This is a genomic window from Rossellomorea sp. GQ25 (assembly GCF_059758515.1).
Genome location: NZ_JCAXEQ010000007.1, coordinates 1 through 115,343, shown reverse-complemented (window position 1 = coordinate 115,343; position 115,343 = coordinate 1). Strand labels below are relative to the sequence as shown.

The window sequence follows — 115,343 nt, the reverse complement described above, 5'->3', positions numbered from 1 at the left end:
TATATGGAAATTAACGGCTTTTAAAGCAGGTGAATACGAAATCCTGAAACAATTTGGAGAAAACCTGGGCAAACACGACATGATGACCCAGCAGAAACATATACAGTTAGCGCTAAAACATCTGGAAAGAGAAGAATCAGAGGCGATAGAAAAGCAGAGAAAATATGAAAAGATGACGAAGAGCTTGGGGTTTTTGTCAGGTTTATTATTGATTATCTTATTACTCTAACGATGCTTCATAGGTCAATACTTTTATACACGCCAATCGCTTGCGAGAACAGCTTTTAGAAACCGGGAGGGAAATGAATATGGGAATTGATGTGGATATTATTTTCAAGATCGCAGGGGTGGGGATTGTAGTGGCCTTTTTGCATACGATTTTAGATCAGGTCGGGAAGAAAGAATATGCACAGTGGGTTACCCTCTTTGGGTTCATCTATATTCTGTTTATGGTAGCCTCGATTGTCGATGATCTGTTCCAGAAGATTAAATCTGTCTTCTTATATCAAGGTTAGAGGGGGCGTCCGCGATTGAAATCATTCAAATTGTTGGTATAGCACTGGTTGCGACCTTTCTGGCTTTAATTGTAAAAGAGCAGAAACCAAATTTTGCTTTTTTACTTATTGTGTTTGTAGGATGTTCGATTTTTTTATTTCTGATCGATCAAATTTACTCCATCATTCATATGATTGAAAAGCTGGCTGCGAATGCAAATGTGAATATGGTGTATGTAGAAACCATTCTCAAAATTATCGGCATCGCCTACATAGCGGAATTCGCTTCTCACATTACAAAGGATGCCGGACAAGGAGCACTTGCAGCGAAAGTGGAGCTTGCAGGGAAAATCTTGATTTTAGCAATGGCGGTACCTATTTTAACAGTGATTATCGAAACGATTATCAACATGATCCCAACTGGATAAGCGAAACGTTAAGAGGTGGAAAAAAATGTTGCAAATATATCGAATATTCGTCATAGCACTCGTAATCTTTTTCGTAGGAGCCTCCAGTGGACAAGCTGAAGAAGGGGAAGAACAGAATCCGCCCGATTCGACGATTCAACAGCAAATGATCGATCAGCAGTTAGATCAATTAGGAATCGAAGAATTAAAAGGATTCTGGAACAGTATCGTGGATCAATACGGTGGCTATCTTCCTGAAAGTCAAAAGGGCAGTTTGGTTGATTTTATCAAAGGAGAAAAAGAGTTTTCTTTTAAAGCATGGTTTAGTGGAATCTTCAAGTTCGCCTTCCAGGAGCTTGTGATGAATGGAAAGCTATTAGGAACTCTGATTCTGCTCACGATTTTCAGTATGTTTCTGCAATCCCTGCAGAATGCATTCGAAGGAGGGAGTGTCAGCAAGGTTGCTTATAGCATTGTGTTCATGGTGTTGATCATCATCGCCCTTAATAGTTTTCACGTGGCAATTGATTACACCCGGGATGCTATCTCAACCATGATTCACTTCATCATTGCCCTCATACCTCTGTTGTTAGCCCTTATTGCCGCTTCTGGAGGAATCGTATCTGCAGCATTTTTCCATCCTGTGATTATCTTTTTAATGAACACAAGCGGTTTGTTGATCCAAAATGTCGTTCTCCCCCTGCTATTTCTGGCGGCGCTATTAAGTATCGTAAGTACCCTTTCCACTCATTATAAAGTGACGCAGCTGGCACAGTTATTGCGCACATGGAGTATCGGGTTATTAGGAGCCTTCATGACCGTTTTCCTTGGTGTGATATCGGTGCAGGGAGCCACGGCAGCGGTGACAGATGGGATTACCATTCGAACAGCGAAATTTGTTACCGGAAATTTTGTACCTGTGATCGGCAGAATGTTCACGGATGCGACGGATACAGTGATCAGCGCTTCCGTTCTTTTAAAGAACACGGTGGGAATCGCTGGTGTGGCTATTGTTCTGATCATTGCAGCTTTTCCCGCAATCAAGATCCTCATGATTGCGTTTATTTATAAATTAGCAGCTGCTCTTCTTCAACCCCTCGGTGGCGGACCGGTGATAGAATGTCTCGATATCATTGCCAAAAGTGTGATGTATGTCTTTGCGGCCCTTGCCATTGTGTCCTTTATGTTCTTTTTGAGTCTTACCGTCATCATTGCAGCAGGAAATATCACGATGATGATGCGATAAAGAGGAAGGAGTACCGTCATGTCATTTCTCACCGATTGGATTACAAATATTATTATCTTTGTTCTCTTAGCCACCGTCATTGACATGCTTCTTCCCAGTTCCAACATGCAAAAATATGCGAAAATCGTGACTGGCTTATTGTTGATCACCATTATCCTTACACCCTTATTTAAATTAATGGCAACCGATTTTGATACGGTGATGGAGTCAATTGATATAAATGGAGATTCTCAAAATAATTCAGTAGAAAATTTAATAGAAATGAAGAAAAAAGAAATACAAGCCTCACAACGTGCATATATTTTAGAACAGATGGCTGTCCAAATGAAACAAAAAGCTGAAAAGGAGATGATGGATGAACACGGTAAGGTCATTGAGAAGGTTGAAGTGAAAGCAGATGATCTGGAAAATGTCCCGGATAGTATCACAGAAGTGACAGTGTTTGTAAAAGACAATCAAGAAAACACTTCGATTGAAACTGTTCAAAACGTGGAGATCGATACGGGAGCTGAGCCGAGAAAGAAAACGCCTGAAGAAAGTACGTCCCAAATGGCCTCCTTACTTGCCGAGCAATGGAATCTTACACCAGACAAAATAATCATTACAGTTGAAGGGGGGACTGGGGAAGCCAATGAACTTTAATAAAGGTCCGCTTAACGCATTGAAGGAATGGCTGTCAAAGGAAAATGCCAATTCACCGCCAAAAGATAAAAAAGGGAATAAGTTACAATACTTTCTCATTGTGCTGTTAGTAGGTGTCGCCTTTATGCTTATCAGTGATCTTTGGAGCAGAGATAGCAGCTTGGAGGTCTCGAAATCAGTAGACGAAGGAGCCCCTGCAGAGGTCGCAACATTCGGCTCCAGCCATAAGGAATCGGATGGCACCATGAGAGGGTATGAAGATCAATACGAAAACCAACTGAAAGAAGCCCTGGATCAAATTGTCGGGGTCAGCGAAGTACACGTTGTTGTCAATGTAGAGGCAACAGAGTCAAAAGTGTATGAAAAGAATGAATCCACACAGTCACAAACGACCGCTGAAGAAGATAAGTCAGGTGGAAAAAGATCGATTGAGGATAAATCACAAGAGGAAGAAATGGTCATCGTGAGGAATGGAGAGAAAGAAGTTCCCATTGTGAAAGAAACTAAAAAACCTAAAGTCAGCGGTGTCCTTGTTGTAGCAAAAGGGGCCGATAATATACAAATCAAAAAATGGATCATAGAGGCTGTTACCCGCGGATTAGACGTACCAAGTCACAGGGTATCGGTTCTGCCCAAAAAATAAGGGGGAAATGATAGATGTTACTTAAAAAACAAACAGTTTGGTTATTAACGATGTTGAGTCTTGTGATCGTGCTTTCAGTTTACTACATTACATCTCCAACGCAACAAGTGACAGATATGGCTTATGAAGAAAAGAACGGAAAAGAGCAAGCGAAAGAAGATGGGAAGGAAACCATGTCTGACATGGAAGTCGTAACGGACGCTGCTGGAAATGAAATGTTCGAAGCTTTAAGAATTGAAGTATTGGACCAACGCGAACAGCTTCGTGAAGAACTGGAAGCAAAAGTAGCCAACGCCGATGTATCAGCAGAGGAAAAAAGCGCTGCCTATGAGGAAATGGAGAATTTAAGAGAGTTGGCCATGACAGAATCCGTATTAGAAACAATGATTAAAACAATGGGTTATGAAGATGCGTTAGTCAGAGCTAACGGTGAAAATATCCGCATTACTGTGAAATCCGACAAAGAGCACTCAACAGCCGATGCGAATGAAATCATCCGCCTTGTGATGAGTGAAGTTGGTCAGATGAAACCGGTAGCAGTTGAATTCCAGCCAACAAATTAACGTCTAAACCAGTGCCACCGAAGGGGAACCTTCAGGTGGCCATTTTTTGTTTATGCTCCTTTTTAAAAGATTGTTGTTTAATAACATTGCATCTGCGAAGTTCTGTCAATTAGTGTGTGCTGGATGGTGAGGGAATCCACTTCGCTTGCAGCTAGCGTTCGGCCGGGCCTCCTCAGCTTAGCCAAACGGGGTCTCGGCACACCCGTACTTCCGCGGGGAGTCTACGCGGTTTTCCTCACCATCTATAAAAAAATTTCGTGATATGGGTTAAAAGAGACAAGAAAATCTAAAGAAAACAGAATTTTTAGTTTATAAAAGGGAATCGACCACTACTCTCTTTAAAAGAGGTTATTTCTAAGTTAATTGTATTTACTTAGATTTTATTAGTAAACTCATGCTGAGAAAGTTGATTCTGCTAGAGGTGCTCGACTCCTGCGGGAATAGCGGGACAGCGAAAAGCGGAGGCGGCTCGCCCAGCCCCGACAAGCATAAGATGAATGGGCCTAAGAAGGCGCTCTTTGCCTCTTGGACCATTTAACTTATGACCTCGAGGGGCTAGCCGCCGTAGCTAGACAGGTGAGATCCCGCAGGAGCGCAGCGACGAGGAGGCTCACCGCCCGCCCCACGGAAAGCAAGCATCCTGTAGTGGAAATCAACTACTACTTTCTCAGGTAAAATAGCAACAATCTTTGCGAAAAGAGCCTTTGTTTGAAAAAGGAAAGCAATGACTTGTATCACACATAAGATCCCTCAGAAATCAAAAAAATTCTTCTATTATTTTATTTTTTTCCTAAAAAGGTCTAGAATAGAGAGGAGGGTTGTATGCACTTTACAGAATGGTAGGAATCGCATATTGAATTTATACGAGGTATTATCGTATGATATTAGTAGCTAGTCATAATTATTTAAACTATAAGAGGGGTGTCAACCGTGTTAAAAATTCAAGAAATTCGTGAAATAATCAAACTCGTAGATCATTCTAGTGTTGATGAGTTTACATACGAGCATGATGGTTCGAAAATAAAACTTAAAAAGAATAATGGTGGAACAGTTTCCGGGCAACCACAAGTTGTTCAGGCAGTAGAGGAAGTAAAACCTGCAGCTCATGCAGTACAGCAGGCTCCAGCGCCGGTACAGGAAACAGCTCCTTCAGTTACAGAAGAAAAAGAAGCTCTACAAGCGAAAGCAGAAGATTCAAACTTACATAAAATCACTTCTCCTATGGTAGGGACGTTCTATCAATCTTCTTCCCCGGAAGCAGGTCCATACGTGAAAGTTGGAGATAAAGTCGATGAAAGCTCTGTAGTATGTATCGTGGAAGCGATGAAACTATTTAATGAGATTGAAGCGGAAGTAAAAGGTGAAATTACTGAAATCTTAGTAAAAGACGGTCAATTGGTTGAATATGGACAGCCGTTATTCTTGGTCAAACCTGAATAAGGAGCGAAAATAGATATGATAAAAAAGGTATTAATCGCCAATCGAGGAGAAATTGCGGTACGTATTATTCGTGCATGCCGAGATTTAGGCATTGAAAGTGTAGCGGTTTATTCTGAAGCAGATAAAGAAGCCCTTCATGTTCAATTAGCGGATGAAGCTTATTGCATTGGACCGACTGCATCGAAAGACAGCTACCTGAATTTCACAAACATCATTAGCGTGGCAAAACTGACAGATTGTGATGCCATTCACCCGGGTTACGGATTTCTAGCCGAAAACTCTGATTTTGCAGACCTGTGCCGCGATTGTAACATCATCTTCATTGGTCCTTCGCCAGAAGCGATCTCTAAGATGGGTACGAAAGACGTGGCTCGTGAAACCATGAGAGAAGCAGGCGTTCCCATCGTACCAGGCTCAAAAGGTATCGTGAAGGACGCAGAAGATGCTGTACAGCTTGCAGAATCCATGGGATATCCCGTCATCATTAAAGCCACAGCCGGTGGAGGTGGTAAAGGGATCCGTGTTGCGCGAAGCCAGGAAGAGCTTGTTAAAGGAGTATCGATTACACAGCAAGAAGCTATGACTGCATTCGGTAACCCTGGTGTTTACATTGAAAAGTTCATTGAAGACTTCAGACATGTAGAAATCCAGGTGCTGGCTGATAATTTTGGAAACGTGATCCATCTGGGGGAACGTGACTGTACGATTCAGCGCCGCCTTCAAAAACTGATTGAGGAAACGCCGTCACCTGCTTTAACAGAAGAAATTCGCGTTAAAATGGGGGAAGCAGCAGTAAAAGCAGCCCAAGCGGTTGATTATACTGGTGCCGGCACGGTAGAATTTATATATGATTACGTAAATCAATCATTCTACTTTATGGAAATGAATACCCGTATTCAGGTAGAGCACCCTGTAACAGAACAGGTAACAGGAGTCGATTTGATTAAAGAACAAATTCTCGTGGCATCAGGAGAAAAGCTTTCTCTTACACAAGAAGAAGTAACGTTCACTGGTTGGGCCATTGAATGTCGTATTAATGCAGAGAATCCTGAGAAAAATTTCATGCCTTCAGCAGGACGAATTGAAATGTATCTTCCACCAGGCGGTATAGGCGTAAGAATCGATTCAGCTGCATATCCTGGTTATATGATCCCTCCATATTACGATAGTATGATAGCAAAAGTGATTACCTATGGAGCGACTCGTGAAGAAGCGATTTCAAGAATGAAACGTGCCCTGAGTGAATTTGTGGTTGAAGGTGTACACACAACCATTCCGTTCCATTTGAAACTATTAGATCATGAAACCTTTGTTGGTGGAGAATTTAATACAAAGTTCTTAGAGAAATACGAAGTAATGAAATCCTAGTGTGAATTCAGGAGGTGCCTTACATGGCGGAAAATCAAAACCTTTTACAAATGTCTCACGGTAAAGACGGCCTTGGGAAGATTGAAATCGCACCTGAAGTGATTGAAGTAATTGCAGGAATCGCTGCTTCAGAAGTAGAAGGCGTATCACAAATGCGTGGTAACTTCGCAACAGGTGTCGTCGAGCGTCTAGGAAAGAAAAACCACGGTAAAGGTGTCAAAGTTGAGCTTGCAGAGGAAGGAATCATCGTAGATGTCTACTGCATTATGAAATTCGGTGTAGCCATCCCGACAGTGGCTCAAAAAATTCAGGATAACATTCGTCAAGCCCTGCTTAACATGACTGCTCTGGAAGCAGATGAAGTGAATGTTCATATCGTAGGCGTTCAATTTGAGAATCAGAAATTTGAAGCTGAAATTGAAGACGAAATGTAAGAGTGGGACGGTCCTTTAGGGGCCGTTCTTTTTTGTGTGTAAAGAACTCTCCAAAGGGGGGGATTCACTTGCTTTGAAAAGTACAAGTCTATAATAAAAGTCGGGAAGTGGATAATATAATCGGAAAGTCGATAATATATGTATGAAAGTCGATAATAAGTAGTGGAAAGTTGATAATATTCTGGTATAGCAGCTAAATATTACAGCCAAATGGCACCATTTCAGAAGCTACTCGAACAATCTGATCCGTTATTCAGGGATACTTAATAAAAGGTTCAATTAAAGAGACGAAATCCTAATTTTTATTTCAGTTTCACTCTTAATATACTTGTCGGACCTGACCAACCCGCCTACGCTTTTCGATTGTCCAGCTCCGGGGCTTAGAGGCTCGAGGTCATAAGTCAAACCATTCAAAAAGGCCAAAAACGCCTTTCCGAATGGTTCGCCATATGCTTTTCGCCTCTGGCAAACCCGGCTACGCTTTTCTGTCAGAATATTGATTTTTTTACATACACGTGCGTATTACCCTTAGTTTGTGCTATTATCAAAGGTATGAAAATTGATGGATTAAAAGGAGTAAATATAAGATGAAGAGAAGAGTTGCTCGTGAAAAGGCCTTACAAGCGTTATTTCAAATAGATATGAGTGGGATTGAGCCAGAAGTTGCGTTAACCAATGTGCTGGAGGAAGAGGAAAAGATGGATGCCTATCTTCAACAGCTTGTTCTCGGGTTCATCGAGAATCAAGAACGTATCGATGGGCACATTCGTGAAAACCTTGAGAAATGGTCATTTGACCGCCTGGCAAAAGTAGATCGTAACATTTTGCGATTAGGAGTATATGAACTGCTGTTTGTGGAAGATGTTCCGAATAAAGTAGTCATTAACGAAGCAGTTGAAATTGCAAAGATCTTTGGAGATGATCAATCCAGCAAGTTTATCAATGGTGTTCTTTCAAAGGTAAGTCAATCTTAACAATGTTAGGGGGCAATGGAATGTCAGCTTCTATAATTGATGGCAAACTCATTGCAGGTCATTATCGAGAACAATTAAATAGTCAGATCGAGGAGCTTAAGGAAAAGGCTGTCACTCCAGGCTTGGCTGTCATTCTGGTAGGTGATAACAATGCTTCTCATTCATATGTCAAAATGAAGAGAAAAGCGTGCAGTAAACTGGGCATTCATTCAGAGCTTTATCAATATGAATCCAGTTTAACTCAAGCCGAACTGCTGAATAAAATTGAAGAGTTAAATGAACAGAGCCACATTCATGGCATACTTGTTCAACTGCCTCTCCCTGAGCATATTAATCCAATAACCGTGATTGAAACGATTTCTCCATCCAAAGATGTGGACGGATTTCATCCCGTTTCCATTGGGAAAATGGTGACCGATCAAGATACCTTCTATTCCTGTACGCCACTTGGAATCATGAAGATGCTTGAATATGAAAACATTTCAGTAGAAGGTAAACACGTCGTGATTTTAGGAAGAAGTAATATTGTCGGAAAACCGGCAGGTCACTTATTTCTCAATCGTAATGCAACGGTTACGTATTGCCATTCGAAAACGAAGAATATGTCTTTCTACACAAAGCAGGCAGATATTATCGTATCTGCAGTAGGAAAAGCAAATTTAATCGGCGCAAAAGATATTAAACCGGGAGCCGTAGTCATTGACGTCGGAATGAATCGTGATGAAAACGGTGCACTCTGTGGGGATGTGAATTTTTCAGAAGTGAAGGAAAAGGCCTGGAAAATTACACCTGTTCCTGGTGGTGTCGGCCCAATGACGATTACGATGCTACTGTATAACACAGTGAAATCTGCAGAATGGGCTCTTGCCAATCGCCAAAACGGCTGAAAAATAGTACACTATAGGTAACTTAAAACGGGAAGGGACAGCTCATCGCTGGTCCCTTTCCGTATTCCTACACATAAATGGTTTTATAAAATGCAAGGAACAAAGGAGTCACTTGAGCATGGAACTCGATCAATCACGTTATTTAACGGTACAAGCTCTGACAAAATACATAAAGCGTAAATTCGATAGAGATCCCCATTTATCCAATCTATTCGTACGGGGGGAAATTTCTAATTTCAAAAGACATTCAAGCGGCCATATGTACTTTACCTTGAAAGACGAAAAAGCCCGCATCTTGTCTGTCATGTTTTCAAGTAATAACCAATCCATGAAATTCAGACCTGAAAATGGAATGAATGTGTTGATTCGGGGAGACGTCTCTGTCTATGAATCGGGTGGGCAATATCAGATCTATGTAAAAGAAATGCAGCCTGATGGAATCGGTGAGCTGTATTTGGCCTATGAGCAGTTGAAAGAGAAGCTCGAAAAAGCAGGCTATTTCGATCAAGGCCGGAAACGTGTGATTCCTAAGTTTCCGAAGCGAATCGCTGTTGTGACATCTCCAACAGGTGCTGCAATCAGAGATATAATTACAACCATCAAAAGAAGATATCCAATTGGGGAAATCCTCATTTTCCCTGCTTTGGTTCAAGGGGAACAAGCCGCAGGATCGATTGCCGCGGCAATGAAAAAGGTAAATGATCTAGGAGATATTGACATATTGATTATCGGACGAGGTGGCGGTTCGATTGAAGAATTGTGGGCGTTTAACGAAGAGATTGTAGCCAAAGGTATTGTCGAGTCAAAAGTCCCCGTTATTTCTGCTGTCGGACATGAGACAGACTTTACGATCGCCGACTTTGTAGCCGACCTTCGAGCACCTACACCTACAGCAGCAGGAGAATTAGCGGTTCCGCATATTGATGATTTGCTGGAAAGAATCATGAATCGTAAATTACGACTGATCAAATCGTTCAAGACTAAGCTTCAAAGTGAGCGAAGCCGCTTAAATAGTTTAATGAAATCCTACGCTTTGAGAAACCCGCGTAATCTGTATCAACAGAAAATTGAAACCGTCGACCGTTTTACTGATCAGCTGCAAAAAAATATCAGCCTGCATGTGAGGCAAAATCGCGATCAATTAACCCGGCTTCACTCACGACTTCAACGTGTCCATCCTTCACAACTCATTACCATTCAACACGAGAGAGTCTTATTTATGAAGACGCGGGTAGAGAAGCAATTTAAGCAGGTGCTGAAAGAAAAGAACAACCGTTTTAGTTCTTCCCTGTCTACCTTGCATGCCCTCAGTCCTTTAAAGATCATGGACAGGGGGTATAGCCTGGTTTACCAGGATGAAGGCACATTGATCAAATCATCTCAGCAAGTCAAAGCGGGTGACCGCCTCGAGATAAACGTCAGAGATGGGAAAATACATTGCGAAGTTGAATCCGTTGAGGAGCGTGAAAATAATGGCAAAGTCTAAAGAAGAGTTATCATTTGAAACAGCTATGGAACAACTGGAGGAGATTGTGGAGAAGTTGGAAGAAGGAGAAGTTCCTTTAGAGAAAGCGTTGGAATTTTATCAAAAGGGTATGGACCTTTCGAAATACTGTCATGATACTTTGCAAAAAGCAGAAAACCAATTAACGAAGATGATGACAGATGAAGGGGAAAAAGCCTTCGACCTGGATGAGGGGGAATAAAGAGTGAACCCCCACATTGATCTGAAAGAATTTCAATTACAACATGGAGAAAAGATTACCAATCATATGGTGCACACTGTAGATGGCCTTTCTATGCCTTCTATCTTGAAGGAAGCCATGATCTATTCATTGCAAGCAGGTGGAAAGAGAATTCGTCCCATTCTCCTCTTAGCGACAATTAAAGCTTTTAACAGAAACCCTTCACTAGGGATGACCACAGCTTCTGCCCTCGAAATGATTCATACGTATTCCTTGATTCATGATGACCTTCCAGCCATGGATGATGACGATTTAAGAAGAGGGAAACCCACCAATCATAAAATGTTCGGGGAAGCGATGGCGATTTTAGCAGGTGACGGTTTATTGACCTTTAGTTTTCAACTGATTGCAGAGGACAATGACCTTACAAGTGACATGAAGATAAGACTCATCGGTCTTTTGGCGAAGTGCGCAGGACCTCAAGGTATGGTTGGCGGACAAGTTGCGGATATCGAAGGGGAAAATAAGCAGCTGTCAGTGACAGAACTTGAAGGCATCCATGTGCATAAAACAGGTAAGTTACTGATATTTAGTGTGCTAGCAGGCGGGATCATTTCTGAGGCCTCGGAAGAAGAGCTGGAATTACTTGAAAAATTTGCATATCATATTGGACTCGCCTTTCAAATACAGGATGACATCCTCGATATTGAAGGCTCTGAAGAAATGATTGGAAAGCCTGTAGGGAGCGACGAATCAAAACATAAGAGTACATATCCAAGCCTCCTGACGATGTCAGGAGCTAAGGAAAAGCTTCACTACCATTTGAACGAAGCGTTAGCATCACTGAAACAAATACCTATAAATACCGGACTTCTTACTGAAATTGCCCAATTAATCGTTGACCGGAATCATTAGAACCATTTCTATGTTTGAGCAAATTATTTAACATATGTTATAATATCTCTAGAATAAAAATTTGGGTGGTGCAGTATTCTAGTCAGTCCACCAATCCTGAAGGTGGGCCTAAAAATCCACTAAAGGGCACATCGATGAAGTTCCTGGAATTGGCTTGAGGCGCCCAGCCTTGGGTCATATCTGGGAGTAAGGCTTGAGGGCGATCCACAATGGCATGTGGGCGTTGACCCGCAAGCCGCGGAGGCTTTGTTTCTTGTGCTGGCATAAGCATATGCAATAAGAACAAAGTATGAACCTGCGATGTGATGATTCACTAGCAGCGTAGCCTGCCTTGAGTGAAGAGAGAGGGGATTATGGTTACAAGGTACACATCAGTTGGCCATTGATATGTGCTTTTTCGCCCATATGAAATCCTCTTTGCAAAAGAGGCTAAGGATTGCGTTAAGGACTGTTGAGGAAAACTCCTAGACTGTTCATATTCGGACATATAAAGAGGATTATAGTGCGGACTAAGTGGTAATCCAGTCTAGCCTGTGGTGACGCGGCTAAGTCGGGTTTAAAGGGAAACCGCCGGTATGGCAACATCCGGTAGCTGATTGGGAAAACCTACTGGACCTAAGCTGCAATTTTTACTCTTTATATGACCATCCAATTACATAGTACTGATCCCTATTTACACAATAGAAACGGTGTGTTTAAACGATAATGAATGAAACAATGAAAAACTCAATAAAGTGGAGTGTCAGCATTGCCGTTATCACATTTGTGTTAGCGGCTATTTTTTCAGTTACATCCAATATGGTCTTAAATGGAGTCGCATGGTATACAGGACTGATTGTTGTGTTGATCATCGTCTTCATTGGAATCTTCTTTGATATGCTGGGGATTGCAGCAACTGCCGCTGATGAAACCCCTTTTCATGCCATGGCAGCCAAAAAAGTGTACGGTGCACGTTATTCAATCAAAATCGTCCGGAACGCCGACCGGTTCGCAAGCTTCTGTAACGACGTAATCGGCGATATTTCAGGGATTATAAGTGGTACTGCGTCGGCGATTGTCATTATACAATTAGCCGTCTCTTTTCAGCTTGAAGGCGGCTCTTTGAGGGAATATATTGTAAGCGTAACACTGACAAGTATCATAGCTTCGTTGACCGTTGGAGGCAAAGCGCTTGGAAAAACGTTTGCCATCACCTATTCTAAGGATATAATATTTAGAGTTGGTAAAGTTCTACAATTTCTTGAAGATCGATTTCACATCGTAGTGATTAAAGATAAAAAAGACAAAAAAGATAAAAACAAGAAAAAACAGTATAAGCGTGCGAAACAAAATATTTAGTGATGAAAGTGAGTGGACCTCATGGATTTATTATCAATAAAGGAGCCTTCTTTTCTTAATAACATGACGAATGAACAGTTAGAAGAGCTCAGTCAAGAGATTCGCCAATTCTTGATAAAGAATCTATCAAAGACTGGCGGTCATATTGGTCCAAACTTAGGGGTGGTCGAATTAACCGTTGCCCTTCATAAGCATTTCTCAAGCCCAAAAGATAAAATCCTTTGGGATGTTGGTCATCAATCGTATGTTCATAAGATCCTGACCGGCCGAGCTTGTCAATTTGACACATTGCGACAATATAAGGGGTTATGTGGTTTTCCTAAACGAAATGAAAGCGAGCATGATGTGTGGGAAACAGGACATAGCTCTACTTCACTGTCTGCAGCTATGGGTATGGCAATCGCCAGAGATGTCAAAAAAGAAGATTCCTTCATCATCCCTGTGATCGGCGATGGTGCCTTGACGGGCGGAATGGCTCTTGAAGCACTTAATCACATCGGCCATGAAAAGAAGGATATGATCGTCGTTTTAAATGATAATGAAATGTCCATTGCGCCAAATGTAGGAGCACTGCACAGTGTTCTTGGACGTTTGCGAACGGCGGGAAAATATAACTGGGTGAAGGATGAGATGGAATACATCCTTAAACGCATACCTGCTGTCGGAGGAAAACTAGCAAGTACGGCTGAGCGGGTAAAAGACAGTTTAAAGTATTTATTCGTTTCAGGTATGTTCTTTGAAGAATTAGGATTTACTTATCTTGGACCGATCGATGGCCATGATTATCATGATCTTTCAGAAAATATCCAGTATGCGAAGAAAACAAAAGGTCCTGTCCTTTTACACGTCATAACGAAAAAAGGTAAAGGGTTTCATCCTGCAGAATCAGATAAAGAGGGTACTTGGCATGGTACAGGTCCGTATAAGATCGATACCGGTGATTTGATTAAACCGGTGAATGCTCCTCCTTCCTGGAGTGGACTTGTAAGTGAGACCGTCAGAAAGATTGCCCGTGAGGATGAGCGGGTAGTTGCGATTACGCCAGCCATGCCGGTGGGATCAAAACTGCTTGGATTTGCTGAAGAATTCCCCGATCGGATGTTTGATGTAGGAATTGCCGAGCAGCATGCCACCACGGTTGCAGCTGGACTTGCTACACAAAATATGAAGCCATTTCTGGCCATTTATTCAACATTCCTGCAAAGAGCATACGATCAAGTGGTTCACGATATTTGCCGACAAAACTTAAATGTATTCATCGGAATTGATCGTGCCGGATTAGTCGGTGCTGATGGGGAAACGCATCAAGGGGTATTTGATATCGCCTTTTTAAGGCATTTACCGAATATGGTGATCATGATGCCGAAGGACGAAAATGAGGGTCAACACCTTGTCAATACGGCTCTTCAGTATAACGATGGTCCAATTGCATTACGTTATCCACGTGGAAACGGATATGGAGTGCCCATGGATTCAGAGCTGAAAACCATTCCAATCGGAACGTGGGAAGTATTGAAGCAAGGAACAGATGCTGCCATACTGACATTTGGTACGACGATCCCAATGGCGATGGAAGCGGCCGCAGAGCTTGAGAAACAAGGTCTTTCCGTTCGTGTGGTAAATGCGAGATTCATTAAACCAATGGACGAAAAGATGCTAAAGAGTATCCTTGGAGAAGAAATGCCTATTTTAACGATAGAAGAAGCGGTTCTTCAAGGTGGATTCGGAAGTGGTGTTCTTGAGTTTTCACAAGAACAGGGTTACCATAACGCTGTGATTGACCGCATCGGAATTCCTGATTACTTCATCGAACACGGAAGCGTGAACGAATTATTGAACGAAATCGGCATGACTAAAGAAAATGTCGTGGATCGTATTTTAACGATCACACCAAAAAAACAAAAAAGGGCTTAATGATGAAAGTAAAAAAACAACGCGTAGATGTACTCCTGGTAGAACGAGGATTAATAGATACAAGAGAAAAAGCAAAACGAGCTGTCATGGCAGGACTTGTTTACTCCAATGAAGTGAGATTGGACAAGCCTGGAGAAAAAGTGAGTGAAGATATCCCGCTGACGATGAAAGGGAAAGTGATCCCATATGTGAGCCGGGGAGGCTTAAAGCTGGAAAAAGCTTTACAAGTCTTTGATGTAGACGTAAACGATAAAGTGATGATTGATATCGGGGCGTCTACCGGAGGATTTACCGATTGTGCCCTGCAAAACGGGGCAAAGATGTCCTATGCACTTGATGTAGGGTATAATCAGCTTGCCTGGAAGCTTAGACAGGATGAGAGGGTCGTCGTGATGGAGAGAACCAACTTCCGCTACGTCACCCCGGCCGATTTACAAGGTGAAATGCCGAGTTTCGCATCCATTGATGTGTCCTTTATCTCTCTTACCCTGATTTTACCTGTCCTGAAAACACTGTTAGTGCCTGGTGGAGATTGTATCGCCTTAATCAAGCCGCAGTTCGAAGCAGGGAAGAATCAAGTCGGAAAAAAAGGAATTGTAAGGGATCCGGCCGTGCATAAGATGGTAATCGAGAAGATTATGATGCTGGCTACTAAAGAAGGCTATCATATCGCCGGTTTGTCTTATTCCCCTATTACAGGAGGAGATGGGAATATCGAATTTCTGATCCATCTGAAATGGTCCGGGGATGCTGGTGAAGGCGAATCTTTCTTAAACAATACGCCGGATGAGGTAATTGAGGAAGCTCATAATCAGTTAAAAGCGAATACGCAATAAGGAATGTGCTGCTCTTCGTGGAAGAGCGGCTTTTCTTATTGTCCAGCTCCGGCGGCTAGGCCCTCGAGGTCATAAGTCGAACCCACAAAAAAGGCAAAGAACGCCTTTTGTGCGGATTCGCCTTATGCTTGTCGGGCCAAACCAAGCCGCCTCCGCTTTTCTTTTTGTCTAGCTCCAGGGCTTAGAGGCTCGAGTCATAAGTCAAACATGCCCAAAAGGCAAAAAGCGCCTTTCAGGCATGTTCGTCTTATGCTTGTCGCCTCTGTTCAAAGCCCTTCCGCTTTTCTTTTTTATTGTACTTCCATACAAAATAGGCTAACATAAGCGTAGAGGTATATTTATACAGGTTTTAATCAAATGTAAGAGGTGTATGTTCTATGATGAACAAAGGGCAAAGACATATTAAAATCAGAGAAATCATTACGAATAGAGATGTGGAGACACAGGATGAGCTCGTGGAAAGTCTTAAGAATGCTGGCTTTAATGTGACCCAAGCAACCGTGTCGAGGGATATTAAAGAATTGCATTTAGTTAAAGTGCCGTTGATGGATGGCAGATACAAATATAGTTTGCCTGCTGATCAGCGCTTTAATCCTCTTCAAAAACTTAAGCGTACCCTGACCGATGCGTTTGTCAAAGTGGACCAGGCGGGGCATATGCTGGTTATGAAGACTCTACCTGGTAATGCAAATGCTATCGGTGCTTTAATTGATAACTTAGACTGGGAAGAGATTCTAGGAACGATTTGTGGAGATGATACATGTTTGATCATCTGCCGTACTGAAGAAGAGACAAAGATTGTTTCAGAACGTTTTTTAGATATGCTATAAATTGTAGGGGCAATTCTAAATTAATGGGCTGTATTTGCAGCCCTTCATACAAAATCCAATAGGAAGCTTTTCTTTTAAATTGTTTGAGGGAAAAGTTCCTTTTTATTTGAGGTGAATGTTTTGCTACAAGAACTATCAATCAAAAATTTCGCCATAATTGAATCCCTCTCTCTTTCTTTTGAAGAAGGTCTGACCGTTTTATCAGGGGAGACTGGAGCAGGGAAGTCGATTATCATTGATGCCATTCACTTATTGGTTGGTGGAAGAGGATCCTCGGAATACGTTCGGCATGGGGAGAAAAAGGCTGAAATTGAAGGGTTATTTATTCTTGATAATGAAACGCATCCTTGCATTGGGAAAGCGGCAAGCTTCGGGATAGAAATTGAAGAAGGCATGATCATTCTTCGAAGAGATATCTCGAGTACAGGAAAAAGTGTCTGCAGGATCAATGGTAAGCTTGTGACGATTGCGATCATGAGGGAAATCGGGGCTTCACTTATTGATATTCATGGACAGCATGAGCATCAAGAACTGATGAATGAAAGCCTGCACCTTTCCTTATTGGATCAATTCGGCGGGAAAGAGATTGTCTCAGGTCTCTTGAGTTACGGAGAAGTATACAAAGAGTACCTTTCCATTTATAAGCAACTAAACAGGCTTAATGAGAACGAGCAGGAGATGGCGCATCGATTAGATCTCATTCAGTTTCAGCTGAAAGAAATTCATGATGCGAATCTGCAATTAAACGAAGATGATGAGCTTATGGAAGAGAAACGGAAGCTTATGAACTTTGAAAAGCTTTTTGAAGCGCTACAGACATCCTATGACAGCATTCAAGGCGAGAGAAAAGGGCTGGACTGGACGGGCCTTGCCATGAGTCATCTCGAGACAGCTGCAGAGGTGGATTCTCAATATGATAAGACCTTGGAATCTGTTTCGAATGCTTTTTATATGCTTGAAGATGCTGCTCAACAAGTAAGAGGAGAGTTAGATCAATTGGAATTTGAACCGAATCGTTTGGATCTTATTGAGACGAGACTGAACGAGATTAACGGTTTAAAGAGAAAGTATGGATCCTCAGTAGAAGAAATTCTCGCATATAGTTCAAAGATTGAAGAAGAAATTGAAACCATCATGAACAAAGATTCTCATGTAGAACATTTACAAAGTAAATTACAATCACTTGAGAAAGACTTATCATTAGAGGCGAGAAATCTGTCGCAAACAAGAAAGCAGTGGGCGAAAAAATTAACCACAAGTATTCATGAGCAGTTAAAGCAACTTTACATGGATAAAACAAAATTTGAAGTTCGTTTTGTAAAAAGTGGGGAAAATGAATCTTTTTCTTTCCATCATTTTAAAAAGGATGGTTGGGATACAGTGGAGTTTTACATATCCACCAATCCAGGGGAGCCTTTAAAGCCGCTGTCCAAAGTGGCTTCAGGTGGAGAACTCTCCCGCATTATGTTAGCTATGAAAACGATCTTTTCCAAGCATCAGGGAATTACCTCCATCATTTTTGATGAGGTGGATACGGGAGTGAGTGGTAGAGTGGCACAGGCGATCGCTGAAAAAATTTATCAGGTCGCTATTCATTCCCAAGTGATGTGTATATCTCACTTACCACAAGTAGCTGCGATGGCGGATTGTCACTTGTTTATTTCGAAAAAACTTTCAGGCGGCAGAACGAGCACAATGGTTAAACGTCTTGAAGAGAAAGAAAAGATCAAAGAAATCTCCAGAATGATTTCAGGAGTGGAAATTACAGATTTAACATTGGAACATGCAAAGGAATTGTTGCAGTTAGCAGGTTCCATTAAAGAAACATGAAAAGCTATCCAATTCGGGTAGCTTTTTTTCATGATTACCAGTTATAAATGTGGCTGTTAAAGGCAAAATTAAAACTGTAGCCAATAGTTAGTGTGTGTGGATTAGAAGCGAGGAGAGTGAATATATTGAGTTTAGATTGGTTAAGAAAATGTATAGGTGGAATTCTCCTTGTTTCGCTTTGTCTTATTGGTTTTTACAAACCGGTTCAACAATTTATCAATACTCCGAACTCTGTAAGGGTAATGGAAGGGGATCAAGTTGCTCTCCCTAAGGCTGCATCCGTTACGACGATGGGTTCGTCTGATAATCAACATGTTCAATTGAAAGAAGAGGAAGGTCAGCTCTCAATCCAAGGAAGTTCTGTAGGTAAGGATGAAGTGGTATTTGAGTTAGCTGGGTTACCCATAAAAAAAGTCGATGTAGAAGTACTGAAAGATTTCAAGGTGATCCCGGGTGGTCAATCCATCGGGGTGAAATTAAATACTGTTGGGGTGTTAGTCGTAGGTCATCACCTGGTTGAAACAGATGCAGGTAAGATGTCTCCCGGTGAAAAAGCCGGAATTCAGGTAGGGGATATGATTACAGAAATAAACGGAACCAAAATTGAAGAACTTGCGGATGTTGCTCCTTTTGTTCAAAAGGCAGGGGAAGAATCCCGTTCTTTAGACGTTGTGATAAAGCGTGAACAGAAGACCGTAAAAACTCAATTGCTCCCGTTAAAAGAAAAAGGGGAAAAAAACTATAAATTAGGGTTGTATATTCGTGATTCTGCAGCTGGAATCGGCACAATGACGTTTTTTGACCCGAAGTCCAAGAAGTATGGGGCGCTTGGCCATGTCATTTCTGATATGGATACGAAAAAACCGATTGTCGTTGAAAACGGTGAGATTGTTCATTCAGAAGTAACATCCATTCAAAAAGGGTCGGACGGAAAACCAGGTGAAAAATTAGCCCGTTTTTCTTCTGATCGCAACGTAATTGGCAACATTACCCGTAATAGTCCATTCGGGATTTTTGGTGAATTAAATCAATCCGTAGATAACGATTTAATGGATAAACCAATGCCCATCGCTCTTTCCCACCAAGTGAAAGAGGGACCTGCTCAGATATTGACTGTGGTAGATGGAAAAGATGTAGAAATGTACGATATTGAAATTGTCAGCACCATTCCACAGAAATATCCGGCAACAAAAGGAATGGTTTTGAAAGTAACAGATCCCAAGCTGTTGGATAAAACCGGTGGAATCGTCCAAGGCATGAGTGGAAGTCCCATTATTCAAAATGGCAAAGTCATCGGAGCTGTCACACATGTGTTTGTAAATGATCCTACAAGCGGCTATGGCGTTCACATTGAATGGATGCTGAGTGAAGCGGGAATCGATATTTACAAGAAAAATCATGACCGAGCAAGCTAAAAGTGTAAAACCCTTACTAAAGTCCCGATCGTGGGTGCTTATAAGGGTTCTTTTTTTTCTTACAATTGGTTTTGTGAAATCAACCACTCCAAGCTTTTGTAAGATAAGATTTAAGAAGAAGGGCATTCGAAAATAAGGAAGGTTTGCCAAAAGCACGGTAAGCTTGTTAAAATAAAGATTATTCGACAAACTGATGAGTAAATATCGAATAGGGTCGAAATATAAAGAAATCTTTAGAAAATCAAAGAAAATATATTATTTTCCAAGTTTTTTTCAAAAATAAAAGGAATTTAGGTTGCATTGTCGAAAAAGTAATTTAGAATAAAATTACAGAGATGAATTAATTAGGATTGAGGAGGAACCCTGTAGTGAAATCGATTAAAGTATGTGTTGTGGATGATAACCGTGAACTTACGTCATTATTGGAAGACTACATTGCTTCACAAAATGATATGGAAGTAGTAGGAATTGCTCATAATGGCCAAGATTGTTTAGATTTGTTAGAAGAAGTGGATCCTGATGTACTGGTATTGGATATTATTATGCCTCATTTGGACGGGCTTGCAGTGCTCGAACGACTTCGCGAAAAAAAGAGCATTCCTAATGTCATTATGCTGACAGCCTTCGGTCAAGAAGATGTTACGAAGAAAGCCGTCGACCTTGGAGCTTCTTACTTTATCCTAAAGCCTTTTGATATGGAAAATCTAGTGAGTCACATTAGACAAGTAAGCGGTAAATCAAACTCAATCATAAAAAAACCTTCCTCATCCAGAATGCATACGGAGCAGAAACCAAGAAATTTAGATGCAAGTATTACAAGCATCATCCACGAAATTGGCGTTCCGGCACATATTAAAGGTTACTTATATTTAAGGGAAGCGATTTCTATGGTTTATAACGATATCGAATTACTTGGTTCAATTACAAAGGTACTTTACCCTGATATTGCAAAAAAATACAACACTACAGCATCAAGAGTAGAACGGGCCATTCGTCATGCAATTGAAGTGGCTTGGAGCAGAGGGAATATCGATTCCATTTCTTCTTTATTCGGTTACACAGTGAGTATGTCGAAGGCTAAGCCGACAAACTCAGAATTCATTGCCATGGTAGCTGACAAGCTTCGTTTGGAACATATGGCTTCATGAAAGGGTAAAGACTAGTGCAATCATTCTTAACTGAATAGTACGATTTTAAAACCCTATGAGCCCAGGTGGATTCGTGGGGTTTTTGGTTTGGCTCTTTTCGTAAACGTTGTGGCTATTTTACAGAAGAAAGTAGTAGTTGATTTCCGCTGCAGGATGCTCGCTTTCCGCCGGGCGGGCGGTGAGCCTCCTCGTCGCTGCGCTCCTGCGGAAGTACGGGCGTGCCGAGACCCCGGAAGAGGAGTGGTTCCCCTCACCATCCAGCACACGCTTGTTGACAGAGCTCCAACCAGATCATATGTTACAAAACAACAATCTTTACGAAAAGAGTCTTTGGTTTAAAGATCTTCATCCGGAAATTTTTTCGTTTTCTCAGTAACAATCGCCTTTTTTTTTCAAAAGTAGGAGTATGCCCTAACGGCTTGTCCTTTCTTACATAAGATATAATGTAATGCAAAAACAATTAAAGGGAGGTGAGAGAATGGGATGCTTCCGTGATAGAGATGATGTGTTTGGTGCATTTGACAGAGACAGAGACAGAGACGACTTTAGAGTTCCTGTAAGAGCCTTTATTAGAGGAGAGGATTTCTGCAGAGCTGTACGCCGTTGTGACAGAGACGATATAAGAGGTATTGAAGACCGTCGCCGCAGAAGAAGATGCTCCTGGTTTTAATAGTTGTCAGCCTTACCATTGAAACAAAAAAATCCTGAGTTTCTCAGGATTTTTTTGAAAAGGTTTCATCCTTTGAGGAGATTTAAAATAAGTATATAATATGAGTAGACAAACATTCATAAGGATCGCTAAAGAATGTACATACAGGAATAGATTAACTTAAGAAAAGGGAGTGCACTCATGACGCTAATCTTTGCACACCGTGGCTCAGCCGGGACTCACCCGGAAAATACAATGGACGCATTTTATGAAGCTGAAAGAGTAGGGGCAGACGGTATTGAATTAGATGTTCAGCTAACAAAAGATGGAGAAATCGTCGTGATTCATGATGAAACGGTTGATCGCACAACTAATGGGAAAGGGTTTGTCAAAGACTATACGCTTAAGGAAATTCAAAAGCTGCAGGCGAATTTTAAATTTAAAAGTAAGTTGTTTAAAAAAAATCGTGTGCCTTCATTGAGGGAGGTATTTCAGTGGTTAAAGGGCAATGATATGCTTTGTAATATTGAGTTGAAAAACAGCATTATGGACTATCAGGGCTTGGAAGAAAAAGTGATCGGATTGATTAGGGAGTTTAGGTTTGAGGATCGAATCATCATTTCTTCATTTAATCACTATTCGATCGTGGCCTGCTATCGATTGGAGCCAGCAGTTGAAATTGCTCCGTTGTACTCATCGGGTTTATATATGCCCTGGATTTATGCGCAATCCATCAGGGCGAAAGCGATACACCCCAATTTAAAGGCTGCCCCCGATGAGATCATTGTAGAAGCCATGAAAAACGGGATAGTTGTCAGACCCTATACGGTAAATAAGATAGACCAGATGGAAAGACTTCTGAGTATTGACTGTTCAGGGATTGTGACGGACTTTCCTGATAGAGCAATGAAGTTAAGAAACCATAAAAAAAGCTAGCGTAGAAATTACGCTAGCTTTTTTTCGTGAATCGGGATTGTACTTTATTCCGCTTTCGATCACGGTGCAGAACAAATCCCGCAATAAAACCGAGACCGCAGATAAAGAATGCCAACCCGATAACGAATTGCAGCCATAAATAAGGAATGGGGGACTGCAGAATACCAAATAACATATCTCTCATCAATTTAATCCCCAGTGCTGCAAGTGCGCCAGGAATCAACATTATAATAAGGGCAATTAGTCGGACCATGAGGTGCATAACTCCTTTTTCATTTCCATACTAAAATTCTAACTCCAACTAGAAAATTGTCAAGTTTAGAAAAGTAGTGTAACATTATGTTTGTGAAAAAAATTGCAGGTATTGATAGTCGAGGTGAAAAATGTTGCAAGAGGTACTAATTGTCGGTGGGGGTAAAGGTGGAACAGCAATATTAAAAATCCTCCACGAAGCTTCTGTCATGAAAGTGATTGCGGTTGTAGACCTAAATGAAAACGCTTCAGGTAGTTTGTTGGCTAAAGAGCTGGGGATACCAGTTGGTACTGATTGGCGACAATTCCTGAATGATACTGTTGATATCGTCATTGAAGTGACCGGTGAACAAAAAGTGTTTGAAAATATAAGAGATAAGCGAGGGAAGAATACAGTCATTATTCCAGGCAGTGTTGCCTTTCTTATCTCAAAGCTTTTGGAAGAAAAGGAAGATCTCATCCATCAATTAACCAGTGAGTCGTTTAAAAGAGATCTTATTTTTAACTCGACAGATGATGGTATGGTGGGGATAGATGATAAAGGAAATGTGATGCTCTACAATAAAAGCGCAGAGCGGATGATTGGGAAGGATCAGAAAGACGTTATCGGGATGCATATCTCTGATGTGATTCCTGAGAGTAAATTAACCACCACGATGGAAACACGGCGTACTGAAATCAATCAAGAAGTGGTGTTAGACAATGGACTGAAGATCATTTCCAACCGTATTCCGATGATTACCGACAATGATGAAATCATCGGAGCATTTTCTGTGTTTAAAGACATCACGGAGGTCGTGAATCTTGCAGAGGAAATAACGAACCTCAAAGAAATCCAGACCATGCTTGAAGCTATCATTCATTCCAGCGATGATGCAATTTCTGTAGTCGACGAAGAGGGGAAAGGGATATTAATAAACCCTGCCTACACACGAATCACAGGACTCACCCAAGAAGAAGTAATCGGAAAACCGGCAACTGCAGATATTTCTGAAGGAGAGAGTATTCACTTGAAAGTCCTGCAAACACGAAGAGCCATCAGGGGAACAAGAATGCGGGTTGGTCCGAAACGTAAAGAAGTGATCGTTAATGTAGCTCCTATCATAGTGAACAATAAGCTCAAGGGGAGTGTCGGTGTCATCCATGATATGTCTGAGATTCAGTCACTCACCCAGGAGTTAGATCGTGCGAGAAGAATCATTCGGACCCTTGAAGCAAAGTATATGTTTGAAGACATCATTGGGGACTCAGAGGAAATGATGATTGCCGTAGAACAAGCTAAATTAGGGGCGAAAACGCCTGCGACTGTTCTTCTTCGGGGTGAATCCGGTACGGGAAAAGAATTATTTGCACACGCGATACATAATGCGAGTGATCGAAAGTTTAACAAATTCCTGCGGGTCAATTGTGCTGCATTATCAGAGAACCTATTGGAAAGTGAATTATTTGGATATGAAGAAGGAGCCTTTTCTGGAGCAAAGCGAGGAGGTAAACGAGGATTATTTGAAGAAGCCAACAATGGCAGTATATTCCTGGATGAAATTGGAGAGTTAAGCGCCAACACTCAAGCGAAGTTACTGAGGGTCTTACAGGAGAACGAAATTGTTAGGGTCGGGGGGACCAAATCCATCCAGATTAACGTACGGGTCATTGCGGCGACGAATGTGAATTTGGAAAAAGGAATTGCCGACGGTTCTTTCAGAGAGGATCTTTACTACCGGCTTAACCGAATGCCCATTCAAATACCTCCTCTGCGACATCGTAAATCAGATATTCCGCTTATTTCTGAAACCCTGATAACTAAGATCAACCAAGATTACGGTAGAAATGTTGAAGGGGTTACAGAGGAAGCGATGAACAAGTTAATGAATTACCATTGGCCGGGGAATGTTAGAGAGCTTGAGAATGTATTGGGAAGAGCGATTATCTTTATGAATTACAACGAAGTAAAGATTGCTAGCAAGCATTTACCTCAGCTGGAGAATACATCAAAGAGCCATCTTAAAGAGGTGGCCGCTGATCCATCAGGAACCATCAAAGATTTGGCCACACAAGTAGAACAATATGAAAAAAATATAATTCAGAAGGTTTTAGAGCAGAATAATGGTAACAAAACGGCAGCAGCCAAAGCATTAAGTGTTTCAGTGCGAAATTTGTATTACAAAATTGAAAAATATAACATTGAAATAACTAGCATGAAATAATTTGCGTGGTGTGAAATAATTTGCAGGGTTAATATGTAGGAAATGAAGCGTTTTCAACACTTTAATTGTTGGCACGGTTCTTGCATATAGTTTAATGGGAACATAATAACAGAAAAAAGGGGTTGAAACGACATACATGAATCTACAATCTTTGGTGGAAAAAGCAACCCAGATAGAAAACTCCACTGTAGCAGTTGCAGCTGCAGAAGATAAAGAAGTCCTTGGGGCTGTCGCAATGGCAGTTGAAAAAAATATGGCCAAATTTTTATTGTTTGGTGATAAAGAAGAAGTTCTCTCTCTTTTAGAAGAGGTCGCGCCACAGCTTCGATCACACGGTAACATTAAAATCAAGCATGCTTTTTCTCCACAGAAAGCAGCGGAACTTGCTGTGAAGGCTGTAAAGGAAAATGAAGCAAGTGCATTAATGAAAGGGAATGTTCCTACTGCTGTCATTTTAAAGGCAGTATTAAATAAAGAGTGGGGACTACGTACAGGAAATGTTTTATCACATGTTGCAGCTTTTGAGGTCGCTGGGTTCGATAGATTGACATTTATTACGGATGCAGCTATGAACATTGAGCCTGATTTGCAGCAAAAAGCGCAAATTATTGAAAATGCCGTTGAGATTGCCCAATCAATCGGTGTTAACCATCCGAAAGTTGCCCCGATAGCCGCGGTTGAAGTAGTGAATCCGGCCATGCAAGCAACATTGGATGCCGCTTCCCTTACGATGATGAATCAAAGAGGTCAGATTCGTAATTGTGCCGTCGATGGACCTTTAGCCCTTGACAATGCAGTTTCTCATCATGCTGCTGAACATAAAGGGATTGAAAGTGAAGTCGCAGGACAAGCAGATATCCTGCTTGTCCCGAATATCGAAACGGGTAATGCTCTTTACAAGTCCCTGATCTATTTTGCGAAAGCAAAAGTAGGGGCTGTGATTGCGGGAGCAAAAGCACCAATCGTGTTAACATCCAGAGCAGACAGTGCCGAAAGCAAATTATATTCATTGGCACTGGCTATATGCTCTGCTTCAAATAAATAATAAATAACATCAAACATAATTAGACTTTAGGGGGAAATAAAAATGAAAATTTTCAGCTATATGGAACAATATGATTATGAGCAATTGGTATTCTGTCAAGATGAAGCATCAGGGTTGAAAGCGATCATCGCGATTCATGATACTACTCTTGGACCTGCACTTGGAGGAACTCGTATGTGGACATACGAATCTGAAGAAGCAGCGATTGAAGATGCTCTGCGTCTTGCAAAAGGTATGACGTACAAGAATGCAGCTGCCGGACTTAACTTAGGTGGAGGGAAAACGGTTATCATCGGTGACCCTCGCAAAGATAAGAATGAAGAAATGTTCCGTGCGTTTGGTCGCTACATCCAAGGATTAAACGGTCGTTATATTACTGCAGAAGATGTTGGTACTACAGTTGCTGATATGGACTTGATTCATGAAGAAACAGATTATGTTACAGGTATTTCGCCAGCCTTTGGTTCTTCTGGTAACCCATCTCCTGTTACGGCTTATGGAGTATACCGTGGAATTAAAGCTGCAGCGAAAGAAGCCTTTGGTACAGATTCACTAGAAGGAAAAACAATCGCCGTTCAAGGAATCGGTAATGTTGCATATAATATGTGTCGCCATCTTCACGAAGAAGGAGCAAATTTGATTGTAACAGATATCAATAAAGAAGCTGTTCAACGTGCTGTAGATGAATTTGGAGCAAAAGCTGTTGATATCAACGAAATTTATGGAGTTGACTGTGACATCTTTGCACCATGTGCATTAGGAGCGATCATCAACGACGAAACCATTCCACAGCTGAAAGCAAAAGTCATTGCAGGGGCTGCGAATAACCAATTAAAAGAAACTCGTCATGGTGATGCGATTCATGAAATGGGTATCGTTTATGCACCTGACTATGTCATCAATGCAGGTGGAGTCATCAACGTGGCGGATGAATTATACGGCTACAATAGTGAAAGAGCGATGAAAAAAGTGGAACAAGTGTACAACAACGTTGAGCGAGTTATTGAAATCGCTAAACGTGATAATGTTCCAACTTACGTAGCTGCTGATCGTATGGCAGAAGAAAGAATCGAGAAAATGCGTCGTTCAAGAAGCCAGTTCTTACAAAACGGTCAACATATTTTAAGCAGACGTGGATAATTAGAAGAAAAAACGCTTTACTTCTAACAAGAGTAGAGCGTTTCTTCCCTGTTAATGCGAACATCGAAAAGATTAAGGGGTTATCTATCATAGGGGAAAAATTCTACGTACAAACATTACAATAAAAGCTACCCAAATGGAGGTAACAACAGTGCAAGAGAACAAACATCGAATATTAGTCATTAACCCTGGATCGACATCAACCAAAATTGGTGTTTTCGATGATGATCGATCTATCTTTGAAAAGACGATTCGTCATGATACTGAAAAGATTAATGAATTTCCAACTATAATTGATCAGTATGAATTCAGAAAGGATACCATTCTTCAAACGTTGGATGAAGAAGGGATCAACATTTCAAAACTAAGTGCTGTTTGTGGCCGCGGGGGCCTTCTTAGACCGATAGAAGGCGGCACTTACTTAGTGAATGATGAAATGCTGAAGGATCTTAAAGAAGGATTCTCAGGTCAGCATGCTTCAAACCTTGGTGGAATTTTAGCATTTGAAATTGCTTCTGGATTAAACATTCCGTCTTATATTGTCGACCCTGTTGTAGTCGACGAGCTACAATCACTTGCGCGTGTTTCAGGATTTTCACTCATTGAAAGAAAGAGTATTTTCCATGCGTTAAATCAGAAAGCGGTAGCAAGAAGAGTCGCAAAGGAACTCGGAAAGAAATATGAGGACCTAAATCTGATCATCACTCATATGGGTGGTGGAATTACCGTCGGTGCCCACCGTAATGGAAAAGTGGTGGATGTGAATAATGGTTTACATGGTGATGGCCCCTTCAGTCCTGAAAGAGCAGGTACTGTTCCAGCGGGCGATTTAGTTGACCTATGCTTCTCAGGTGATTATTACCGTGATGAAATCATGAAGAAACTAGTTGGTCAAGGTGGCTTAGTCGGTTATCTTGGAACAAACGATGCGGTAAAAGTAGAGAAGATGATCGAAAATGGCGATGAAAATGCCAAAGCCGTGTACGATGCGATGGCGTATCAAATTGCGAAAGAGATAGGCTCAGCAAGTACGGTCTTAAATGGTAAAGTAGACGCCATTGTGTTAACTGGTGGTCTTGCTTACGGTAAAGAGTTTGTAAAAGCGATAAGCAATCGAATCAATTGGATAGCAGATGTCGTGATTCAACCAGGAGAAAATGAACTGCAAGCTCTTGCGGAAGGGGCATTGAGGGTCTTACGAAGTGAAGAAGACTATAAGGTGTACCCTGGGAATGTAAAAGAAGAAGCAAGAGTATAAGAGCAAGGAGGACTCAAGATTGGCAGAAGAATATGATTTAGTCATTCTAGGGGGAGGCACAGGTGGCTATGTAGCCGCCATTCGTGCTTCTCAACTTGGATTAAAAACAGCAATCGTTGAAAAGGGAAAACTGGGGGGGACATGCTTACACAAAGGATGTATACCTAGTAAAGCTCTTCTTCGCAGTGCTGAAGTATATGCTACAGCTAAACACAGTGAAGACTTTGGTGTGAAAATCGATGGAGTAGAGTTAGATTTCACAAAAGTACAATCTAGAAAAGACGGGATCGTTGAACAGCTTCACAAAGGAGTTCAACACTTGATGAAACAAGGAAAGATCGATGTCTTTGAAGGACTTGGACGTATTTTAGGACCTTCTATTTTCTCCCCGATGCCTGGAACGATTTCGGTTGAAATGAACAACGGGGAAGATAATGCAATGTTGATCCCTAAGAATGTGATCGTTGCAACGGGTTCCAGACCTCGTTCATTACCGGGACTTGATATTGATGGAGAATACGTACTATCCTCAGATGAAGCGCTTTCACTTGAAGCTCTTCCAAAATCGATCATCATCGTTGGAGGAGGGGTCATCGGTATTGAGTGGGCTTCCATGCTTTCTGACTTTGATGTTGAGGTAACCGTTGTGGAATACGCTGATAAAATCGTACCAACCGAAGACCATGAAATTTCTAAAGAAATGCAGCGCTTGATGAAGAAAAAAGGCGTTAAAATCGTGACAAGTGCAAAGGTGCTTCCTGAATCCTTAGAAAAAGGGGACGGAGAGATAACCATTAAAGCTGAGCATAAAGGAGAAGAAAAATCCTTTACAGCAGAGAAGATCCTTGTATCTGTAGGTAGACAAGCGAACGTTGAAGGCATTGGCTTAGAGAACACAGATATTAAAGTGGAAAAAGGCTTTCTTGAAGTGAATGAATTCTTCCAAACGAAGGAATCTCATATTTACGCGATCGGTGATGTCATCGGGGGACTTCAATTAGCTCATGTTGCATCTCACGAAGGAATCACAGCAGTGGAACATATGGCGAATGAGAAGCCTCATCCCATTGACTATTCCCTAATTTCAAAATGCATCTACAGTAATCCTGAAATTGCAAGCGTAGGGATCACGGAGCAGGAAGCGAAAGAAAAGGGATATAACCTGAAGACAGGAAAATTCAGTTTCAGAGCAATCGGAAAAGCCCTTGTTTATGGTGAATCAGATGGGTTCGTCAAGATCATTGCAAACAAAGATACCGATGACATTCTGGGCGTGCACATGATTGGTCCGCATGTAACGGACATGATTTCAGAAGCGGGACTTGCTAAAGTATTGGACGCAACCCCATGGGAAATCGCGCACACAATCCACCCGCACCCATCGCTATCAGAAGCGATCGGAGAAGCAGCGCTTGCTGTAGATGGAAAGGCAATTCACTCATAGAAAAGCGGAGCCGACTGTTTTGTCCCGACAAGCACAATGGGGAAATCCCAAAAGGCGTACCTTGCCTTATGGGATTTATCCATTGTGACCTCGAGGGACAAGTAGACAAATAATTTCAATAGGAAAGGTAGAGAGCCTCTCTACCTTTCCAACCATTAGATTGTGTAGGAGGTAAACAAAATGGCAGAGAATCGTCATGAAGAGTTAGGACTTTCCAATGAGAAAGTATTAGAAATGTATGAAACCATGCTGCTTGCCAGAAAAATTGATGAGCGCATGTGGTTACTGAACCGTTCGGGTAAAATCCCATTTGTTATTTCATGTCAAGGTCAAGAAGCAGCTCAAGTTGGTGCTGCATTTGCTTTAGACCGTGAAAAGGATTATGTTCTTCCGTACTACCGTGACATGGGTGTTGTATTAACATTCGGGATGACGGCTCAGGAGTTAATGCTATCAGGTTTTGCAAAAGCAGAAGATCCAAACTCAGGTGGACGTCAAATGCCTGGTCACTTTGGTCAAAAGAAAAATAATATCGTAACCGGTTCATCTCCTGTAACCACGCAAGTGCCACATGCCGTTGGTATCGCTCTTGCCGGCAAAATGGAGAAGAAGGATGTTGTGACGTTTGTGACGTTCGGCGAAGGGTCTTCCAACCAGGGAGATTTCCACGAAGGTGCAAACTTTGCAGGTGTACATAAACTTCCTGTGATATTTATGTGTGAAAACAATAAATATGCGATTTCGGTTCCGATTGAAAAACAATTAGCTTGTGAGAAAGTGTCCGATCGTGCCATTGGATATGGAATGCCTGGAATCACGGTTGATGGAAATGACCCAATCGAAGTTTATAAAGCGGTCAAAGAAGCAGCGGATCGTGGCCGTCGTGGTGAAGGTCCAACCCTTGTTGAAACAGTTTCTTATCGTTTAACTCCTCACTCTTCTGATGATGACGATCGAAGCTATCGATCTCCCGACGAAGTGGCAAAAGCGAAAACAAACGATCCAATCATCACGTTTGGTGCTTACCTGAAAGAGACAGGCGTTATGAACGATGACATTGAGAAAGAAATCAATGATCGCATTATGAAGCTCGTGAACGAAGCAACGGATTATGCAGAAAACGCTCCATATGCTGAAGCAGAATCAGCGATGAAGTATGTTTATGCAGAAGAGAAGTAAGGGGGAATTCAATCATGCCAGTAATTTCATACATTGATGCCGTAACAATGGCCATTAGAGAAGAAATGGAACGTGATGAGAAAGTATTCGTTCTTGGAGAAGACGTAGGGAAAAAAGGTGGAGTATTCAAAGCGACTCACGGATTGTATGATCAATTTGGAGAAGACCGTGTCATCGATACACCACTTGCAGAATCAGCTATTGCAGGAGTTGGAATCGGAGCTGCCATGTATGGTATGAGACCGATTGCAGAAATGCAGTTCGCTGATTTTATCATGCCTGCTGTGAACCAAATCATTTCTGAAGCATCACGAATTCGTTATCGCTCGAATAATGATTGGAGCTGTCCGATGGTTATTCGTGCTCCATACGGTGGTGGAGTTCACGGAGCACTTTATCACTCTCAATCCGTTGAAGCTGTTTTCGCTAATCAGCCAGGATTGAAAATAGTGATGCCTTCTACTCCATATGATGTGAAAGGCTTGCTGAAAGCGGCGATCCGTGACGAAGATCCAGTATTATTCTTCGAACACAAACGTGCTTACCGTCTAATTAAAGGAGAAGTACCCGAGGATGATTATACTCTTCCAATCGGAAAAGCAGACGTGAAGCGTGAAGGGGAAGACATCACAGTCATCACTTACGGCTTGTGTGTTCACTTTGCACTTCAAGCAGCAGAAAAGCTTGCGCAAGATGGAATTGAAGCGCACATCTTAGATTTACGCACGATCTATCCATTAGATAAAGAGGCGATCATTGAAGCAGCTTCTAAAACAGGTAAAGTGCTGCTCGTGACAGAAGACAATAAAGAAGGAAGCATCATGGGTGAGGTTTCTGCGATTATCGCTGAAAATTGTTTATTTGATCTTGATGCTCCAATCAAACGCCTTGCTGGTCCTGACGTTCCTTCAATGCCATATGCACCAACAATGGAAAAATACTTTATGATTAACCCGGACAAAGTAGAAAAAGCAATGCGTGAACTTGCAGAATTTTAATCATAATAAATACCAATTAAACGCACAGTAAGGAGGGTTCCTCATTGGGTATTGAAAATATGAAAATGCCTCAGCTAGGGGAAAGTGTTACAGAAGGTACAATAAGTAAATGGTTGGTGTCACCTGGTGATACCGTCAATAAATATGATCCGATTGCAGAAGTTCAAACGGATAAAGTAAATGCAGAGGTACCATCATCCTTTACGGGTACCATTAAAGATTTAATTGCTGAAGAAGGAGACACGCTTGAAGTCGGAGAAATCATTTGTTCGATTGAAGTGGAAGGTGGCGGTTCTGCACCTGTTGAAGAAACTCCGAAAGAAGAGCCTAAGAAGCCAGCGGATGAAACACCTCAAACAGCACCTAAAACGAAGGCTCCAAGTAAAGATAGTGGGAATAAAGCAAGGTATTCTCCAGCAGTATTAAAGCTATCTCAAGAGCATGACATTGATCTGAATCAAGTGGAAGGCACTGGAAATGGCGGCCGCATCACTCGTAAAGATCTAAAGAAGGTCATTGAGTCAGGTAATATTCCAAAAGCAGGAGAGGCTCCGGCGCCTAAGGCTGAAGCCGAGGCTCCTCAGCAAGCGCCTGTGAAAGAGCAAGCAGTTCAACAACCAGCCAAGCAATCGGCATCTGCAGCGAACGTTCCAGTTGTACCTGGTGATATTGAAATCCCGGTTTCCGGAATTCGTAAAGCCATCGCATCCAACATGGTTCGTAGCAAGCATGAAGCTCCTCACGCATGGACGATGATGGAAGTGGATGTTACAAACCTTGTTGACTACAGAAACTCACTTAAAACGGATTTTAAGCAACGTGAAGGTTTTAATCTGACATTCTTCGCATTCTTTGTGAAAGCTGTAGCGCAAGCTCTTAAAGAGTATCCGCAAATCAACTCTATGTGGGCTGGGGACAAGATTATTCAGAAGAAAGACATCAATCTTTCCATTGCAGTGGCCACAGATGATGCACTCTATGTACCTGTGATCAAAAATGCAGATGAAAAGACGATCAAAGGAATTGCAAGAGAAATTACTGAGCTTGCCGGAAAAGTCCGCAGCGGTAAATTAACTTCTCAAGATATGCAGGGAGGCACATTTACGGTTAATAACACTGGGTCATTTGGTTCAGTACAATCGATGGGGATCATTAATTATCCTCAAGCAGCAATCCTTCAAGTGGAATCGATTGTGAAGCGTCCGGTTGTCATGAACAACGGAATGATTGCAGTTCGTGATATGGTGAACCTGTGTATGTCGCTTGATCACCGTGTTCTTGACGGATTGGTATGCGGTAGATTCTTGCAGCGGGTGAAAGAAATCTTAGAAAACACATCAAAAGAAAACACATCTGTATATTAATAGTGACAAGGACTGACCCTGGGTGGTTAGTCCTTGTTTTTTTCTGCTTATGGATAGAAAGGTCTATAAAAACAAAATGGTAGGCCCAAGGATTCAGTAAATGAAGGGAAATTATAACTGGAAGAATATTCTAATGGAAATATATTTACTATATATAGGTCGTTTTTCAAGTGCCTTCAAGAAAAAATTTCTCCTATGCCTTCTCTCTCATTTATTTCTTACTTGATCTGAAATAGTTGGAGTACCACATCCTTTTAACCTATGAGATGTGCATTGTAATCCAGGATATTCCTGGAGTTATATTATCTGTGTGACTAAATGCATACTTGCAATAAGGGAGAGTGTGACTTTTCTATTAATTTCTGAATATTCAGATTTAATTCGACATAATTTTACAACATTTTGCATCTTCAATTGGTTATCTTTGGTTTAATACCTACTTTTTACCAAGTAGTGAACCGGGGAGGTGTCGGGTTTACTGAAGGAATCAAAAATTACTGGGAGGGAATTAGATGACAGGTAGAAAGCGTAAGGCAAGATGGTTATCCATTGTACTCACCTTAGTAATGTTTGTCCCATTACTGTTTCCATTCAATGCAGGGGCAGCGAATACCTCACAATCAGCTCTGGCTAAAGAAAAACCATCCACTTCAGCAAGCGAAAGCGCAAAGGTAAGTCCACAATCAAAGATCACATCAAAACTACATGATCAATTCAAGAAAGATAAGCATGTCACATACTTAGTGAAGTTCAAGGAGCAGCTTGATACAAAGGCTGTAGCTAAGAAGGCGACTGAAAAAGCGAAAAAGCAGAAGCTGTCTGCTAACAGCAAAAAATTACTCAAACGAAATATGGTCGTTTCCGAGCTTCGTGCCACGGCCCTTGAATCTCAAGCAGAAGTGAAAGAATACTTAACGAAACAGAAGAAGTCCGGTGCAGTAAAAGAAATAAAAGACTTCTATGTTGTAAACGGAATGGCTGTTAACTCCACAAAAGAGGTAATGGATAAAATTTCAACATTTGCTGAAGTTGAGAAAATCTTACCGAATGAAACGCGTCAACTCATTCAACCGGCAAAAGCTGTAGGTTCAACTGCAAGTGTTGCAGAAAAAGAAGTCCAAAACAGTCCGGCATCCATTGAATGGAATATCGACAGGGTTGGTGCACCGGCGGTTTGGGATATGGGAATTGATGGAGCAGGAACCGTTGTAGCATCGATTGATACAGGTGTTCAATGGAATCATCCGGCTTTACAGGAACAATACAGAGGATATGACCCTCAAAATCCTGATGCCCCTGATCATGAGTTTAGCTGGTTTGATGCAACAGCCGGGCAAAATGCGCCTTATGATGATCAAGGACACGGTACGCATGTTACAGGAACAATGGTTGGTTCTGAACCTGACGGCAGCAATCAGATCGGCGTCGCCCCGGGAGCCAAGTGGATTGCTGTAAAAGCATTCACGGCTGATGGAGGAACAGATGTTGATTTATTAGAAGCGGGAGAATGGATCCTTGCTCCTAAGGATGCTGAGGGCAACCCGCATCCGGAGATGGCTCCAGATGTTGTCAATAACTCATGGGGTGGCGGTGCCGGTCTTGACGAGTGGTACCGTGATATGGTGAACGCCTGGAGAGCGGCCGAAATATTCCCTGAGTTTTCTGCTGGTAATACAACATTATTTAATCCTGGTGGCCCGGGTTCAATTGCTACACCTGCAAATTACCCTGAGTCATTTGCAACAGGCGCCACTGATATTGATAACAACCTTGGAAGTTTCTCACTACAAGGTCCTTCTCCTTACGAGGAAGTTAAACCTGAAATATCCGCACCGGGAGTGAATATTCGATCTTCAGTACCAGGAAGTAACTACGAAGGTGGATGGAATGGTACATCAATGGCCGGTCCCCATGTCTCTGCAGTTGCAGCATTGTTGAGACAAGTAGATGCAAGTTTGACGGTTGACGAAATGGAAGAAATCTTAATGTCAACTGCTGTTCCATTGACTGACGGTGCCTTCCCTGAAACGCCTAATAATGGATATGGTCATGGATTGGTTAACGCATTCGATGCCGTTTCATCCGTAATGAGCGGAATTGGAAAAGTAGAAGGGCAAGTTTCAAAAGAAGGGGATGACTCTGAAGCGCCAGTAATCAGTCATGAAGCCCCTGGTGAAGCATTTGAGGGAATGAATCTGCCACTACAAGCTGAAGCAAGTGATAATGTGAGCGTTACGAATGTTTCATTACATTATCAAAATCAGGAGGGTGCTTGGGAATCTGTTGAAGCAACAAGATCCGCAGGCGACTATACATCAGGAACTTATGAGGCAACCATTCCTGGAGAAGCACTGACAGGAGATAGTGTTACTTATAAATGGGTGGCAATGGACTTTGGCGGAAATGAAGTAGAAACGGATGCTTATTCTGTCACTCTTCTTCCAGGAATCACTATTGGATATGAGCAGGACTTTGAGTCTTCTCCAAGTGGCTGGAATTCTTATGGGCCAGGAAACAGCTGGGAGTGGGGTGTACCTGTAAATGGTCCAGGGGCAGCTACTTCTGGAGAAAAGGTATATGCAACAAGTCTGGATGGTACTTATGACAACAGTGCCAACATGTCGCTGCAAATGCCTCCGATCGATTTGCCTGAAGGGAATAGTTTCTTGCAATTTAAGCAGTGGCATGAGCTTGAAAGAAACTATGATTATGGTCATGTGTTTGTATCCACTGATGGTGAAGAGTGGACGCAAGCGCTTCGTGTCAATGGGAATACGGATGGCTGGATCGACGGGGAAGTGGATCTAAGTCAATATGCGGGTCAGCGAATCTACATCGCTTTCAATGTTACATCAGATGGAAGTGTTGTAAAGCAGGGCTGGTACGTAGATGATGTGAAACTAAGTGGGGAATCGATTCTTCCAGCTAATAAGATGAACCTTGGATTGAAATCGAAGGATGAGAGGTCATCATCTGTTTCAAAGAAACCGAGTGTAAATCCGAATAATATCAAAATGGCTAAACATGTAAGCAAAGAAACTCCGGTAGAAGGAAACGTACCCGGGCCAGTGCTACTTCCATTGCAAGCAGAAGTAAGTGTACTGGAAACTGGACGTTCGGTATATACGAATCCTGCCAATGGATCGTACGAAATGACTCATGCAGCCGGTGAGTTTACGCTACAAGCATCAACCTATGGTTTCAGATCAGAAACACAAAGTGTAACGATTGAAGCAGATCAAACATCTAACGCCAATTTTACTCTTGAAGAAATTCCTCAAGGAAATATTACGGGAACTGTCACAAATGAAATTTCTGGAGAACCGGTTGAGGGAGCTACTGTCTTCTTACTTGAAGATGCAGTTGTGGAGCCGGTAGAAACGAATGAAAATGGTGAGTATGAACTGGAGGCATATGAAGGTGAGTACACCCTTAAAGTAGTTGCACCTTACTACTATAGTAAGGAAACGACTGTAACGGTTGAAGGTGGAGAAGTCACAAACGCCGATGTTTCATTAGAGCCTTTCATCGGGTATCCTGGTGAAATTGGTTACGATGATGGAACAGCAGAAAACGCCCGTGCATTCTATGATGCAGGCAATGGCTGGGCTGTGAAAATGTCTCTTGAAGAAGGTAATGAAACAGCGTTGGTTACAGGTGGGCTATTCCGCTTCTGGGATACAGAATGGCCAGTACCAGGTGGAACAGAATTCCAAGTTGCCGTTTATGATGCATCTGGTCCTGATGGGACGCCAGGTAAGAAAGTAGCCGGTCCGTTTGATGGAACTGCTTTACGTAACGGGGAATGGACACATGTAGATCTAAGCCAGCATGGCATTATGGTAGACGGTGATTTCTACATGGTTTACATTCAATCAGCTCCAAATCCGAATGCGCCAGGACTTGGAACAGACGAAGATGGCGATTATGCAGCCAGAAGCTGGCAATTTGTTGGAGGTGCATGGTCACAAGCACCAGAAGAGGAAGGGAACTATATGATTCGTGCAACAGTGAATTATGAAGTGACTGCACCAATCATCACATCACCGAAAGATGGATCATTTACAAATAAGGATTCGGTTACCGTTGAAGGGACTTCTGCCCCGACCACAACGGTTCACCTCTTTAATGGTGACGAAGAAGTGGCAACAGCAGAAACGATGGAAGATGGTACCTTCTCTGCAGATGTTTCATTACATGATGGAGAGAATTCGATTACAGCCAAAGCAGCAACCGAGCAAGGGATGACAGGAACAACTGAGCCTGTAACCATCACCCTTGATCAAGTGAAGCCTGAGCTTGCCATCACGTCTCCGAAAGAAGGCATGAAAACGAATCGTGAAGCCATTACCGTAGAAGGAACGATTGCCGATGAAAACCTCGATTGGGTAAAAGTAAATGGCGAGAAAGCTTCTGTAAGTGATGGACAGTTCAGTCATAGAATGCTTCTGAATGAAGGAGAAAATGTCGTCCAGGTAGTAGCAAAAGATAAAGCTGGAAACAAAAAGAAACAAAGAGTAACAGTCTTTGCTAAATTTGGTGACATCGCTGTTGAAAATCTTCTTCCTGCTGAAGATAAAGAGCTGAAGAAGGGTGAATCGGTTAAAATCGAATTTGACAGTGAGCCTGGTTTAGATGCCACATTTGTTATCCAAATGCCACTGACAAATGCGCGTTCACAAGTAACAAACGCAAATGAGCTTTCAATGATGGAAACATCGGAAGGTCACTACGTCGGTTATTATACAGCCACTTCAAATGTAAAAGCACCTGGAGCACTTATTGAAGTGAAGATTTCCGATGATTATGGGAATGTCACAACAAAACGTGCAGAAGGTAAATTGTATATCAATACAAAAAAATAAACCTTAAAGGAAGAAGAGTCGACCCCGTCGACTCTTCTTTCTTTTTTTACACATTTCCCAGAGTGATTGAAGTAATACGTTTTTTTTTATATACTAAAATAGTATTAGTATAAACATTTCGAATTTTCAATGAGCACTCCTGCTAGTTTAGTAAGATTCTTCAGGTAAATATGTAAACGATTACAATAATGCAGGTCGAAAGAGGGGTATTATGAAGCTTAATGATATGAAAGTTCAATCATTCAGTCGAGGAACACTTACAGAATGGCAAGAAGCAGCTGAAAAAGCGTTAAAGGGGAAAGGAATTCGTTCCTTACATACAAAAACCTATGAAAATATTGAACTTAAACCGTTATACACGAAGGATGATTTACCTGGAGTGGATAGGGTGAATGCTTATATCCCTAATGTTGAAGGGAAGTTGGAGCGGGCTCCAAAATGGTTCATCGCTCAACCGATCAAAAGGGGTTCTTGGGAAGAACTCACCTCTGCAATGAAGGATGCATTATCCCGGGGACAGAACTGTGTTTCATTTCAAGTAGGTGACTTAGACATAATAGAAGGCTTCGATCAATTTATAAAAGAAGTCGTTGAGTTAGAGACCCCTGTCTTTTCTATTGAAAAAAAGACAGCTTTCTCTATTCAGCGAATGATGGAAATTCCTGAACTGAAGGAAATCAAAGGTGTGATGGGCTTTGATCCAATAAATGAAAATCGGGAGCATATGTTTGAAGGTTGGTTGGAGGTTGTAAAAGACGTAGACAAGCAACTGCCTAATCTGAAGACCATAATCATTAATTCTGCCCTGTACCATAATAGTGGAGCGAGTGCCACGCAGGAGTTGGCATACGGCCTGAGTGAAGGGATCGCTTATATTGAAACACTTCAGGAAAAAGGATGGACTATTGAAAAGATTGCTGGGAAGATGCATTTTCACTTTTCAGTTGGCAGCCATTTCTTCATGGAAATAGCCAAAATCAGAGCTTTTAAGAAATTGTGGCAAGAGATATTATCCTCTTATGGACTTTCAGAACAAGCGATCGCGAATTCTGTCAGCTGCAGTGCGGAAACGTCTCAATTGAACAAATCCACGCTTGATCCGTATGTCAATATGCTTCGCGGGGGTGGAGAAGCTTTCTCTGCGGTTCTTGCAGGAGTCGATTATCTTCTGGTTGCACCTTTCAATGAAGTGGGTGGAGAAGTGAACGCATTTTCTGAGAGAATTGCCCGGAATACTCAACTTATCCTCGGTGAAGAGGCTCATCTGGATAAAGTGGTGGACCCTGGAGGCGGTTCTTATTATGTAGAATGGTTATCAGAAGAGGTAGGGAAGCTAGCATGGAAAGAATTTCAGGACGTTGATGGGGGTGGGGGGATTCTTGCCTGTTTGAAAAATGGTTCCATTCATGAAAAAGTAAATAGAGTGAGAGAGTCACGTATTCATGATTTAGCCACAAGAAAGAACTCGATGATCGGGACGAATATCTATGCGAATCTTGAGGAGCCATTTCAAGCTCCATCATCAAATGTGGGTAAGCGATTGTCACTTCCTTTTGAAAGATTAAGAGAAAGGACACATAAGCTGGCAAGGAAACCTGTGGCAGGTTTAATAGGATTAGGGAAGTTGAAGACCCATAAGCACCGGGCTGATTTTGTGAAAGGGTTTTTAGCAACGGGGGGCATTCATGCGAATCAAAGCAAAGAGTGCTTCTCTAAGGAAGATGTCCTTCAATTTGTGGAAGAAACCCGTTATCCATACTATGTGGTTTGTGGAAATGAAGAAGAATATCAAGACAAACTGCCCATGCTGATTGAGTCCATTCATCATATTGATTCGACCATTGTGATTGACATAGCAGGGAAAATACCTGATGAACATGATAGTGAGTGGGTTCGTCTTGGACTGAATGGCTCCATATACAACAAGCAAAACATACTTAAAAAAGTAGAAGAGCTATTAACCATCTGGGAGGAGGGAACTGACAATGACAAAGCCTGATTGGCAAGAAATCAACCCTTATTCGAAAGAAGCGAGAACGAATGATATTTCTTTAACAGGCAGCACCTATGAGACAAATGAGAAGATTGTCATTAAATCTCTTTATTCAGAACAAGACTCAAAGGATATATCTCATGGAGAAGACCTTCCAGGCTTGGCTCCTTATACAAGGGGACCGTACCCGACGATGTATGTGAATCGTCCTTGGACGGTAAGGCAATATGCAGGATTTTCAACAGCAGAAGAAAGCAATGCGTTTTATAGAAGAAACTTAAGTATGGGTCAAAAAGGCCTGTCTGTCGCTTTTGATTTAGCAACTCATCGTGGCTATGATTCCGATCATCCCCGGGTAGTAGGGGATGTAGGAAAAGCGGGAGTGGCCATCGATTCGATTCTGGACATGAAGATTCTGTTTGATGGAATACCTCTTGATCAAATGTCTGTTTCCATGACGATGAACGGAGCGGTGCTACCCATTCTTGCATTTTATATCGTCACGGCAGAAGAACAGGGCGTTTCGCAGGAGAAGCTGTCCGGTACGATTCAAAATGATATTTTAAAAGAGTATATGGTTCGGAACACCTATATTTATCCTCCTGGAACATCCATGAAGATTATTGCTGACATTTTTGAGTATACGTCCAAACATATGCCGAAGTTTAATAGCATCAGTATTTCCGGGTATCACATGCAAGAAGCGGGAGCACCTGCCGATATTGAGTTGGCTTATACGCTTGCGGATGGTCTTGAGTATGTGCGGACAGGTCTGCAGGCAGGGATCGATATCGACTCCTTCGCACCAAGACTCTCATTCTTCTGGGCCATTGGCATGAATTATTTCATGGAAGTGGCCAAAATGAGGGCGGCGCGGAGAATTTGGGCGAAAATGATGAAAACATTCAATCCTAAGAATCCGAAATCGTTGGCGCTCAGAACCCACTCCCAAACGTCCGGCTGGAGCTTAACGGAGCAGGATCCGTATAATAATGTCATTCGTACATTACTTGAGGCGCACGCGGCTGCTATGGGTCATACTCAATCCCTTCATACCAATGCATTGGACGAAGCGATTGCCCTGCCGACAGACTTCTCTGCGCGGATCGCACGTAATACACAGCTATACCTTCAAGAGGAAACCGGTATTACGAAAGTGATTGATCCATGGGCAGGTTCACATTATGTTGAATCCTTGACCGATCAGCTGATGGAGAAGGCCTGGGAACATATCGAAGAAATCGAAGAACTTGGCGGAATGACCAAGGCGATTGAAACAGGATTGCCGAAAATGCGAATCGAGGAAGCGGCTGCGAGAAGACAGGCCATGATTGATTCGGGGGATGAAGCGATTGTCGGGGTAAATAAGTATCGCCTGGAAAAGGAAGACCCGATTGAAACACTGGACATTGATAATACAGTTGTAAGACAAAAGCAAATTGAGCGAATTCAAATGTTAAAAGAAGAACGAAATGAAGATAGAGTAATCGAAACGCTCGAGGCATTAACGCTTGTAGCAGAATCAGGAGAAGGGAATCTTCTAGAAAAAGCGGTAGAGGCAGCGAGAGCCAGGGCGACACTGGGAGAAATATCTGATGCCATTGAAAAAGTATCAGGACGACATAAAGCAACGATCAGGAGTATAAGTGGGGTGTACAGTTCGAATTTTTCAAATGAACAAGAAATCAACGTCGTAAAAGAGATGACAGAAGAATTTTTGGAAAACGAAGGAAGAAGACCGCGTATCCTAATAGCGAAGATGGGACAGGATGGGCATGACAGAGGTGCTAAAGTGATCAGCACGGCGTTCGCAGACCTTGGCTTTGATGTGGATATCGGACCATTGTTCCAAACGCCTGAAGAAACGGCTTTGCAAGCAGTTGAAAATGACGTGCATGTCATCGGTGTAAGTTCATTAGCCGCAGGACATAAAACACTCCTGCCTCAACTGGTAGCGGAACTAAAGAAATTAGGCAGAGAAGACATTCTCGTTGTCATTGGTGGAGTGATTCCGGCTAAGGATTATGACTTCCTATTGAATAACGGTGCTTCTGCCGTTTTTGGACCAGGGACGATCATACCTGTCGCTGCACAAAAAGTCATCAAAGAAATATATGAAGTGCTGGGCTATGAGGAAGTGGCTGAATAATGGCAGTGCATGACTCAGGGCGAAAGAAGCGGTTTGTGAAGAAGAAAAAGGATTCTGTATCGATTACCGAATTGAAGAACGGGGTCTTGAATGGCGACCGTAGCTACTTGGCGAAGGCCATCACACTGATTGAAAGCAATGCAGAGCAGCATTATGCCATGGGACAGGAACTTTTGCAGGAGCTCTTGCCCTATACGGGTAACAGCTTCCGGATCGGCATTACAGGTGTGCCGGGAGCCGGTAAAAGTACATTCATAGAAACGTTCGGGGAGATGTTATGTGAGCAGGGCCTCCGAGTTGCCGTCCTTGCGATCGACCCCAGCTCTTCTATTTCAGGGGGCAGTATTCTGGGGGATAAAACAAGGATGGAACAATTATCTAAAAACCCCCGTGCTTTTGTACGACCTTCCCCCACTGCAGGAACACTTGGTGGAGTACACAGGAAAACCAATGAAACGCTTCTTTTATGCGAAGCGGCCGGATATGATCTGATGATCATTGAAACCGTTGGAGTGGGTCAAAGTGAAGTGATGGTGAGGCAAATGGTGGATTTCTTCCTCCTGCTCGTCATCACAGGAGCCGGGGACGAGCTTCAAGGCATGAAAAAGGGGATCATGGAGCTTGCCGATGCATTACTAGTCAATAAAGCAGATGGAAAGAATAAACCTCTCGCCGAGAAAACAAGAAGAGAGCTGAACCAAATCCTGCACTTTTTGATTCCCGCTACTAAAGGCTGGAGCTCAAAGGCTTATACCTGTTCTGCCTTGAAAAATGAGGGATTAAAAGAACTGTGGAATGTGATTCAAGAGTTCGAGAAGCAATCAAAAGAACAGGGAGTCTTTGAAGAAAGACGACTTCTCCAAAAGCAGGAATGGTTTCATACGATGTTGAAAGAAAGAGTTCTCTCAGACTTCTTTTTTCATCAAAACATAAAGTCTGCCCTCCCTCGCATGGAAAATAGAGTGAAAGAAGGAGACTTTACGACTTCTCAGGCAGTAGAAGAATTGCTAAAGCTGTATAAAGGAGCAATTCATTGAATGGATTAGTTAATTTTAATTGAAACATAGGGTTTGAAATTGTTATGATAGGGGTACATCAAAATTCCTGTTTTTATGGAGAATGATTAAGTCAGCGATTAAAAGGAGAGTTCAAGCATGGATATAGATTTCAATTTATTTATGAATGATGTTGTTCGCCAGGCTCGTCAAGAAATCGAACAAGCCGGTTATACTCAGCTAACAACTGAAGAAGAAGTAGATCAAGCTTTCACTAAAGAAGGTACAACACTTGTGATGATCAACTCCGTTTGTGGATGCGCCGGAGGGATCGCACGTCCAGCAGCAGCTCATTCCATTCATTATGATAAACGACCAGATCAATTAGTAACGGTTTTCGCCGGTCAAGATAAAGAAGCCACTGCAAAAGCACGCAGCTACTTTACCGGCTACCCGCCATCTTCACCGTCATTTGCTCTATTAAAAGACGGAAAGCTATTGACGATGGTAGAAAGACATGAAATTGAAGGTCACGACCCAATGTCGGTTGTGAACAAAATTCAATCTTATTTCAATCAGTATTGTGAAGAAGTGTAAGTAAGAGAGTGAGACCCGTTAGGATCCTTACATGAATATCTGCTTTAGGTGGATGTTGTGTAGGAATCCTGACGGGTTTTTTTCTGTGTTCGGACGGATATTTTTGTTTTCTAACTATGCATATATTATGAATGAAATAAATTCGGTATATTTCTTTACTTCTTCTATACAACGCTAAAACCTAGCGAAATAAGCACTTATATTTTCAGAATATATAAACAATTATGGATAACTATAAAAACTATTGAATAAATATTTATCTCTGCTACAATGTGAATATAGTAATTAATATACATTATATATTATATTTATACACACTAACCAAGGAGGAACTACAATGAAAAAGCTATTATCTCTTATATTTGTATTAATCGTTTCTACTACTCTTGCTGCGTGTGGTGCAGGAGAAGAGAATGAACACACCGCTTCAGGTGAATCAAAGAAACTGATCATGGGTACGTCGGCGGACTATAAACCATTTGAATACGTCGACACAGCAAACAGTGATGAAATCATCGGGTACGACATTGATTTAGCTAATATGCTTGCAGAAGAACTAGGCTATAAAATAGAGATTAAGGATATGGAATTCAGCGGTTTAATATCAGCTCTTAAGACGGGACAAGTAGACTTTGTGTTATCAGCCATGACACCCACTCCTGACCGACAAAAAAACGTTGACTTCAGTGATGTATACTACACAGCAAAAGATATGATCATCTCAACAAAAGAGAGCGGAATTCAAAGCGAAAAGGATCTTGAAGGGAAGACAGTTGGTGTTCAGTTAGGTTCCATCCAACAGGATGCTGCAGAAGAACTTTCCACATCCATCCAATTAAAAGTAGAGACCCGTAACCGTATTCCTGAGCTGATACAGGATCTGCAAAATGGACGTTTTGATGCCATTATCATAGAAAATACAGTAGCAAATGGTTATTTGGATAAAAATGAAGAACTTCAAGGAAATGCAATGGACGTGAACGAAGAAGAGGCCGGTTCTGCCGTTGCATTTCCAAAGGACAGTGAGCTTACAAGTGAATTCAACGATGCATTGAAAAAGCTCGAAGAAAATGGAGATTTGGATAAACTGGCTGAAAAGTGGTTTGACGTAGAACAGTAGATTGATAGAAGGGCTAACCCATCATCGGTTAGCCCTTCCTATTTAACAGTCACCAGCATGATTGGAGGAGAATACAATGCCGCTTGATTTTCAACAACTGATCCCTTCGATTCCTTTTATTTTGGAAGGATTGAAGGTCACTCTTAAAATTGTCGGGTTGGCAGGAATACTTGGATTTGCATTCGGTATTCTGCTTGCTCTTTGTAAAATAAGTTCCATCAAACCTTTAACATTACTTGCAGATATTTATACATCGGTTTTTAGAGGGACTCCTTTAGTTCTGCAATTAATGATCATCTTTTACGGTTCGCCTCAGCTTTTTGGAACTCAGATCGAACCGTATACAGCAGCCATCCTTTCTTTTTCCCTTAATTCAGCTGCCTATATTTCCGAGATCATCCGGGCGGGAATCAATGCAGTGGATAAAGGGCAAAAGGAAGCGGCCATGGCTCTTGGGGTTCCATATCGTTTGATGATGAAAGATGTGATTCTTCCTCAGGCCATCAAAAACATCTTGCCTGCATTAATGAACGAATTTATCACCCTTACGAAGGAATCTGCCATCGTCACTGTTATCGGGGCAGCCGACGTGATGAGACGTTCGTATATGGTAGGTAGTGATTTGTATTCCTTTTTCGAGCCACTCTTATTTGCAGGACTGATCTATTATGTGCTTGTCATGATTCTAACTTTATTAGGGAAAGCGCTGGAAGGGAGACTACGTGGAAATGATTAAAGCAGAAAAGATTACAAAGTCGTTCGGAAAGCTACAAGTATTGAAAGGTATCGATTTCTCCGTAGAAAAAGGGGAGGTTGTCGCATTAATCGGTCCTTCCGGTTCCGGGAAATCCACCCTTCTCCGCTGCCTGAATTATTTAGAGGAACCAACTTCAGGATCGATATACTTTGAAGAAACTGTTGTGAAAAGCAAAAATATAAGCAAAGTGAGACAAGATATAGGGATGGTATTTCAACATTTTCATCTTTTTCCTCATATGACAGCGTTGGAAAACGTGATCTACTCTCCAGTGAAAGTGAAGGGGCTCAACAGAACAGAAGCAAAAAAATTAGGGACGGACCTTCTAACAAAAGTCGGTTTGAAAGAAAAAAGTGATGAATATCCAAACCGTTTATCAGGAGGCCAAAAGCAGCGTGTAGCGATTGCAAGGGCACTTGCAATGGAACCGAAAGTGATGCTTTTTGACGAACCCACATCTGCACTGGATCCGGAAATGGTCAAAGAGGTGCTGGAAGTCATGAAGTCACTTGCTCATTCAGGGATGACGATGATTATTGTGACACATGAAATGGGCTTTGCAAGGGAAGTGGCAGATAGAGTCTTATTAATGGATGATGGAAAGATCATCGAAGAAGGAGAGCCTCTTCCGTTTTTCTCAAACCCTCAAAGCGACCGGGGAAAAGAATTCTTAGAGAAAATACTGTAAATAATGGAAGGATTAACGAACAGAATCGTTAATCCTCCTTTTTTTGTTCAAGGCCATTATGGTATTCTTAAGTAGCTAAAAAATAGAAAGAGTTAGGAGAAAGATGAATGTTTCGAATCGGGTATCGAACACTTAAGACTGGAATCGGCACAGCCGTTGCGATCAGCATTGCACAGTGGTTTCAGCTGGATAACTTTGTATCAGCCGGGATTTTGACGATACTGTGCATTCAGAACACGAAGAAGAAATCGGTTAACGCTTCATGGAGCCGTTTCCTGGCCTGTGTGATTGCCATGGTGATTTCGGCTGCGTTCTTTGAGTTCGTTGCCTATCATCCTGCCGTAATCGGCTTGTTATTACTTGTGTTCATTCCGATTACGGTAGCCCTGAATATCAAAGAAGGAATAGTCACCAGTTCCGTTATCATTCTACATATTTATTCGGCAGGTAACGTGACCCCCGGGCTTTTTCAAAATGAATTAGGGATCATTGTGATTGGAATCGGAATCGCTCTTGTTATGAATTTGTATATGCCAAGCGTTGATAAAAAGATGATCGAATATCAAGAAAAGATCGAAGCCAATTTCTATAAAATCTTTTGTGAAATGATCAACTACCTGCGAACAAATGATAGCCAATGGGATGGGAAAGAAATCACTGAAACAGAACAATTACTTAAAGAAGCGAAGACCATAGCATTCAAAGATGTTGAAAATCACTTTTTACGACATGAGAACTTATATTATTTGTATTTTAAAATGAGGGAAAAACAGTTCGAAATCCTACAGCGTATTTTACCGATTGCGACATCGATCTCATTGACGGTAGAGCAGGGACATCGGATTGCAGAATTTCTGGATGAGCTTAGTGATCACATACATCCGGGAAACACGGCCCTGTTTTATTTGAAAAAATTGTACGATATGAAAGTGGAGTTTGAACAGATGGATTTACCGAAGACGAGGGAAGAATTTGAAACCCGCGCCGCTCTCTATCAATTTGTTCAAGAGATGGAGCAGTATCTTCTTCTGAAAAGTTCGTTTAAAGGAATAAAGAAGGATGAAAATGATCAAAGGGAAGTAAACTACACCTAAAACATGAAAAAAGGTGATAGGATGCGTATACTTCTTGCCATTATCTTGTTCGCTTCTCCCATATGGCCACTTGGAAGGAATCCACTGCCCGGGGATCCGATAATTATCGTGAACAAGGAAAGGAATCAATTAGCTTACATCGACGACGGAAAGGTTCAGCGCTTATTCCCGGTAGCAACAGGGAAAACGACGACCCTCACCCCGGAAGGACTATTTAATGTAACAGTCAAAGCCAAGAATCCTTATTACCGTAAGAAGAATATTCCGGGGGGAGACCCGCGGAATCCATTGGGTTCAAGATGGATCGGATTTGACGCCAAGGGGACAGACGGAAGGATCTATGGAATCCACGGAACGAATCAACCTTCAAGTATAGGCAAATATATCTCAAACGGATGCATTCGAATGCACAACAAGCATGTTGAATATCTGTTTGATCATGTGCCTGTCGGAACAAAGGTTCTAGTCGTCAAAACGAACAAAAGCTTCTATCAGCTGGGAAAAGATCACGGTGCGATAAAATAAAAAGGATCTGCTTATCGACTGAGTCGAAAAGCAGATCCTTTGTTTTCTATAATAAGAAAGTCAGTCCTGCCATGATCGTCGATGCAATCATCGCAAATAGCATGACAAAAACAATTATTTTTTGTAATTTTTTATTGCCCATTGTATCTCTCCATTCTCCATCTCACCTGAACATGTGGTGATTTTCAACTCTATTTTATCGTGAATAGTGAGAGAAAACAACCATTGGCATAAAAGAAAACGCTTTAATTATTCGCCGGATTAGGAGGGAATTCGACAACATCTATCGAATACTATACGGGTGGAGCATGTAAACAACAGGGGGATGATAGGGATGAAAAAGGTAGACCATATCGGAATAGCAGTATCATCAATAGACAATGTTCTTCCATTATACGAAGATACTCTTGGGCTTTCACTCGTCAAGATCGAAGAGGTGGGAAATCAAGGTGTGAAAGTAGCATTTATTGATGGTGGAAATATTAAGCTTGAGTTACTTGAACCACTACATAAAGAAAGTCCGATTGCCAAGTTCATTGAAAAAAAGGGAGAAGGCATTCACCATATTGCCTTTGGTGTCGAAGGAATTGAAAAACGGATCAAGGAACTGCAAGCCAATGGAGTCCGGATGATCAACGAAACCCCAAAAACGGGGGCTGGCGGAGCTGCTGTTGCCTTCATGCATCCAAAGTCAGCGCACGGTGTACTATATGAACTATGTGATAAATCAAACATCAAAGGGGAGTAACATAATGGATATCTATGAAAAGATTAATGAATTGTATGATCGCAGAAGAGAAGTAGAATTAGGCGGCGGAGATAAAAAAATAGATAAGCAGCACGAAAAAGGGAAACTGACTGCGAGAGAACGAATCGATATTTTAGTGGATCCGGGGAGCTTTGTTGAGCTGAATCCATTCATTGAGCATCGCTGTTCAGACTTTGGACTGGACGGGGTTCAGGGCCCTGGAGATGGAGTCGTTACAGGTTATGGAAAAGTAAATGGAAAACCCATCTACTTATTTTCTCAGGATTTCACGGTATTTGGCGGCGCATTGGGGGAAATGCATGCGAAGAAGATTTCACATGTCATGGATCTGGCAGTCAAAAATGGTGCGCCTTTCATTGGATTAAATGATTCTGGTGGTGCAAGAATTCAAGAAGGCGTCGTTTCTTTAGATGGATACGGACATATCTTCTATCGAAACTCCATTTATTCCGGAGTGATTCCACAAATCTCAGTGATTATGGGACCTTGCGCAGGAGGAGCGGTTTATTCCCCTGCGATCACGGATTTTGTGTTTATGGTAGATGATACAAGTCAAATGTTCATCACAGGACCTAAAGTAATTGAAACAGTTACCGGTGAGAAAATCAGCTCAGAAGATTTAGGCGGTGCGAAGGTCCATAACTCCATCAGCGGGAATGCTCATTTCAGAGGGAAAACTGAAGAAGAAGTGCTTCTCGAGGTTCGAAGACTATTAGCGTATTTACCACAAAATAATGAGGAGAAGCCTCCTCGTTTGGAAGTGGATGAAGAAGATGATTATCGTGGAAATTTAACGGACCTGATTCCATTCGATGCTATCCGTCCTTACGACGTCCGCACGGTCATCAATGAAATCGTGGATAAAGACAGCTTTATGGAGGTTCAAAAAGAATTTGCGAAAAATATTGTCGTAGGGCTGGCCCGAATAAAAGGAGAGGTCGTAGGACTTGTCTGTAATCAGCCAAAATTCATGGCAGGAGGTCTCGACATTGACTCCTCTGACAAAGCAGCCCGTTTTATCAGATTCTGTGATTCCTTCAATATCCCATTGATCACGTTTGAAGATGTAACTGGCTTCTTCCCTGGAATCAAGCAGGAACATGGCGGGATCATCCGTCACGGTGCGAAAATCCTCTATGCCTATTCAGAAGCTACGGTTCCAAAAATGACGGTGATTTTACGAAAAGCCTATGGAGGTGCTTATGTTGCCCTAAACAGTAAGTCCATCGGGGCTGATTTAGTTTTTGCATGGCCTAATGCAGAAATTGCCGTCATGGGTCCGCAGGGAGCAGCGAATATTATTTTTGCAAGGGAAATTGCGGGCAGTGAGAATCCTGAACAGCTCCGCGCGCAGAAGATTGAAGAGTACCGTGAGAAATTCGCTAATCCATATGTGGCAGCGTCCCGTGGAATGGTGGATGACGTCATAGATCCTCGTGAAACCCGAATCAAATTGATTCAAGGATTGGAAATGATGAGAAATAAACGGGAAGAGAGACCAAAGAAAAAGCACGGAAATATTCCATTGTAGAAGCGATACCATTTGTTGAACCTGCCTATTCACGCTATACTATAAGTGAATACATATTTGTGGAGGTCGACTAAATGATTAATCATGAACGTTTACTAAATGAATTCCTGGAATTGGTTCAAATCGATTCTGAAACGAAGGAAGAAGCGGAAATCGCGAAAGTATTAAAGCGAAAATTCTCTGATCTGGGAGTAGAGGTATTTGAAGATGACACGATGGGTGAAACGGGCCACGGTGCCGGAAACCTGATCTGTACGTTGAAAGGGAACAAAGAAGGCGTGGATACCATCTACTTCACTTCTCATATGGATACAGTTGTACCTGCAAAAGGGGTTAAGCCAACGCTTAAAGATGATGGCTATATTTACTCTGACGGCACGACCATTCTTGGAGCCGATGATAAAGCGGGACTTGCAACGATGCTTGAATCCGTTCGTGTACTTAAAGAGAACAATATCTCCCACGGTGATATCCAGTTCATCATTACGGTAGGGGAAGAATCAGGATTAGTCGGAGCGAAAGCGCTGGATTCTTCTCTAGTAAAAGCGAAATATGGTTTCGCCCTTGATAGTGATGGGAAAGTCGGAAATATTATCGTGGCCGCTCCTACACAAGCGAAAGTGAGAGCAACGATATATGGGAAAACAGCACATGCCGGTGTAGCTCCTGAAAAAGGCGTTTCTGCCATCACGATTGCAGCTAAAGCGATTTCCAAAATGCCACTCGGCCGCATCGACGAAGAAACGACTGCAAACATCGGCCGCTTTGAAGGTGGAAAAGCAACGAACATCGTATGTGAACAAGCGGATATTCTTGCAGAAGCACGCTCACTGGTCCCTGAAAAAATGGAAGCTCAAGTAGAGAAGATGAAAGCTGCATTCGAATCCGTAGCAGAAGAAATGGGTGGAAAAGCGGAAGTTGAAGTACAGGTGATGTATCCAGGCTTCAAGTTTAAAGACGGTGACGAAGTAGTCGAAGTGGCGAAACGAGCCGCGAAGAAAATTGGCCGTCCAAGCGAGCTTCTTACAAGCGGAGGCGGAAGTGACGCCAACGTTATCGCAGGTTTCGGAGTGCCGACCGTCAACTTGGCAGTAGGATACGAAGATATCCATACAAAGAGCGAAAGAATGCCTGTTGAAGAACTGAACAAGCTTTCTGAAATGGTTGTAGCAATCATTCAAGAGGTTTCGGGAGAATAGACCTCTAGGGTCTAGCCGCCGGAGCTGAACAGAGGACCCATACAATCCAATGTCCACGAACGAAAGATCATCCTTCGTTCGTGGACATTTTCTTCTTTCAAAACCAGCACCTAACTTTTCTAAAATATGGTACATTAATAGTATACATATCAGAAGTTTAAGAGGGGACGTTATACAATGCCGAAAGTAGTTGTTTTTCATGCTGGAAAAGAAGAATATTCACTACCGATTGAGAACGTAGTTTCGATTGAAAAAGTGGAAGAAGTGAGATCCATCCCTCATCTGCCTTCATTTGTCCTGGGACTTGTAAAGGTCAGAGGAGAGCTGATCCCTGTCCTTGATTTAGCAAATATCCTTTATAACACGAATGCAGATGCAGAAACAGGAATGTTTATTCTCGTCGTTCACACAGAAACAATGCAGATCGGTTTGATCGTAAAGGAAGCGAAAGAAATTCTCGAAGTACCGAATGACTCCTTTACAAACGTAGGTTTACTTGCGTATTCAAAAACAAACTATTTCTCAGGAATCATTCATCTTGAAGATTCGCTCATTACCCAGATTGACCCCGATGTTTTAGTAGAGAGTCTAGAAGGTATTAGAGAGATAAAGGATTACGTGAACGAGCAAAAAACCCATCAAAATTAGACAAAGAAAGCCGCGATTTAAATGAACTCACATTATCCAAAAAACGGACGAGTGATCCTTCATGTTGATATGAATAGCTTTTATGCCTCGGTTGAGATGGCTTATGACCCAACATTGAGAGGCAAACCATTAGCTATAGCAGGGAATCCCCAAGAGAGACGAGGCATTATCGTGACATGCAGCTACGAAGCGAGAAGCTTCGGAGTGAAAACGACAATGCCTCTTTGGGAAGCCAAAAAACTGTGCCCCCAGCTCATTATCATGACGCCTAACTTTGACCGTTACCGCGCAGCCTCGAAAGGAATATTTGATATCCTCAGACAATATTCAGAATTAGTTGAACCCGTCTCGATTGACGAAGGCTATTTGGATATTACCGATTCTTTTGAAAAAGGCACTCCTCTTCAAATTGCGTCAGACATTCAATCCCAAATTAAAGGGCAGCTCGATCTCCCTTGCAGCATCGGGGTGGCTCCTAATAAATTCTTGGCCAAAACCGCATCCGACATGAAGAAACCTATGGGAATCACCGTATTAAGAAAGCGTGATATCCCCGGAAAGCTTTGGCCCCTTCCTGTCATTGAAATGCATGGAATTGGAGAGAAAACCGCCCAGAAACTCAATACAATTGGAATTCAAACGTGTAATGATCTCGCTCACGCCAATGATATTCAACTTAAATCACTCCTCGGAATCAATGGCTTTCGTCTCAAAGAGCGTGCAAATGGTATTGATCGACGAAATGTAGACCCTGAGTCGATTTATGATTATAAAAGCGTCGGTAACTCCACCACGTTACCAAAGGATACGACGAATCAACATGAGCTTTTAACGGTTATAGAGAAGCTTTGCGCGAAAGTGTCCTCACGTCTGCAACAGAAAGACGTGCTGGGGATGACGATCCAGCTGATGATCCGGGATAAATTCAGGAAAACCATTACAAGAAGCAAGAAGTTAGAAAATCCAATTAATAAAAAAGAAGACTTATTTCGCTACTCTAAAGAATTACTGCTGAAACACTGGGATGGAGATCCAGTGAGGCTCTTGGGGGTCACCGCCCAAGATGTTGTGGAAAAGAGTGAAGCTACGGAGCAGCTGGACTTATTCTCTTATAAAAAAGTGGCTGAAAAAGAACCTCTCTATAATGTTTTATCCCAGCTGCAGGATAAGTTTGGGAAGGACTCCATTTCTCAAGGGGTAAAAGGGAAGAACAAAAGGAAAGATTCATCCTTTGATTCAAAGCGAGACACAAGCTTCAACAAAGATTTTTTAAGAGAATGACACGTGAAAAAGAGGACACCTTAAGATAGGTCACATACTCCATAAACGGATTATTTGCATCGCTTCTCTATTCTTGTTAGATTGAAAGAGAGTGCAAAAACAGGTTTTTGAAAATATAAAGGTACATTTTCTTTTTATCTTAAGAAAAGAGATTAAAAACCAGTAATTTTATAAGGGAAAGGACGTTGATTGAATGTCTCAACAAGAAATTGGTGTAATCGGCTTAGCCGTAATGGGCAAAAACCTAGCTTGGAATATTGAAAGCAGAGGGTACTCTGTTTCTGTATATAACCGTTCCAGTGAAAAAACGGATGAAATGATAAGCGAATCTGAAGGAAAGAATGTCGTTCCTACATATACGATTGAAGAATTCGTTAATTCTTTAGAAAAGCCTAGGAAGATCCTCTTGATGGTGAAAGCAGGAAATCCAACTGATGCAACCATCGAACAATTAAAGCCCTTCCTGGAAAAAGGGGACATTCTCATTGACGGAGGAAATACGTTCTTCGAAGATACGCGTCGACGTAACCATGAATTAAGTGATCTTGGCATTCACTTTATCGGAACAGGTGTGTCCGGTGGAGAAGAAGGTGCTCTTACTGGTCCTTCCATCATGCCTGGTGGACAGAAGGAAGCGTACGACCTTGTCGCTCCTATCCTGAAAGACATTGCAGCGAAAGTCGATGGAGACCCTTGTACGACGTATATCGGTCCTGATGGCGCGGGACACTATGTGAAAATGGTGCACAACGGCATCGAGTACGGAGATATGCAGCTCATTGCAGAATCCTACTTCCTGATGAAAAATGTCCTGGGCTTAAGTGCCGAGGAACTTCATGAGGTGTTTGCTGAATGGAATAAAGGTGAGCTGGATAGCTACTTGATTGAAATCACAGCAGATATCTTCACGAAGAAAGACGAAGAAACAGGTAAGCCTATGGTGGATGTCATCCTAGACAAAGCAGGACAAAAAGGTACTGGAAAATGGACAAGCCAGAGTGCATTAGATCTTGGCGTTTCATTACCGATCATCACAGAATCTGTCTTTGCCCGTTTCATCTCAGCCATTAAAGAGGAACGTGTGAAAGCAAGCAAAATGCTAAAGGGACCTGACACGAAACCATTCCAGGGCGATAAAAAAGCATTGGTTGAATCAATCCGTAAAGCTCTTTACATGAGTAAAATCTGTTCCTATGCTCAAGGATTTGCGCAAATGCGCTCTGCATCTGATGAATACAAATGGGATCTTCAATACGGGGATATCGCCATGATCTTCCGTGGAGGATGCATCATCCGTGCTCAATTCTTGCAAAAGATCAAAGAAGCTTACGACCGTGAATCAAATCTTTCAAATCTTCTTTTAGATCCTTATTTCAAAGAGATCGTAGAAAGTTACCAATACGCCCTTCGCGAAGTCATCAGCGTAGCTGTCCAAAATGGTGTACCGGTACCTGGCTTCTCTGCGGCACTTTCTTACTACGATAGCTACCGCACAGAAACCCTGCCTGCAAACCTGATCCAGGCTCAGCGTGATTACTTCGGTGCCCATACGTATGAGCGTGTGGATAAAGAAGGTATTTTCCATACTGAGTGGATGAAATGATCGAATGAGTATAGCCCCTTTCCTATTACTGTAGGAGTGGGGCTTTTATTTTATCCATTGAATTATTCATGCAATTCCCCTTATTGATTAAGTTTATAAATTTCACGGGCCATTGATTCCAAAATATACACCACAGGTACTTGAGTGGTAATATTAGCGTCTCCCATAAATTCTTCAGTCACATAATATGGAATATTGATATCGGATATTTTGGAAATAGTCGAGAGTTTTGTGTTTGTGATACTAATGATTTTACTTCCTTCTTGTTTTAGTTGATTAAGATGAGTGACTGTAAAATGATTTTCTCCGGAGACGGATAATGCAATAGTTACACTATTCTGCATGATTTTGGAATGGATCGGAAAGTGAGGATCTTTAATATACATTGAGAATTTCCCTAAGCTTGAGAAATATCTTGCACCATACTCAGCAAGAATACCTGAGCTACCTATCCCAATGAAAATCACGTTGTTTGCTGATGAAATTACTTCCACAGCCTCTACAATTTTTTCTTCGATATCTCTATTTAAAGTTCTTTCGAAGAATTCAAGTACGGAATGTTGGGAACTTTTTATCACCGATTTCTTGTTTTCTTCTATATCCAATTTCAGCTTCACTTTGAATTCCGAAAAACCATCATAATTTAGTTTTCTGCAAAAACGTAAAATTGTCGCAGTTGAGACGTGGGTTTCATCTGCCAGTTCACGAATTCGCATATAGGCAACCTTCTCACGATTTTGAGAAATGTAATTGTAAATAGATGTTTCGAGTTCATTAAATGAAGCTATAATCTCGTTAGAAAACATACATGTAGATTCCCCTTTGAACATCAGTTAGTTTTACTAAAAGCTACTTCCTTATTGTACCATTGCCAGTCATCCGATACACAGTGTTACATATTTGTAACGAATAACTCGATTTGTTAATCGAAACTAGAGAATCCTATCTTATTTACTGTTTTTAAAAATCTCGTTAATATGAACATACCATTTACATTATTTACGACAAATTATTGGGGGTATTCCTATGAAACAATATCAATTCCCGAAAAAATTTTTATGGGGTGGAGCAACTGCCGCCAACCAAATCGAAGGCGGATTTTACGAGGGGAATAAAGGATTGAATATTGCCGATGTTCTTCCAGGGGGAAAAGAAAGGCTTCACATTTTACAATCTCCGGGTTTTCATTTTGAAATCAATCGAGACAAGTACCGTTATCCCAACCATGAAGCTATTGACTTCTATCATCGTTACAAGGAAGACATTGCATTATTTGCAGAAATGGGTTTCAAAGTATTCCGTATGTCCATTGCCTGGACAAGAATCTTTCCTAATGGTAATGAGATGGAAGCAAATGAGGAAGGTCTGGCTTTCTATGATCGTGTGTTTGATGAATTGCACAAACATGGAATAGAACCCGTTGTCACCATTTCACATTATGAAATGCCTTTACATCTTGTAAAGGAATACGGCGGCTGGAGAAATCGTGAAGTGGTCACTTTCTTTGAACGATATGTAAAAGTGATTTTCAAGCGTTATAAAGACAAAGTGAAATACTGGATGACGTTCAATGAAATCAATAGTGGTTTCATTATGCCCATTCAGGGGCTAGGTTTCTCCATCCAAAAGGAAGAAGACAAATACCAGCCGACATTCCAGGCATTCCATCATCAATTTGTAGCGAGCAGCATGGCAGTAAAAGCCTGCCACGAAATTATTCCCGAGGCTCAGATTGGATGTATGATCTTGTATGCACCGGTATATTCGTTTGATTCTGACCCTGAAAATGTGATGTATGCCCTTCAGGAAGAACGCATATTTAACTATTACTGTGCAGATGTCCAAGTGAGAGGCGAATACCCTGCTTTCATTAATCGCTATTTCAAAGAACATAACATTGATTTAGATATTCAGGAAGGGGATCTTGAACTACTGAAGGAAGGTACGGTCGATTACATTGGGTTCAGTTACTATATGTCGAGGACGGAGAAGAAAGATAAGACAGACCTGGAAGAATCACATGGAAATCTTATCGGGGGGACTAAGAATCCGTTCTTAAAGGCAAGTGATTGGGGATGGGAGATTGATCCAGAAGGATTGCGTATCAGTCTGAACAAATTATATGATCGCTACCAGGTACCATTATTTGTTGTGGAAAATGGGTTGGGAGCCTATGACAAAATCGAAGAAGACGGCTCGATCAATGATGACTACCGGATTGAATTTCTCCGTAATCATATCAAAGCAATCGGTGAAGCGATCGAAGATGGAGTTGAATTAATGGGATACACAAGCTGGGGCTGCATCGATTTAGTCAGTGCTTCCTCAGGGGAATTTTCCAAGCGGTATGGATTCATTTATGTTGATAAACAAGATGACGGCAGCGGGACATTAGAACGCAAAAAGAAGAAGTCCTTCTTCTGGTATAAAGACGTGATTGCAACAAATGGAGAAAAGCTATAAACCGCTAATAATGAATAATATTACTATACAGTAAAGCCAGGGAGAGGTTGCTCTTCCTGGCTTTTTTTTGGGTCTATTATGGAATATTGGGGATTGTCTATTTTGGGGATTTTTGAAATAATTGGTATTGAATGAAAGGAAACGATTTTTAAAAGCGGGTAGTATGATTCACGTGGACTCTCGGATTTTTCAGGTTATCAAGGAGTGATTTCAGTGCTTAACATTGAATTAAGAAGACCACAAATAGAAGACAAAGATGAGTTGAATCAATTTTTTTCTACAGTCATTAAGCATACCTTTGCCAGAGAAGGTTTAGCGGAGCTGCTTGATGACATCGAAAGTGAAGTAGAGAGCAAGAAACAATACTTAAAAAGTGACTTAGACACTAATGGGACGAATCGATACTTTCTAATCGCTTCAGAAAAGAACGATGCTGACATCATCGGAACCATCGAATACGGTCCTGCCAGTGAACTGATTCGCAGCTGCACAGATGGAGCATTGAAAGAGGTGTATGAGATTGGAACGGTGTTTGTGCATCCCGATTATCAAGGACGTGGTGTAGGGACATTTCTATTAAACGTCATGTTCCTTACTTTTCTAAACAAGGGTGTCCAGGAATTCTGTTTGGATAGCGGATACGCCAATGCCCAGAAGATATGGATGAAAAGATTTGGGCAGCCTGATTATTGGCTGAAGGATTTTTGGGGTAACGGGTCTGATCATATGATATGGAAGAGATCGATGAATGATGTTTCCATCAACTTTAGATGGTGAGTTTACTAGAGCCAGAATATTTTAATTTATATCCAAGATAAAAGAGAATCTGGAGATTGAGTTTTAACTACGAATTGGAGGTCCATTCATGCCAAGGCTAGTAATCATGACCGTCGGAAAAACCCATAGCGGAAAAACAACCTTCGCCAGGAGCCTGGAAGAACAATTGCTGAATTTATCAACACCTATTATAAAAGCCTGCTTCCAATGGAAGGGCTAATACGCTCAAGTATGCCGTCAGTCGAACCATTGTCGAATATGCCATGAATGAGACTTCATATCACCTCATTCTTTGTAATTCGAATTTGAGCCACAGTGGACGGTTGAAGCTATTGAAGCAGTTCAATCAGAAGGGATTAACGACCATCCTCGTCCATTTGGATATCCCCACGGGTTCTTCAAGCCAGAGTGGCGAACAGTGATAGAAGTACAGCCATCTTCAGGAGTGCTGCTACTTTTGAAGAAGTACTAAACCGTCAACAGACTGATGGTTACTTCACGGACGTAGCTGCACCTGTTGAAGGAGAAGCTGATCATTTATTTGTCATCAGACATTCGGATGAAGGGCAGAATGTCGTTGGGAAGATTATTGACGTAGCACAAAGAATATGAGTACTTTAGTAGAAAAGAGAATTTGAATCCGGTAAAAATTGAGTTTTAGTAGTCCACTGAGGCTTTCGACAAAAGGATCATAAAATCGAAAAAGTGGTTCGTAAATCAGAATTCTGGTTCATAAAGAGCTGAAACCGGAACATAAGTATCTAAAATTGGATCATAGAATGGGAAAGATCACGTTTTTTTAAGAGCGGACCTTCAAATCGTCCGACTTACTGAGTCAATCTCACTCCCTTTAATCTGAAAATTAGTCAAATGTGCCTTTTTTACGGCAAAAACACGAAAATCCTCATCATTTGATCGAAAAAGAAGTCATCACTCCCAACATTAAACGAATAAATCTCCTCCCGGGTTGCGCCAAAATAGTCAAGGAGTGGGAAAGTAAGATTTTCAACAGTATCCTAGAAATCAAAGAGGCTAATCAAAAAAACGACTCCCTAGTATACTAGAGAGTCGTTTTAAGATATCACCCAATCAATTCATCAAACAACAACACACGTGCAGGTGATGCATCGGTGTTTTCAATCTTAAGTGGAGCTGCCACCATGAAGTATTGGCCGGCTTCAATGTCTTTCAGTTGAAGTCCCTCCATGATGATGACTCCGCTTCCCATTAAACTGCGGTGAGTAGGGTGTCCTTCCTGGGCTCTTTCGATACCAAGTGCATCGATTCCAACCCCTGAGATTTTTTTATCTGCAAGGTACGTTGCTGCATCTTCTGCTACATAGATGAATTCAAAATTAAATTCGCTATCCCATGAATTTTTTGTTTTAAAGAGGATGAAATCATTCTCTTCTATTTCTAATCCTTCGATATCTTTAAGACTGATTTTCTCATCGGCCTTTGTTACATCAAAAACCTTTACAGGACGAACGAGCTGCTCGATATCGATCGTTTCGATTGTTTCCCCGTCGTTAATCATGTGAAGGGGAGCATCTACGTGAGTTCCTGTATGAACGTCCATTGAGATTCTGGACTCCGTTACATGACCATTCGTATTTGTATCGATCGTAGGTTGTTTTTCCGGTTTGTTCTTATAAACCGGCATTCCGTTAAAGATTGGAGCTGTTACATCATAAATTTTCATTGTTTCCACACCTTCCTTAGCATTGGTCTACGTCTAGATTCGCAATTGGCCACCAGTAGAAGCCATCTTTAGCCAGCAGGTTGTCGGCTGCTTTCGGACCCATTGATCCTGCTTCGTAGTTCGGGAATTCTCCGTCACGTGTATGTTCCCATACTTCAGAAATCTTATCGACGAATGCCCAGGATAACTTCACTTCATCCCAATGAGTGAAGTTGGTTGCATCCCCGCGCAGGCAATCGAATAAAAGCTTTTCGTATGCTTCCGGCGTGTTCATCCCGTCTATACTGGTGTTGGCAAAGTTTAGTTTTACCGGAGTCGTTTCAATGTTTTGTCCGGATTTTTTCACGTTTAAGTGCAGAGTAATTCCTTCTTCAGGCTGAATGTGAATCACCAATAAATTCGGTGCCAGTGGATTGTCCGGATTGTAATACAGGTTCATTGGAATATCTTTGAATTGGATGACGATTTTCGTTGACTTTGTTTCCATTCTCTTTCCTGTGCGGATGTAGAACGGAACGCCAGCCCAACGGAAGTTATCGATCATCAGTTTCCCTGCAACATAAGTCTCGGTATTGGATTGATCATCAACGTTCTCTGCTTCGCGATAACCTGGTAGATCCTGATTACCGGATGTTCCAGGGCCATATTGACCTCGCACGAAATAATCTTTCACTTCTTCATGTTCAAACGGACGCAGGGATCGTAATACACGGACTTTTTCACTGCGGATTTCGTCTGTCGTCAATTTGATTGGAGGCTCCATGGCAAGTAACGCAACCATTTGAAGCAGGTGGTTTTGAACCATATCGCGGAGAGCTCCACTTTTTTCGTAATAGCGTCCACGATCTTCGACACCCAGCTCTTCAGAGGAAGTGACCTGGATATTGGAGATGTAACGGTTGTTCCATAGCGGTTCAAACATCGCATTGGCGAAGCGGATGACTTCGATGTTTTGAACCATTTCTTTCCCGAGATAGTGGTCGATACGGTAAATTTGATCTTCAGAGAACGATTCACGGATCTGGCTATTCAGTTTTTCGGCTGAAGGCAGGTCGTGACCGAATGGTTTTTCGATGACTAGTCTTTGGAAACCGTTTGTATCGGTTACACCTTGATTCTTCAGTTGCTCTGTAATCGTTCCGAAGAATTCAGGAGCCATCGCCAGGTAGAAAATGCGATTTCCTTCTAATTCATATGTTTCATCCAGTTCATCAGAAAGGTTCTTCAACGCTTTATACGAGTCACTGTTTGAAACATCATTCGGCTGATAGTAGAAATGAGAGACGAACTCATCTATGTTTTCGTTGCTGCCTAATGCTTTATGTACCGATGTTTTGACGTGTTCCTGGAACTCTTCATTCGACCATTCACGGCGTGCTACCCCTACAACGGCAAAACGCTTCGAAATTTTCCCTTTACGGAACAAATGATAAAGAGATGGATAAAGCTTTCTTTTTGCTAAATCACCAGTGGCTCCAAAAATAGTAATGAGAGATGATGGTGTAGTTGAATTATTCAATGTCATGACCTCACTTTATCTTGTTGCTAGCTTGTTTAATGTATGTCTTCTTATTTAATATCCTATACAATTACTTAATTTTAAAGACTTATGGTTCAATTAGCAAATTATATGCCGATGACTTTTTTTATTAAAAACATGAAAACGTTTTATGCAGAAACTCTACGTCATTATATTGGCTTTAATTCACATTCTTATTACTCATTTGTGTTTCAGGGGGAGATAAAGCGGTATGAACGATGGGAGTGAAAGGTAAATATTCGTTGAATGTGCTAAAATAAAGGCAGCATAGCTCATTATAGGAGTGAATAAGTTGGAACTATTATTTTTAGGAACTGGGGCAGGAGTACCCGCTAAACTCCGGAATGTAACCAGTACTGCTTTGAAATTATTAGAAGAACGTGGTGCGGTTTGGCTTTTTGATTGTGGGGAAGCAACGCAGCATCAAATTTTACATACTAGCTTGAAACCGAGAAGAATAGAGAAGATTTTCATCACCCACTTACACGGGGATCATATTTATGGGTTGCCAGGATTATTAGGCAGCCGCTCCTTTCAAGGTGGACAGTCCCAGCTTACGGTATATGGACCTAAGGGAATCAAAGAGTATATCCACGTGTCTCTATCAGTCAGCCGGACGCATCTTCAATATCCCCTTGAAGTGATTGAGATCGAGGAAGGGGCCATCTTTGAAGATGAAGGATTTATTGTAGAGGCGAGGGAGCTGGATCATGCCTTGCCTACCTTCGGATACCGTGTGGTTGAAAAAGATAAACCGGGTGTCCTTCAAGTTGATCGATTACAGGAAAGAGGTATTCAACCTGGACCGGTCTACAAGAAATTAAAATTAGGTGAAACGGTTCAGCTGGAAGACGGCACTGAACTTAATGGAGAGGATTTTCTTGGACCTTCTATTCCTGGTCGGATTGTCACGATCCTAGGAGACACGCGAGTTTGCTCTAATGCTGTCGATTTAGGAAGGTTAGCAGATGTACTCATTCATGAAGCGACCTTCAATCGGGACCAGGAGGAAATGGCCCGTGAGTATTTCCATTCGACGACAAAGCAAGCAGGAGAGATAGCTTTAGAAGCAGGGGTTAAATTGCTGTTTTTAACCCATATTTCCTCTCGATATGCAAAAGAGTCATGGGAAGAGTTGGAGAGGGAAGCAAGGGACGTTTTTCCAGAATCCTATATCGCCAAAGACTTCATGGAGTATGTAATACCTATAAAGAAGTGAGGGGAAGCAAATGAAGACGATTTATTTGGTGCGCCATGCGAAAGCTGAAGGGCAGGCGTTCCATGCGCCATTAACAGAGGTAGGGAAGCAGCAAGCGGTCGAATTGGCTACATTTCTGGAAAACCGAACGATTGAGTCGATCTATTCCAGTCCTTTTGTAAGGACCATAGATACCATAGCACCCTTTGCCAAACAGTCCGGATTAACGATTCAAGAAGACGATCGCTTGGGAGAAAGAGTGTTAAGTGATCGGGAACTTCCTGATTGGATGGAAAAGTTAAAGAAGAGCTTTGATGACTTTTCACTTGTTTTACCTGGTGGAGAATCGAATGACCAGGCAATGGGGAGAGCAAGGTCTTTTATAGAAGACGTATTAAAAAAAGAAGAAGATTATGTGGTGTGTGTGACTCATGGAAACTTAACGACGCTGCTTTTGAGATTGTTTGATGAGAAATATGGATATGATGAGCTGTTCGCCCTTTCCAATCCTGATGTATATGAAGTAAAAGTCGAAGATGACGATGCATCTGTTCAGCGGATCTGGGAGTAAGTTCATAGAGGAAAAGGGGAATATTAATGAAGGAAATCACATTTGACCATATTTATAGTCCAGGACATGAAATAGGAGAGAATGATCTTTATAAACATATTCATTTTCCAGAAATGTTAACAAGGTATGATAGTAACTTTCTTGAATTCAAAAAACATCCAACCCTGGCTGAATTTAAAGAGGCTGCTAACTTTTTAAGGGAATTTCATCAATCAAAAGGGCAAAAGCATGTGAAATTTTATTTTCCGCAGGATACAAAACTAACAGAGGAATTTATGGACTATTTTAAACGTGAAGGGTATGAATCAGGATTTAATGAACTATACAGTATAGAACCTCGTCAATTTCCTTCTATAGAAGACAATTCTAATATTGAAGTGAAAGTGGTGACCGACAGGGAATGGGATGCGTACCTGGCATTTCAGTATAGGCAGGATCTGGAGTACGGTGAAGCCTTTGCAAATCAAAAGGTCGACATGCATAAGAGGAATTTTCAAAATCCCCGTTTGATGCAGCTCCTCGCTTTCTATAAGGGGACCCCGGCCGGATCCATGGATGTGATCATTGAAGACGGGACAGCAGAAATCGATGGACTGATGGTTCATGAATCGTTTCAAAAGAAGGGGATCGGCAGCAGGCTGCAACAGTTCGTCATGAGACAATTCCCTGAAAAAACCGTGATTCTGGTAGCGGATGGAGAGGATACACCGAGATTGATGTATCAAAAACAAAACTATCGTTGTTTAGGGTTTAGGTATGAAGTCCAAAAAGTGTATGAATAAAAAAAGAGAGTTCATGCCCGTTGGCATGCAACTCACTTATTAAGTCTGACAAAACATTTCTTACCATGCGCGATCATACTGCTTTGGCGCTTCGATCTCTACACCCAACTCTTTGGCTGCCGTTCTTGGCCAGTATGGGTCACGAAGTAATTCACGAGCGAGTAAGACGAGGTCAGCACGCTCGTTTTGCAGGATTTCTTCTGCTTGTATGCCTGTCGTAATCAGCCCGACTGCACCTGTATCCATCTTCGCTTCTTTTTTAATGGTTTCAGCAAGCTTCACCTGATAACCAGGGAACACCGGGATTCGCGCGGGTACGACGGCACCGGAGCTTACGTCGATCAAATCGACTCCTTGTTCCTTCATCCATCGGGCGAACACCACATAGTCTTCAACGTCCAATCCTTCTTCGTTATAATCTTTGGCAGAAACACGAACAAGGAGAGGTCCGTCCCATACTTGTTGAATTCCATCAATGACTTCACGAAGGAAGCGGTAGCGGTTCTCAGCAGATCCGCCGTATTCGTCCGTACGTTTATTGGAAAGCGGGGACAGGAATTCGTTGATGAGATATCCATGTGCCCCATGAATTTCAATCACATCAAAGCCCGCTTTCTTCGCTCTTTCGGCTCCTTTGATAAAGGCAGTGATGGTCTCTTTAATGTCATTCGCCGTCATTTCAACAGGCTTTTTCATCACATCGTTGAACGGGATCGCAGATGGAGCAAGAATATCTCCTTCGAGAACGGCCTTTCTTCCTGCATGAGCAAGCTGAATACCTGTCTTCGCACCGTGTTCTTTGATTAATCCCACTAACTCTCGTAATCCTTCAATATGCTCGTCATCCCAAATCCCTAAATCTTGCGGGGAGATTCTTCCTTGGGGCGTGACAGCTGTAGCTTCCTGAATGATGAGCCCAACGCCACCCACTGCACGGCTTGTATAGTGAGTACGATGCCAGTTCTCGACTTTTCCATCTTCGTTATGAGAAGAATACATGCACATAGGTGCCATTACAATTCGATTCTTCAGTTCTACATCTTTAAGCGTATATGGTTGAAATAGCTTTGTGTTCATTTCTGATCACCTTCCATGTCGTGGTATTTATTTCGGGTTACTAAATAGTACTACACATGAATTATAACAACACCTTTTTTGTTAGAAAAGAAATGTGCTTTACTTTCTTTTCTGCTTCAGTTCCTTATACGAATAAACCGTTCCACGCCATTCGATTCCGCCTCGTTTAAAGGTTAAAAACGTAGCTCGTCCAATGGAATAGATAAATATTAGGGCTGTTACAGGTAATGCAAGAAAAAGAAGAGGAGACTCATTCGTCATCTGCTTTATGACTTTTAAATAAGTGAGGCTAATGAATAAAATGATCAACAGACTCACGAGTCGAATGGGTGGTGACGCTGAAAGAATCGTGATGAAAGGGAGTACCGTAGAGAAGAAGATTCCAAACATGGCAAACACAACGAGCAGCATGGAGTAATGCAGGCCGGCAAATGTATTTTTTTCCAATCCGTTGAAGGCTTCTTTCAAGGATCGATACCATTCCACTTCCAGAGATTTAAGAGCCGTGAGGAAGAATTGTTTTTTATGGTGCTTCTTTAACTGGACCCCCAGCTGCAGATCATCATCGGGCATATGCTTAATTGCTTCGTGAGTACCGATTTCCTCGTAAGCAGGTCTGGTGATGAGGTTGAAGGCTCCGATGCCCATACCTATCTTAGAGGAGGGGTCGTTCGCTTTCCAGGGTCTTTTATAAAAAGAGAAACCGAATAAGAAAAAAGCCACAAAGCTTTTTAGCCAAAAGGATCCCGATCGAATATAAGGAGCCAGTGTAACGTGGTCCAGTTTCTGTGATTGAAGAAAGGAAACCGCTCTGGATAAGATGGTGGGATCTTTAAAGATGACGTCTGCATCGGTGAAAAGGATCAGGTCTCCTTTTGCCATTTGATACCCTTTATATAATGCCTGATTTTTTCCCAGCCATCCCTGTTCCAGTGAGTCGATATGAAGGACGCTGATTCGCTTATCCAGTTCGGCCAAAGCTTCAATTTTTTCAGGAGTTCCATCTGTTGAACGATCATTGACTACGATCCATTCAATCTGATGATAGTCCTGTTTCAGCTGCGACAGGATGCTGTCTGCTATCGTTTCTTCTTCGTTTCTCGCCGGTACGATGACAGACAGGAGCGGCCCTTGATCTGTATAGGAGAAGTCTTGAATGGAAGAGAGCTTTGATAATCCCCTCCACACATCAATGGTAAGAACCAGCCAGACCGCAAGTACAGTGTAAAGTAGAATGAGTAGGGAAATCATTGTGCCGACCTTCTTTTTTGCTTTGATTGTATCAATGGAAATTGAAATTTGCGAATAATGATGGGTTTTCACCTTATTTTTTCAAAGATTGTTTTTTTAATTCCTTCCCAAGAACTTCAGAACGGCTTTTCGCAGATGAGACACATTGGAAAAACGCATCTCTAACCTGGTAATCTTCCAATGTGGTGATTCCCGCCTCTGTCGTTCCACCTGGACTGGTCACGTTTCTCCTTAATTCCCGGGCTTCCAAACCGGATTCTTCTAGCATCGCACTTGCCCCTGCAATCGTTTGGGTAACGAGGCTTTTAGCGAGTTCCTCCTGCAAACCTAAATCTACTGCCGCATTCTTGAGTAATTCAGCTACATAATAAATATAAGCAGGGCCGCTGCCCGATAGAGCCGTTATAAGGTCTAATTGTTCTTCCGCTACTTCCGCTGCTGTTCCGACGGATTGGAACAATGTTGTCGTCCATTCTTTCTGGGAGTCAGAAAGATACCGGTTGAACGATACTGCCGTTGCTGATTTTCCCATGGCCGCACTTGTATTGGGCATGGCTCTTGCAATAGCTCCGTTAAAGGAGAGTTTGTCGCTAATATGTTCCATGGTGATCCCTGCTAAAACAGAAATGACCACCGTATTCTTTGACAGGTGGGTCCTAATCGAATCTGCTGCCTCATGAAAGTCTTTTGGTTTCATGGCCAGAATGACGACGTCGTATGGTGAATCGTGTTCTACATAACGCACACCGAATTCGTGCACGATTTCGTTTAAACGTTCTTGGTTGGCCCGATTGGTAACATGCACTTTTTCATTTTTCAGAACCCCGGCTTTCAGTGCTCCACTCATTAAAGCGTAAGCCATCGACCCTGCTCCAATAAACAATGTCTTCATTCGTTGATTCCTCCTCCATTTTTTCGAAAAAAAAGCAGACCTTCTCATCCATAAAGGACGAAAGGGTCTGCTTCCGTGGTACCACCTTGTTTTGTTCATTCCTCATTGGACGAAATGAACACACTTCACTTCCATGTAACGCTGGAAAAACGTTCTGCTTTAAGACGCTCAAAAGGCAGGTTCACAAATAGAGGGGATGACGGTGCCTTTCAGCCGGTGGGCACCGATCTCTAACATCATCTATTCATTACTATTCTTTATCATCGCTTTTTCTTTTTTCGTTATGTAAGGTGACTTTTCAATAGTAAACGTATATTATAGGTGATTATCATAGAAAGACAGCTTATCTGTCAAGTGTTTATTTCAGTATATTCAATCATTTTAAAAATGACATTTGTTAGGAAAAAATGTACACTATTAAATGAAGGATCATTCATTTTTTTAAAGTCAGAGAAATGAATGTCTGGAAGGGGAGGGCATGTCGTATAGGCTGCCTACCCTTTTATTATGAAGAATGTGGTGAATTTATGACAACTTTAGTAAATGATATTGCAAAAATTACTCTATCAACTCCTTTTGCCGTTGGAGCTGTGAATGTTTATTTGGTGAAAGGGGACGCCTTGACGTTGGTGGACGCAGGGCCGCTTACAGATACAGCCTGGGTACAGTTGACCGAGCAATTATCCCTTTTGGGGTATACACCTCAAGATATTGAACAAATCGTTCTGACCCATCATCATCCGGATCACGCGGGGCTGCTTGATCGGTTTTCTTCCTCGGTCAAAATTTGTGGGCATCCATATAATAAGTTTTGGTTGGATCGCAACGACCATTTTCATGAAGTGTATGATCGCTTCTTCCTTCAATTGGCGATAGAATCTGGTTTACCTCAAGAGTATCTTCGAGCAATCCATAAATTTAAGAGTCCTTTGAAATTTATGGGAAATCGAAAACTGGATATTGAAATAAAGGAAGGGGACGTCATTCCCGGAATGGAAGAATGGAGGATCATCGAAACGTTAGGGCATGCTCAGAGTCACTTATCCTTTTACCGGGAGAGTGATGGTGTTCTGATAGCCGGAGATCATATACTCGCGAATATTTCCCCTAATCCAATCATTGAACCTCCTTTTGAAGGGGAGCCGGAACGTTCAAAGCCATTGCTTCAATACAATGCGTCTTTGAAAAAGTTATTGGATATTCCCATTTCCCTTGCCTACACAGGTCATGGGGACAATATTTCGGATGTTCATGGATTAATTCCCAGAAGATTAGGGAAACAGGATGAAAGAGCACGTGCTGTACTCGAAATGATCAAAGGTAACCGTCGGACCGTATTCGACATCTGTAAGACACTATTTCCTTCCGTCTATCAAAAGGAACTAGGCCTGACACTCTCTGAAACAATCGGACAATTGGATTATCTTGAATCACTTCACTACATAAAGAAAGAATGGCATGAAGGAATCTATTATTATTTTGCCTAGAAAGATGGGACCAGACATGAACAGTAGAATAAAAGGAAAAACCATTGTCATTACCGGTGCCTCTGGAGGAATTGGGGAACAGATGGCCATTAAAGTAGCAGAAAACGGCGGTAATCTCGCCTTGATCGCACGCCGCGTTCATCTGCTTGAAGCATTAAAAGAAAAGCTCATAACCGAATACCATTGTAAGGTGGAAGTGTATCCGTTAAATGTAACGGATTACGACGAAATCCCCCGCACCTTCAACACCATCGTGAAGGACTTTGGAGCAATTCATGCATTAATTAATAACGCAGGCTATGGAATATTCCAGGAAGCACATGAAACATCATTCCATGATGTAAAGGGAATGATGGACGTGAATGTTCTTGGACTTATAGCATGTACGGGAGAAGTCCTTCCTTATATGCGTCAACAACGTTCTGGTCATATCATCAACATTGCCTCTCAGGCAGGTAAGTTCGCTTCGCCAAAGTCGAGTGCGTACTCTGCCTCTAAGCATGCTGTACTGGGATATACGAACAGTTTAAGGATGGAAGCGAAAAGGTACGGTGTGAGGGTGACTGCGGTGAATCCCGGGCCGATTGCCACAGACTTTTTCTCCATTGCCGATGAATCCGGGACGTATGTGAAGAATGTAGAAAAGTTTATGCTTGATCCGAAAGATGTCGCTCAAAAAGTCGTGGAAGCCCTTTTTACCAATAGGAGAGAAATCAATCTGCCGCGATGGATGAATATGGGGAGCGTCATCTATCAATTATTCCCATCTTTTGTCGAAAAAGTAGGAAATAACCTTTTCTTCAAAAAATAGTGAAACCAAATCATGCTCTCATTCGTCTAATCTAATAAGGGGGGAGTCCATGAAGAAGCGTTTGACTGTTCTGATTCTTTGTTTCTGTTTTCTATTTACCGGTTGCGGGCCTTCAACATCTGTAAATACATCACAAGCCAGCGCCAATTTCATAGGATTTGTTACCCAGCTTGAAGGCAATCAAGTGCTTATTAATGATGTTTGGTTTTCTTTCGATGACCAAACCGTCATGAAGACAGACAAAGATAAAAAACTACATAAAGATGATATAGAGATGGGCAAAAAAGTGAATGTGACGTTTGACGGTGAGCTCCAGGAATCCTACCCCCGAAGAGCTTCCGCGAATCAATTCGTTTTTCTTACGGATCAACAAAGTAAAACCGAGGAAAGCGCCGTCAGATTAGTCATGAAAGACCCCCGGTTTTCACTGGTCGTCATCCAATCCATTGAAAAAAATCCCACCGGCTTATATTCATTGCGATTCAAAGATCTTTCCATCGACAGAGATGTCCATGTCATTGTGAATGTCGAGAATGAAAGAGTGATTGTGCCGATACATACCTCTACAAAATGACAAATAAGAAAGCGTTGATTATAAACCAACGCTTTCTTATTTGTTTTCAAGCGCCTTTATTTTCTCTACTTGATCAAGGATTGCTTTCGTAACGAGAGACGGATTTTCCATATGAATATTGTGACCGTGAGAGGTTTGGATGACGGTGGGAGGATCCGTGAGCTGTTTCAAGTTATCCTGATATCATAGACACTCCTCTGATTGATTATTAGACTGAATGATGTCATGGAAAACTTTCGGTGAAGGGGCTCACATTCCGCCACTTGTTCAGCTGTGATTTTACTGTCTCTTAATTCTTTATATACAGCTTCATATGCACTTGACTTAAAGCCTATAAATGAGTGATAGTGTGCTAAATCCGGAGCTATGAATCTACCCCCGACCTTCATTTTCAGCATCCGGGGCAATCCTGTATAGGCTGTATAAAATCCAATCCTCATGAATCTTAAGCTTTTCTGTAATGCTTTGATTCTATCGGGCTCTTCTGTCCTGTACCTCTCTTCATGCACTGCATCCACAAACACAATCCCTCTCACGCACTCCCGATGTTCATGGGCAAATAACCGTACATTGAGCCCCAGTATGAATGCTCTACTAATAAGAGAGAAGATGTGCCATTCAATGCTTCCAATATGGCGCTCATATCTTGAACGGTCCCCCATCCATCATGCAGTCCATCTCTCTTACTGCTCCAGCCCTATCCTCCCCGGTCAAAAGAAATCGTGTGTGCATGTTCACTTAGTTCTATCTTGAACTTTATGCCAATGGAGCGAATTACCTGATAGTCCCGCATCCATCACCACCGTAATCGGGCCTTTTCCTTTTTCAATTACATGAAACGTGCCTCGTGGTGTATGAACCAATTTCCCAACCGGCGGCTGATATTCCCCTTTTCTAAGCAGAGAATTTATGATACTCCCGGGAAATAGCAAAGTTGTTATGCCATATTGTATCCATTTGTCCATGTGCATCTCTCCTTATATACTGATCATCCATATTTCGACCAAAATAGAAAAAACCCTTCTATTTCATAGAAAGGTTTAACCGACTAGAAACTCATATACGACGTCTTCAATGATTTCATGAAGCTCCGATTCGGGTTCTTCCTGGTATCGAAGCTCAATTTCTGCCATAAAGACTTCATAATTCCTTTGATTGAGGGGGACGGTTTCTTTCGTATGTTTATATTGTTGAAACGTCCTGTCAATCATCTTCATGATCCATTGTCTATCCATATTTCCACCTCACCTTGAGATTATACCGGACAAAATCAGGGTATGCATCAGAGAGTGGAAAAAACAGTTGTTTTTCTGGCATGAATGGCTAGAATGTTCGTTTCAGTGGAAAACTATGATTATTGTTGGGAAAAGGATGTGGTTGTATGATAGGGATTCTTTTAGCCCTGATCCCCGCAGTGGCATGGGGAAGTCTTGTGTTTGTAAGTGTAAAACTTGGAGGGAATGCCTACAGTCAAACGGTTGGGATCACCATTGGGTCATTATTGTTTGCGGTAGGCGTATTCTTCATCAAATCCCCGGAATTGACGTTATTTGTGTGGGGAATCGGCTTCATTTCCGGCGTCTTCTGGGCAGTCGGTCAAGTCAATCAATTAGCGAGTGTAAAGTTCATCGGCGTTGCGAAAACCGTTCCGATTTCAACGGGAATGCAACTGATTGGAACGACTCTTTTTGGCGTTTTAGTGTTTAAGGAATGGAAAACGACAGAAACGATTCTTCTCGGTTGCGGAGCCGTTTTAGCTCTGATTGTTGGTGTGGTGTTAACATCATTCACACAAAAATCCGAGGGAGATGAAGAGTCCCAACTGAAAAAAGGTCTACTCACTTTATTGCTATCCAGTTGTGGATACATAGCCTATGTCGTCATTTTAAGATGGTTTGATATTGACGGATGGGAAGCGGTTTTGCCACAGGCGATTGGAATGTTTATCGGGGCGGTTGTCATTACGTTCAGGCATAAGCCCTTTACAAAATATACGGTGCGAAATATCTTAACCGGTCTGATGTGGGCATCGGGGAATTTAGGGTTGCTGCTTGCGCTTCCACGCATTGGTGTGGCAACGAGCTTCTCCCTATCTCAAACAGGGATCGTTATTTCTACCCTTGGAGGTTTGTTTTTCTTAGGTGAAAAGAAATCCAGGAAGCAGATTCTTCTCGTCATTGCAGGGTGTGTTCTTATCATTATCGGCGGTGTTCTATTAGGCTTTACGAAAGACTAAGGAGGAATGGATATGTATTCAGATCTAACAGGGAAGGTAGTCGTTATAACCGGAGCTGCTACTGGAATAGGAAAGGCGATTGCTAAACGATTTGCCAGTGAAGGCTGTAAAGTGGTCATTAATTATTTCAAAGAAGAAGAAAATCCTGAAGAACTAGTAAGGGAAATCGAAGAAGCAGGGGGAACAGCCTCCATTATTCAAGGTGATGTGTCAAAAGAAGCAGACGTTCAGGGCTTTGTCCATTTTGCGCACGATACGTATGGTCGTCTTGATATCTACGTGAATAATGCGGGAATCGAAAATGAAGTTCCGTCTGAAAACCTGCCTATTGAAGATTGGCAAAGGGTCATCAACACTAACTTAACAGGTACATTTCTCGGATGCCGTGAAGCTGCGAAATACATGCTCGAGCATAACATCAAAGGATCAATCATCAATGTTTCTTCTGTTCATGAAATCATTCCGTGGCCTCACTTTGCTCACTATGCAGCCAGTAAGGGTGGGGTGAAATTATTAATGGAAAGTCTTGCATTAGAATTCGCACCCGATGGAATCCGGGTAAACAATATCGCTCCCGGGGCCATTGATACTCCCATCAATGCCGAGAAATTTTCCGATCCCGAAAAGAAAAAAGGTGTGGAAAAGCTCATTCCAATGGGCTACATCGGAGAACCGGGGCAAATCGCTTCCTGTGCAGCCTTTTTGGCTTCAGAGCAGGCAAGTTATGTCACAGGGACCACCCTCATCGCTGATGGGGGCATGACGAAATATCCAGGATTCCAAGCCGGGAGAGGCTGATTGATGTATAGGAATAGGCCAACATCATAAGGTGATGTTGGCTCTTTTTATTGTGTTTTGAGTATAAGCATTCCTAATTCACTATGGTGATGATCGACCTGATCAAGCCGCCTCCGCTTTTCTTTTGTCCAGCTCCAGGGCTTAGAGGCTCGAGGTCATAAGTCCAACATACCAAAAAGGCAAAGAGCGCCTTTCCGGTATGTTCGCCATATGCTTGTCGCCTCTGGCCAAAGCCCTTCCGCTTTTCTTGATGTCCAGCTCCGGCGGCTAGTCCCTCGAGGTCACAACTGAAAAATCCCATAAGGCAAGAAGCGCCTTTTGGGATTTCCCAGTTGTGCTTGTCGGGTCTGATCAAGCCGCCTCCGCTTTTCTTTTGTCCAGCTCCAGGGCTTAGAGGCTCGAGGTCATAAGTCCAACATACCAAAAAGGCAAAGAGTGCCTTTCCGGTATGTTCGCCATATGCTTGTCGCCTCTGACCAAAGCCCTTCCTCTTTTCTTGATGTCCAGCTCCGGCGGCTAGTCCCTCGAGGTCACAACTGAAAAATCCCATAAGGCAAGAAGCGCCTTTTGGGATTTCCCAGTTGTGCTTGTCGGGTCTGATCAAGCCGCCTCCGCTTTTCTTGTTATTCTCTCTGTTTCCATTAATTTTAGTTGAAAGGGAACGTATATTCGTATAGAATCATAACTATACTATATAAGAACGTTTGTTCTATTTTGGGTAAAATGGAGGACGATTATATGACTGTCGATTACAGTGTGCTGCCACACCACAAGATTCTGTGCATCGATATGAAGAGCTTTTATGCTAGCTGTTCGGCTGTCATGCTGGGTCTCGATCCCCTTGAATGTCATTTGGCTGTAGTAGGGGATAGGGACCGCCAAGGAAGTATTGTGTTAGCGGCATCACCCAGGCTGAAGAAGGACTTTGGGATCAAAACGGGCTCGCGGATGTTTGAAATCCCAAAGGACCCGCGCATCCGGCTTGTAGAGCCGAAAATGGCTACGTATGTCAGGATCTCGACTGAGTTGACCCGGTTATTCCATCGCTACGTACCGAAAGATGCCATTCACACGTATAGTGTGGACGAAAGTTTTATTAAGATTGATGGAGCGACGAATCTTTGGGGGGATGCCACGACCATTGCCCGCAAAGTCAAGGATGATATGGAAAGGGAGTTTCAACTTCCCTGCGCCATAGGCATCGGTCCCAATATGCTGTTGTCTAAGCTGTGCCTGGATCTTGAAGCAAAAAAAGAGGGGATTGCCGAATGGACCTATGAAGACGTTCCGGAAAAGCTGTGGCCGCTATCGCCTTTACGTGAAATGTGGGGGATTGGCGGACGCTTAGAAAAAACGCTCAATCGCATGGGCATTTTCTCTGTCGGGCAATTGGCGCAGTATGACCTGGAGAAGCTGGAGGCCAAGTTTGGCGTTATGGGGAATCAGCTCTATTACCACGCATGGGGAGTTGATTTATCTGAAATAGGAGCACCGATCATGGATGGTCAAATCAGCTTCGGCAAGGGACAGATCCTGCTGCGCGATTATAAGGGGAAAGAGGAAATCAAACGAGTCATTTTAGAAATGTGTGAAGAAGTCGCCAGACGTGCCCGTACCCATCGAAAGGCAGGAAGGACGGTCAGCTTTGGTGTCGGTTACAGTCACGAAGAATTCGGTGGAGGGTTCCAACGGTCAAGGACGATAGAGGAACCGACCAATATCACCATGGATCTGTACCGGGTGTGCCTGGAATTATTCGAAGAGAACTACAATGGGAAAACCGTACGGAAAATCAACATCGCCCTTTCTAATATTGTAGAGGACGCAGCACTGCAGATTTCATTATTCGAACCTGACCGTTGGGAAAAACGGGAACTCGGGTATGTAGTGGATCGAATCCGAAACAAATATGGATCAGCCGCCCTGCTCCGCGCCGTATCCTATACAGAAGCGGGAACAGCAAGGCATCGTGCCCGCCTGGTGGGCGGACATAAATCGTAACAAATATAGGAGGTGAGAGGATTGATCCGTGATCGGGGAAGAATCAAGTGGACATCCATGATGCTGCCGGAGCATGTGAAATTACTGAGGGATTGGGCAAAGGAAGATACGCACGAGAAGAGGGTCGAACTTGACGAGCAGGAATTAGACAGGATGAATGAAGTCGTGGCAGAGGCGATGGAGCATGGTAAAATGGTGTCGATTACTCATTATGTAAAGCACCGTCATCAATTATTGATTGGAACCATTCACCATGTCGACTCACTGGATGGGAAGCTGCACGTGGTAGACAGGTTCGAAGACGTACACTATATTCCACTTGTAAGCATTGTGGACATTCGCTTTTTCGATTGACAGCCCAATGAAAAGAGAGACTTCACCAGAGTGAAGTCTCTCTTTTCATTGCATTTACTCTTCGTCCAATACCTTTTCTGCGCGCACACATGATTCAAATTTTCCTTTATGGGATGCATCACAAAACGGCATGTTTGTAGATAAACCACAGCGGCAAAGAGTAAACACCTGTTTCGTTGGAAATACATTTCCGTCAGCATCAATCAGTTCCACGTCCCCACTTACACGAAAAGAACCATTATCATTCACTTTAATTTGAGCTTTTGCCATAAAAAACCACCCTTTCTATAAAATACAAAAGAATTCCCCTTATCGATAGTAAATGGAAAATAGGAAAAATGCAATATTCTAAAGGAAACAAATAAAACGTGATAGGATAAGGGATAGAGGAGGTCGTCGAATGAAAATCGAACTAACCAACGAAGCAACCAAAAAGATTCAAGATAAAATAGGAACCAAAAATGGTCACCTGAAATTAAAATACGATACTGAAGGCTGCGGCTGTGTTGTAAGTGGAATTCCTACTTTATGGTTTGTACATGAACCTGAAAAAGGGGAAGATATAACGATTGAAACCAATAGCTATCCAATCCTGGTAGAAAAATCTAAAGTGGTATTTCTTGATGAAGACCTAAAAATTGACTTTTCTTCACAAAGTAACACGTTTCAATTAAAAAGCCCCGGGCAGATCATAAATGGAAGAATGAGCTTTTTGTTGTTTCCAGGGGAATAAAAATAAAAGCCTCAGATCTGAGTACATCCGAGATCCGAGGCTTTTATAAATATAAAGCCATTTATGTATCGTGATGGGTGTTATAGCGGTAAATGGTTCTATAGATACTAATCTAGTTCATTCACCAATTCCTCAAACAACCGGGCCACTGAAACCCCTGTCTTCCACCCGTCCATCCCGTCCTCTACCGACCAGCACGCAGATAAAACCGAATGACAGAATCCGTAACGAATCAAACGTTCATAAGAGAGGGAAAGTAGAGAGGCCATTGTTTGGATTCTGTATCGAAGCAGCTCTATTGGAACATCCCATTTACTCCATTCATTTAATGTAAATTGAATGCAGTCATATTCTCTCTCTCCGAAAAGCCCCTTGGGATCAATGGCCGTCCAGCCGGAGGATTTAGAGAATAGAATATTGCCGTGGTGCAAATCACCGTGTAGAAGAAAAAGATTCTGAGCAGAACTAAGTAACTCGGGGTAGAGCATCTCAGCTTTTGAGACTATTTCTTCAGGCAGGGGGCCAGTACCTCCGTTGAACCGTTCACGCAAGCGACCGATCCCATTTGACCAGGACTGAACGATAGGGTAGGGATGCTGGCTGACGGGTTTATGCCATAAACGGTGAGCAACATGGGCAAATACCTGCAACACCTCTTCTTCATCCTCAACGGAGTGAAGGGAACTTCCCGGTCTCAGGCGATCTAAAAGGATCCATCCCTCATCCTTATTGAAATCGAGGACTTCCACCATGCCCCTTCCTTGAAAATCTTGAAGTGCATGAAACTCATTGGAAAAATCGTTGTTCGGATACCCGACCTTTAAAACGGCATCCCGTGTACGCCCGATCTGGACCGGTACCACAAAGTTATAGCTTAATGAAAAAGGTTCCCCGTAGGTTAAATGGAATCGATTCTTTAAAGACCCCAGTAGACCTTCTACGTGCGAGATCCACACAGCACCTGAATCACCGTGCATGGTTTGCATTTTTGACCTGAAATCAGTTGGAATCAAGAAACATCATCCCTTTCATTTAATACAAATTGGTGAAGAAACCGTTGTATCACTTGTTCATATTCCCCAGGGTTGTCATTATACGATTGAGCATGAGTGCCCCGAAAATCGAGAAACATCTCTTTTGGTCCCTGTTTTTTTTCAAATAAATCCTTCGTCATTTGAGGCAGGATAAAGTCATCATTTGTGCTGTGGATAAATAACACGGGTTTTCTGATGTTATGAACAACTGATATCGGTGATAAATCCTTTAATGAGTACCCTTGTCGCAGCTTTAGTGTGCCGCCCACGAGGGGAAGGAGAAATTTTGCCGGCATCTTCACTTCTAAACTCATACGATAGGCGAGCTGTTCACCAAAGTCGGAAAAAGGGCAATCGGCAATATAAAAGTCTGCCCGATCTTCCACACTGCCTGCATATAAAAGCAGAGTAGCTGCACCCATGGACTCCCCGTGGATTCCGAAGAAAACATCCTCGCCTTCCCGACGGATCAACTCATCCACAACAGCCTTTAAATCATATTTTTCAAAATATCCGTAACTTGTCGTCTTCCCGCCGGACTCCCCATGACGGCGATGATCATAAATCACGGCATTGAATCCTTGTTTGATGAAAAGGTTCATATACTTGACCGAGTTCCATTTGTTTTCTGTAACCCCGTGAGAAAAGATCATGAATTTTTTATGGGGGTGAGGCTTCACAAAAATGGCTTTAATGTCATATCCGTATTGTGAAGGGATCAGCACCTCTTCTTTAGGAAGGGAGTCATAATCCTCTTCTATCAGCCTGGTCGATCCTGTTTCACGTGACCGAATAAAGTCATCACCCTTTTTCGGTAAATACATAAAACGATTCGTAATATAAATCCCAAGCAGACCTATGGAAGAAAGGGTACCGCCAAGGATGGCAAGTTTTTTTCTCATCTTCATCACCTCAAGCAAAATCAATCTTACTCATATTGTAGCAAAAGGAGGAAAAAAAGGAATTTTTGAACAGGGGAATACAAAGAAAAAGTGTCCCTGAGAAGAGACACTTTCATGAATTGGTACTTACGATTTAGCATTTTGCCCTTTAGTAGGATGAATGGCTTTTTCAAGTTCTTCCTTAGCCATCGGATTAGAAACCGTATCTGAGTTAGGTTTGCCCTTTTGGCTGAAGCCTTTATCGCGTTTTTGACTCATTGAACTCATCTCCTTCAAGTTTTATCTAGTTTAGAATGCTCGAAGGAGAAAGAAGGTATTCATGATTGATTCAATTCATACAGGCGGTAGTAACCGCTTTCAATGGGGCGACTGACATGGGGCTTCACCAGCTCGATGGCATGAGCCAGCTTCCCTAAATCAATTTCTGTGGAGATTCCCATTTCCTCTAACATATATACAACATCCTCAGTTGCTACATTCCCTGTTGCACCAGGGGCGAAAGGACAGCCTCCAAGTCCACCGGCAGAGGTGTCAAAACGGTCAACTCCCGCTTGAAGCGACGCAAGGATATTAGCAAGTGCCATCTTACGGGTGTCATGGAAATGCGCTGTCAGTAATGTGTGGGGCAACTCCTGTTTCAGTAACGCAAAGAGATGATATGCTTCAGATGGATTAGCCTTTCCTATCGTATCAGCGACGCTCAATTCATCCACGCCCAATGAAACAAATTCCTGACAAAGCGAAAGAGTATCCTCTGGTAAGACCTTCCCTTCATATGGACAGTAGAAAGCGGTGGAGATACAAGCTCTCACGAAGTAACCCCGCTCTTTTAACTCTGAAATCAGAGGGGCCAAGCCTTCAAGAGCTTCATCTGTCGTTTTATTAATGTTTTTCTGATTAAACGTATTGCTTACCCCTACAAATACGGCCACTGATTGACAGCCCGTTTCATATACCCGCTCGATTCCCCTTTTATTGGGTGCGAGAACGATATCTCTTGAATCAATCGTCATGCAGGAGTGGACAATATCACTCGCATCCTTCATCTGGGGAACCCATTTGGGAGATACAAACGAAGTCAGCTCCATTTCCCTGATTCCTGATTGCTTCAGCCGAAGGATAAACTCTTTTTTTACATCGGTCGGAACAAAGTTCTTCTCATTTTGTAATCCGTCTCTCGGACCTACTTCAATAATCGTTGCCTTTTTAGGTAAATTCATAATTTCCCTCCCTCTTTCATTTTAAGAAAATTTCGACATATAAATCAATATAAAAATTTTTTGACAAATTTAGAGGAATTTAACCGCTTACATAGAATGAGTTAAAGTGGAACTGTTTTTAAAGGTTAGTCATAGGCAAATCAATCAGTCAGAAGAGAAAGGGAGGAAGAAAGATGTCGAATGAAGTCGTCATTGTGAGCGCAGTGCGCACAGCCATCGGAAGCTTTAACGGATCTTTAAAAGATATTTCAGCTCCGGAACTTGGAGCGATTGTCATTAAAGATGCCCTCGAAAAGGCTGGTATAAATGCAAGTGATGTAGATGAAGTGATCATGGGGAATGTATTGCAGGCAGGATTAGGTCAAAATCCGGCACGCCAAGCATCCATTAAAGCGGGACTCCCTGAGCATGTGCCTGCCATGACCATAAACAAAGTGTGTGGATCAGGATTAAAAACGGTCCATCTGGCAACGCAGGCAATCCTTGCTGGGGATGCGGATATCATCGTTGCAGGTGGAATGGAAAATATGAGTCAGGCTCCATATTTACTAAAAGGAGCAAGAGAAGGATACAAAATGGGAGACCAGAAAGTAGTCGACAGCATGATTTCCGACGGCTTATGGTGTGCCTTTAATGATTATCATATGGGCGTAACGGCAGAGAATCTTTGCGACCGCTATTCCCTTACACGTGAAGAGCAGGACGAATTTGCGGCCTGGAGCCAGCAAAAGGCAGCTGCTGCGATTGAATCCGGCCGATTTGAAGAGGAAATCGTCCCGGTACATATCCCCGTGCGAAAAGGGGAGCCTGTTGTATTCAATCAAGATGAATTTCCCCGAAAAGGCTCAACTGCCGAGAAACTTTCAGGCCTTCGTGCAGCCTTCAAAAAAGAGGGAACTGTAACAGCTGGAAATGCATCGGGCATCAATGATGGAGCCGCTGCCGTTGTCGTCATGTCGAGGAAGAAATCCGACGAACTGGGTATCACGCCTCTAGTGACGATCAAAGGAAACGCTAATGCCGGTGTTGATCCGAGCGTTATGGGAATCGGCCCTGTTGCTGCCGTTAAAAAAGTATTGGAAAAAACAAAGCTGACGATTGAGGACATGGAATTAATTGAAGCAAATGAAGCATTTGCCGCCCAATCATTAGCGGTAGATAAAGAACTTCAATTCAAAAAGGACGCTCTTAATGTAAACGGCGGAGCTATTGCATTAGGTCACCCGATTGGAGCCAGTGGGACACGGATTCTGGTGACACTGATTCATGAAATGAAGAAAAGAGGCGTTCAAAACGGATTGGTTACCCTTTGTATCGGTGGGGGCCAGGGAGTAGCGACAGTCGTTGAACTTCATAAATAAGGAATGAAAAAGATCCAGATTCAAGGAGGGAATATAATGAAAGAAGTATACACTTCATATGACGAAGCGGTAGCAGACATCCACGATGGAGCAACTTTAATGGTTGGAGGATTCGGCCTGTGCGGGATCCCTGAAAAACTCATTCTTGCCCTTGTAGAAAAAGGTGTGAAAAACCTGACCGTCATTTCAAATAACTGTGGGGTAGACGACTGGGGCTTAGGTTTATTATTGAAAAATAAGCAGATTGATAAAATGATAGGATCCTATGTCGGGGAAAACAAAGAATTTGAAAGGCAGGTCTTATCTGGTGAACTGGAAGTGGAATTGGTTCCTCAAGGTACGCTTGCAGAGAAAATCCGTGCCGGGGGAGCAGGGATTCCTGCCTTCTATACGCCGGCAGGAGTCGGGACACCGGTAGCCGAAGGAAAAGAAACACGCACATTTAATGGAAAAGAATACTTGCTGGAAGAAGCCTATACGGCAGACTTTTCCCTTGTTCGAGCTTGGAAGGCCGATAAGATGGGGAATCTGATCTACAACAAAACGGCTCAAAACTTTAACCCGATGATCGCGGCTGCAGGAAAAGTGACGATTGCCGAAGTAGAAGAGCTTGTTGAAATCGGAGAAATCAATCCGAATGAAGTGCATACCCCAAGCATCTACGTGCAGCGACTGATTCAAGCAAACCAGGAAAAACGCATTGAAAGAAGAACAATAAAGCAAGCATAGAAGGGAGAGTGGAACGGGATGGATCGTGCCAAAATGCGTGAAAGAATAGCAAGAAGAGCGGAAAAGGAAATAGAAGATGGTTTCTATGTCAATTTAGGAATCGGGATGCCTACACTGGTAGCCAATTATATAACAGAAAACAAACAGGTTGTACTTCAATCTGAAAATGGATTACTTGGAATCGGCCCTTATCCAGGGGAAGATGAAGTCGATGCAGACCTCATCAACGCCGGGAAAGAAACCGTTACGGCAATTCCAGGCTCCTCTTACTTTGATAGCTCAGAATCATTCGGGATGATCCGTGGAGGCCATATCAATATTGCCATCCTGGGTGGAATGGAAGTAGCAGAAAATGGTGATCTTGCCAACTGGATGATACCTGGAAAGATGATTAAAGGTATGGGCGGAGCAATGGATCTCGTCCACGGAGCCCAACGCATCATCGTCATCATGGAGCATGTGAATAAAGCCGGTGAGAGCAAAATCCTGAAGGAATGCACATTGCCTCTGACAGGAAAAGGCGTCGTGCACCGGATTATCACTGATCGTGCTGTGATGGATGTGACGGAAGAAGGCTTATTGCTTCGTGAAGTAGCGAATGGCTTCTCAGTGGAAGATATCCAATCATCAACGGATGCGACATTGATTGTAGGGGATGACGTGTTGCTGGAAGCATATTGATGGAGAGAGTCGGTTATAAGGGGCGTGTCCCCCCTTTTGACCGGCTTTTTTTGAGCCTGATTTTTGACTAAAACTCAAAAAAGATTTATAACTATGACAGATAGGGGGAATTCAGCACATGTCTAAGAAAAAGAAACAGGAAGCAGAAATGACGTTAAAGAATTCAATCAACCAGGATCTATTCGAACAATTGAAGCAGAAGAAGAAAGAGCTTGAAAAGGTAGAGTCTGTGAAAAAGGAAGAAGAGCGTCTTAGAAAAATAGAAGAGAAAAAGCAGCGGGAGAAGAATAAGAGCTTTGAAGAGCTGCTGAATGAAAGCAGTATGGATTGGAAGAATTACAAGAACTGATGAGGGAAGTGAAGGTAGTACCTCATCAAGCGGCTTGGAAAGAAAAATTTGAAACAGAAAAGCGTTCTTTGACAGAGCTTCTTCCTGACGCATTCATTCACCATATCGGCTCGACCTCGGTACCTGGGCTAGCAGCAAAACCAATCATTGATATTCTGATTGAGGTCCCTGATTTGGAGAGTATTGATGAACAGACAGAGGAATTTCGTCAACAGGGCTTTGTGGGAAAAGGGGAAAATGGTATTCCCAATAGACGCTACTTCTATAAGGGTGAAGGTAACCTGAGAGCCGTACATCTTCATATTTTTCCTAATGGAATCCAACATGTTATCAGACATTTAGCTTTTCGTGATTATTTAAGAGAACATGACCGGGAAGCCCAACAATACGGAGAACTAAAAACATACTTGGCGAAAAAATTCCCACTGGATATGGAAGGGTACATCCAAGGGAAAGATCAGTTTGTTAAGGACATGGAAAAAAGAGCGTTGGATTGGCATCAAACAAAATAGCGAGCAGGGAACTAAAAAAACCCCTGACTCGCTTATTTGTTTAATCATTCATCCCTATGCTGCTCATACCTGGATAATTTCGTCAACTTTTTAAGCGTATCCAACTCCTCACCGGATAAAGAAGGGCTATTAACAGCAGCAATATTCTCCTGAAGTTGTTGGATCGAGCTTGCGCCTGGAATCACTCCAGCGACCGAATCATGGGCGAGATTATATTGAAGGGCAAGTTCATTCATCGTACGGTGGTCCCCCATTTTTTCATGGATGGACCCGATGGTTTCCTTAAGTTCTTCATAAGAATAATCGAGATACCCATTTTCTTTCATCTTTGAAGAAGCTTTGGAAAGCATTTTCTCTGAAAGAAGTCCTTTAGCAAGGGGACCGCGTGCAACGATACTCACCTTGTGATCATCCAGTAATTCCATCCATTCTTCCGGGCGACGATCCAGTAAGCTGTACTGCATCATGACGCTTTGAATGGAAGAAATCTTCAGGAATCGCTTAATGACATTCGGTCGAATGGAGGAGATTCCATAATGGCGAATCAAACCTTCACTCTTTAATTCTTCAAAAGCCTCGATCGTTTCTTCGAAATGATCTTCAATCGTCCCGCCATGAAGTTGATAAAGGTCGATATAGTCCACTTTCAGGCGGGATAAGCTATCCTTAACGGCAGACTTGATATAGGGTTTGGAAGGATCCCAGCGCCAGCCATCCTCCACGTCATCCCAGCGATTTCCTACTTTTGTGGCAAGAATAATGTCATCTCGGACCTCGCGGATGGCATTACCCACTATTTCTTCATTTTGACCAAAGTCATATAAATCAGCGGTATCAAGATAATTGATCCCATTCTCTAAAGCATGTTTCACAATTTCCTTGGCAGCTTTCTCTTCGGTTCCAAGGGACATACAACCGAGTCCCATCTTTGATACAAATAAATCGGAGTTTCCTATTTGTCTTTTTTCCATTGTATCCGTCCTTTCGACATTAGCACTCTCTATTATATTAACGAAAGTCGGGACGAATAAACAAAAGAAACGGTTGGTTTCAACGATTGGCTTCGATCCATTCCTTCACCGTGGCGTAGGTTTGATTATATTGCTTCAGCTTCTCCCTGATTTCCCAGCCTTTACCTACCAGGACGATCCGGTCTTTTTCAGCAATCACCTTCAAGGGATTTCACCTCGATCCTCGAATCAGATATGGTAAAATGTATGAGGTCAAGGTCAATGACAGAACAAGGAGAGTTGAGCGGATGAAAAAATTTGAAGAAAAGACGATTAAAACGGAAACCATCTATCAAGGGAAAATCATTGATCTTCAGGTGGATGAAGTAGAGCTTCCCAATGGAAAGACTTCCAAGAGAGAACTGATTAAGCATCCCGGGGCTGTTGCCGTTATTGCGTTAACACCAGAGGGGAAACTTGTCATGGTAGAGCAATATCGCAAAGCGCTGGAGAAATCCATCATCGAAATTCCTGCAGGTAAGCTTGAGCCGGGGGAAGAGCCAGATAAAACAGCCCTCCGTGAATTGGAAGAAGAAACGGGCTACGGCTGTGAGAACCTGGAGCATTTGATTTCGTTTTACACGTCTCCTGGATTTGCAGATGAGCTTGTTCACTTGTATATCGCTCACGATCTTTATGCCATTCAGGAAGCAAAAGAAACGGATGAAGATGAATTTGTAGAGTTGATTGAAGTGACAGTCGAGGAAGCGGTGCAGCTTATAAAGGAACAACGGATTTACGATGCAAAAACGGCTTATGCTGTTCAATATCTGCAACTGAAGAAGCTTGCAAATTAAGAGTTGTGAAGGGAAGCTGGACTTATGAGGAGAGGGAGTCCAGCTTTCATGTTTTTGGTAAATGGTGGTAAAAAACGTATATAATGAAAAATTGACGCAATTACGACTAATTTTGACGCAATAAATAAAAAAACGACGCAATAACCCCGGATTTCGGCGCAATAAATGCCAGAATGACGCAATCGGGGCTTAACTTTCCCGTATTCGAGGCGCCTAGCCCCTGTTCTGAGAGCGTATTTCCCTCAATGATTCATTTTTTTAGCTGAAAAGGTCAAAAGGTAACGGTTTTTAACTCTAAATGGACTAAAAGTGACGGAACTGCCATACGATTCGATGTTCAGTAGGGGAACGTTCATGAATTCACAATCTCTGTAACCCAATCAACCTAATCAATTCCCAAGAATATCAAATCTTAATTGAGTCCCCTGGAATAAGAGCATAAACACACGTATCACGTGCGTCTGTCCCGTTTTCATCAAGATGATCATGCCGGATGATGCCCTCAAGCATGAACCCCAGTTTTTCAGGTACTCTTTTGGAGGCTGTATTTCTCTCATCGCAGCGAATTTCCACCCGCTGGCAGGAAAGGTCGTCTAAGGCGAAATGGGTTAACGCGTTAACCGCTTCAACGATGTAACCCTTTTTTGTGTGTTTCGTGTGAAGCCAATATCCGATTTCCACTTTTGGCACGTTCCAATCGATGCGGTGCAGCCCTGTAGATCCAATAAATTCATCTGTTTCTTTCAGATAAATATGTAGTCGAATGTCGGTCTTCTTTATGAATTCTGCATAGGAATCCCGTACTCCCGCCTCCACTTCTTCCAGGGATTGGTCTTTACGGGCGAAGGGAAGCCAGGGCTTTAATTCATTTCTTGATTCAGAGATGGCAATAAAGACGTCAGTACCGTCTCCGGGCATGCATGGTCTAATGTAAAGGCGGGGCGTTTCAATCCTATCGCGAAACTCGATTAGACTTGGATTTCTCATAGTATGTTCCTCCACTTCCACCATAAGGTTTCTATGATTATACGTTTAACCCTATGAAAGTTCAATAGAATAGAAGAGAGAAGAATAAACGTGTCCCTCCCTACATATAGATTAGTAATCGATATCTAGGAGGAGCACTGTGATGCGCAAAAAAATATCAAATTCTAATCCACTCGTTCAACATGTACAAGCACATTCCTCAATCTATTTATTTATTATTACGCTGTTTCTAATGGGGATCATTTTTGGAGCAATCGTGGTTAATTCATTGTCTTTTGCCCAAAAAGAAGACCTGTATTTCTATTTAAGTAAGTTCTTTAGTGAAATGGAAGATGGCAGTATGACGTCAGCAGAAGAGCTGTTCCGTCAGAGTTTCCTTCATAATGTAAAGTATCTTGGGTTGGTGTGGTTACTGGGAATCTCGATTATAGGACTTCCCCTCATTTTCGTTCTATTATTTATGAAAGGCGTAGTGGTGGGATTTTCAGTAGGTTTCCTTGTGAATCAAATGGGATGGAGCGGGTTTTTATTATCTTTTGTCAGCGTCTTACCGCAAAATATCATCATTATTCCGGCGTTTATTTTCATCGGAGCGATCAGCGCCAGTTTCTCCCTTACGCTGATTCGAAAGATTTTCATGAGGCAGACATCATCCATGCAGTTTCAAATGATTCCGTTCTTATCCAGATACGTGATTTTCTTGGTGGTGGCTATAGGGATTGTCACGATTGCAGCCAGCATCGAAGCGTATCTTTCTCCTAACTTAATGGAAGCGGTTATTTCAAAAATAAAATAAAACGATTCTTATATAAGAATCGTTTTATTTGTTTAATTATAATAATTTTATTTTGCTTATTCCTCCCTTTTTGATATAATAGTAAGGACATTGACGAGGGAGGAGAGGACTATGGAAAGCCGTATTGAAAGAATAAAAAAACAACTTCATTCTGCCAGCTACAAGCTTACGCCGCAGCGCGAAGCAACGGTACGCGTGTTATTGGAACATGAAGAAGATCACCTCAGCGCCGAAGATGTATACCTCCTCGTTAAGGAAAAATCTCCGGAAATTGGACTGGCAACCGTATATCGTACGTTGGAATTGCTATCTGAACTGAAAATTGTGGATAAAATCAATTTTGGCGATGGTGTATCGCGTTATGATCTTCGACAAGAAGGGGCAGCTCACTTTCATCACCATTTAGTATGCATTGAGTGTGGAGCGGTTGATGAAATACAAGAAGATCTCTTAGAAGACGTGGAAGCGATTGTTGAACGAGATTGGAAATTTAAAATAAAAGATCACCGCCTTACCTTTCATGGTATTTGTTCCAGATGCCAGGATAAAGAAGAGGACCCAGAAGAATAATATGATGTCGAAAAGCCTTAAAGATTCCTGTCGTTGTTTCTCATTTTGAAACATCCCATACATACTCTTTAAGGCTTTTTTATATACACGGACAGAAATTTTCACCGTTTTAACTCCATAAGGTATAAAACAGTTTAAAAACGTCATAGCTTGTATTAATAGACGTTAGTACCGATGAATATGGAGGACGACAAGATGATAAAAGGAATTCAAATGGTATGGCAAACCATTAAAGTGTTTATTTTGTTTACTGGATCAACGATTTTGTTTTACTATGGTATTATGTGGATCAGTGAAGAATACGAAGGCTATCACAGATATGATGAACCCGAGGGAGCAGCAGTCAAGGTGTATTCTTCTGTGACGGGTGAAGAAAGCCAATGGTATGATCGGCTATTATTTTTTTATATGAACGGGGAGTAATGCAGTGTGGAAGACCATATTCAAGATTTCATGCACTTTTTAATAGTAGAAAAAGGGCTGGCCAAGAATACGATAGAGTCGTATCAGCGTGACTTAAAGAATTATGCACTATACTTAACAAAGGTTGAGGAAGTATCGGAACTGAACGCCGTTTCGAGAATGAATATTGTCCAATTTCTCGGCCACTTGAAGAGTCAGGGGAAATCTTCAAAGACAGTTGCACGTCATGTTGCATCAATCCGATCCTTCCATCAATTTTTATTAAGGGAGAAGACGACGGAACAAGATCCAACTGTTCATATCGAGACACCGAAAACAGAGCGGACACTTCCGAAAATATTAAGCATCGCTGAAGTGGAGGCTTTACTTGAAGCCCCTGAGGAATCGACACCTTTGGGGATGAGGGACAAGGCAATGCTTGAAATCCTCTATGCGACAGGGATACGGGTAAGTGAGCTCATCCAGCTAAAACTAGATGATGTCCACTTGACCATGGGATTTGTCCGATGTATAGGAAAAGGGAATAAAGAACGGATTATCCCCATCGGACAAACGGCAATGAATATTCTTGAGAAATACTTAGAAGATGCCCGGTTGAAATTAAGAAGCAAGAAGCACCGGGATGATCACCTGTTTTTAAACCATCATGGTAAAGGCCTGACAAGACAAGGTTTCTGGAAGAACTTAAAAGCTCTTGCAAAAAAAGCCAATATTGAAAAGGATCTGACTCCTCATACACTTAGGCACTCATTCGCAACCCATTTATTGGAGAATGGGGCAGACCTAAGGGCAGTACAGGAAATGCTCGGTCATGCAGACATTTCCACCACACAAATCTATACACATGTAACGAAAACACGCTTAAAGGATGTATACTCACAATTTCATCCGCGGGCTTAAAAGATGAAGAGAGATGTCTTAAAGAAAATAGTATTCTTTAAGGGATCTCTCTTGTTTTTTTTGAAAGGAAAAAGTAGAATGTAGATGTCAGACTTCTGACGTTAAATCCTGTCGATTGCTATAATGCAGTTAAGGGTAAAATACGATTAAAGATTAAAAATGTAACCGCTTTTTTAAATAAGGAACTACATATAGGAGGTTTATTTCAAATGAGTAACTATACATACAAAAGAGTTCATCTGATCGTCATGGACTCAGTGGGCATAGGTGAGGCACCGGATGCTGAACTATTCAACGATAAAGGAACGGATACGATTGGTCACATTGCTGAACATATGAATGGGCTGAACATGCCCAACATTGGAAAGCTTGGACTTTCCAATATTAAAGAAGTGAAGGGAATTGAAAAAGCTGACAAGCCGTTAGCATACTTCACGAAAATGCAGGAAGCATCTGTTGGGAAAGACACGATGACTGGTCATTGGGAAATAATGGGTCTTAATATTGATAAACCGTTCAAAACGTATCCAGACGGTTTCCCTGAAAAATTAATTCAGAAACTTGAAGCTGAGACAGGCAGAACGATCATTGGAAATAAGCCTGCAAGCGGAACTGAGATTATTGAAGAGTTAGGAAAAGAACATATGGAAACAGGAGCTCTTATTGTTTATACTTCTGCAGATCCTGTCCTTCAAATTGCCGCTCATGAAGACATCATTCCTATTGAAGAGCAGTACAAAATTTGTGAAATCGCCCGTGAAATCACGAAAGAAGAGGAATACCTCGTAGGTCGCGTGATTGCTCGTCCATTCGTTGGCGAACCAGGCGAGTTCAAACGCACATCCAATCGTCACGACTATGCGTTAAAACCTTTTAACCGTACCGTAATGAATGAACTGAAGGATTCCGGGTTTGACGTGATCGCCATTGGTAAAATTTCAGATATTTTTAATGGCGAAGGAGTGACTGAATCGATTCGTACGAAGCATAATATGCACGGAATGGACGGACTCATTGAATCATTCGATCAAGACTTCACAGGCTTAAGCTTCCTGAATCTTGTCGATTTCGATGCTTTATTCGGACATCGTCGCGATCCAGAAGGATACGGAAAGGCGTTAGAAGAATTTGATGCACGGCTGCCAGAAGTGTTCGAGAAAATAACGGAAGATGATCTTCTTATCATTACAGCCGATCACGGGAACGATCCGACCGCTCCAGGAACAGACCATACAAGAGAATATGTTCCACTTCTCGTTTATTCAAAACGCTTTGACGGAGGGAAAGAGCTGCCTATCTCTGAAACATTCGCAGATATCGGCGCTACCGTGGCAGACAACTTTAATGTGACCATGCCGAAGTTTGGTCGAAGCTTCTTATCACAATTGAAATAGGTATTCCCGGTAATAAATATAGAAAGGGAGAGGGGTCAAGGTGCGGGAACATCGGCCCATTTTCTCCTCTTTACGATGAATGATAAAAAAGGAGCAATGAACATGAATTACGAAAACATCCAAAATGCAGCAAACCATTTAAAAAATCAATACACAGGCCAACCGAAGATCGGACTCATCCTAGGTTCAGGGTTGGGTGTGTTAGCTGATGAAATCCAAAATTCAGTTAAAATACCTTATAAAGAAATCCCTGACTTTCCTGTTTCGACAGTGGCAGGACACGCCGGGCAGCTTGTGTTCGGTCAATTGGCGGGTCAGGAAGTAGTCGCCATGCAAGGGCGCTTTCATTACTACGAAGGGTATGGATTCGATAAAGTTACATTCCCAGTCCGTGTTATGAAAGAACTAGGCGTCGAAGTGTTAATCGTGACAAATGCAGCCGGTGGAGTGAATGAAAGCTTTAAGGCTGGAGACTTGATGCTGATCACAGATCATATTAATAATATGGGTGGCAATCCATTAATTGGGGCAAACGATTCCCGTTTAGGACCAAGATTCCCGGATATGTCAGAAGCATATTGTAAAGAACTGCGTCAAATAGCGAAAGAAATCGCAGAGAAGCTTTCAATTGAAGTGCAAGAAGGCGTATATGTGGGGAATACAGGTCCTACATACGAAACTCCAGCTGAAGTTCGACTTGCCCGTACACTTGGAGGAGATGCAGTAGGAATGTCGACTGTACCTGAAGTAATCGTAGCCCGCCACGGGGGAATGAAAGTGCTTGGAATCTCATGCATTTCAAATATGGCGGCAGGTATCCTTGACCAACCTCTTTCCCATGATGAAGTGATTGAAACAACCGAAATGGTTCGTGCAAACTTTCTGGCATATGTGAAAGAAATCGTGAAATCAATCTAAGAGTTGTACGATTCAAATTAAAAACTAAAGGACTTCCCTTTGACAATACTAGAAGAGCGGGTGCATACAATGAGAATGGTTGACTTAATAGAGAAGAAGCGTGAAGGTAAAGAACTCTCTACAGAAGAAATAAAATTTATCGTTGAAGGTTATACAGATGGAAGCATCCCTGATTATCAGGTAAGTGCCCTGACAATGGCCATCTTCTTTAAAGACATGAGCGATAGAGAAAGAGCAGACCTTACAATGGCAATGGTCGAATCAGGAGATCAAATCGATCTGTCTGCAATTGAAGGAATTAAAGTAGACAAGCACTCTACAGGCGGTGTTGGTGATACAACGACCCTTGTTCTGGGACCACTGGTTGCTTCCGTTGGAGTACCAGTAGCGAAGATGAGTGGACGAGGACTTGGACACACTGGGGGAACCATCGATAAGCTTGAATCCGTCGAAGGCTTCCATGTGGAAATTGAAAACGATGAATTTATCCGATTGGTGAACAAGAATAAGTTAGCCGTTATCGGTCAAAGTGGTAATTTAACACCGGCTGATAAAAAGCTATATTCACTACGTGATGTGACGGCAACGGTCAATAGCATTCCTTTGATCGCAAGTTCCATCATGAGTAAAAAAATAGCCGCTGGTGCGGATGCTATCGTACTTGATGTGAAAACGGGTGCCGGAGCTTTCATGAAAACACTGGACGATTCAAAAGACCTTGCAAAAGCAATGGTGAACATCGGAAACAACGTCGGCAGAAAAACAATGGCGGTCATTTCGGATATGAGTCAGCCACTGGGCTTCGCGATCGGAAACGCACTTGAAGTGAAAGAAGCAATCGATACATTAAAAGGTGAAGGTCCAGAAGACTTAACAGAATTATGCTTAACTCTTGGAAGTCATATGGTCTATCTGGCTGAAAAAGCAACTACATTGGAAGAAGCGAGAGAGCTATTACAGAAAGCGATTGAAGATGGATCGGCTCTTGAGAATTTCAAAGTATTCCTAGAATCACAAGGTGGGGATCCATCCGTTGTGGATGATCCATCAAAACTTCCACAGGCGCAATATAAGGTTGAGCTTGAAGCGAAAGAAGATGGCTATGTATCAGAAATTGTGGCCGATGCAGTAGGAACGGCTGCTATGTGGTTAGGAGCAGGCCGTGCAACGAAAGATTCTGTTATCGATTTAGCGGTTGGTCTTGAGTTACGCAAGAAGATCGGTGATTCTGTCAAAGCGGGAGACTCTCTTGTGACGATCTATAGCAATGATGAGAATATCGACAATGTAAAAGAGAAATTATACGAAAGTATTAAAGTAACACCTGAACATGTGAAAGCACCTACGTTGATTCATACTGAAATCACAGGTTGATCATTTGTTTTGTTGTGGGGCCTTTGCCAAAGAGGAGTTTCTCTTTGGTGGAGGCTTTTTTTGATGGGAGGAAGGTTGCTTTGGAATGGAATCCATAATTCTCAAGCAATGTATTCCTTTCAAATAAAACATCCCCGATTACCTTCTTTTATTAAAAAACACACTATTTTAAGATGATTTTCCCCTCACAACCATCAAAAGCTATTCGCCTGAAAACCTTGTCAGCTAAAAGCTCTTCCAATTTATAACTCGTTCCTTACTCTTATTTAATACGTTTTAGTTTCGACACCTCTACTTTTTTACCAATGTTTGTATAAAAATGATGCAGTTGGAAAAAATGGGTCTATGAGTATTGATTTAAAACGAGATTTGATTGGAGGACAGTTGGATGAAACGTTTTGCGTATATAGTGGTTACATTTGTTTTAGCAGCTTTTTTGTTTCCTTCAATGGGGTTTGCCCAGGAGAAGAAATCGGAATTAGCTGAAGTAGCGAAATCAGCTGTTTTGATTGAGCGGGATACTGGAACGGTATTATATGAGAAGAATAGCCATGAAAAGCTTGCACCAGCATCCATGACTAAGATTATGACAATGATGTTGATCATGGAAGCCCTTGAAGAAGGTCAAATCAAGTGGGAAGACAAGGTTCGTACGAGTGAATATGCCGCATCGATGGGTGGATCACAAATCTTCCTGGAGCCCGGTGAAAGCATGACGGTTGAAGAAATGCTTAAGGGGATTGCAATTGGTTCGGCCAATGATGCATCAGTAGCCATGGCGGAGCATATATCAGGAAGTGAAGAAGCTTTTGTTGAAAAAATGAACCAAAAGGTAGAAGAGCTAGGGTTAAAAGACACTCAGTTCAAAAACCCGACAGGCTTACCGTCCAAAGATCATTATAGTTCGGCACATGACATGTCCATGATGGCCAAGGAACTTCTAAAATATGAAGGAATCACCAAGTTTACAGGTAGCTATGAATCGTACTTACGTGAAGATACGGAAAAAAAATTCTGGTTGGTAAATACAAACAAATTGGTTCGTTTCTATGACGGAGTAGATGGACTGAAAACTGGATTCACCAATGAAGCGAAATACTGCTTAACGGCAACGGCGAAGAAAGATAATATGCGAGTCATTGCTGTCGTGTTCGGAGCACCGACACCTAAAGAGCGAAATAACGAGGTAAGTAAAATGCTGGATTTTGCCTTCAATCAGTATTCAACCAAACCTCTCTTCAAAAAAGGAGACTCCCTGGCTCAGGTGAAAGTATCGAAAGGGAAACAAAACAGAGTGGAGGCAGTGACGGAAGAGCCTATCTCCCTATTAACACAAAAAGGTGAAAAACTGGATAAAGTAGAACAGAAGATTACACTCTCTAAAGACCTGAAGGCTCCTATCAAAAAAGGAGATAAAGTCGGGACCCTTGTCATCATGAACAAAGGAGAAAAAGTGTTGGAAAGCACTCTCGTCGCAAAGAAAAATGTAAATGACGCAAGCTGGTGGGAGCTGTACAAAAAATCCTTTGGACTATTCACGAAAGTTGGAAAGTAAAACCGTCTTTACGATTCCTGATGAAAATTACCTCTAATTATGACGAATTCCTTCTAGTTTTGTCATGGAGAAGGAATTTACTAAAAGAATAGCGAAATGACTCACTATACGACAGAGAAGGAGGCTTTCTGATAGTGAGTCTTGCTATTAACTTAGAAGTCAAAAAAGATGTTTTGTGTATTCGTTTAAGTGGTGAGCTGGATCATCATACTGCTGATGAGCTTAGGGAAAAAGCTTCGAATCTGATTGAAAGTGAGAATGTGAAGCATATCATTTTGAATTTAGAGGAACTGAGCTTTATGGATAGTTCAGGCTTAGGTGTGATTTTGGGTCGATACAAGCAGATTAAACAAAAGCATGGAGAAATGGTTGTGTGTGCGATCTCCCCTTCTGTAAACCGATTATTTGAAATGTCCGGGTTGTTTAAGATTATCCGTCTTGAGCCGTCTGAAGAAAACGCATTACAAAGATTGGGGGTCGCCTGACATGAGAAACGAAATGAACATTCAATTCAGTTCTTTAAGCCAAAATGAGTCCTTTGCCAGAGTTACCGTTGCTTCATTTATTGCACAGCTGGATCCGACGATGGATGAGTTGACTGAAATCAAGACAGTCGTATCTGAAGCCGTTACAAATGCCATCATTCACGGATATGATAACAGACCGAATGGTACCGTCTATATTTCTGTCATTATGGAAGAGGATGGGTACATTGATATGACCATCCGTGATGAAGGAGTCGGGATTGGTGATGTAGAGGAAGCCCGTCAACCATTGTTCACGTCCAAGCCTGAGCTGGAACGTTCTGGAATGGGCTTTACCATCATGGAGAATTTCATGGATGAAATAGAAGTGTCATCACACCCAGGTACAGGCACCACGGTAAGACTAAAAAAGCACTTGACCAATAGTAAAGCGCTATGCAATTAAGGAGTCGTGCCCATGGATGTCGAAGTTAAAAAAGAAAAGGAACAGACCTTTCTGAAGGATCATGAGGTGAAAGAGCTCATAAAGCAGAGCCAGGACGGTGACCAAAGTGCCCGGGACTTGATCGTCCAGAAGAACATGCGTTTAGTATGGTCCGTCGTCCAGCGCTTCCTCAATCGGGGATATGAGCCTGATGATCTCTTTCAGATAGGCAGTATCGGGTTGCTGAAATCAGTCGATAAGTTTGATTTAAGCTACGACGTCAAGTTTTCAACATATGCAGTTCCGATGATCATTGGTGAAATCCAGCGGTTCATCAGGGATGACGGAACAGTAAAGGTAAGTCGTTCGCTGAAGGAAATGGGAAACAAGATTCGTAAAGCCAAGGATGAACTTTCCAAGAAATTTGGGAGGGTTCCGACGGTTAGTGAGCTTGCCGAACATCTGGAGTATTCGGTTGAAGAGGTGATCATGGCTCAGGAAGCAAGCAGAGCCCCTTCTTCCATTCATGAAACCGTTTATGAAAATGATGGAGATCCCATTACCCTTTTGGATCAGATTGCGGATAATAGCGATAATAAATGGTTTGACAAAATTGCTTTAAAAGAAGCCATTAGGGAACTGGATGATCGGGAACGGCTGATTGTGTATTTAAGGTATTACAAAGACCAAACCCAATCGGAAGTAGCAGATCGACTGGGGATATCCCAGGTCCAGGTATCGAGACTGGAGAAGAAGATATTACAAACAATGAAAGATCACATGCATACAGAATCTTAGGGAAAATAACCTTGTTGTTTCAAAGAATCATGTTGAAACGACAAGGTTATTTTTAATTTATGAAATGAATACAACAGTTGATTATCTATTGCCCCCACATTCGCCCTTTGAAATTGTTGCCATTTACAAAAGCTCAAGAACCTTCAAAATCTATACTTTTTCTACTTCCTCATCCATACATCTCAACCGGCCACACGCAGCCATTACATAAATTATTTCCGTTAATCCATACTATTGGTACGAAGGGAAAATCATGTTTTCAGGAAGTGAACTGCATGGAAGGTATTTTGTATATACGCTTACGTCATCGAGTGCAGGTAAGAGAAGAGAGTACAGTCAAGCTTGGACAGCTTGCTCAAATCATAGCACCTGAAAATATTCTAGAAGAATTAAGGCAAATCCCGATCCATCAAGTGACAGCATCTGATAAGAATATCATTGTGGTCGATGTGATGAGGGTGATAAGAGAAATATGCAAGAACTTCTCGGATCTTGATATTCAAACGATTGGACCCACACAAAGTATTATTGAAGTGATCTATGAAAAAAAGAAAATCTCTCTTCCGCTCTTCATTGGCGTTTGGTTACTATTATTCATCGGTGCAGCCCTAGCAATTATGAATTTTCATGAAGATGTAAGTATGAGGGAAGTTCATCAAAGGCTGTATCATTTTGTAACTGGGGATGAGGATCCTCATCCATTACTGTTTCAAGTTCCCTATTCATTCGGTTTAGGCCTTGGGATGATCTTATTTTTCAACCATGTGTTTCGAAAGAGACTTAATGAAGAACCCAGTCCACTAGAAGTTGAAATGTTTAATTACCAGCAGGATTTAGATCAGTATGTCATCATGCATGAAAATAAAGAAAGTCAGAAAAAATTAGATGACCATTAGCATATTGATTACAGTATTTATTGGTTTTGCTGGTGGACTGGCAGTCGGTTCCGGGTTTGTAGCTTTTCTAACTGTATTAGGAATCATCCCAAGGTTAACTCAGTTAACAAAAACAATGAAAATGATTCACCACTTTGAACTGGCTGTCATTATTGGTGCACTGGCTGGAGGATTTGTCAGCTTAAATAATTATACGCTGCACTTTTCCCCGTTCGTTCTTATGCCCATCGGTTTAGCGAGCGGAGTGTTCATCGGGCTGTTGGCGGCTGCATTAACAGAGGTATTGAACGTGTTCCCGATCCTCGCAAAGCGAATTGGGATTGAAGGTCAAATCGTCATTCTCATTATGGCGATTGTGTTTGGGAAAATTGTCGGCTCACTTTTTCATTGGCTCTACTTGGTTCATCAATAAACAGCAAGAGGCAGGGGTTCGTATGGACGACAAAAGAAAAGTGATCTTGGTTACAGATGGCGATGAATATGCCAAGCGGGCAATCGAGTGTGTGGCAAAAGAGTATGGAGGACGATGTATCTCAAGCTCTAAAGGGAATCCTTCTGTATTATCAGGACCAGAGATTGTGAAATTGATCAGAAGAGCAAAGAATGACCCCGTCTTTGTGATGTTTGATGATAGTGGATTTATTGGAGAAGGTGCAGGCGAAAGGGCACTAAAGCATGTTGCGAACCACCCTGGCATAGACGTGCTCGGAATCATTGCGGTAGCAAGTAAAACCAGGCAGGCTGAATGGACAAGAGTGGATGTGTGCATTGATAAATTTGGTGAATTAACTCCATATGGGGTGGATAAATTTGGTGTTCCTGAAATGGATTTGGGAAGATTAACTGGTGATACTGTTTATTGCCTTGATGAGCTGGATGTTCCCGTTATTGTCGGAATTGGTGACATAGGCAAAATGGCCAAAAGGGATCACTATTCACAAGGTTCACCCATTACGAAAAAGGCTGTTGAAATCATCTTGGAAAGGAGCGGATATCATGCCTGAGAAAACGAAAGAAACACCGATATCAAAAGATTTAGCTGTTATAGAAGAGTACATGAAGAATAATGTAGGGTTAAACCAAAGCTTTGATTTAGGTGTACGTAAACTCATGGTTTTGAAAAAAGGAGTGCACTTCTACTATATAAACGGGTTGACTGATGCCTCCTATATTATTCAAATCGTGGAGGAACTCGTTGAAATCAATGATCATGAGCGTGCAACGAGCCGATTATATGAGATTGTACATAATCGCCTTGTTCATCAATCGGTTGAGCCGGTTAAAACGATTGAAGAAGCAGTTGACGAAGTGCTATCAGGATTAATAGCAGTCTTTGTCGAAGGCTACGAAGAGGCAATCATTGTGGATGTTCGTAGTTATCCCGGGCGACAGCCTTCAGAGCCTGATACTGAAAAGGTAGTCCGTGGTTCCCGTGATGGATATGTAGAGAATATTATTGTGAATACCGCTTTAACAAGACGAAGAATTCGGGATCCACGATTGAGGTTTGAAATATTTCGTATCGGAGAACGATCTAAAACCGACATTTCCATTGCCTATATAAATGATGTTGCAAATCCCAGCTTAATTGAAGTCATCAAGAAAGAATTGAAAAGTATAAAGATCGACGGTTTAACGATGGCGGATAAAACGGTTGAAGAGTTCCTTGTGAAGCAAGGATATAATCCATATCCTCTCGTTCGCTACACAGAAAGAGCAGACGTCGCAGCCACTCACTTATTAGAAGGACATGTTCTTATTTTTGTAGATACTTCGCCAAGTGTCATCATTACACCAACGACTTATTTCCATCACCTTCAGCATGCGGAGGAATATAGACAATCACCGGCTGTCGGGACCTTTGTCAGATGGACTAGATTCCTTGGGATATTAGCATCGCTATTTTTACTCCCGCTATGGTATCTCTTTGTGTTGGATCCTTCTCTCTTACCTGAGGTGATTAAATTCGTAGGACCAAATGAACAGACGAATATTCCCGTTATTGTTCAGTTGTTCATAGCGGATTTCGGGGTTGAAATGTTCAGGGTGGCCGCCATTCATACCCCAACCCCATTATCCACTGCAATGGGGTTGATAGCAGCAGTCTTAATTGGACAAATAGCCATTGATGTAGGGTTATTTCAACCGGAAGTCATCCTTTATGTAGCCGTTGCTTCCATAGGAACGTTCGCAACACCAAGTTATGAATTGAGTGCCGCGAACAAGATGGCCAGACTGTTTCTTCTTATTGCAGTAGCCTTCTTCCATATCCCGGGACTGGTGGTGGGTACCACACTTTATATCTTATTCATTACAAATATAAAATCTTTAAATACCCCATATCTATGGCCGTTAATGCCATTCAGTCCTATAGCATTCATGCAAATCCTGATTCGCCGCTCAATGCCAGGAGCGAAAATCAGACCTAGCATTGTGCAGCCGAGAAATAAGTATAAGCAGCCGGCGAAATCTTAGAAATATTGCAACAACTCTCATTCTGTGGTAAATTACGTTTAATTAGCAGAGCATTAAAGAGGGGAATGAGACGTTTCATGCATCTTCATGGATCAGCAGAAATAAAAAATGGTCATCTAACGATAGGAGGGGTGAGTACCTTAGAACTAGCCCAAAAATATGGTACACCCCTTTATGTTTATGACACTGCCCTCATTAGAGAACGGGCAAGAGGTTTTAAAGAAACATTTGATTCCCTTGGAGTGAAAGCAGAAGTTGCCTATGCCAGTAAGGCATTTTCATGTATCGCGATCTTTCAATTAATGAAAGAAGAGGGATTATCACTGGATGTGGTTTCAGGAGGGGAGTTATACACTGCCTTAAAGGCAGGATTCCCTCCTGAACGCATCCATTTTAATGGAAATAATAAATCTGAAGAAGAACTGATGATGGCCATTGAAAACAACATAGGTTGCATTGTAGTCGATAATTTCTACGAGCTGCACCTTGTGAATGACATCTCACGGTCCACTGAAAAAGTGACGAAGGTCTTGTTAAGAGTGACGCCTGGGATAGAAGCCCATACTCATGATTATATTTTAACCGGACAAGAGGATTCCAAATTCGGATTTGATTTGGGGAATGGTCAAGCCCGGGATGCAATGAAAATGGCGATGAGCTATGACGGGATTGAATTGTTAGGCCTGCATTGCCATATTGGCTCCCAAATATTCGAGACGACAGGCTTCATTCTTGCTGCTAAAAAAATTATTGAGAAGGTGGCACAATGGAAATCTCAATATGATTACGATCCGAGAGTGATTAATTTAGGCGGTGGATTTGGAATACGCTATACGAAGGATGATGACCCGATTCCACCTGCACAATATGTGAAGGAAATGATTACGGCTGTAAAAAAGGAAGTGGTGAGATACAACCTTGAAATGCCGGAAATTTGGATCGAGCCAGGCCGTTCCCTTGTAGGTGATGCAGGGACCAGCCTGTATACATTAGGGTCAAGAAAAGAAGTGCCCAACATCCGAAAGTACTTAGCCATTGATGGGGGAATGAGTGATAATATAAGACCGGCTCTCTACAAGGCAAAATATGAAGCGGTGATTGCGAATAAAGCAGATCACCCCCCTGAAGAAACCGTGTCAATCGCTGGTAAATGCTGTGAATCCGGAGATATGTTGATCTGGGATTTACCCGTTCCACAATCAGAATCTGGTGACACTCTTGCTGTATTATGTACTGGTGCATATGGATATTCCATGGCGAATAACTACAATCGTATTCCCCGTCCCGCTGTCGTATTTGTCGAGAATGGAGAAGCAAGGTTAGCTATTCAAAGAGAGACATATGAGGATATAGTTTCACTTGATGTAACGTTTAAATAAGCTGGAAACATAGTCTTTAAGTATATCGTACTTAAAGACTACTTTTTTTGTATTTTTAATTACATACTTTAACAAATATTGATTTTACTATACAATAACAGTGACGTATATAGGTGAATATAGTGTAGACAAAGGAGTCATATATGAAGATCAGCAATAGGGGATTGTTCTTGTTTTTATTAGTATCCGGCATAGGATGGGGAGTCATCTACTGGCTGTTCCTGGCGGGAAACTGATTGGTTAAAGTTGATTAATAAAAGTAAATTTAGTAAGATAAATAAACGTTCATATCATTTAAATTTCTAGTTTTTGTCTATAATAGGAAATAAATAGATTAGGCATAAAACATAACGAGGGGTAAATATGTTAATTCGGTATAAAAAGGCGTTTGAAAAGATCGCAATGGGATTATTATCTTTCATGCCAAATGAAAAGGATTTGAAGAAGCTTCAACAGACGATGAAGCAATACGAAACTGAAGATAATTGGCAGCTCTTTTTATGGAAAGAAGAGGACATAGTAGGTTTAATTGGAGTATTCAAGACAGATAGCACTTTAGAAATTCAGCATATATCCGTTAATCCATCCCATCGGCACGAAGGAATTGGGAAATCAATGGTGAAGCATCTTAGAGACATGCATACTGAGCATGAAGTGAAGCCGAATTCAGAGACCGCTTCATTCTTTGAGAAGTGTGACGGAATCGATCAAGAGAAAGAAATAGACGAGGAACAATAAAGAGGACGGCCACCGCATCAGCAGGTGGTCAGCCTCTTTTTTTTCGTTGTAATGCATTTTTTCGCTCTAAAATCACTTCTGAACGGTCACGCAGGGAATGACGATGAATGAGCTCGTTATTCTTTAAATCACTTGGAGAACACCAAGAGTACCCTTTGTCCTCACATAGTGATTTGACCTGCTTTTGTAGAGAAGCATCCGTCAGGGGGATATTGATGCTGTTATAGGGTTGATTGGTTCTTACTCCATGGGTGATATCAACGAGCTTTTCCTGAAGTTTGCCAGGGTGGATCCCTAGTCGGGAAAGTTCATCCTGATTCAGTTCGATATTTTGGACGGCTTTCTTAAATGTCCGGGCTGCTCCTGAAAGATTACCTCTTCTGTAATGATATAAACCCACGGCAACCTGGATTAAACCTACCCAATGGGAAGAACGGTTCTTAGGATCCACATATTTCCAATGCTCTTCCAACACTTCATGGCACTCGAAGTAATCACGATTTCCGTGGAAATACATTAAGAATTCTAAGTAAGGTTGAGGATAAACCATGTGAGTCCCTCCTTTATTATTAAATAGCGTTTGAGTATTTAAAGTGTAGCATATTCTACATCTTTGCCAAAACGACAGGTCCATCCTCTTTATACAAAAACTTTCTATTGGAGAATAGTGGTCAATCTACTATACTATTAAGTAGCGATCAGGAATGACTGTAATTAGAAATTTGGTGATAAAGTGGAATACAATGTGAAGATTGACGCTTTTGAAGGTCCGTTAGATCTTCTTTTGCATCTGATTAATTCGTTGGAAATTGATATATATGATATTCCTATGGCTCAAATTACTGAGCAATATATGTTATATGTACATACGATGAAGAGTTTGCAACTTGATGTTGCCAGTGAGTACTTAGTGATGGCGGCTACATTATTAGCGATTAAAAGTAAAATGCTTCTCCCTAAACATGATGATGGCCTTTTAAACGATGAAATTGAATTCGAAGAGGAAGATCCCCGTGATGAATTAGTAGAGAGGTTGATTGAGTATCGCAAGTTTAAAGAAGCTGCCAATGAGCTGAAGCACCGTGAGGAAGAACGGGGACAAGTGTATACGAAACCTCCAAGTGATCTCTCGGAATTTACGGAAGAAGTGAATTTAAAGAATAGTGAGGTTCAAGTGTCTTTATATGATATGTTAGGAGCTTTTCATAAACTATTGAGGCGTAAGAAGTTGCAAAGACCCGTGCAAACCAGGATTACCAGACAGGAAATATCCATTGAGAAAAGAATGAGTGATATTCTTTATAGTCTGCGAAATATCAAAGAGCGTACATCCTTTACAAGTCTTTTCCCATCTGATAATAAAGAACACCTCGTGGTTACTTTCCTTGCCGTGCTGGAATTAATGAAGAGAAAACAAATTATTGTCAATCAAGAAAAAAACTTCACGGAAATCTTTGTTGAAGCAGGAGAGGAGGTAGGTCTAGTTGAATAGTAGTAATTGGAGAGGGATCCTTGAAAGCTTATTGTTTGCAGCTGGTGATGAAGGTCTTTCACTCAAGCAAGTCTGTTCTGTTCTGGAAATCGGTGATCAGGAAGCGATGGCTGTGATCGAGGAGTTAAAGTCGGATTATGAAAAAGATCCCAATCGGGGGATTTATATGATTGAGATAGCGGACACCTTTCAATTGGTGACAAAAAAAAGTAACGCCGATTACTTAAAGAAATTGGTTGAATCACCAAATGTAAGCTTTTTATCACAAGCAGCTCTTGAAACACTTGCGATTGTCGCTTATAAGCAGCCGATCACGAGGATGGAGATTGAACAAATCAGAGGTGTCAAAACCGAGCGTCCCATTCAGACCCTTACGTCAAAAGGACTGGTGAAAGAAGTTGGAAGAGCAGAAGGAACAGGTCGTGCCTACCTATTTGGAACGACAAAAGAATTTCTGGACTACTTCGGACTGAAGAGAATAGAAGAACTTCCTCCCTTACCTGAGAATATCGAGGACGAATTCATGCAGGATGAAGCGGACTTGTTTTTTGAGAAATTTCAGGAAACGATGGAATCGAAAGAGTAGAGCAGAATCAAATATAAATGGACAGGCAGGGACTCAGCTATATGATATGAGCTCCTGCCAGTTTTGTGAGTCTTCTTTACATAATCTATCCTAGAAGGATTAATCGAATTTGAGGACGAATCGGACCAAAAAGAATAGAATGACGAAAAGACACAGCAGAGATATTCTGTTGTGTCTTTTCGTGGGTTAAATGACAGAAATTGAACCTGAGTGAATTCCGGATTTTCATTCATATTACCCCTTGTCCTGCATAAACTTGTACAAACACGTTAGAATTAAAGGAGTAGATGGGTGTGAATCAAAAGAGAGTGAAATATTACATATATTATATTCTTATCCTCACTTTGCTATTTGTAGTAGTTTCCAATGAAGTTCAGGCCGCACCTTCTGTTAGTTCACAGCGGGCGATTTTAATGGATCAGGAGACGGGTCGGATTCTTTTTGAAAAGGATGCCCACAGTCAAAGTCGGATTGCAAGCATCACAAAAATCATGACGGCGATTCTTGCGGTTGAATCCGGAATGATGGATAAGGAAGTAACGGTATCTTCGAATGCTGCTGGCACGGAAGGTTCCTCCCTTTACCTAAAAGCGGGAGAGAAAATCAAGCTGGAAGATCTCGTGTACGGGCTTATGCTGAGATCCGGGAATGATGCAGCAGTCGCTATCGCAGAATCTGTTGGAGGAAGTCTTGACGGGTTTGCCTATATGATGAACGAAAAGGCGAATAAAATAGGAATGAAAAATACGCATTTCTCCAATCCCCATGGTCTGGATGATCATGAAGACCACTATTCCACTGCTTACGATATGGCAGTTCTGACTAGATATTCAATGGAGAATGAAGTATACAAGGAGATTGCAGGAACAAAAGTGCATACAGCACCAAATCCTGAAGAAAAATGGGACCGTAAGTGGAAGAACAAAAATAGATTATTAACAGAATTGTATAAGCATAGTACGGGAGGGAAAACGGGATATACAAAACGAGCCAAAAGAACGCTTGTGTCCACAGCTTCCAAGGATGGGGAGAACCTGATTGCCGTTACACTAAATGGACCTGATGATTGGAATGATCATATTGGAATGTTTGAATACGGATTTAAGCAATTTGATTATAAGGTCGTCCTGGAAGAAGGTACGATTGAAAAAATGGATGACGAAATATATAAGAATCATGCCTATCTTAAACGGGAATCTGTCCTAACACTTCAAAATGATGAAGTGGATGATGTGAAGGTAGAGTACAAAATGTTAAAGCCTAAAGAGGAATGGTTAAAGAATAAAAATGTACCTGACGTAGTAGGGAAGGCTGTTGTGTATTTAGAAGACGAAGAAGTAGACACTCTTCCCATTTTCTATAAAACAACGGATGAAACAGAAAAAGAAAAGAGCTGGTGGAAATTCTGGGCCTACTCCTTTGAGTCCTTTATAGGGGTCAGCGATCATGGTTAATCTCATTTGGGTTGGGATGACCATCATTGGTTTAGTGTTCGCCATTATCAATGGGAAGATGAAAGAAGTAAACGAAGCCATTTTCACTTCTGCAAATGAAGCCGTTACCCTCTGTATAGGGTTGGTCAGTGTATTGGTGTTTTGGTTGGGAATCATGAGAATTGCCCAGGAAGCGGGATTGTTGGATAAACTGGCCAGGCTATTCAGGCCATTTGTCACCCGGTTGTTTCCGGAGGTACCTGATAATCATCCTGCAATGGGGTATATATTATCGAATATGATGGCCAATATGTTCGGCCTTGGAAACGCAGCAACACCTCTCGGGATCAAAGCGATGGAGCAGTTAAAGGATCTTAATGGAGGAAGAGACTATGCCAGCAGATCGATGATTACTTTCTTAGCGATCAATACGTCAAGTCTTACCATCATACCAACAACGGTCATTGCGATCCGGATGAAATATGATTCAGCTTCCCCGACTGAAATTGTAGGACCAACCTTAATTGCGACCATGCTCTCGACCATAGGAGCCATACTGATAGACCGTTATTTTCATTATAGACGTACTCGTAGAGAGGTGAAGTAGATGCAATGGATATCCACGATTTCATTATGGTTGATCCCCATTATGATCGGCTTCATTTTAATCTATGGAACCCTCAAAAAAGTACCTACGTATGAAGTGTTTGTCGATGGGGGAAAAGAAGGCATTAAAATTGCCGTGTCAATCATTCCTTTTCTCATTGGGATGCTTGTAGCCATTACCATTTTTAGAGAATCGGGAGCACTTGAGTTCTTTGTGAACCTCATCCGTCCGGGATTGCTTGCACTCGGGATTCCGCCTGAGATTGTGCCTCTTGCCATTATCAGACCCATTTCAGGAACAGCTGCACTGGGGATGATGAGCGATATAGTCGCAACCCACGGACCAGATTCCTTTATCGGAAGACTGGCTTCAACCTTACAGGGAAGTACCGATACGACCCTTTACGTATTGACCGTTTACTTCGGGGCGGTAGGGATCCGGAAAATGGGAGACGCCCTGAAGGTCGGATTACTAGCCGACATCGTCGGAATCGTCGCAGCCATCTTCATCGTCACGATCATGTTTTAATGGTTGGCATCTATTAATAAAGGAAACAATAAGGTATAAAGAAATCGACTGAAAGCCGTCGATTTTTCTTTATACCTTTCTATTTTGCCTGGATTGTGTAATAATTCATGAAGACAAATGTATTGAAAATTAAATGAGGTGAAAGACCGTGGAACGATTACAAAAGGTTATTGCTCATAGTGGCGTAGCGTCAAGACGAAAAGCTGAGCAATTAATTATAGAAGGTAAAGTAAAGGTCAATGGTGTAGTAGTGAAAGAGTTAGGAACCAAGGTTTCCAATTCCGATAGAGTTGAAGTGACAGGGATTCAGATTGAAAGAGAAAATAAAGTATATTATATGCTCTATAAACCAAGAGGGGTCATTTCAGCTGTGACTGACAACAAAGACCGTCAAGTCGTAACGGATTTCTTCCCTGAAATACAAGAAAGAATCTATCCGGTAGGAAGACTGGACTATGAGACGTCAGGTATTCTTCTTCTAACCAATGATGGGGATTTCGCTAACTCCCTGATGCATCCAAGTAACGAAATTGAAAAAACGTATGTAGCGAGATTAAAAGGGATTCCACCTAAATTCAAAATCAGAGAACTTGAAAAAGGGGTTAAACTGGAGGACGGCATGACGGCTCCAGCAAAAGTGAAAGTGTTAAGCATTGATAAGAAACAAGGGAAATCCATCGTCGAAATTACCATTCATGAGGGCAGAAACCGCCAAGTACGAAGAATGTTCGAAGCCCTTGGATATCCGGTTCAAAAGCTGAAACGAGAAAGATATGCATTCCTTACTCTTCATGGGTTGAACGCAGGTGAAGGAAGAGAACTTACTCCCCATGAAGTGAAACAGCTAAGAACACTTGCTGAAACGGGAAGCATTCGATAATGAATAGCATGGAAAGTGTCACATATCCTTCATATAATTTACACTAACTATAAAGTGATAAATGATATAATGAGAAAGGAATTTTACCCTGAAATCCAAGGGATATTTCCCTGCTTATTATGAAGGAATGGAACATTACATTATGGCAGGGACTGATCTCATAAGAGAATTCTTATGAAATCAGGCCCTTTGCTACTGTAAAGAGAGAAAAAACATTTCCATTTTTTGAGAACGATTTCAATATGGGAGGCACACGTACATGGATAAGAAAAAACGCAGATTACTCATCCGGACAATTATTCTCATTGTATTGACTTCTGCGGTTGCATATACCCTGTATGCAAACTTTACGAAGGATGATAGAGGGAAGTTAAAGGTGGGAGATCATGCGCCTGACTTTGTATTAGAGGACATGGAAGGGAATAAACATCGTTTGTCCGACTATGAGGGACAAGGGGTATTCCTGAATTTCTGGGGAACATGGTGCAAACCATGTGAAAGAGAAATGCCTTATATGAATAATCAATATGCGAAATATAAAGATCAAGGTGTACAGATATTGGCTGTTAATGTGGGGGAATCGGATTTCCTTATCAATCGATTCGTATCGAAACACGGGTTAGAGTTCCCTATTGTAGTAGACGAGGAAGAAGAAGTTCAAAACGCATACGGTATTGATCCGTTACCAACGACATTCCTCATTAACCCTCAAGGTGAGATTGAAAAAATCATTACAGGAACCATGTCAGAAAACGATATCATAGAAGATTTAGAGAGCATTAAGCCTTAGCTCAGCAGTTTAACTTGATATAAGGAGTTTTAACATGAAAGAGATCAAATGTGTATGCGGTCATGTAAACCCGAATGGTACCGTTCTCTGCGAATCCTGTGGACGTGCTTTAACGGATGAAGCGAAGAACGAGAAGCTTCATGACATGCGATATGAGGGTAGTGCAAGACGTTCCCAAACGTATAATAAAACGATTGTCGACAAGATTTGGAATTTCTTTTCATCTGTTAAGGTTGGCGTATGGTTAATTGTCATTACACTTATCGCCTCTGCAGTCGGCACGATTTTGCCTCAGGTACAGTATATTCCGAATGGACAGCCAGCAAATGAGTACTATGAAGATGTATATGGTTTTTTTGGAGAATTATATTATACGTTAGGGTTCCATGATTTATATAGTTCATGGTGGTATCTACTGTTAATCGCATCGATTGGAGTTTCCCTCGTGATCTGCAGTCTGGACCGGGTGATTCCCCTCTATCGTGCCCTCAAGAATCAACGTGTTTCCAGACATGCCGGTTTTCTGAAGCGTCAACGAATCTATGGGAAAACAGAAATGGTAGAGGTCAATGATTCTATAAGTAAGATTAAGGGAAAATTAACTCAAAAAAAATACAAGATCCGAGAAGAAGACGGAAACATTCTTGCAGAGAAAAATCGTTTCTCGAGATGGGGTCCATATGTCAATCATATCGGTCTTATCATTTTCCTTTTCGGGGGCATGCTGCGATTCGTTCCCGGAATGTATGTTGATGAAACCGTGTGGATCCGTGAAGGTGAAACAAGGGCCGTTCCTGGTACGAAACAAGAATATTACTTAGAAAATAAAGGGTTTACGCTAGAGACATACGATAAAGATAAAGACAAAGAAGTATTTGGGGAAGCCATTGATAAGAATGGAACCATCGCAAAGAATTTCCAGTCTGACGTGGTACTGTATAAAGAATCCGGAGATAAACTTCCAGGACAAACGGCTGACCGGGAAGTGGAAAAAGAGGATTCCATTAAAGTCAATCACCCACTTAAATTTGGGGATTTTGCTGTATATCAAACCAGTTACAAGTTAGACGAATTTAAATCAATGTCCTTTACATTTGATAATAAAGAGTCAGGGGACAGCTTCGGCAAATTTACCGTCGATCTATTTGATCCTCAAGATACCTATGCATTTGAAGAAGGTTATAAAGTAGAATTAATGGGCTATTATCCTGATTTCTCTGGATTTAATGAACAAGGAGAGCCACAAACCAAGTCTCCTTTACCGAATAATCCTGCCTTCCTTTTCAAATTGTTCTCGCCTGAAAAACCCGATGGCGAAGTGAGCTTTGTAGGAATCCAGCAAAATCTGGAACCGCTTGGTGACAATGAATATAAATTGTCATTTGCGGGTGTGGAGACGAGAGATGTATCTGCTTTAACCGTTCATAAGGATCTCACTCTTTGGATCTTAGCCGTTGGTGGAGCCATCTTTATGATAGGTGTCGTACAAGGTGCTTATTGGCACCACCGAAGAATCTGGATCAGGCGAAGTGAAGATGGAGTCATTGTGGCCGGTCATACGAATAAAAACTGGCATGGATTAAAAAATGAAATCAACTTCGTTTTGGAAGGTACTGGAATACAGGAACCTGATGATCAACAACAAAAAGACGAAGCAAGGAGGAATGAAGATGTCAACGATAACAATGGCAGAGTGGAGTAGTAATTTACTCTATGTATCCTTCATAATGTATTTGATTGCTACGTTGTTTTTTGGTGGAAGCATCCGCCAAAAAAATACAACTGAAACGAATCAGCAAAAGTGGGGATTAATTGGAATTGTTTTAACCCTTATCGGATTTGCCGCTCAATTAGGCTACTTCTTTTTAAGATGGGGGGCAGCAGGACATGCTCCTGTAAGTAATTTATTTGAATTTACAACCTTTTTCGGAATGATGCTTGTTGGAGCCTTTATTATTCTTTACTTTATGTATAAGACAACGATTCTGGGTGTCATTGCATTACCATTTGCACTTTTGGTGATCGCCTATGCCAGTATGTTCCCTAAAGACATTAGTCCATTGATCCCTGCTCTTCAAAGTGATTGGTTGAAAATCCACGTCACAACTGTTTCAGCCGGGGAAGCCATTTTATCCATCAGTTTTGTGGCAGGGTTAATCTACTTATTGAAATCAGTGCAACATACAAAAGGAAGCAAGCAATCGTTTTGGCTTGAAACCGTCATGTATTCTTTAGTTGTCGTATTAGGGTTTGTGGTTGCATCAACTGCTTTTACCCTGGGGAATTACGAAGCGAATTTTCAATATGTCAATCAAGAAGGGGCCGAAGCGATTTCTGAATATACACTCCCTGCCCTTGTCGGACCCAATGAAGGCCAATTATTAACCGACAATGTAATGAAGCCACTGGTAGAAATGCCAGCCATTATTAACGCTAAGAAACTAAATACAGTTATTTGGTCGTTTCTGATTGGAACTGGAATTTATCTTCTATTACGCTTAATCTTCAGAAAGCGAATAGCTGCTAAATTACAGCCATTGGTGAAAAATGTGAATCTGGACCTGATGGACGAAATCGGTTACCGCTCAGTATTAATCGGCTTTCCAGTCTTTACACTGGGTGGGCTCATCTTCGCCATGATCTGGGCTCAAATTGCCTGGACTCGCTTCTGGGGATGGGATCCTAAAGAAGTATGGGCGTTAATTACATTCTTATTCTATGCAGCATTTCTTCATCTACGCCTCTCCAAAGGATGGCATGGTGAGAAGTCTGCATGGTTAGCCGTCATCGGGGTTGCCATTATTCTATTCAACCTGGTGGCTGTGAACCTTATTATCGCAGGATTACATTCATACGCTTAAACAGTCGATATAACGAATGGGAGGGAGCTGACTATAACGAGAGTGATATTCTCTTTGAGTCAGCTTCTTTTTTCATATAAAATATAGGATAATATGGTTTAATTAGACAAAAGGGGGATATACCCATGGAGGGAAATATTCGAATTTTAGTTGTAGATGATGAAGACCGGATTCGTAGACTTTTAAAAATGTATCTTGAAAGAGAAAACTATGAAATTGATGAAGCCGAAAATGGAGAAGAAGCATTAGCGCTGGCTCTGGAGAATAATTACGACTGTATCTTACTGGATATCATGATGCCTGGGATGGATGGGATCGAAGTATGTAAGTACCTTCGTGAAAAGAAAGCGACGCCCGTGATCATGCTTACTGCTAAAGGAGAAGAAGTGAACAGAGTACAAGGGTTTGAAGTGGGAACCGATGATTACATAGTGAAACCTTTTTCCCCTCGCGAAGTGGTACTGAGAGTGAAAGCGTTATTAAGACGTTCTTCAAAGACGAGCTTCATTCAAACCGATGCGAAGGCGAAGGACCTGATTGTCTATCCTCATCTTACGATCGATAATGATGCCCATCGGGTAACCGCTGACGGTAAAGATGTGAACTTAACACCAAAAGAATACGAGTTGCTGTATTTCCTTGCAAAAGCCCCTGACAAAGTGTTTGACCGTGAGCACCTACTTAAGGAAGTGTGGCATTATGAATTCTTCGGGGACCTGCGTACGGTCGATACGCATGTGAAACGATTAAGAGAAAAACTGAATAAAGTATCCGAGATGGCTGCAAAAATGATTGTTACCGTTTGGGGAGTAGGTTACAAGTTCGAGGTAACGAATGAATGAGGCTGTGGCGTAGTGTTGTAGGGAAGCTGTGGCTAACGATTCTGCTCTTAGTTTCCTTTGTGTTATTTATCCTTACGATTCTTTTACTGGAATTCTTTCAAAACTATCACGTCGATGTGGTTGAAAAAGAACTAACTCATACTGCTGAAAAAGTGGCGAGAGTCATTGAGAATCATAAAGACTTGGAGCTGGGGATGGAACTGGGAAAAGAAATCATCGATGATCCAGTCAATATCATTATTTCATTAGATCAAAATGAATCACTTTATTCCCAGGATTCTACAGCGTTTCAAAAGAATATTCATGAGTATATTTCAGATGATAAACAACTTCAATCGGTAAAAACAAAAGAAATCACCATCAAGAAAGAGATTGAATTATCCTCGGAAATGTCGTCGAACCGATATGAAAATGTCATTATTGTAGGGACTCCTCTTCATATTGATGCAGAAGATGGAGCGGTATATCTCTATCAGTCTCTTGGTGTTATTAAAGATACAACCCGTCAAACAACGAAACTGATCTTGCTTGCTGCCGGGATTGCCATTATTTTAACAACCATCTTTGCTTTCTTCCTTTCCACCCGTATCACTGCACCACTGAGGAAAATGCGGGAAGCAGCCTTTGAGGTAGCAAAGGGTAAGTTTGATACAAAGGTTCCGATTTTGACGAAGGATGAAATCGGTGAACTTGCAACAGGATTTAACCAAATGGGCAGGCAGCTAAAGTTTCACATTAACGCATTGAGCCAGGAGAAAGAGCAGCTCTCCTCTATTTTGAGCAGTATGGCTGATGGAGTCATCACCTTTAATCGAGACGGCACGATCTTGATCACCAATCCACCTGCCGATCGATTCCTGCAACATTGGTATTATGAGCAAAGTGAAAACAGTGAGGAAGCCATCCCTACTACTGTAAAAGAATTATTGCAGAGCGTGGTCGTGACAGAAATGGAGCAGACAGGTGAATTGAGTCTGCAGGGTCGTTCGTATGTGGTGATTATCAGTCCTCTCTACAATAACAACAACATCAGGGGAGCCGTGGCGGTCGTCCGTGATATGACAGAAGAGAGAAGATTGGATAAGCTTCGGAAAGACTTTATCGCCAATGTCTCTCATGAACTCCGTACCCCAATCTCTATGCTTCAAGGATATAGCGAAGCGATTGTTGATGATATTGCTGAAACAGAAGAAGAAAAGAAAGAAATAGCCCGTATTATTTATGATGAGTCATTGCGAATGGGGCGTCTGGTCAATGACCTTCTGGATTTGGCCCGTATGGAAGCAGGGCATATTACTCTTAATAAAGACGTCATTGGTGTCATGCCCTTCACCGAAAGAGTGACGAATAAATTTATTGGGCTGGCCAAAGAAAAAAAGGTCTCCGTTTACTTCGAAAGTGATGTAGGTATCAAAAATGAGATTCACATGGATCCGGACCGAATCGAACAAGTATTAACCAATCTTATTGATAATGCTTTGAGACATACTCCTAAAGGTGGAGAAGTAACCGTATCCTTGACGGAAAGCAAGGGCGGTTATTTATTCCACGTAAAAGACACGGGTTCCGGGATTCCTGAAGAAGATCTTCCTTTCGTATTCGAGCGCTTCTATAAAGCGGATAAAGCCCGAACAAGAGGGAAGTCCGGTACTGGTCTGGGGCTCGCGATCGCAAAGAACATCATTGAGTCCCATAAAGGTCATATCCAAGTTCAAAGTAAAGTCAATCAAGGGACAACCTTCACCTTCTTTCTTCCCATATAACCAAGAATCGATGATATCCATAGAAACTTGACGATTTTTCTTGTTACATGGGAAACATTCTTTATTTTATCGCTGCTAGTAGAAAACGATGTTGAAAAAATGATGAGAATAAAGGGAAATATGAGAAGTCAACAGGGGATAAGTACCTTGTTGACTTTTTATTTGAGGTAAAACCTATATTAAATATAAGTCTTTCCTTTTTACCAAAAGAATACTATATTGATAGTGTGTAACGTTTTTACATAAAAAACGACTAATAAATTGACGGGGAGGGAAGCAAGTGGACTCCGTTTTTGAGAAATTATACTCTACTTATCATCAGGACGTCTTTCAATTCCTCATATACATGGTACAGAATAAGCAGCAGGCTGAAGATCTGGTGCAGGAAGTATATATCAGAGTGCTTAAATCGCATGAGCGTTTTGAAGGGAACAGCTCTGAAAGAACCTGGCTTTTTTCGATTGCAAAAAATGTAGCCATAGATCATTTTAGAAAACAGAAGAACTGGAAAAATCGGATATTGGATAAATTCGATTGGAGCCGGAATGATGTGACAGACGATGGAGCACTCCCGGAAGAAATTACTGTTGCGAAGGAAGAAATTCAGGTATTGTACGAATGTTTGAAAAACTGTTCGACGGATTATCGGATGGTCATTATTATGCGTTACTTACAAGAGCTTTCAATTATTGAAACATCAGAAGTCCTGGGCTGGTCTGAAAGTAAAGTGAAAACGACTCAGCATAGAGCCATAAAGTGGTTAAGAATTGAAATGAATCAACGGCTAACAAAGGAGGAAAGTGACATTGAAGCAGTCAGAATGGAAAGATCGTGATATAGAGGACCTCGTTAAAAAGCTTCCTCAAATCAAAGATGATCGAACTCCTCAATCAATATATGCGAAAATGGAACGTCAGAACAAAAAGACTTTCTTTGCTTTTAACCGTTTTATTCCAACAGTCGCAGCGTTGGCAGCCATTTTCATCATGGTCATGCTTGCTCCAACCGTATTAAATCAATTCAATGAAAATAGTATGGAAAAATCAGAAATGAAATCAACGGAATCATTAGGAGAGGAATCAGCAACGAATTCAGCACAAGATTCCTTGGGGAAATCAAATGATAAATCAGCAATGATACCAGACTCCGATAAAGATCAAATGACAGCCGAAAAGGATAATAACGAGCTTAGTATGGCTGAGACTGAAAAAGACCTTCAACCAACTACGGCAGAAAGATTATCTTTATATGCAGAAGACTTAGAAGGGCAGGACTACTATTCTTATGGACTCGTTTCACCGGAAGCGGTACCTGTTCCTATTTCAATTATCGACCGCCCGGCAGAAGGGGAAGAAGACTGGTTGACCCGTCATGAAGAGATTGCAGGTGAGTTACCTGAAGGCGAGTGGGGGATGGAAGACTTTCTCCCGTTAAAAGGGAAATTTACCTCGGGTGAAAACAAAGTCATTTTCACTTTGGATTCTGAGCATTCATATAGCGGCGGTAGTGCAGTGGAATACGCGTTTTACCATTCTCTATTATACTCATTTCAACATAAGGGGTTAAATGAAGTGGTTCTTCAAGAACAAGACGGCTCAGTTCCGGAATTCAGCTCCACCGGGGAATTCTCAAAAATCGATCTAAATGAAGCTGTTCATACGGCCTATTACCTATACTCGCCAAATGGAAGGGAACGCTTCCTCGTACCGGATAATATAAATAGAGGAAATGTCAAAGAGTCCATCCAGGCAATGAAACACTCAGAAACAAGCCTTTTCCAAAGTGTGATTCCTAAAAATATCAATATCAGTGTGACAGAATCAGAAGGAGATCTAACCATCAATTTCTTAAATGAACTGGACATAGAATCATTAGACAATGAAACAGCCATGGAAATGATTGAAGGCATATTACTGACAAGCAAAAGCTCCGGGTACGAAAGAGTTCAATTCGAAAACATTAAACAGGAAAGCTGGAATGGATTCATGTTCAACGAACCCATTGAGACTCCTATCAGTCCGAATAAGAAAACGTTCGAAAATTAGGTTATCACAGATAGACTGGAAGCGGGAAAGGAATCCGTTTCCGGTCTTTTTTTTGTATGAAGGGCATGTTCGTCTAGTCGCCTCTATGCAAGCCGCCTCCGCTTTAGAGATGTCTAGCTGCGCCTCCTAGTCCCTCAAGGTCACTTTGGAAAAATGGCATAAGGCAAAGTACGCCTTTTGCCATTTTTCCAAAGTGCTTGTCAGGCCTAACCAGTCGGCTCCGCTTTTCTTATCATCCAGCTCCGGCGGCTAGAGGCTCGAGGTCATAAG

At 41.9% G+C, this 115,343-nt stretch carries 118 protein-coding genes, 1 pseudogene and 1 other annotated feature (1 of these 120 running past the window's edge); of the genes and pseudogenes, 98 read left to right on the top strand and 21 right to left on the bottom strand.

Going from position 1 to position 115,343, the window contains the following annotated elements; translation table 11 throughout:
• The 24 genes from spoIIIAB to AC6CIB_RS19985 all read left to right on the top strand — a co-directional run.
• Nucleotides 1-229, top strand: partial view of a stage III sporulation protein SpoIIIAB gene (gene spoIIIAB, locus AC6CIB_RS20100; RefSeq protein ID WP_498283706.1) — the 3' portion only. The gene continues 287 nt to the left of window position 1, outside the view; the window shows 229 of its 516 coding nt (coding positions 288-516); its start codon lies off the left edge, out of view; its stop codon occupies nt 227-229.
• Nucleotides 230-308: 79 nt separating this feature from the next.
• The gene (gene spoIIIAC, locus AC6CIB_RS20095; RefSeq protein WP_034758004.1) at nt 309-515 is read left to right on the top strand and encodes a stage III sporulation protein AC; all 207 of its coding nucleotides are present in this window, start codon (nt 309-311) and stop codon (nt 513-515) included.
• Nucleotides 516-529: 14 nt separating this feature from the next.
• A complete protein-coding gene (gene spoIIIAD, locus AC6CIB_RS20090) occupies nt 530-922 on the top strand; it encodes a stage III sporulation protein AD (RefSeq protein WP_172655798.1) in 393 nt (130 codons plus the stop codon).
• 25 nt (nt 923-947) lie between these two features.
• Nucleotides 948-2,147, top strand: a complete 1,200-nt coding sequence (spoIIIAE, locus tag AC6CIB_RS20085) for a stage III sporulation protein AE (RefSeq protein ID WP_498283704.1) — start codon at nt 948-950, stop codon at nt 2,145-2,147.
• 18 nt (nt 2,148-2,165) lie between these two features.
• Nucleotides 2,166-2,789, top strand: a complete 624-nt coding sequence (gene spoIIIAF, locus AC6CIB_RS20080) for a stage III sporulation protein AF (protein WP_498283702.1) — start codon at nt 2,166-2,168, stop codon at nt 2,787-2,789.
• On the top strand, nt 2,779-3,432 hold the full coding sequence (gene spoIIIAG / locus AC6CIB_RS20075) for a stage III sporulation protein AG (protein WP_498283700.1): 654 nt from the start codon (nt 2,779-2,781) through the stop codon (nt 3,430-3,432). Before spoIIIAF ends, spoIIIAG begins: the two co-directional genes overlap by 11 nt.
• Before the next feature lie 14 nt (nt 3,433-3,446).
• The gene (locus AC6CIB_RS20070) at nt 3,447-3,995 is read left to right on the top strand and encodes a SpoIIIAH-like family protein (RefSeq protein WP_498283698.1); all 549 of its coding nucleotides are present in this window, start codon (nt 3,447-3,449) and stop codon (nt 3,993-3,995) included.
• Nucleotides 3,996-4,925: 930 nt separating this feature from the next.
• Nucleotides 4,926-5,435: an acetyl-CoA carboxylase biotin carboxyl carrier protein gene (gene accB, locus AC6CIB_RS20065; RefSeq protein WP_498283696.1), complete on the top strand. Its 510-nt coding sequence runs from the start codon at nt 4,926-4,928 to the stop codon at nt 5,433-5,435.
• A gap of 15 nt (nt 5,436-5,450) precedes the next feature.
• Nucleotides 5,451-6,803, top strand: coding sequence for an acetyl-CoA carboxylase biotin carboxylase subunit (gene accC, locus AC6CIB_RS20060; protein WP_498283694.1), 1,353 nt, complete (start codon nt 5,451-5,453; stop codon nt 6,801-6,803).
• Nucleotides 6,804-6,826: 23 nt separating this feature from the next.
• Complete coding sequence (locus AC6CIB_RS20055; RefSeq protein ID WP_034758025.1) at nt 6,827-7,237, top strand: Asp23/Gls24 family envelope stress response protein; 411 nt, start codon at nt 6,827-6,829, stop codon at nt 7,235-7,237.
• A gap of 587 nt (nt 7,238-7,824) precedes the next feature.
• Complete coding sequence (nusB, locus tag AC6CIB_RS20050; RefSeq protein WP_149157739.1) at nt 7,825-8,211, top strand: transcription antitermination factor NusB; 387 nt, start codon at nt 7,825-7,827, stop codon at nt 8,209-8,211.
• A 20-nt stretch (nt 8,212-8,231) separates the two neighbouring features.
• Nucleotides 8,232-9,098 (top strand): bifunctional methylenetetrahydrofolate dehydrogenase/methenyltetrahydrofolate cyclohydrolase FolD, encoded by an 867-nt coding sequence (gene folD / locus AC6CIB_RS20045; RefSeq protein ID WP_498283692.1) that lies wholly within the window; start codon nt 8,232-8,234, stop codon nt 9,096-9,098.
• A gap of 118 nt (nt 9,099-9,216) precedes the next feature.
• A complete protein-coding gene (gene xseA / locus AC6CIB_RS20040) occupies nt 9,217-10,584 on the top strand; it encodes an exodeoxyribonuclease VII large subunit (protein WP_498283690.1) in 1,368 nt (455 codons plus the stop codon).
• A complete protein-coding gene (xseB, locus tag AC6CIB_RS20035; protein WP_113970456.1) occupies nt 10,571-10,804 on the top strand; it encodes an exodeoxyribonuclease VII small subunit in 234 nt (77 codons plus the stop codon). Before xseA ends, xseB begins: the two co-directional genes overlap by 14 nt.
• Before the next feature lie 3 nt (nt 10,805-10,807).
• The gene (locus tag AC6CIB_RS20030) at nt 10,808-11,698 is read left to right on the top strand and encodes a polyprenyl synthetase family protein (protein ID WP_498283687.1); all 891 of its coding nucleotides are present in this window, start codon (nt 10,808-10,810) and stop codon (nt 11,696-11,698) included.
• A gap of 705 nt (nt 11,699-12,403) precedes the next feature.
• Nucleotides 12,404-13,036 (top strand): hypothetical protein, encoded by a 633-nt coding sequence (locus tag AC6CIB_RS20025; protein ID WP_498283685.1) that lies wholly within the window; start codon nt 12,404-12,406, stop codon nt 13,034-13,036.
• Nucleotides 13,037-13,057: 21 nt separating this feature from the next.
• Nucleotides 13,058-14,950: a 1-deoxy-D-xylulose-5-phosphate synthase gene (dxs, locus tag AC6CIB_RS20020; protein ID WP_498283683.1), complete on the top strand. Its 1,893-nt coding sequence runs from the start codon at nt 13,058-13,060 to the stop codon at nt 14,948-14,950.
• Between the two features lie 2 nt (nt 14,951-14,952).
• Nucleotides 14,953-15,786 (top strand): TlyA family RNA methyltransferase, encoded by an 834-nt coding sequence (locus AC6CIB_RS20015; protein ID WP_498283681.1) that lies wholly within the window; start codon nt 14,953-14,955, stop codon nt 15,784-15,786.
• A 380-nt stretch (nt 15,787-16,166) separates the two neighbouring features.
• On the top strand, nt 16,167-16,616 hold the full coding sequence (gene ahrC / locus AC6CIB_RS20010; RefSeq protein ID WP_044340153.1) for a transcriptional regulator AhrC/ArgR: 450 nt from the start codon (nt 16,167-16,169) through the stop codon (nt 16,614-16,616).
• Nucleotides 16,617-16,736: 120 nt separating this feature from the next.
• The gene (gene recN, locus AC6CIB_RS20005) at nt 16,737-18,446 is read left to right on the top strand and encodes a DNA repair protein RecN (protein WP_498283679.1); all 1,710 of its coding nucleotides are present in this window, start codon (nt 16,737-16,739) and stop codon (nt 18,444-18,446) included.
• Between the two features lie 125 nt (nt 18,447-18,571).
• Nucleotides 18,572-19,861: a SpoIVB peptidase gene (spoIVB, locus tag AC6CIB_RS20000; protein ID WP_498283677.1), complete on the top strand. Its 1,290-nt coding sequence runs from the start codon at nt 18,572-18,574 to the stop codon at nt 19,859-19,861.
• Nucleotides 19,862-20,229: 368 nt separating this feature from the next.
• The gene (spo0A, locus tag AC6CIB_RS19995; RefSeq protein WP_299738282.1) at nt 20,230-21,009 is read left to right on the top strand and encodes a sporulation transcription factor Spo0A; all 780 of its coding nucleotides are present in this window, start codon (nt 20,230-20,232) and stop codon (nt 21,007-21,009) included.
• An 87-nt stretch (nt 21,010-21,096) separates the two neighbouring features.
• Nucleotides 21,097-21,348, top strand: coding sequence for a hypothetical protein (locus tag AC6CIB_RS19990; RefSeq protein ID WP_498283674.1), 252 nt, complete (start codon nt 21,097-21,099; stop codon nt 21,346-21,348).
• Nucleotides 21,349-21,859: 511 nt separating this feature from the next.
• Complete coding sequence (locus AC6CIB_RS19985) at nt 21,860-22,594, top strand: glycerophosphodiester phosphodiesterase (protein WP_498283672.1); 735 nt, start codon at nt 21,860-21,862, stop codon at nt 22,592-22,594.
• A 13-nt stretch (nt 22,595-22,607) separates the two neighbouring features.
• Here AC6CIB_RS19985 and AC6CIB_RS19980 read toward each other — a convergent pair whose 3' ends face one another.
• Nucleotides 22,608-22,847: a DUF2627 domain-containing protein gene (locus tag AC6CIB_RS19980; RefSeq protein ID WP_149157731.1), complete on the bottom strand. Its 240-nt coding sequence runs from the start codon at nt 22,845-22,847 to the stop codon at nt 22,608-22,610.
• A gap of 133 nt (nt 22,848-22,980) precedes the next feature.
• Here AC6CIB_RS19980 and AC6CIB_RS19975 point away from each other — a divergent pair, with 133 nt between their 5' ends.
• The 18 genes from AC6CIB_RS19975 (at nt 22,981) to AC6CIB_RS19890 (ending at nt 48,261) form a co-directional block, all read left to right on the top strand.
• Entirely contained in the window at nt 22,981-25,050 is a 2,070-nt protein-coding gene (locus tag AC6CIB_RS19975) for a sigma 54-interacting transcriptional regulator (RefSeq protein ID WP_498283670.1), read from the top strand.
• A 136-nt stretch (nt 25,051-25,186) separates the two neighbouring features.
• Nucleotides 25,187-26,095, top strand: a complete 909-nt coding sequence (gene yqiS, locus AC6CIB_RS19970) for a phosphate butyryltransferase (protein ID WP_498283668.1) — start codon at nt 25,187-25,189, stop codon at nt 26,093-26,095.
• Nucleotides 26,096-26,137: 42 nt separating this feature from the next.
• The gene (bcd, locus tag AC6CIB_RS19965) at nt 26,138-27,235 is read left to right on the top strand and encodes a branched-chain amino acid dehydrogenase (protein ID WP_148969571.1); all 1,098 of its coding nucleotides are present in this window, start codon (nt 26,138-26,140) and stop codon (nt 27,233-27,235) included.
• A 136-nt stretch (nt 27,236-27,371) separates the two neighbouring features.
• Nucleotides 27,372-28,493: a butyrate kinase gene (buk, locus tag AC6CIB_RS19960; protein WP_498283666.1), complete on the top strand. Its 1,122-nt coding sequence runs from the start codon at nt 27,372-27,374 to the stop codon at nt 28,491-28,493.
• Between the two features lie 19 nt (nt 28,494-28,512).
• Entirely contained in the window at nt 28,513-29,937 is a 1,425-nt protein-coding gene (gene lpdA, locus AC6CIB_RS19955) for a dihydrolipoyl dehydrogenase (protein WP_498283664.1), read from the top strand.
• A 180-nt stretch (nt 29,938-30,117) separates the two neighbouring features.
• Entirely contained in the window at nt 30,118-31,116 is a 999-nt protein-coding gene (locus tag AC6CIB_RS19950; protein ID WP_148969568.1) for a thiamine pyrophosphate-dependent dehydrogenase E1 component subunit alpha, read from the top strand.
• A gap of 14 nt (nt 31,117-31,130) precedes the next feature.
• Nucleotides 31,131-32,114, top strand: a complete 984-nt coding sequence (locus AC6CIB_RS19945; protein WP_498283662.1) for an alpha-ketoacid dehydrogenase subunit beta — start codon at nt 31,131-31,133, stop codon at nt 32,112-32,114.
• Nucleotides 32,115-32,158: 44 nt separating this feature from the next.
• Nucleotides 32,159-33,478 carry a dihydrolipoamide acetyltransferase family protein gene (locus AC6CIB_RS19940; RefSeq protein ID WP_498283660.1) on the top strand — a complete coding sequence of 440 codons (1,320 nt, stop codon included), beginning with the start codon at nt 32,159-32,161 and terminating at the stop codon, nt 33,476-33,478.
• Nucleotides 33,479-33,990: 512 nt separating this feature from the next.
• Nucleotides 33,991-38,343: a S8 family serine peptidase gene (locus AC6CIB_RS19935; protein ID WP_498283658.1), complete on the top strand. Its 4,353-nt coding sequence runs from the start codon at nt 33,991-33,993 to the stop codon at nt 38,341-38,343.
• Between the two features lie 211 nt (nt 38,344-38,554).
• On the top strand, nt 38,555-40,342 hold the full coding sequence (locus AC6CIB_RS19930; RefSeq protein WP_498283656.1) for a methylmalonyl-CoA mutase family protein: 1,788 nt from the start codon (nt 38,555-38,557) through the stop codon (nt 40,340-40,342).
• On the top strand, nt 40,329-42,485 hold the full coding sequence (gene scpA, locus AC6CIB_RS19925) for a methylmalonyl-CoA mutase (protein ID WP_498283654.1): 2,157 nt from the start codon (nt 40,329-40,331) through the stop codon (nt 42,483-42,485). The genes AC6CIB_RS19930 and scpA overlap by 14 nt, the downstream gene beginning before the upstream one ends.
• The gene (gene meaB, locus AC6CIB_RS19920) at nt 42,485-43,522 is read left to right on the top strand and encodes a methylmalonyl Co-A mutase-associated GTPase MeaB (protein WP_498283652.1); all 1,038 of its coding nucleotides are present in this window, start codon (nt 42,485-42,487) and stop codon (nt 43,520-43,522) included. Before scpA ends, meaB begins: the two co-directional genes overlap by 1 nt.
• Nucleotides 43,523-43,639: 117 nt before the next feature.
• The gene (locus AC6CIB_RS19915) at nt 43,640-44,077 is read left to right on the top strand and encodes a BrxA/BrxB family bacilliredoxin (protein ID WP_498283650.1); all 438 of its coding nucleotides are present in this window, start codon (nt 43,640-43,642) and stop codon (nt 44,075-44,077) included.
• A gap of 337 nt (nt 44,078-44,414) precedes the next feature.
• Complete coding sequence (locus tag AC6CIB_RS19910) at nt 44,415-45,197, top strand: transporter substrate-binding domain-containing protein (RefSeq protein ID WP_498283648.1); 783 nt, start codon at nt 44,415-44,417, stop codon at nt 45,195-45,197.
• A 76-nt stretch (nt 45,198-45,273) separates the two neighbouring features.
• Nucleotides 45,274-45,933 carry an amino acid ABC transporter permease gene (locus AC6CIB_RS19905; RefSeq protein WP_148969559.1) on the top strand — a complete coding sequence of 220 codons (660 nt, stop codon included), beginning with the start codon at nt 45,274-45,276 and terminating at the stop codon, nt 45,931-45,933.
• A complete protein-coding gene (locus tag AC6CIB_RS19900) occupies nt 45,926-46,642 on the top strand; it encodes an amino acid ABC transporter ATP-binding protein (protein ID WP_498283646.1) in 717 nt (238 codons plus the stop codon). Before AC6CIB_RS19905 ends, AC6CIB_RS19900 begins: the two co-directional genes overlap by 8 nt.
• A 107-nt stretch (nt 46,643-46,749) precedes the next feature.
• The gene (locus tag AC6CIB_RS19895; protein ID WP_498283644.1) at nt 46,750-47,736 is read left to right on the top strand and encodes an aromatic acid exporter family protein; all 987 of its coding nucleotides are present in this window, start codon (nt 46,750-46,752) and stop codon (nt 47,734-47,736) included.
• A gap of 21 nt (nt 47,737-47,757) precedes the next feature.
• Nucleotides 47,758-48,261, top strand: coding sequence for a L,D-transpeptidase (locus AC6CIB_RS19890; RefSeq protein WP_498283642.1), 504 nt, complete (start codon nt 47,758-47,760; stop codon nt 48,259-48,261).
• 46 nt (nt 48,262-48,307) lie between these two features.
• Here AC6CIB_RS19890 and prli42 read toward each other — a convergent pair whose 3' ends face one another.
• Nucleotides 48,308-48,403 carry a stressosome-associated protein Prli42 gene (gene prli42, locus AC6CIB_RS19885; protein WP_148969555.1) on the bottom strand — a complete coding sequence of 32 codons (96 nt, stop codon included), beginning with the start codon at nt 48,401-48,403 and terminating at the stop codon, nt 48,308-48,310.
• 192 nt (nt 48,404-48,595) lie between these two features.
• On the opposite strand from prli42, the gene mce reads away from it, so the two are divergent.
• The 6 genes from mce (at nt 48,596) to gnd (ending at nt 55,292) form a co-directional block, all read left to right on the top strand.
• Entirely contained in the window at nt 48,596-49,009 is a 414-nt protein-coding gene (mce, locus tag AC6CIB_RS19880; RefSeq protein ID WP_498283640.1) for a methylmalonyl-CoA epimerase, read from the top strand.
• A 4-nt stretch (nt 49,010-49,013) separates the two neighbouring features.
• Nucleotides 49,014-50,561, top strand: a complete 1,548-nt coding sequence (locus AC6CIB_RS19875) for an acyl-CoA carboxylase subunit beta (protein ID WP_498283638.1) — start codon at nt 49,014-49,016, stop codon at nt 50,559-50,561.
• Between the two features lie 74 nt (nt 50,562-50,635).
• Entirely contained in the window at nt 50,636-51,760 is a 1,125-nt protein-coding gene (locus AC6CIB_RS19870) for a tripeptidase T (RefSeq protein WP_498283636.1), read from the top strand.
• A gap of 177 nt (nt 51,761-51,937) precedes the next feature.
• The gene (locus AC6CIB_RS19865; RefSeq protein ID WP_498283634.1) at nt 51,938-52,408 is read left to right on the top strand and encodes a chemotaxis protein CheW; all 471 of its coding nucleotides are present in this window, start codon (nt 51,938-51,940) and stop codon (nt 52,406-52,408) included.
• Nucleotides 52,409-52,429: 21 nt separating this feature from the next.
• Nucleotides 52,430-53,689, top strand: a complete 1,260-nt coding sequence (locus AC6CIB_RS19860) for a DNA polymerase IV (RefSeq protein WP_498283632.1) — start codon at nt 52,430-52,432, stop codon at nt 53,687-53,689.
• Nucleotides 53,690-53,882: 193 nt separating this feature from the next.
• Nucleotides 53,883-55,292, top strand: a complete 1,410-nt coding sequence (gnd, locus tag AC6CIB_RS19855; protein ID WP_498283630.1) for an NADP-dependent phosphogluconate dehydrogenase — start codon at nt 53,883-53,885, stop codon at nt 55,290-55,292.
• An 80-nt stretch (nt 55,293-55,372) separates the two neighbouring features.
• On the opposite strand, the gene AC6CIB_RS19850 is transcribed toward gnd, so the two are convergent.
• Complete coding sequence (locus AC6CIB_RS19850) at nt 55,373-56,098, bottom strand: MurR/RpiR family transcriptional regulator (protein WP_498283628.1); 726 nt, start codon at nt 56,096-56,098, stop codon at nt 55,373-55,375.
• A 220-nt stretch (nt 56,099-56,318) separates the two neighbouring features.
• Between AC6CIB_RS19850 and AC6CIB_RS19845 the strand changes: the two genes are divergently transcribed.
• The 3 genes and pseudogenes from AC6CIB_RS19845 to AC6CIB_RS19835 all read left to right on the top strand — a co-directional run bounded on the left by AC6CIB_RS19845 (nt 56,319) and on the right by AC6CIB_RS19835 (nt 59,144).
• On the top strand, nt 56,319-57,755 hold the full coding sequence (locus tag AC6CIB_RS19845) for a glycoside hydrolase family 1 protein (RefSeq protein WP_498283626.1): 1,437 nt from the start codon (nt 56,319-56,321) through the stop codon (nt 57,753-57,755).
• Nucleotides 57,756-57,968: 213 nt separating this feature from the next.
• Complete coding sequence (locus tag AC6CIB_RS19840; RefSeq protein ID WP_498283624.1) at nt 57,969-58,532, top strand: GNAT family N-acetyltransferase; 564 nt, start codon at nt 57,969-57,971, stop codon at nt 58,530-58,532.
• A gap of 88 nt (nt 58,533-58,620) precedes the next feature.
• Nucleotides 58,621-59,144: pseudogene (locus AC6CIB_RS19835) on the top strand (ATP-binding protein).
• A gap of 469 nt (nt 59,145-59,613) precedes the next feature.
• On the opposite strand, the gene AC6CIB_RS19830 reads toward AC6CIB_RS19835, so the two are convergent.
• Together AC6CIB_RS19830 and zwf are read right to left on the bottom strand one after the other, a co-directional pair.
• A complete protein-coding gene (locus AC6CIB_RS19830) occupies nt 59,614-60,234 on the bottom strand; it encodes a cyclase family protein (protein WP_498283622.1) in 621 nt (206 codons plus the stop codon).
• Between the two features lie 16 nt (nt 60,235-60,250).
• A complete protein-coding gene (gene zwf / locus AC6CIB_RS19825) occupies nt 60,251-61,759 on the bottom strand; it encodes a glucose-6-phosphate dehydrogenase (protein WP_498283620.1) in 1,509 nt (502 codons plus the stop codon).
• Nucleotides 61,760-62,066: 307 nt separating this feature from the next.
• Here zwf and rnz point away from each other — a divergent pair, with 307 nt between their 5' ends.
• The 3 genes from rnz to AC6CIB_RS19810 are packed head-to-tail and all read left to right on the top strand — an operon-like array spanning nt 62,067 to nt 64,325.
• On the top strand, nt 62,067-62,993 hold the full coding sequence (gene rnz, locus AC6CIB_RS19820; protein WP_498283618.1) for a ribonuclease Z: 927 nt from the start codon (nt 62,067-62,069) through the stop codon (nt 62,991-62,993).
• 10 nt (nt 62,994-63,003) lie between these two features.
• On the top strand, nt 63,004-63,543 hold the full coding sequence (locus tag AC6CIB_RS19815) for a histidine phosphatase family protein (RefSeq protein WP_498283616.1): 540 nt from the start codon (nt 63,004-63,006) through the stop codon (nt 63,541-63,543).
• Nucleotides 63,544-63,569: 26 nt separating this feature from the next.
• Complete coding sequence (locus AC6CIB_RS19810; RefSeq protein ID WP_498283614.1) at nt 63,570-64,325, top strand: GNAT family N-acetyltransferase; 756 nt, start codon at nt 63,570-63,572, stop codon at nt 64,323-64,325.
• A 60-nt stretch (nt 64,326-64,385) separates the two neighbouring features.
• Here the strand turns inward: AC6CIB_RS19810 and namA are convergent, their stop codons facing one another.
• The 3 genes from namA to proC form a co-directional block, all read right to left on the bottom strand.
• Nucleotides 64,386-65,402 carry an NADPH dehydrogenase NamA gene (gene namA / locus AC6CIB_RS19805; RefSeq protein ID WP_498283612.1) on the bottom strand — a complete coding sequence of 339 codons (1,017 nt, stop codon included), beginning with the start codon at nt 65,400-65,402 and terminating at the stop codon, nt 64,386-64,388.
• Between the two features lie 99 nt (nt 65,403-65,501).
• Complete coding sequence (locus AC6CIB_RS19800) at nt 65,502-66,653, bottom strand: glycosyltransferase (RefSeq protein ID WP_498283610.1); 1,152 nt, start codon at nt 66,651-66,653, stop codon at nt 65,502-65,504.
• A 73-nt stretch (nt 66,654-66,726) separates the two neighbouring features.
• Nucleotides 66,727-67,545 carry a pyrroline-5-carboxylate reductase gene (gene proC / locus AC6CIB_RS19795; RefSeq protein ID WP_498283608.1) on the bottom strand — a complete coding sequence of 273 codons (819 nt, stop codon included), beginning with the start codon at nt 67,543-67,545 and terminating at the stop codon, nt 66,727-66,729.
• Between the two features lie 50 nt (nt 67,546-67,595).
• Nucleotides 67,596-67,818, bottom strand: a binding site (T-box leader).
• 254 nt (nt 67,819-68,072) lie between these two features.
• Between proC and AC6CIB_RS19790 the strand changes: the two genes are divergently transcribed.
• The 3 genes from AC6CIB_RS19790 to AC6CIB_RS19780 are packed head-to-tail and all read left to right on the top strand — an operon-like array spanning nt 68,073 to nt 70,417.
• Entirely contained in the window at nt 68,073-69,032 is a 960-nt protein-coding gene (locus tag AC6CIB_RS19790; protein WP_498283606.1) for an MBL fold metallo-hydrolase, read from the top strand.
• A 16-nt stretch (nt 69,033-69,048) separates the two neighbouring features.
• Complete coding sequence (locus AC6CIB_RS19785; protein WP_498283604.1) at nt 69,049-69,843, top strand: SDR family NAD(P)-dependent oxidoreductase; 795 nt, start codon at nt 69,049-69,051, stop codon at nt 69,841-69,843.
• Nucleotides 69,844-69,892: 49 nt separating this feature from the next.
• Nucleotides 69,893-70,417: a DUF3221 domain-containing protein gene (locus tag AC6CIB_RS19780; protein ID WP_498283602.1), complete on the top strand. Its 525-nt coding sequence runs from the start codon at nt 69,893-69,895 to the stop codon at nt 70,415-70,417.
• A 36-nt stretch (nt 70,418-70,453) separates the two neighbouring features.
• Here the strand turns inward: AC6CIB_RS19780 and AC6CIB_RS19775 are convergent, their stop codons facing one another.
• The 4 genes from AC6CIB_RS19775 to AC6CIB_RS19760 all read right to left on the bottom strand — a co-directional run bounded on the left by AC6CIB_RS19775 (nt 70,454) and on the right by AC6CIB_RS19760 (nt 71,652).
• On the bottom strand, nt 70,454-70,588 hold the full coding sequence (locus tag AC6CIB_RS19775) for a hypothetical protein (protein WP_498283600.1): 135 nt from the start codon (nt 70,586-70,588) through the stop codon (nt 70,454-70,456).
• Nucleotides 70,585-71,079 (bottom strand): hypothetical protein, encoded by a 495-nt coding sequence (locus AC6CIB_RS19770; protein ID WP_498283598.1) that lies wholly within the window; start codon nt 71,077-71,079, stop codon nt 70,585-70,587. The genes AC6CIB_RS19775 and AC6CIB_RS19770 overlap by 4 nt, the downstream gene beginning before the upstream one ends.
• A gap of 72 nt (nt 71,080-71,151) precedes the next feature.
• On the bottom strand, nt 71,152-71,382 hold the full coding sequence (locus AC6CIB_RS19765; RefSeq protein WP_498283596.1) for a hypothetical protein: 231 nt from the start codon (nt 71,380-71,382) through the stop codon (nt 71,152-71,154).
• Between the two features lie 75 nt (nt 71,383-71,457).
• Entirely contained in the window at nt 71,458-71,652 is a 195-nt protein-coding gene (locus AC6CIB_RS19760) for a YqzH family protein (RefSeq protein ID WP_498283594.1), read from the bottom strand.
• Between the two features lie 149 nt (nt 71,653-71,801).
• On the opposite strand from AC6CIB_RS19760, the gene AC6CIB_RS19755 reads away from it, so the two are divergent.
• The 4 genes from AC6CIB_RS19755 (at nt 71,802) to AC6CIB_RS19740 (ending at nt 75,806) form a co-directional block, all read left to right on the top strand.
• Complete coding sequence (locus AC6CIB_RS19755) at nt 71,802-72,653, top strand: GRP family sugar transporter (protein WP_498283768.1); 852 nt, start codon at nt 71,802-71,804, stop codon at nt 72,651-72,653.
• Between the two features lie 12 nt (nt 72,654-72,665).
• The gene (locus AC6CIB_RS19750; protein WP_498283592.1) at nt 72,666-73,451 is read left to right on the top strand and encodes a glucose-1-dehydrogenase; all 786 of its coding nucleotides are present in this window, start codon (nt 72,666-72,668) and stop codon (nt 73,449-73,451) included.
• A 738-nt stretch (nt 73,452-74,189) separates the two neighbouring features.
• Nucleotides 74,190-75,452 carry a Y-family DNA polymerase gene (locus tag AC6CIB_RS19745; RefSeq protein WP_498283590.1) on the top strand — a complete coding sequence of 421 codons (1,263 nt, stop codon included), beginning with the start codon at nt 74,190-74,192 and terminating at the stop codon, nt 75,450-75,452.
• 21 nt (nt 75,453-75,473) lie between these two features.
• Nucleotides 75,474-75,806, top strand: coding sequence for a YolD-like family protein (locus AC6CIB_RS19740; RefSeq protein WP_498283588.1), 333 nt, complete (start codon nt 75,474-75,476; stop codon nt 75,804-75,806).
• 54 nt (nt 75,807-75,860) lie between these two features.
• Here the strand turns inward: AC6CIB_RS19740 and AC6CIB_RS19735 are convergent, their stop codons facing one another.
• Nucleotides 75,861-76,076: a CDGSH iron-sulfur domain-containing protein gene (locus AC6CIB_RS19735; RefSeq protein WP_113967576.1), complete on the bottom strand. Its 216-nt coding sequence runs from the start codon at nt 76,074-76,076 to the stop codon at nt 75,861-75,863.
• 130 nt (nt 76,077-76,206) lie between these two features.
• Here AC6CIB_RS19735 and AC6CIB_RS19730 point away from each other — a divergent pair, with 130 nt between their 5' ends.
• Nucleotides 76,207-76,539: an iron-sulfur cluster biosynthesis family protein gene (locus AC6CIB_RS19730; protein WP_498283586.1), complete on the top strand. Its 333-nt coding sequence runs from the start codon at nt 76,207-76,209 to the stop codon at nt 76,537-76,539.
• Between the two features lie 107 nt (nt 76,540-76,646).
• Here AC6CIB_RS19730 and AC6CIB_RS19725 read toward each other — a convergent pair whose 3' ends face one another.
• The 4 genes from AC6CIB_RS19725 to AC6CIB_RS19710 form a co-directional block, all read right to left on the bottom strand.
• Nucleotides 76,647-77,516, bottom strand: coding sequence for an aminoglycoside phosphotransferase family protein (locus tag AC6CIB_RS19725; protein ID WP_498283766.1), 870 nt, complete (start codon nt 77,514-77,516; stop codon nt 76,647-76,649).
• Nucleotides 77,517-77,548: 32 nt separating this feature from the next.
• Nucleotides 77,549-78,475: an alpha/beta hydrolase gene (locus AC6CIB_RS19720; protein WP_498283584.1), complete on the bottom strand. Its 927-nt coding sequence runs from the start codon at nt 78,473-78,475 to the stop codon at nt 77,549-77,551.
• Nucleotides 78,476-78,601: 126 nt separating this feature from the next.
• The gene (locus AC6CIB_RS19715; RefSeq protein ID WP_258549516.1) at nt 78,602-78,733 is read right to left on the bottom strand and encodes a hypothetical protein; all 132 of its coding nucleotides are present in this window, start codon (nt 78,731-78,733) and stop codon (nt 78,602-78,604) included.
• A 59-nt stretch (nt 78,734-78,792) separates the two neighbouring features.
• Nucleotides 78,793-79,695, bottom strand: coding sequence for a hydroxymethylglutaryl-CoA lyase (locus AC6CIB_RS19710; protein WP_498283582.1), 903 nt, complete (start codon nt 79,693-79,695; stop codon nt 78,793-78,795).
• Nucleotides 79,696-79,868: 173 nt separating this feature from the next.
• Between AC6CIB_RS19710 and AC6CIB_RS19705 the strand changes: the two genes are divergently transcribed.
• The 5 genes from AC6CIB_RS19705 (at nt 79,869) to AC6CIB_RS19685 (ending at nt 83,327) form a co-directional block, all read left to right on the top strand.
• Nucleotides 79,869-81,056 (top strand): acetyl-CoA C-acetyltransferase, encoded by a 1,188-nt coding sequence (locus AC6CIB_RS19705; RefSeq protein ID WP_498283580.1) that lies wholly within the window; start codon nt 79,869-79,871, stop codon nt 81,054-81,056.
• A 36-nt stretch (nt 81,057-81,092) separates the two neighbouring features.
• Nucleotides 81,093-81,785, top strand: a complete 693-nt coding sequence (locus AC6CIB_RS19700) for a CoA transferase subunit A (protein ID WP_498283578.1) — start codon at nt 81,093-81,095, stop codon at nt 81,783-81,785.
• A gap of 18 nt (nt 81,786-81,803) precedes the next feature.
• Nucleotides 81,804-82,466 (top strand): CoA transferase subunit B, encoded by a 663-nt coding sequence (locus AC6CIB_RS19695; RefSeq protein WP_498283576.1) that lies wholly within the window; start codon nt 81,804-81,806, stop codon nt 82,464-82,466.
• A gap of 118 nt (nt 82,467-82,584) precedes the next feature.
• On the top strand, nt 82,585-82,815 hold the full coding sequence (locus AC6CIB_RS19690; protein ID WP_498283574.1) for a YqkE family protein: 231 nt from the start codon (nt 82,585-82,587) through the stop codon (nt 82,813-82,815).
• Entirely contained in the window at nt 82,794-83,327 is a 534-nt protein-coding gene (locus tag AC6CIB_RS19685; protein WP_498283572.1) for a GrpB family protein, read from the top strand. Before AC6CIB_RS19690 ends, AC6CIB_RS19685 begins: the two co-directional genes overlap by 22 nt.
• Before the next feature lie 44 nt (nt 83,328-83,371).
• On the opposite strand, the gene AC6CIB_RS19680 is transcribed toward AC6CIB_RS19685, so the two are convergent.
• Both AC6CIB_RS19680 and mciZ read right to left on the bottom strand, forming a co-directional pair.
• Nucleotides 83,372-84,298, bottom strand: coding sequence for an aldo/keto reductase (locus AC6CIB_RS19680; RefSeq protein ID WP_498283570.1), 927 nt, complete (start codon nt 84,296-84,298; stop codon nt 83,372-83,374).
• Nucleotides 84,299-84,377: 79 nt separating this feature from the next.
• A complete protein-coding gene (mciZ, locus tag AC6CIB_RS19675) occupies nt 84,378-84,497 on the bottom strand; it encodes a Z-ring formation inhibitor MciZ (protein ID WP_498283764.1) in 120 nt (39 codons plus the stop codon).
• A gap of 88 nt (nt 84,498-84,585) precedes the next feature.
• Here mciZ and AC6CIB_RS19670 point away from each other — a divergent pair, with 88 nt between their 5' ends.
• Entirely contained in the window at nt 84,586-85,134 is a 549-nt protein-coding gene (locus AC6CIB_RS19670) for an NUDIX hydrolase (protein WP_498283568.1), read from the top strand.
• A gap of 405 nt (nt 85,135-85,539) precedes the next feature.
• Here AC6CIB_RS19670 and AC6CIB_RS19665 read toward each other — a convergent pair whose 3' ends face one another.
• On the bottom strand, nt 85,540-86,121 hold the full coding sequence (locus AC6CIB_RS19665) for a GNAT family N-acetyltransferase (RefSeq protein WP_498283566.1): 582 nt from the start codon (nt 86,119-86,121) through the stop codon (nt 85,540-85,542).
• A 142-nt stretch (nt 86,122-86,263) separates the two neighbouring features.
• Between AC6CIB_RS19665 and spoIIM the strand changes: the two genes are divergently transcribed.
• The 17 genes from spoIIM to AC6CIB_RS19580 all read left to right on the top strand — a co-directional run bounded on the left by spoIIM (nt 86,264) and on the right by AC6CIB_RS19580 (nt 101,246).
• On the top strand, nt 86,264-86,917 hold the full coding sequence (spoIIM, locus tag AC6CIB_RS19660; RefSeq protein WP_498283564.1) for a stage II sporulation protein M: 654 nt from the start codon (nt 86,264-86,266) through the stop codon (nt 86,915-86,917).
• A gap of 111 nt (nt 86,918-87,028) precedes the next feature.
• Nucleotides 87,029-87,487 (top strand): ferric iron uptake transcriptional regulator, encoded by a 459-nt coding sequence (gene fur, locus AC6CIB_RS19655; protein WP_113967597.1) that lies wholly within the window; start codon nt 87,029-87,031, stop codon nt 87,485-87,487.
• A gap of 195 nt (nt 87,488-87,682) precedes the next feature.
• Entirely contained in the window at nt 87,683-87,910 is a 228-nt protein-coding gene (locus AC6CIB_RS19650) for a YqzK family protein (RefSeq protein WP_498283562.1), read from the top strand.
• A 6-nt stretch (nt 87,911-87,916) separates the two neighbouring features.
• Complete coding sequence (gene xerD, locus AC6CIB_RS19645; protein WP_498283560.1) at nt 87,917-88,810, top strand: site-specific tyrosine recombinase XerD; 894 nt, start codon at nt 87,917-87,919, stop codon at nt 88,808-88,810.
• Between the two features lie 209 nt (nt 88,811-89,019).
• Complete coding sequence (gene deoB, locus AC6CIB_RS19640) at nt 89,020-90,204, top strand: phosphopentomutase (protein WP_498283558.1); 1,185 nt, start codon at nt 89,020-89,022, stop codon at nt 90,202-90,204.
• A 102-nt stretch (nt 90,205-90,306) separates the two neighbouring features.
• Complete coding sequence (locus tag AC6CIB_RS19635; protein WP_498283556.1) at nt 90,307-91,122, top strand: purine-nucleoside phosphorylase; 816 nt, start codon at nt 90,307-90,309, stop codon at nt 91,120-91,122.
• A gap of 69 nt (nt 91,123-91,191) precedes the next feature.
• Nucleotides 91,192-92,496: a pyrimidine-nucleoside phosphorylase gene (locus AC6CIB_RS19630; RefSeq protein ID WP_498283554.1), complete on the top strand. Its 1,305-nt coding sequence runs from the start codon at nt 91,192-91,194 to the stop codon at nt 92,494-92,496.
• Between the two features lie 388 nt (nt 92,497-92,884).
• Nucleotides 92,885-94,051 carry a D-alanyl-D-alanine carboxypeptidase family protein gene (locus AC6CIB_RS19625; protein ID WP_498283552.1) on the top strand — a complete coding sequence of 389 codons (1,167 nt, stop codon included), beginning with the start codon at nt 92,885-92,887 and terminating at the stop codon, nt 94,049-94,051.
• Between the two features lie 134 nt (nt 94,052-94,185).
• The gene (gene spoIIAA, locus AC6CIB_RS19620; protein WP_113967610.1) at nt 94,186-94,536 is read left to right on the top strand and encodes an anti-sigma F factor antagonist; all 351 of its coding nucleotides are present in this window, start codon (nt 94,186-94,188) and stop codon (nt 94,534-94,536) included.
• 1 nt (nt 94,537) lies between these two features.
• A complete protein-coding gene (spoIIAB, locus tag AC6CIB_RS19615) occupies nt 94,538-94,981 on the top strand; it encodes an anti-sigma F factor (protein ID WP_149156987.1) in 444 nt (147 codons plus the stop codon).
• 12 nt (nt 94,982-94,993) lie between these two features.
• Complete coding sequence (gene sigF, locus AC6CIB_RS19610; protein ID WP_113967614.1) at nt 94,994-95,758, top strand: RNA polymerase sporulation sigma factor SigF; 765 nt, start codon at nt 94,994-94,996, stop codon at nt 95,756-95,758.
• A gap of 275 nt (nt 95,759-96,033) precedes the next feature.
• Entirely contained in the window at nt 96,034-96,654 is a 621-nt protein-coding gene (locus AC6CIB_RS19605; RefSeq protein ID WP_498283550.1) for a stage V sporulation protein AA, read from the top strand.
• Nucleotides 96,644-97,066: a stage V sporulation protein AB gene (locus AC6CIB_RS19600; RefSeq protein ID WP_498283548.1), complete on the top strand. Its 423-nt coding sequence runs from the start codon at nt 96,644-96,646 to the stop codon at nt 97,064-97,066. Before AC6CIB_RS19605 ends, AC6CIB_RS19600 begins: the two co-directional genes overlap by 11 nt.
• A 22-nt stretch (nt 97,067-97,088) precedes the next feature.
• Nucleotides 97,089-97,658 carry a stage V sporulation protein SpoVABEA gene (gene spoVAEA / locus AC6CIB_RS19595; RefSeq protein ID WP_498283546.1) on the top strand — a complete coding sequence of 190 codons (570 nt, stop codon included), beginning with the start codon at nt 97,089-97,091 and terminating at the stop codon, nt 97,656-97,658.
• Nucleotides 97,651-99,129 carry a spore germination protein gene (locus tag AC6CIB_RS19590; protein ID WP_498283544.1) on the top strand — a complete coding sequence of 493 codons (1,479 nt, stop codon included), beginning with the start codon at nt 97,651-97,653 and terminating at the stop codon, nt 99,127-99,129. Before spoVAEA ends, AC6CIB_RS19590 begins: the two co-directional genes overlap by 8 nt.
• Before the next feature lie 77 nt (nt 99,130-99,206).
• On the top strand, nt 99,207-100,508 hold the full coding sequence (gene lysA / locus AC6CIB_RS19585; RefSeq protein ID WP_498283762.1) for a diaminopimelate decarboxylase: 1,302 nt from the start codon (nt 99,207-99,209) through the stop codon (nt 100,506-100,508).
• Nucleotides 100,509-100,871: 363 nt separating this feature from the next.
• On the top strand, nt 100,872-101,246 hold the full coding sequence (locus AC6CIB_RS19580; RefSeq protein WP_498283542.1) for a GNAT family N-acetyltransferase: 375 nt from the start codon (nt 100,872-100,874) through the stop codon (nt 101,244-101,246).
• A gap of 28 nt (nt 101,247-101,274) precedes the next feature.
• On the opposite strand, the gene AC6CIB_RS19575 is transcribed toward AC6CIB_RS19580, so the two are convergent.
• Nucleotides 101,275-101,796, bottom strand: a complete 522-nt coding sequence (locus AC6CIB_RS19575) for a DUF309 domain-containing protein (protein ID WP_498283540.1) — start codon at nt 101,794-101,796, stop codon at nt 101,275-101,277.
• Nucleotides 101,797-101,979: 183 nt separating this feature from the next.
• Between AC6CIB_RS19575 and AC6CIB_RS19570 the strand changes: the two genes are divergently transcribed.
• The 13 genes from AC6CIB_RS19570 (at nt 101,980) to AC6CIB_RS19510 (ending at nt 115,073) form a co-directional block, all read left to right on the top strand.
• Complete coding sequence (locus AC6CIB_RS19570) at nt 101,980-102,738, top strand: segregation/condensation protein A (protein ID WP_498283538.1); 759 nt, start codon at nt 101,980-101,982, stop codon at nt 102,736-102,738.
• Nucleotides 102,731-103,324 (top strand): SMC-Scp complex subunit ScpB, encoded by a 594-nt coding sequence (gene scpB / locus AC6CIB_RS19565; RefSeq protein ID WP_498283536.1) that lies wholly within the window; start codon nt 102,731-102,733, stop codon nt 103,322-103,324. Before AC6CIB_RS19570 ends, scpB begins: the two co-directional genes overlap by 8 nt.
• A 293-nt stretch (nt 103,325-103,617) precedes the next feature.
• Nucleotides 103,618-104,778, top strand: a complete 1,161-nt coding sequence (locus AC6CIB_RS19560; RefSeq protein ID WP_498283534.1) for a D-alanyl-D-alanine carboxypeptidase family protein — start codon at nt 103,618-103,620, stop codon at nt 104,776-104,778.
• Nucleotides 104,771-105,364 (top strand): nucleoside recognition domain-containing protein, encoded by a 594-nt coding sequence (locus AC6CIB_RS19555; RefSeq protein ID WP_498283532.1) that lies wholly within the window; start codon nt 104,771-104,773, stop codon nt 105,362-105,364. Before AC6CIB_RS19560 ends, AC6CIB_RS19555 begins: the two co-directional genes overlap by 8 nt.
• On the top strand, nt 105,365-105,892 hold the full coding sequence (locus AC6CIB_RS19550; RefSeq protein WP_498283530.1) for a spore maturation protein: 528 nt from the start codon (nt 105,365-105,367) through the stop codon (nt 105,890-105,892). It begins immediately after the preceding gene.
• A 148-nt stretch (nt 105,893-106,040) separates the two neighbouring features.
• Entirely contained in the window at nt 106,041-106,772 is a 732-nt protein-coding gene (locus AC6CIB_RS19545; protein WP_498283528.1) for a pseudouridine synthase, read from the top strand.
• Between the two features lie 259 nt (nt 106,773-107,031).
• Complete coding sequence (gene resA, locus AC6CIB_RS19540) at nt 107,032-107,562, top strand: thiol-disulfide oxidoreductase ResA (RefSeq protein WP_498283526.1); 531 nt, start codon at nt 107,032-107,034, stop codon at nt 107,560-107,562.
• 34 nt (nt 107,563-107,596) lie between these two features.
• Nucleotides 107,597-109,264, top strand: a complete 1,668-nt coding sequence (resB, locus tag AC6CIB_RS19535; protein WP_498283524.1) for a cytochrome c biogenesis protein ResB — start codon at nt 107,597-107,599, stop codon at nt 109,262-109,264.
• Complete coding sequence (gene ccsB, locus AC6CIB_RS19530) at nt 109,248-110,423, top strand: c-type cytochrome biogenesis protein CcsB (RefSeq protein WP_498283760.1); 1,176 nt, start codon at nt 109,248-109,250, stop codon at nt 110,421-110,423. The genes resB and ccsB overlap by 17 nt, the downstream gene beginning before the upstream one ends.
• 125 nt (nt 110,424-110,548) lie before the next feature.
• Nucleotides 110,549-111,265 carry a response regulator transcription factor gene (locus tag AC6CIB_RS19525; RefSeq protein ID WP_498283522.1) on the top strand — a complete coding sequence of 239 codons (717 nt, stop codon included), beginning with the start codon at nt 110,549-110,551 and terminating at the stop codon, nt 111,263-111,265.
• Nucleotides 111,262-113,028, top strand: coding sequence for an ATP-binding protein (locus tag AC6CIB_RS19520; protein ID WP_498283520.1), 1,767 nt, complete (start codon nt 111,262-111,264; stop codon nt 113,026-113,028). Before AC6CIB_RS19525 ends, AC6CIB_RS19520 begins: the two co-directional genes overlap by 4 nt.
• A 280-nt stretch (nt 113,029-113,308) precedes the next feature.
• A complete protein-coding gene (gene sigX / locus AC6CIB_RS19515) occupies nt 113,309-113,863 on the top strand; it encodes an RNA polymerase sigma factor SigX (RefSeq protein ID WP_498283518.1) in 555 nt (184 codons plus the stop codon).
• Nucleotides 113,835-115,073 carry a hypothetical protein gene (locus AC6CIB_RS19510; RefSeq protein WP_498283516.1) on the top strand — a complete coding sequence of 413 codons (1,239 nt, stop codon included), beginning with the start codon at nt 113,835-113,837 and terminating at the stop codon, nt 115,071-115,073. Before sigX ends, AC6CIB_RS19510 begins: the two co-directional genes overlap by 29 nt.
• The last annotated feature ends 270 nt before the right edge of the window (nt 115,074-115,343 follow it).

Coding starts and splice junctions, on each gene's coding strand:
- spoIIIAC (WP_034758004.1), top strand. CDS start 309: ATGGGAATTGATGTGGATATTATTTTCAAGATCGCAGGGGTGGGGATT.
- AC6CIB_RS19980 (WP_149157731.1), bottom strand. CDS start 22,847: ATGGTCCGACTAATTGCCCTTATTATAATGTTGATTCCTGGCGCACTT.
- AC6CIB_RS19845 (WP_498283626.1), top strand. CDS start 56,319: ATGAAACAATATCAATTCCCGAAAAAATTTTTATGGGGTGGAGCAACT.
- AC6CIB_RS19590 (WP_498283544.1), top strand. CDS start 97,651: ATGCCTGAGAAAACGAAAGAAACACCGATATCAAAAGATTTAGCTGTT.
- spoIIIAE (WP_498283704.1), top strand. CDS start 948: ATGTTGCAAATATATCGAATATTCGTCATAGCACTCGTAATCTTTTTC.
- AC6CIB_RS19690 (WP_498283574.1), top strand. CDS start 82,585: ATGTCTAAGAAAAAGAAACAGGAAGCAGAAATGACGTTAAAGAATTCA.
- AC6CIB_RS19745 (WP_498283590.1), top strand. CDS start 74,190: ATGACTGTCGATTACAGTGTGCTGCCACACCACAAGATTCTGTGCATC.
- AC6CIB_RS19770 (WP_498283598.1), bottom strand. CDS start 71,079: ATGGGGGACCGTTCAAGATATGAGCGCCATATTGGAAGCATTGAATGG.
- buk (WP_498283666.1), top strand. CDS start 27,372: ATGGAGGTAACAACAGTGCAAGAGAACAAACATCGAATATTAGTCATT.
- dxs (WP_498283683.1), top strand. CDS start 13,058: ATGGATTTATTATCAATAAAGGAGCCTTCTTTTCTTAATAACATGACG.
- AC6CIB_RS19870 (WP_498283636.1), top strand. CDS start 50,636: ATGATTAATCATGAACGTTTACTAAATGAATTCCTGGAATTGGTTCAA.
- AC6CIB_RS20015 (WP_498283681.1), top strand. CDS start 14,953: ATGAAAGTAAAAAAACAACGCGTAGATGTACTCCTGGTAGAACGAGGA.
- AC6CIB_RS19780 (WP_498283602.1), top strand. CDS start 69,893: ATGAAGAAGCGTTTGACTGTTCTGATTCTTTGTTTCTGTTTTCTATTT.
- AC6CIB_RS19650 (WP_498283562.1), top strand. CDS start 87,683: ATGATAAAAGGAATTCAAATGGTATGGCAAACCATTAAAGTGTTTATT.
- spoIIIAG (WP_498283700.1), top strand. CDS start 2,779: ATGAACTTTAATAAAGGTCCGCTTAACGCATTGAAGGAATGGCTGTCA.
- nusB (WP_149157739.1), top strand. CDS start 7,825: ATGAAGAGAAGAGTTGCTCGTGAAAAGGCCTTACAAGCGTTATTTCAA.
- AC6CIB_RS19715 (WP_258549516.1), bottom strand. CDS start 78,733: ATGAGTCAAAAACGCGATAAAGGCTTCAGCCAAAAGGGCAAACCTAAC.
- AC6CIB_RS20070 (WP_498283698.1), top strand. CDS start 3,447: ATGTTACTTAAAAAACAAACAGTTTGGTTATTAACGATGTTGAGTCTT.
- AC6CIB_RS19720 (WP_498283584.1), bottom strand. CDS start 78,475: ATGAGAAAAAAACTTGCCATCCTTGGCGGTACCCTTTCTTCCATAGGT.
- yqiS (WP_498283668.1), top strand. CDS start 25,187: ATGAATCTACAATCTTTGGTGGAAAAAGCAACCCAGATAGAAAACTCC.
- AC6CIB_RS19525 (WP_498283522.1), top strand. CDS start 110,549: ATGGAGGGAAATATTCGAATTTTAGTTGTAGATGATGAAGACCGGATT.
- AC6CIB_RS19950 (WP_148969568.1), top strand. CDS start 30,118: ATGGCAGAGAATCGTCATGAAGAGTTAGGACTTTCCAATGAGAAAGTA.
- AC6CIB_RS19865 (WP_498283634.1), top strand. CDS start 51,938: ATGCCGAAAGTAGTTGTTTTTCATGCTGGAAAAGAAGAATATTCACTA.
- AC6CIB_RS19695 (WP_498283576.1), top strand. CDS start 81,804: ATGGATCGTGCCAAAATGCGTGAAAGAATAGCAAGAAGAGCGGAAAAG.
- AC6CIB_RS20025 (WP_498283685.1), top strand. CDS start 12,404: ATGAATGAAACAATGAAAAACTCAATAAAGTGGAGTGTCAGCATTGCC.
- folD (WP_498283692.1), top strand. CDS start 8,232: ATGTCAGCTTCTATAATTGATGGCAAACTCATTGCAGGTCATTATCGA.
- AC6CIB_RS19750 (WP_498283592.1), top strand. CDS start 72,666: ATGTATTCAGATCTAACAGGGAAGGTAGTCGTTATAACCGGAGCTGCT.
- prli42 (WP_148969555.1), bottom strand. CDS start 48,403: ATGGGCAATAAAAAATTACAAAAAATAATTGTTTTTGTCATGCTATTT.
- ahrC (WP_044340153.1), top strand. CDS start 16,167: ATGAACAAAGGGCAAAGACATATTAAAATCAGAGAAATCATTACGAAT.
- AC6CIB_RS19760 (WP_498283594.1), bottom strand. CDS start 71,652: ATGGATAGACAATGGATCATGAAGATGATTGACAGGACGTTTCAACAA.
- AC6CIB_RS19630 (WP_498283554.1), top strand. CDS start 91,192: ATGAGAATGGTTGACTTAATAGAGAAGAAGCGTGAAGGTAAAGAACTC.
- spoVAEA (WP_498283546.1), top strand. CDS start 97,089: ATGGACGACAAAAGAAAAGTGATCTTGGTTACAGATGGCGATGAATAT.
- AC6CIB_RS19680 (WP_498283570.1), bottom strand. CDS start 84,298: ATGGAAAAAAGACAAATAGGAAACTCCGATTTATTTGTATCAAAGATG.
- AC6CIB_RS19905 (WP_148969559.1), top strand. CDS start 45,274: ATGCCGCTTGATTTTCAACAACTGATCCCTTCGATTCCTTTTATTTTG.
- AC6CIB_RS19900 (WP_498283646.1), top strand. CDS start 45,926: ATGATTAAAGCAGAAAAGATTACAAAGTCGTTCGGAAAGCTACAAGTA.
- namA (WP_498283612.1), bottom strand. CDS start 65,402: ATGAACACAAAGCTATTTCAACCATATACGCTTAAAGATGTAGAACTG.
- AC6CIB_RS19785 (WP_498283604.1), top strand. CDS start 69,049: ATGAACAGTAGAATAAAAGGAAAAACCATTGTCATTACCGGTGCCTCT.
- bcd (WP_148969571.1), top strand. CDS start 26,138: ATGAAAATTTTCAGCTATATGGAACAATATGATTATGAGCAATTGGTA.
- AC6CIB_RS19710 (WP_498283582.1), bottom strand. CDS start 79,695: ATGAATTTACCTAAAAAGGCAACGATTATTGAAGTAGGTCCGAGAGAC.
- AC6CIB_RS19860 (WP_498283632.1), top strand. CDS start 52,430: ATGAACTCACATTATCCAAAAAACGGACGAGTGATCCTTCATGTTGAT.
- fur (WP_113967597.1), top strand. CDS start 87,029: ATGGAAAGCCGTATTGAAAGAATAAAAAAACAACTTCATTCTGCCAGC.
- meaB (WP_498283652.1), top strand. CDS start 42,485: ATGGCAGTGCATGACTCAGGGCGAAAGAAGCGGTTTGTGAAGAAGAAA.
- AC6CIB_RS19895 (WP_498283644.1), top strand. CDS start 46,750: ATGTTTCGAATCGGGTATCGAACACTTAAGACTGGAATCGGCACAGCC.
- spoIIIAF (WP_498283702.1), top strand. CDS start 2,166: ATGTCATTTCTCACCGATTGGATTACAAATATTATTATCTTTGTTCTC.
- scpA (WP_498283654.1), top strand. CDS start 40,329: ATGACAAAGCCTGATTGGCAAGAAATCAACCCTTATTCGAAAGAAGCG.
- AC6CIB_RS19520 (WP_498283520.1), top strand. CDS start 111,262: ATGAGGCTGTGGCGTAGTGTTGTAGGGAAGCTGTGGCTAACGATTCTG.
- AC6CIB_RS19765 (WP_498283596.1), bottom strand. CDS start 71,382: ATGGACAAATGGATACAATATGGCATAACAACTTTGCTATTTCCCGGG.
- AC6CIB_RS19735 (WP_113967576.1), bottom strand. CDS start 76,076: ATGGCAAAAGCTCAAATTAAAGTGAATGATAATGGTTCTTTTCGTGTA.
- deoB (WP_498283558.1), top strand. CDS start 89,020: ATGAGTAACTATACATACAAAAGAGTTCATCTGATCGTCATGGACTCA.
- AC6CIB_RS19700 (WP_498283578.1), top strand. CDS start 81,093: ATGAAAGAAGTATACACTTCATATGACGAAGCGGTAGCAGACATCCAC.
- AC6CIB_RS19705 (WP_498283580.1), top strand. CDS start 79,869: ATGTCGAATGAAGTCGTCATTGTGAGCGCAGTGCGCACAGCCATCGGA.
- AC6CIB_RS19945 (WP_498283662.1), top strand. CDS start 31,131: ATGCCAGTAATTTCATACATTGATGCCGTAACAATGGCCATTAGAGAA.
- AC6CIB_RS19985 (WP_498283672.1), top strand. CDS start 21,860: ATGACGCTAATCTTTGCACACCGTGGCTCAGCCGGGACTCACCCGGAA.
- AC6CIB_RS19850 (WP_498283628.1), bottom strand. CDS start 56,098: ATGTTTTCTAACGAGATTATAGCTTCATTTAATGAACTCGAAACATCT.
- AC6CIB_RS19635 (WP_498283556.1), top strand. CDS start 90,307: ATGAATTACGAAAACATCCAAAATGCAGCAAACCATTTAAAAAATCAA.
- spoIIM (WP_498283564.1), top strand. CDS start 86,264: ATGCGCAAAAAAATATCAAATTCTAATCCACTCGTTCAACATGTACAA.
- accC (WP_498283694.1), top strand. CDS start 5,451: ATGATAAAAAAGGTATTAATCGCCAATCGAGGAGAAATTGCGGTACGT.
- AC6CIB_RS19555 (WP_498283532.1), top strand. CDS start 104,771: ATGGTTAATCTCATTTGGGTTGGGATGACCATCATTGGTTTAGTGTTC.
- AC6CIB_RS19580 (WP_498283542.1), top strand. CDS start 100,872: ATGTTAATTCGGTATAAAAAGGCGTTTGAAAAGATCGCAATGGGATTA.
- AC6CIB_RS19910 (WP_498283648.1), top strand. CDS start 44,415: ATGAAAAAGCTATTATCTCTTATATTTGTATTAATCGTTTCTACTACT.
- AC6CIB_RS19935 (WP_498283658.1), top strand. CDS start 33,991: ATGACAGGTAGAAAGCGTAAGGCAAGATGGTTATCCATTGTACTCACC.
- mce (WP_498283640.1), top strand. CDS start 48,596: ATGAAAAAGGTAGACCATATCGGAATAGCAGTATCATCAATAGACAAT.
- AC6CIB_RS19725 (WP_498283766.1), bottom strand. CDS start 77,516: ATGCACGGTGATTCAGGTGCTGTGTGGATCTCGCACGTAGAAGGTCTA.
- lysA (WP_498283762.1), top strand. CDS start 99,207: ATGCATCTTCATGGATCAGCAGAAATAAAAAATGGTCATCTAACGATA.
- AC6CIB_RS19730 (WP_498283586.1), top strand. CDS start 76,207: ATGAAAATCGAACTAACCAACGAAGCAACCAAAAAGATTCAAGATAAA.
- AC6CIB_RS19670 (WP_498283568.1), top strand. CDS start 84,586: ATGAAAAAATTTGAAGAAAAGACGATTAAAACGGAAACCATCTATCAA.
- spoIIAB (WP_149156987.1), top strand. CDS start 94,538: ATGAGAAACGAAATGAACATTCAATTCAGTTCTTTAAGCCAAAATGAG.
- ccsB (WP_498283760.1), top strand. CDS start 109,248: ATGGCAGAGTGGAGTAGTAATTTACTCTATGTATCCTTCATAATGTAT.
- sigF (WP_113967614.1), top strand. CDS start 94,994: ATGGATGTCGAAGTTAAAAAAGAAAAGGAACAGACCTTTCTGAAGGAT.
- AC6CIB_RS19810 (WP_498283614.1), top strand. CDS start 63,570: ATGAAGGAAATCACATTTGACCATATTTATAGTCCAGGACATGAAATA.
- xseB (WP_113970456.1), top strand. CDS start 10,571: ATGGCAAAGTCTAAAGAAGAGTTATCATTTGAAACAGCTATGGAACAA.
- AC6CIB_RS19605 (WP_498283550.1), top strand. CDS start 96,034: ATGGAAGGTATTTTGTATATACGCTTACGTCATCGAGTGCAGGTAAGA.
- xseA (WP_498283690.1), top strand. CDS start 9,217: ATGGAACTCGATCAATCACGTTATTTAACGGTACAAGCTCTGACAAAA.
- AC6CIB_RS19930 (WP_498283656.1), top strand. CDS start 38,555: ATGAAGCTTAATGATATGAAAGTTCAATCATTCAGTCGAGGAACACTT.
- proC (WP_498283608.1), bottom strand. CDS start 67,545: ATGAAGACATTGTTTATTGGAGCAGGGTCGATGGCTTACGCTTTAATG.
- AC6CIB_RS20055 (WP_034758025.1), top strand. CDS start 6,827: ATGGCGGAAAATCAAAACCTTTTACAAATGTCTCACGGTAAAGACGGC.
- AC6CIB_RS19875 (WP_498283638.1), top strand. CDS start 49,014: ATGGATATCTATGAAAAGATTAATGAATTGTATGATCGCAGAAGAGAA.
- AC6CIB_RS19830 (WP_498283622.1), bottom strand. CDS start 60,234: ATGAAAATTTATGATGTAACAGCTCCAATCTTTAACGGAATGCCGGTT.
- resA (WP_498283526.1), top strand. CDS start 107,032: ATGGATAAGAAAAAACGCAGATTACTCATCCGGACAATTATTCTCATT.
- AC6CIB_RS19665 (WP_498283566.1), bottom strand. CDS start 86,121: ATGAGAAATCCAAGTCTAATCGAGTTTCGCGATAGGATTGAAACGCCC.
- AC6CIB_RS19800 (WP_498283610.1), bottom strand. CDS start 66,653: ATGATTTCCCTACTCATTCTACTTTACACTGTACTTGCGGTCTGGCTG.
- resB (WP_498283524.1), top strand. CDS start 107,597: ATGAAAGAGATCAAATGTGTATGCGGTCATGTAAACCCGAATGGTACC.
- AC6CIB_RS19815 (WP_498283616.1), top strand. CDS start 63,004: ATGAAGACGATTTATTTGGTGCGCCATGCGAAAGCTGAAGGGCAGGCG.
- AC6CIB_RS19600 (WP_498283548.1), top strand. CDS start 96,644: ATGACCATTAGCATATTGATTACAGTATTTATTGGTTTTGCTGGTGGA.
- zwf (WP_498283620.1), bottom strand. CDS start 61,759: ATGACATTGAATAATTCAACTACACCATCATCTCTCATTACTATTTTT.
- AC6CIB_RS19550 (WP_498283530.1), top strand. CDS start 105,365: ATGCAATGGATATCCACGATTTCATTATGGTTGATCCCCATTATGATC.
- AC6CIB_RS19890 (WP_498283642.1), top strand. CDS start 47,758: ATGCGTATACTTCTTGCCATTATCTTGTTCGCTTCTCCCATATGGCCA.
- AC6CIB_RS19790 (WP_498283606.1), top strand. CDS start 68,073: ATGACAACTTTAGTAAATGATATTGCAAAAATTACTCTATCAACTCCT.
- AC6CIB_RS19575 (WP_498283540.1), bottom strand. CDS start 101,796: ATGGTTTATCCTCAACCTTACTTAGAATTCTTAATGTATTTCCACGGA.
- AC6CIB_RS19915 (WP_498283650.1), top strand. CDS start 43,640: ATGGATATAGATTTCAATTTATTTATGAATGATGTTGTTCGCCAGGCT.
- gnd (WP_498283630.1), top strand. CDS start 53,883: ATGTCTCAACAAGAAATTGGTGTAATCGGCTTAGCCGTAATGGGCAAA.
- AC6CIB_RS19625 (WP_498283552.1), top strand. CDS start 92,885: ATGAAACGTTTTGCGTATATAGTGGTTACATTTGTTTTAGCAGCTTTT.